At 37.9% G+C, this 115343-nt stretch carries 95 protein-coding genes (2 of these 95 cut by a window edge); 46 read left to right on the plus strand and 49 right to left on the minus strand.

Annotated features, from left to right (window positions below):
* Positions 1 to 882, minus strand: the 5' portion of a protein-coding gene (locus tag HDE68_RS13520; RefSeq protein ID WP_183882751.1) for a LysR family transcriptional regulator. The gene continues 3 nt to the left of window position 1, outside the view; only the first 882 of its 885 coding nucleotides appear in the window; its start codon is at positions 880 to 882; its stop codon lies beyond the left edge, outside the window.
* Positions 883 to 975: 93 nt separating this feature from the next.
* Between HDE68_RS13520 and HDE68_RS13525 the strand changes: the two genes are divergently transcribed.
* Complete coding sequence (locus HDE68_RS13525; RefSeq protein ID WP_183882752.1) at positions 976 to 1698, plus strand: class I SAM-dependent methyltransferase; 723 nt, start codon at positions 976 to 978, stop codon at positions 1696 to 1698.
* Positions 1699 to 1973: 275 nt separating this feature from the next.
* On the opposite strand, the gene HDE68_RS13530 is transcribed toward HDE68_RS13525, so the two are convergent.
* Together HDE68_RS13530 and HDE68_RS13535 are read right to left on the minus strand one after the other, a co-directional pair.
* On the minus strand, positions 1974 to 2885 hold the full coding sequence (locus tag HDE68_RS13530) for an SDR family oxidoreductase (RefSeq protein WP_183882753.1): 912 nt from the start codon (positions 2883 to 2885) through the stop codon (positions 1974 to 1976).
* Between the two features lie 54 nt (positions 2886 to 2939).
* The gene (locus HDE68_RS13535) at positions 2940 to 3557 is read right to left on the minus strand and encodes an alpha-ketoglutarate-dependent dioxygenase AlkB family protein (RefSeq protein WP_183882754.1); all 618 of its coding nucleotides are present in this window, start codon (positions 3555 to 3557) and stop codon (positions 2940 to 2942) included.
* Positions 3558 to 3704: 147 nt separating this feature from the next.
* On the opposite strand from HDE68_RS13535, the gene HDE68_RS13540 reads away from it, so the two are divergent.
* On the plus strand, positions 3705 to 5693 hold the full coding sequence (locus HDE68_RS13540; RefSeq protein ID WP_183882755.1) for an ATP-binding protein: 1989 nt from the start codon (positions 3705 to 3707) through the stop codon (positions 5691 to 5693).
* 69 nt (positions 5694 to 5762) lie between these two features.
* On the opposite strand, the gene HDE68_RS13545 is transcribed toward HDE68_RS13540, so the two are convergent.
* The 3 genes from HDE68_RS13545 to HDE68_RS13555 form a co-directional block, all read right to left on the minus strand.
* A complete protein-coding gene (locus HDE68_RS13545; protein ID WP_183882756.1) occupies positions 5763 to 6020 on the minus strand; it encodes a hypothetical protein in 258 nt (85 codons plus the stop codon).
* Between the two features lie 96 nt (positions 6021 to 6116).
* Entirely contained in the window at positions 6117 to 7643 is a 1527-nt protein-coding gene (locus HDE68_RS13550) for an alpha/beta hydrolase-fold protein (RefSeq protein WP_183882757.1), read from the minus strand.
* Between the two features lie 41 nt (positions 7644 to 7684).
* Positions 7685 to 9568, minus strand: coding sequence for a PAS domain S-box protein (locus HDE68_RS13555; RefSeq protein WP_183882758.1), 1884 nt, complete (start codon positions 9566 to 9568; stop codon positions 7685 to 7687).
* A 236-nt stretch (positions 9569 to 9804) separates the two neighbouring features.
* Here HDE68_RS13555 and HDE68_RS13560 point away from each other — a divergent pair, with 236 nt between their 5' ends.
* The gene (locus HDE68_RS13560) at positions 9805 to 10620 is read left to right on the plus strand and encodes an SDR family NAD(P)-dependent oxidoreductase (RefSeq protein ID WP_183882759.1); all 816 of its coding nucleotides are present in this window, start codon (positions 9805 to 9807) and stop codon (positions 10618 to 10620) included.
* A 121-nt stretch (positions 10621 to 10741) separates the two neighbouring features.
* Complete coding sequence (locus HDE68_RS13565; protein WP_183882760.1) at positions 10742 to 11632, plus strand: helix-turn-helix domain-containing protein; 891 nt, start codon at positions 10742 to 10744, stop codon at positions 11630 to 11632.
* 78 nt (positions 11633 to 11710) lie between these two features.
* Here the strand turns inward: HDE68_RS13565 and HDE68_RS13570 are convergent, their stop codons facing one another.
* From HDE68_RS13570 to HDE68_RS13595, 6 genes are all read right to left on the minus strand, one after another.
* The gene (locus HDE68_RS13570) at positions 11711 to 12457 is read right to left on the minus strand and encodes a hypothetical protein (protein ID WP_183882761.1); all 747 of its coding nucleotides are present in this window, start codon (positions 12455 to 12457) and stop codon (positions 11711 to 11713) included.
* Positions 12458 to 12495: 38 nt separating this feature from the next.
* A complete protein-coding gene (locus HDE68_RS13575) occupies positions 12496 to 13455 on the minus strand; it encodes a hypothetical protein (protein ID WP_183882762.1) in 960 nt (319 codons plus the stop codon).
* A 16-nt stretch (positions 13456 to 13471) separates the two neighbouring features.
* Positions 13472 to 14224, minus strand: a complete 753-nt coding sequence (locus HDE68_RS13580) for an HmuY family protein (protein WP_183882763.1) — start codon at positions 14222 to 14224, stop codon at positions 13472 to 13474.
* A 314-nt stretch (positions 14225 to 14538) separates the two neighbouring features.
* Positions 14539 to 17277, minus strand: coding sequence for a PAS domain S-box protein (locus tag HDE68_RS13585; protein WP_183882764.1), 2739 nt, complete (start codon positions 17275 to 17277; stop codon positions 14539 to 14541).
* A gap of 89 nt (positions 17278 to 17366) precedes the next feature.
* A complete protein-coding gene (locus tag HDE68_RS13590; protein WP_183882765.1) occupies positions 17367 to 19277 on the minus strand; it encodes a DUF4157 domain-containing protein in 1911 nt (636 codons plus the stop codon).
* Between the two features lie 27 nt (positions 19278 to 19304).
* Positions 19305 to 21581, minus strand: a complete 2277-nt coding sequence (locus HDE68_RS13595; protein ID WP_183882766.1) for a glycoside hydrolase family 18 protein — start codon at positions 21579 to 21581, stop codon at positions 19305 to 19307.
* A 189-nt stretch (positions 21582 to 21770) separates the two neighbouring features.
* On the opposite strand from HDE68_RS13595, the gene HDE68_RS13600 reads away from it, so the two are divergent.
* The 15 genes from HDE68_RS13600 to HDE68_RS13670 all read left to right on the plus strand — a co-directional run bounded on the left by HDE68_RS13600 (position 21771) and on the right by HDE68_RS13670 (position 41720).
* Positions 21771 to 22343, plus strand: coding sequence for a DUF4255 domain-containing protein (locus HDE68_RS13600; RefSeq protein ID WP_183882767.1), 573 nt, complete (start codon positions 21771 to 21773; stop codon positions 22341 to 22343).
* A complete protein-coding gene (locus HDE68_RS13605) occupies positions 22340 to 23158 on the plus strand; it encodes a hypothetical protein (RefSeq protein WP_183882768.1) in 819 nt (272 codons plus the stop codon). The genes HDE68_RS13600 and HDE68_RS13605 overlap by 4 nt, the downstream gene beginning before the upstream one ends.
* A 45-nt stretch (positions 23159 to 23203) precedes the next feature.
* Positions 23204 to 24715: a phage tail sheath family protein gene (locus tag HDE68_RS13610; protein ID WP_183882769.1), complete on the plus strand. Its 1512-nt coding sequence runs from the start codon at positions 23204 to 23206 to the stop codon at positions 24713 to 24715.
* A gap of 33 nt (positions 24716 to 24748) precedes the next feature.
* On the plus strand, positions 24749 to 25204 hold the full coding sequence (locus HDE68_RS13615; RefSeq protein WP_183882770.1) for a phage tail protein: 456 nt from the start codon (positions 24749 to 24751) through the stop codon (positions 25202 to 25204).
* 11 nt (positions 25205 to 25215) lie between these two features.
* A complete protein-coding gene (locus tag HDE68_RS13620) occupies positions 25216 to 25659 on the plus strand; it encodes a phage tail protein (RefSeq protein ID WP_183882771.1) in 444 nt (147 codons plus the stop codon).
* Between the two features lie 14 nt (positions 25660 to 25673).
* Complete coding sequence (locus HDE68_RS13625; protein WP_183882772.1) at positions 25674 to 25838, plus strand: DUF5908 family protein; 165 nt, start codon at positions 25674 to 25676, stop codon at positions 25836 to 25838.
* Position 25839: 1 nt separating this feature from the next.
* The gene (locus tag HDE68_RS13630; protein WP_183882773.1) at positions 25840 to 26505 is read left to right on the plus strand and encodes a CIS tube protein; all 666 of its coding nucleotides are present in this window, start codon (positions 25840 to 25842) and stop codon (positions 26503 to 26505) included.
* A gap of 77 nt (positions 26506 to 26582) precedes the next feature.
* Positions 26583 to 28322, plus strand: a complete 1740-nt coding sequence (vgrG, locus tag HDE68_RS13635) for a type VI secretion system tip protein VgrG (protein WP_183882774.1) — start codon at positions 26583 to 26585, stop codon at positions 28320 to 28322.
* Between the two features lie 20 nt (positions 28323 to 28342).
* On the plus strand, positions 28343 to 28645 hold the full coding sequence (locus tag HDE68_RS13640) for a PAAR domain-containing protein (RefSeq protein ID WP_221300735.1): 303 nt from the start codon (positions 28343 to 28345) through the stop codon (positions 28643 to 28645).
* Position 28646: 1 nt separating this feature from the next.
* Positions 28647 to 29066, plus strand: a complete 420-nt coding sequence (locus tag HDE68_RS13645; protein ID WP_183882775.1) for a GPW/gp25 family protein — start codon at positions 28647 to 28649, stop codon at positions 29064 to 29066.
* A 4-nt stretch (positions 29067 to 29070) separates the two neighbouring features.
* Positions 29071 to 32871, plus strand: coding sequence for a hypothetical protein (locus tag HDE68_RS13650; protein WP_183882776.1), 3801 nt, complete (start codon positions 29071 to 29073; stop codon positions 32869 to 32871).
* Between the two features lie 11 nt (positions 32872 to 32882).
* Positions 32883 to 33659 (plus strand): adhesin, encoded by a 777-nt coding sequence (locus HDE68_RS13655; protein WP_183882777.1) that lies wholly within the window; start codon positions 32883 to 32885, stop codon positions 33657 to 33659.
* A gap of 17 nt (positions 33660 to 33676) precedes the next feature.
* Positions 33677 to 36583: a hypothetical protein gene (locus HDE68_RS13660; RefSeq protein ID WP_183882778.1), complete on the plus strand. Its 2907-nt coding sequence runs from the start codon at positions 33677 to 33679 to the stop codon at positions 36581 to 36583.
* Positions 36580 to 40377, plus strand: a complete 3798-nt coding sequence (locus HDE68_RS13665; RefSeq protein ID WP_183882779.1) for a contractile injection system tape measure protein — start codon at positions 36580 to 36582, stop codon at positions 40375 to 40377. The genes HDE68_RS13660 and HDE68_RS13665 overlap by 4 nt, the downstream gene beginning before the upstream one ends.
* Positions 40368 to 41720 carry an ATP-binding protein gene (locus HDE68_RS13670; RefSeq protein WP_183882780.1) on the plus strand — a complete coding sequence of 451 codons (1353 nt, stop codon included), beginning with the start codon at positions 40368 to 40370 and terminating at the stop codon, positions 41718 to 41720. The genes HDE68_RS13665 and HDE68_RS13670 overlap by 10 nt, the downstream gene beginning before the upstream one ends.
* On the opposite strand, the gene HDE68_RS13675 is transcribed toward HDE68_RS13670, so the two are convergent.
* Positions 41717 to 42502 carry a DUF4239 domain-containing protein gene (locus HDE68_RS13675; RefSeq protein ID WP_183882781.1) on the minus strand — a complete coding sequence of 262 codons (786 nt, stop codon included), beginning with the start codon at positions 42500 to 42502 and terminating at the stop codon, positions 41717 to 41719. The genes HDE68_RS13670 and HDE68_RS13675 overlap by 4 nt on opposite strands.
* A 152-nt stretch (positions 42503 to 42654) precedes the next feature.
* Between HDE68_RS13675 and HDE68_RS13680 the strand changes: the two genes are divergently transcribed.
* Genes HDE68_RS13680 through HDE68_RS13695 form a run of 4 tightly spaced genes read left to right on the plus strand, consistent with a single transcriptional unit; the run spans position 42655 to position 45087 of the window.
* Positions 42655 to 43017 (plus strand): hypothetical protein, encoded by a 363-nt coding sequence (locus HDE68_RS13680; RefSeq protein ID WP_183882782.1) that lies wholly within the window; start codon positions 42655 to 42657, stop codon positions 43015 to 43017.
* Between the two features lie 18 nt (positions 43018 to 43035).
* The gene (locus tag HDE68_RS13685; RefSeq protein ID WP_183882783.1) at positions 43036 to 43713 is read left to right on the plus strand and encodes a hypothetical protein; all 678 of its coding nucleotides are present in this window, start codon (positions 43036 to 43038) and stop codon (positions 43711 to 43713) included.
* The gene (locus HDE68_RS13690; RefSeq protein ID WP_183882784.1) at positions 43662 to 44429 is read left to right on the plus strand and encodes a sensor histidine kinase; all 768 of its coding nucleotides are present in this window, start codon (positions 43662 to 43664) and stop codon (positions 44427 to 44429) included. Before HDE68_RS13685 ends, HDE68_RS13690 begins: the two co-directional genes overlap by 52 nt.
* Positions 44419 to 45087, plus strand: coding sequence for a response regulator transcription factor (locus HDE68_RS13695; RefSeq protein ID WP_183882785.1), 669 nt, complete (start codon positions 44419 to 44421; stop codon positions 45085 to 45087). The genes HDE68_RS13690 and HDE68_RS13695 overlap by 11 nt, the downstream gene beginning before the upstream one ends.
* Before the next feature lie 86 nt (positions 45088 to 45173).
* On the opposite strand, the gene HDE68_RS13700 is transcribed toward HDE68_RS13695, so the two are convergent.
* Entirely contained in the window at positions 45174 to 46148 is a 975-nt protein-coding gene (locus HDE68_RS13700) for a zinc-binding alcohol dehydrogenase family protein (protein WP_183882786.1), read from the minus strand.
* 96 nt (positions 46149 to 46244) lie between these two features.
* On the opposite strand from HDE68_RS13700, the gene HDE68_RS13705 reads away from it, so the two are divergent.
* Positions 46245 to 46967, plus strand: a complete 723-nt coding sequence (locus HDE68_RS13705; RefSeq protein WP_183882787.1) for a hypothetical protein — start codon at positions 46245 to 46247, stop codon at positions 46965 to 46967.
* Positions 46968 to 47000: 33 nt separating this feature from the next.
* Here HDE68_RS13705 and HDE68_RS13710 read toward each other — a convergent pair whose 3' ends face one another.
* The 5 genes from HDE68_RS13710 to HDE68_RS13730 all read right to left on the minus strand — a co-directional run bounded on the left by HDE68_RS13710 (position 47001) and on the right by HDE68_RS13730 (position 52680).
* A complete protein-coding gene (locus tag HDE68_RS13710) occupies positions 47001 to 48209 on the minus strand; it encodes an FAD-dependent oxidoreductase (protein ID WP_183882788.1) in 1209 nt (402 codons plus the stop codon).
* A 160-nt stretch (positions 48210 to 48369) separates the two neighbouring features.
* On the minus strand, positions 48370 to 49995 hold the full coding sequence (locus HDE68_RS13715) for an NADP-dependent glyceraldehyde-3-phosphate dehydrogenase (RefSeq protein WP_183882789.1): 1626 nt from the start codon (positions 49993 to 49995) through the stop codon (positions 48370 to 48372).
* Positions 49996 to 50073: 78 nt separating this feature from the next.
* Entirely contained in the window at positions 50074 to 50979 is a 906-nt protein-coding gene (locus tag HDE68_RS13720) for a DMT family transporter (RefSeq protein WP_183882790.1), read from the minus strand.
* Between the two features lie 117 nt (positions 50980 to 51096).
* Positions 51097 to 51660, minus strand: a complete 564-nt coding sequence (locus HDE68_RS13725) for a putative glycolipid-binding domain-containing protein (protein ID WP_183882791.1) — start codon at positions 51658 to 51660, stop codon at positions 51097 to 51099.
* A 126-nt stretch (positions 51661 to 51786) separates the two neighbouring features.
* Positions 51787 to 52680 carry a DMT family transporter gene (locus HDE68_RS13730; protein ID WP_183882792.1) on the minus strand — a complete coding sequence of 298 codons (894 nt, stop codon included), beginning with the start codon at positions 52678 to 52680 and terminating at the stop codon, positions 51787 to 51789.
* Between the two features lie 95 nt (positions 52681 to 52775).
* Between HDE68_RS13730 and HDE68_RS13735 the strand changes: the two genes are divergently transcribed.
* Positions 52776 to 54188: a PLP-dependent aminotransferase family protein gene (locus HDE68_RS13735; protein WP_183882793.1), complete on the plus strand. Its 1413-nt coding sequence runs from the start codon at positions 52776 to 52778 to the stop codon at positions 54186 to 54188.
* Between the two features lie 83 nt (positions 54189 to 54271).
* On the plus strand, positions 54272 to 55840 hold the full coding sequence (locus tag HDE68_RS13740; protein ID WP_183882794.1) for an MFS transporter: 1569 nt from the start codon (positions 54272 to 54274) through the stop codon (positions 55838 to 55840).
* A 1-nt stretch (position 55841) separates the two neighbouring features.
* On the opposite strand, the gene msrA is transcribed toward HDE68_RS13740, so the two are convergent.
* Both msrA and HDE68_RS13750 read right to left on the minus strand, forming a co-directional pair.
* On the minus strand, positions 55842 to 56333 hold the full coding sequence (gene msrA / locus HDE68_RS13745) for a peptide-methionine (S)-S-oxide reductase MsrA (RefSeq protein WP_183882795.1): 492 nt from the start codon (positions 56331 to 56333) through the stop codon (positions 55842 to 55844).
* A 52-nt stretch (positions 56334 to 56385) separates the two neighbouring features.
* Positions 56386 to 58152 (minus strand): ATP-binding protein, encoded by a 1767-nt coding sequence (locus HDE68_RS13750; protein WP_183882796.1) that lies wholly within the window; start codon positions 58150 to 58152, stop codon positions 56386 to 56388.
* A gap of 188 nt (positions 58153 to 58340) precedes the next feature.
* On the opposite strand from HDE68_RS13750, the gene HDE68_RS13755 reads away from it, so the two are divergent.
* A complete protein-coding gene (locus HDE68_RS13755; protein ID WP_183882797.1) occupies positions 58341 to 58925 on the plus strand; it encodes a DUF4142 domain-containing protein in 585 nt (194 codons plus the stop codon).
* A 12-nt stretch (positions 58926 to 58937) separates the two neighbouring features.
* Here the strand turns inward: HDE68_RS13755 and HDE68_RS13760 are convergent, their stop codons facing one another.
* A complete protein-coding gene (locus tag HDE68_RS13760) occupies positions 58938 to 59324 on the minus strand; it encodes an MmcQ/YjbR family DNA-binding protein (protein ID WP_317617701.1) in 387 nt (128 codons plus the stop codon).
* A gap of 137 nt (positions 59325 to 59461) precedes the next feature.
* On the opposite strand from HDE68_RS13760, the gene HDE68_RS13765 reads away from it, so the two are divergent.
* A complete protein-coding gene (locus HDE68_RS13765) occupies positions 59462 to 60562 on the plus strand; it encodes a PepSY-associated TM helix domain-containing protein (protein WP_183882798.1) in 1101 nt (366 codons plus the stop codon).
* Here the strand turns inward: HDE68_RS13765 and HDE68_RS13770 are convergent.
* From HDE68_RS13770 to HDE68_RS13780, 3 genes are read right to left on the minus strand one after another with little or no spacing between them, the layout of a single operon-like run.
* Positions 60559 to 61200 carry a LysE family translocator gene (locus HDE68_RS13770; protein WP_183882799.1) on the minus strand — a complete coding sequence of 214 codons (642 nt, stop codon included), beginning with the start codon at positions 61198 to 61200 and terminating at the stop codon, positions 60559 to 60561. The two genes, HDE68_RS13765 and HDE68_RS13770, sit on opposite strands and share 4 nt — an antisense overlap.
* Positions 61201 to 61236: 36 nt before the next feature.
* A complete protein-coding gene (locus HDE68_RS13775) occupies positions 61237 to 62145 on the minus strand; it encodes a helix-turn-helix domain-containing protein (protein WP_183882800.1) in 909 nt (302 codons plus the stop codon).
* 60 nt (positions 62146 to 62205) lie between these two features.
* On the minus strand, positions 62206 to 62970 hold the full coding sequence (locus HDE68_RS13780; RefSeq protein WP_183882801.1) for an SDR family NAD(P)-dependent oxidoreductase: 765 nt from the start codon (positions 62968 to 62970) through the stop codon (positions 62206 to 62208).
* Positions 62971 to 63228: 258 nt separating this feature from the next.
* On the opposite strand from HDE68_RS13780, the gene HDE68_RS13785 reads away from it, so the two are divergent.
* Positions 63229 to 63441 carry a DUF6965 family protein gene (locus HDE68_RS13785; protein WP_183882802.1) on the plus strand — a complete coding sequence of 71 codons (213 nt, stop codon included), beginning with the start codon at positions 63229 to 63231 and terminating at the stop codon, positions 63439 to 63441.
* Positions 63442 to 63601: 160 nt separating this feature from the next.
* Positions 63602 to 63829, plus strand: a complete 228-nt coding sequence (locus HDE68_RS13790) for a hypothetical protein (protein WP_183882803.1) — start codon at positions 63602 to 63604, stop codon at positions 63827 to 63829.
* A 27-nt stretch (positions 63830 to 63856) separates the two neighbouring features.
* Here the strand turns inward: HDE68_RS13790 and HDE68_RS13795 are convergent, their stop codons facing one another.
* From HDE68_RS13795 to HDE68_RS13815, 5 genes are all read right to left on the minus strand, one after another.
* Positions 63857 to 64549 (minus strand): hypothetical protein, encoded by a 693-nt coding sequence (locus HDE68_RS13795; protein ID WP_183882804.1) that lies wholly within the window; start codon positions 64547 to 64549, stop codon positions 63857 to 63859.
* Between the two features lie 69 nt (positions 64550 to 64618).
* A complete protein-coding gene (locus HDE68_RS13800) occupies positions 64619 to 65467 on the minus strand; it encodes a hypothetical protein (protein WP_183882805.1) in 849 nt (282 codons plus the stop codon).
* An 8-nt stretch (positions 65468 to 65475) separates the two neighbouring features.
* Positions 65476 to 67146, minus strand: coding sequence for a hypothetical protein (locus tag HDE68_RS13805; RefSeq protein WP_183882806.1), 1671 nt, complete (start codon positions 67144 to 67146; stop codon positions 65476 to 65478).
* Positions 67139 to 67681: a hypothetical protein gene (locus HDE68_RS13810; protein ID WP_183882807.1), complete on the minus strand. Its 543-nt coding sequence runs from the start codon at positions 67679 to 67681 to the stop codon at positions 67139 to 67141. Before HDE68_RS13810 ends, HDE68_RS13805 begins: the two co-directional genes overlap by 8 nt.
* A gap of 2 nt (positions 67682 to 67683) precedes the next feature.
* The gene (locus HDE68_RS13815; RefSeq protein WP_183882808.1) at positions 67684 to 68367 is read right to left on the minus strand and encodes a hypothetical protein; all 684 of its coding nucleotides are present in this window, start codon (positions 68365 to 68367) and stop codon (positions 67684 to 67686) included.
* 245 nt (positions 68368 to 68612) lie between these two features.
* On the opposite strand from HDE68_RS13815, the gene HDE68_RS13820 reads away from it, so the two are divergent.
* Positions 68613 to 69695 (plus strand): AI-2E family transporter, encoded by a 1083-nt coding sequence (locus HDE68_RS13820; RefSeq protein WP_183882809.1) that lies wholly within the window; start codon positions 68613 to 68615, stop codon positions 69693 to 69695.
* Between the two features lie 80 nt (positions 69696 to 69775).
* Here the strand turns inward: HDE68_RS13820 and HDE68_RS13825 are convergent, their stop codons facing one another.
* Entirely contained in the window at positions 69776 to 70294 is a 519-nt protein-coding gene (locus tag HDE68_RS13825; RefSeq protein ID WP_183882810.1) for a hypothetical protein, read from the minus strand.
* 32 nt (positions 70295 to 70326) lie between these two features.
* Positions 70327 to 73653 (minus strand): TonB-dependent receptor, encoded by a 3327-nt coding sequence (locus HDE68_RS13830; protein WP_183882811.1) that lies wholly within the window; start codon positions 73651 to 73653, stop codon positions 70327 to 70329.
* A gap of 602 nt (positions 73654 to 74255) precedes the next feature.
* Here HDE68_RS13830 and HDE68_RS13835 point away from each other — a divergent pair.
* Both HDE68_RS13835 and HDE68_RS13840 read left to right on the plus strand, forming a co-directional pair.
* Positions 74256 to 75617, plus strand: a complete 1362-nt coding sequence (locus tag HDE68_RS13835) for a DUF1080 domain-containing protein (protein WP_183882812.1) — start codon at positions 74256 to 74258, stop codon at positions 75615 to 75617.
* A gap of 11 nt (positions 75618 to 75628) precedes the next feature.
* Complete coding sequence (locus tag HDE68_RS13840) at positions 75629 to 76987, plus strand: Gfo/Idh/MocA family protein (protein ID WP_183882813.1); 1359 nt, start codon at positions 75629 to 75631, stop codon at positions 76985 to 76987.
* A 39-nt stretch (positions 76988 to 77026) separates the two neighbouring features.
* On the opposite strand, the gene HDE68_RS13845 is transcribed toward HDE68_RS13840, so the two are convergent.
* Entirely contained in the window at positions 77027 to 77686 is a 660-nt protein-coding gene (locus HDE68_RS13845) for a phosphatase PAP2 family protein (protein WP_183882814.1), read from the minus strand.
* A 186-nt stretch (positions 77687 to 77872) separates the two neighbouring features.
* Between HDE68_RS13845 and HDE68_RS13850 the strand changes: the two genes are divergently transcribed.
* The 6 genes from HDE68_RS13850 to HDE68_RS13875 all read left to right on the plus strand — a co-directional run bounded on the left by HDE68_RS13850 (position 77873) and on the right by HDE68_RS13875 (position 85231).
* Positions 77873 to 79390, plus strand: coding sequence for a phytoene desaturase family protein (locus HDE68_RS13850; RefSeq protein ID WP_183882815.1), 1518 nt, complete (start codon positions 77873 to 77875; stop codon positions 79388 to 79390).
* Positions 79374 to 80210 carry a phytoene/squalene synthase family protein gene (locus HDE68_RS13855; RefSeq protein WP_183882816.1) on the plus strand — a complete coding sequence of 279 codons (837 nt, stop codon included), beginning with the start codon at positions 79374 to 79376 and terminating at the stop codon, positions 80208 to 80210. Before HDE68_RS13850 ends, HDE68_RS13855 begins: the two co-directional genes overlap by 17 nt.
* Positions 80207 to 80710 (plus strand): hypothetical protein, encoded by a 504-nt coding sequence (locus tag HDE68_RS13860; RefSeq protein WP_183882817.1) that lies wholly within the window; start codon positions 80207 to 80209, stop codon positions 80708 to 80710. The genes HDE68_RS13855 and HDE68_RS13860 overlap by 4 nt, the downstream gene beginning before the upstream one ends.
* The gene (locus HDE68_RS13865) at positions 80707 to 81180 is read left to right on the plus strand and encodes a sterol desaturase family protein (RefSeq protein ID WP_183882818.1); all 474 of its coding nucleotides are present in this window, start codon (positions 80707 to 80709) and stop codon (positions 81178 to 81180) included. The genes HDE68_RS13860 and HDE68_RS13865 overlap by 4 nt, the downstream gene beginning before the upstream one ends.
* A gap of 85 nt (positions 81181 to 81265) precedes the next feature.
* A complete protein-coding gene (locus HDE68_RS13870) occupies positions 81266 to 82660 on the plus strand; it encodes a serine hydrolase (RefSeq protein ID WP_183882819.1) in 1395 nt (464 codons plus the stop codon).
* Positions 82661 to 82801: 141 nt separating this feature from the next.
* Positions 82802 to 85231 (plus strand): TonB-dependent receptor domain-containing protein, encoded by a 2430-nt coding sequence (locus HDE68_RS13875; RefSeq protein WP_183882820.1) that lies wholly within the window; start codon positions 82802 to 82804, stop codon positions 85229 to 85231.
* 7 nt (positions 85232 to 85238) lie between these two features.
* Here HDE68_RS13875 and HDE68_RS13880 read toward each other — a convergent pair whose 3' ends face one another.
* The 8 genes from HDE68_RS13880 to HDE68_RS13915 all read right to left on the minus strand — a co-directional run bounded on the left by HDE68_RS13880 (position 85239) and on the right by HDE68_RS13915 (position 98431).
* Complete coding sequence (locus HDE68_RS13880) at positions 85239 to 85907, minus strand: MarC family protein (protein ID WP_183882821.1); 669 nt, start codon at positions 85905 to 85907, stop codon at positions 85239 to 85241.
* 79 nt (positions 85908 to 85986) lie between these two features.
* A complete protein-coding gene (locus tag HDE68_RS13885) occupies positions 85987 to 87108 on the minus strand; it encodes a cytochrome-c peroxidase (protein WP_183882822.1) in 1122 nt (373 codons plus the stop codon).
* A gap of 13 nt (positions 87109 to 87121) precedes the next feature.
* Positions 87122 to 88660, minus strand: a complete 1539-nt coding sequence (locus HDE68_RS13890; protein WP_183882823.1) for a DUF6850 family outer membrane beta-barrel protein — start codon at positions 88658 to 88660, stop codon at positions 87122 to 87124.
* Between the two features lie 7 nt (positions 88661 to 88667).
* Positions 88668 to 89876 carry a DUF4876 domain-containing protein gene (locus HDE68_RS13895; protein WP_221300736.1) on the minus strand — a complete coding sequence of 403 codons (1209 nt, stop codon included), beginning with the start codon at positions 89874 to 89876 and terminating at the stop codon, positions 88668 to 88670.
* 21 nt (positions 89877 to 89897) lie between these two features.
* Positions 89898 to 92573, minus strand: coding sequence for a TonB-dependent receptor plug domain-containing protein (locus HDE68_RS13900; RefSeq protein ID WP_183882824.1), 2676 nt, complete (start codon positions 92571 to 92573; stop codon positions 89898 to 89900).
* Positions 92574 to 92753: 180 nt separating this feature from the next.
* Entirely contained in the window at positions 92754 to 94316 is a 1563-nt protein-coding gene (locus HDE68_RS13905; RefSeq protein WP_183882825.1) for a serine hydrolase, read from the minus strand.
* Positions 94317 to 94391: 75 nt separating this feature from the next.
* A complete protein-coding gene (locus tag HDE68_RS13910; RefSeq protein ID WP_183882826.1) occupies positions 94392 to 95750 on the minus strand; it encodes an aldehyde dehydrogenase family protein in 1359 nt (452 codons plus the stop codon).
* Positions 95751 to 95902: 152 nt separating this feature from the next.
* The gene (locus HDE68_RS13915; protein WP_183882827.1) at positions 95903 to 98431 is read right to left on the minus strand and encodes a family 20 glycosylhydrolase; all 2529 of its coding nucleotides are present in this window, start codon (positions 98429 to 98431) and stop codon (positions 95903 to 95905) included.
* Between the two features lie 304 nt (positions 98432 to 98735).
* Here HDE68_RS13915 and HDE68_RS13920 point away from each other — a divergent pair, with 304 nt between their 5' ends.
* Complete coding sequence (locus HDE68_RS13920) at positions 98736 to 99185, plus strand: hypothetical protein (protein ID WP_183882828.1); 450 nt, start codon at positions 98736 to 98738, stop codon at positions 99183 to 99185.
* A 25-nt stretch (positions 99186 to 99210) separates the two neighbouring features.
* Here the strand turns inward: HDE68_RS13920 and HDE68_RS13925 are convergent, their stop codons facing one another.
* The 5 genes from HDE68_RS13925 to HDE68_RS13945 all read right to left on the minus strand — a co-directional run bounded on the left by HDE68_RS13925 (position 99211) and on the right by HDE68_RS13945 (position 105075).
* Positions 99211 to 100425 carry a formylglycine-generating enzyme family protein gene (locus tag HDE68_RS13925; RefSeq protein ID WP_260171766.1) on the minus strand — a complete coding sequence of 405 codons (1215 nt, stop codon included), beginning with the start codon at positions 100423 to 100425 and terminating at the stop codon, positions 99211 to 99213.
* A gap of 102 nt (positions 100426 to 100527) precedes the next feature.
* Positions 100528 to 102342 carry a family 2A encapsulin nanocompartment cargo protein cysteine desulfurase gene (locus HDE68_RS13930; RefSeq protein WP_183882829.1) on the minus strand — a complete coding sequence of 605 codons (1815 nt, stop codon included), beginning with the start codon at positions 102340 to 102342 and terminating at the stop codon, positions 100528 to 100530.
* 3 nt (positions 102343 to 102345) lie between these two features.
* Complete coding sequence (locus tag HDE68_RS13935) at positions 102346 to 103272, minus strand: family 2A encapsulin nanocompartment shell protein (protein ID WP_183882830.1); 927 nt, start codon at positions 103270 to 103272, stop codon at positions 102346 to 102348.
* 27 nt (positions 103273 to 103299) lie between these two features.
* On the minus strand, positions 103300 to 103755 hold the full coding sequence (locus HDE68_RS13940; RefSeq protein WP_183882831.1) for a DUF4395 domain-containing protein: 456 nt from the start codon (positions 103753 to 103755) through the stop codon (positions 103300 to 103302).
* An 81-nt stretch (positions 103756 to 103836) separates the two neighbouring features.
* Positions 103837 to 105075, minus strand: coding sequence for a carboxypeptidase-like regulatory domain-containing protein (locus tag HDE68_RS13945; RefSeq protein ID WP_183882832.1), 1239 nt, complete (start codon positions 105073 to 105075; stop codon positions 103837 to 103839).
* 160 nt (positions 105076 to 105235) lie between these two features.
* On the opposite strand from HDE68_RS13945, the gene HDE68_RS13950 reads away from it, so the two are divergent.
* A complete protein-coding gene (locus tag HDE68_RS13950; protein WP_183882833.1) occupies positions 105236 to 107707 on the plus strand; it encodes a TonB-dependent receptor domain-containing protein in 2472 nt (823 codons plus the stop codon).
* Between the two features lie 67 nt (positions 107708 to 107774).
* Here the strand turns inward: HDE68_RS13950 and HDE68_RS13955 are convergent, their stop codons facing one another.
* Positions 107775 to 108293, minus strand: coding sequence for a hypothetical protein (locus tag HDE68_RS13955; RefSeq protein ID WP_183882834.1), 519 nt, complete (start codon positions 108291 to 108293; stop codon positions 107775 to 107777).
* On the minus strand, positions 108283 to 108765 hold the full coding sequence (locus HDE68_RS13960; protein WP_183882835.1) for a sigma-70 family RNA polymerase sigma factor: 483 nt from the start codon (positions 108763 to 108765) through the stop codon (positions 108283 to 108285). Before HDE68_RS13960 ends, HDE68_RS13955 begins: the two co-directional genes overlap by 11 nt.
* Positions 108766 to 109424: 659 nt before the next feature.
* Here HDE68_RS13960 and HDE68_RS13965 point away from each other — a divergent pair.
* The 5 genes from HDE68_RS13965 (at position 109425) to HDE68_RS13985 (ending at position 115242) form a co-directional block, all read left to right on the plus strand.
* Complete coding sequence (locus HDE68_RS13965) at positions 109425 to 110003, plus strand: RNA polymerase sigma factor (RefSeq protein WP_183882836.1); 579 nt, start codon at positions 109425 to 109427, stop codon at positions 110001 to 110003.
* A 554-nt stretch (positions 110004 to 110557) separates the two neighbouring features.
* Entirely contained in the window at positions 110558 to 111466 is a 909-nt protein-coding gene (locus tag HDE68_RS13970; protein ID WP_183882837.1) for a helix-turn-helix domain-containing protein, read from the plus strand.
* Positions 111467 to 111569: 103 nt separating this feature from the next.
* A complete protein-coding gene (locus HDE68_RS13975) occupies positions 111570 to 112574 on the plus strand; it encodes an aldo/keto reductase (protein WP_183882838.1) in 1005 nt (334 codons plus the stop codon).
* Positions 112575 to 112712: 138 nt separating this feature from the next.
* Complete coding sequence (locus HDE68_RS13980; protein ID WP_183882839.1) at positions 112713 to 114506, plus strand: DUF885 domain-containing protein; 1794 nt, start codon at positions 112713 to 112715, stop codon at positions 114504 to 114506.
* Between the two features lie 25 nt (positions 114507 to 114531).
* A complete protein-coding gene (locus HDE68_RS13985; protein ID WP_183882840.1) occupies positions 114532 to 115242 on the plus strand; it encodes a hypothetical protein in 711 nt (236 codons plus the stop codon).
* Here the strand turns inward: HDE68_RS13985 and HDE68_RS13990 are convergent.
* Positions 115234 to 115343, minus strand: partial view of an NAD-dependent epimerase/dehydratase family protein gene (locus tag HDE68_RS13990; RefSeq protein ID WP_183882841.1) — the 3' portion only. The gene runs 904 nt beyond the window's last position; only the last 110 of its 1014 coding nucleotides appear in the window; the start codon falls outside the window, past its right edge; its stop codon occupies positions 115234 to 115236. The genes HDE68_RS13985 and HDE68_RS13990 overlap by 9 nt on opposite strands.

Here is a 115343-nt window from a genome sequence, read left to right on the forward strand (position 1 = left end):
GCCTTTTGTATTGCTGTAATGTTCAACAAACCATTTCAATGCGGGATTCCTATTGGTCTGTTTATAAGCTACAACCACTTCAGTATTGACCGGGATATCTGTTAATTCAATAAAGGAGATTTTCAAATGTTCATACTGCTTTTTAAGTGATAAAGGCAATATTGATACACCAAGCCCGGCTTCTACTAATTGTAAGATGGAATGCACATTATTGGCTTCATGTGTGATGTCAGGTGTAAATTGCATCCGCTGACAGATTTCAAGTAGTTTATGGTTGTAATGAGGAGCAAATTCTTTATTGAAAAATATGAATGGGCTCTTTTTCAAAAAGACAGCCAGTTCCTCATTTGTATTAAATTTTTCTGTAGAAAAAGGAATAACGACTATAAAGGGATCAAAAAATAAGGTCTTAACAATTAATTTTTCAGAGATAACCGGAGCCCTTAAAATACCTACATCCAGTTTTCCCTGTTCCAGTGCTTTTATCTGGCTGATTGTCGGCAATTCAAATAAGCCTGTTTTAATATGAGGGAATTCTTTACGCATGGCCTTTAAAATCTCTGCCAGGTAAGACTGATAAACAGAACTGATATAACCTATCTTCAATTCTCCGCTTACACTTAAGTGAATTTGCCGGACTATACTTTTACTTTCTTCTAATCTGGCAAAAATAGTATCTACTTCAGCTTTGAAATATTTCCCGGCATCTGTTAAAGTAACTCTTTTATTATCACGTGTAAATAGCTGTACTGCTAATTCTTCTTCCAGTTCTTTGATCTGCCGGCTTAATGGTGGCTGAGAGATAAAAAGTTTAGCCGCTGCTTTTGTAAAATGCAATTCTTCAGCAACAGTTTTAAAATATAAAAGATGTCTGAGCTCCATACCAATAATACCTTACAAGTATCATACTTTGATAAATATGATATTTTTCAAATATGACAAATGCTGTTAGCTTTAACAAATTAAAATTTAGATATGAATACAGGAAATTCACAAAAAGCCACTAACCAGGAAATTAAAGAAAGATTTGATCAGGATGTTGAACGCTTCTCTAATCTTGAATCCGGACAGCAAACAACTATTGATGCCCCCCTTACCATGGAATTATGTACTGAGGCTGCAAAATACATTAATCCGGATGCCAGAGAACTGCTTGATATAGGTTGTGGTGCAGGCAATTATACTTTGAAAATGTTAAGTAAAATCCCCGGATTAAACTGTACCCTGAACGATTTAAGTTTACCCATGCTGGAAAAAGCAAAAGAAAGAGTTTCTGCAAATACAAATGGTCAGATAACTGTGATACAGGATGATATGCGTAACCTGGATTTACCGGATAATCATTTTGACATTGTGCTTGCCGCTGCTACATTTCATCATTTGCGCACCGACGAAGATTGGGAACTTATGTTTACTAAGGTATATAAAGCGCTTAAACCTGGTGGATGTATTTGGATTTCGGATTTAATCACGCATGATTCTGAACCAATTAATCAGCTTTTTCAGGATAAATATGGTAAATATCTGGAAACATTGGGCGGCCCTGAATATAGACAAAAGGTGTTTGATTATATTGCTTATGAGGATACCCCACGCTCGGTTAGCTATCAACTGAATCTGTTAAATAAGGCAGGATTTAAAAAGACTGAAATACTCCATAAAAATTCATATTTCGCTGCTTTTGGAGGAATAAAATAAATCTCTTCAAATAGCTGATAGCTAATGTAGTAACCTGGTTTTGTCCAGACATGATTCAGAGCTGTTTCAGGGATGCTGCAAACCTAATCCAATTTTTATCTTTAAAGATGTAAAAAGCGATGAGTTTTCCAGGAGTGTCTATTGCGGAAGATTTACAGGCTAATACAATATATCCTTTGATTATAAAGTGTGCAGCTATACCATTAGTTATTAATAACATTAGCTACTAAAATTAATGGTATAGCCTGCACACCTGTAATCAGTATTCAAATATTTTAAGGCTGACCGTTACCTCCGGCTGCTCCATAGATCTGACCAGTAGCATAACTTGCGTCGCTGGCTGCGAGCTGTACATATATGGAAGCAAGTTCGGCCGGCTGCCCTGCTCTTCCTAAAGGGGCATCGGCACCAAACTGTTTTAATTTTTCCATAGTCGCACCACCACTTACCTGCAAAGCTGTCCAGATGGGTCCGGGAGCGACTCCGTTAACACGAATCCCCTTTGGCCCCAATTGTTTAGCCAGTGACTTTACAAAGCTTGTGGTCGCTGCTTTAGTTTGTGCATAATCATATAGTTCAGCAGAGGGGTCTGTAGCCTGAACTGAGGTAGTACCAATAATCACAGATCCTGGCTTAAGATGAGGCAATGCAGCTTTAATAATCCAGAAAGGTGCATATATATTAGTCTTCATCGTCCAGTCAAATTGCGCTGTACTAATGTCAAGAATAGACTCATGGGTTTGCTGTCTGCCTGCATTACTTACTAAAATATCTAACCCACCAAGACCTTTTACAGCATCTTCAACCAGTTTTTTGCAGAATGATTCTTCTCTCAGGTCACCAGGAATAGCGATTGCTTTACGCCCTGCTTTTTTAATCAGTTCAATAACCTCTTTAGCATCTGGTTCTTCATCTGGTAAGTAATTAATGGCAACGTCAGCACCTTCCCTTGCATAAGCAATCGCAGCCGCTCTGCCCATACCAGAATCTCCACCAGTAATTAAGGCTTTACGTCCGGCCAGTCTGCCTGAACCTACGTAACTTTTCTCTCCATGATCTGGTACCGGAGTCATTTTTCCTGCTAAACCAGGCCAGGGCTGTGTTTGTTCCTGATAAGGTGGTCTGGGATATTTTGTAGCCGGATCTTCAAGTGGTTTACTTGTTACTTTTTTATGCTCTTCTTTCATAGGATAAGATTTGATGTTTACCAGGGGTTGAACATTATACCGTATCAAATGTTTTTAGAAAAAATTATTCACTATTCTGAAGGTCAGGTTTACTCTTGCGCGCATCGGTTTTTTTGATTTTGGCACCCGATGTTCCCAATCTGTTTGTAAATTACCTTTCATCACCATCAACGCACCACTTTCCAGTCTGATTGAATATTTATCAGAATGATCCTGTTTGTTTCGGATCTCAAATGTCCTCACCTGGCCAAAACTCACTGAGCCAATAACCGGATGTGTGCCTAAAGCTTTTTCATTGTCACTATGCCAGGCTACAGAATCATTTCCGTCCCGGTAATAATTCAGCAGTACGCTGTTAAAGGTTACACCGGCAATCGCCTCTACCCTTTGTTTAATCATCAGAAGTTCCGGAGTCCAGTTTAAAGGTGCAGATTTACGTAAAGACGTATAATCGTATGTTTCTTCATTGGCATACCAGGCTGTAAGCCTTGGTGTAAGCACCTGTTTATCATACATTTTTACTACCTTTTGCTGCCAGGGTGTTCCGGCAATAAATTTTTGCAGCAGCATATTACATTCCTTTTCATCAAATAACCCGGGCTGATAGGCTAAAAGTTCAGTTGGAAGTCCTGGACTCTGCCCTGCCTCAGCAAAAATACTCAATTGTTCCATAAAACAAATTTATACTAATATTTTTAGTATTTCAATTATTGTTTATATTTGTAAACAGGTAAACATTTTAACAACGATTTAAGTTATTAAAGAATTAAAAGAGTTAAAACTTAAAATCTATATTTACGTTCTACTGAATAAATTACTATGTCCTTACAAGAAAGGCAGCAGGCATCTTATCCTTTATATTTAGAAGGTGGTGGCGAAATGGGGATGCTGACCCGCTCATTCAATTGGTCCGAAACAGTGTTGGGTACCCCGGATAAATGGTCCCCTAACCTGCTAACCACATTAAGTATTATCCTCCATTCAAAATTCCCAATGTTTTTATGGTGGGGCCCAGACCTGATACAATTTTACAATGATGCCTATAAACCAAGTTTAGGAAAGGATGGTAAACATCCAAAAGCTTTAGGACAAAAAGGAGCAGAATGCTGGCCGGAGATATGGCCGGTCATCAAACCCCTGATTGATCAGGTGATGAATGGCGGAGAAGCAACATGGCAGGAGGATCAGCTTATTCCGATCTATAGGAATAACAACCTGGAAGATGTTTACTGGACTTTTTGTTATAGCCGTGTAATAGATGTAAATGGAGAAATTGGCGGTATTTTGGTAACTTGTACTGAAACAACTAACAAAATAAAGAGGACACAAGAAATTGAGCAGACCTTAATCAAACTTGCTGAAAGTGAGTCGAGGTCTAATAAACTCATTACCCAGGCTCCTGTAGCTGTTGGCGTACTTAAAACAAAAGACCTGATCATTGAAACCGCAAATAGTAAAATCCTGCAGTTTTGGGGTAAATCAGCAAATATCATTGGCCTGCCTTTAGCCCTTGCCCTGCCCGAACTTGAAGGACAGCCTTTTCTGCAAATACTGGATGACGTCTATACGACAGGCACTCCCTACTCCAGTTATGAAATACCCGCCAGAATAGAATACAACGGTATATTTAAAATATGTTATTTTGATTTCCTTTATCAGCCAATTCTAAATCAATCGGGCGAAACAGAAAGTATTCTTGTCGTGGCTACAGATCTGACTGAGCAGGTAGAGGCCAGAAAGATTATAGAAGAAAACTTTTTGCAGTTCAGACAACTGGCCGATTCGATTGCTCAGATGGTATGGGTAACTGACGAATCAGGTACACATGAATATCTTAACAAAAGGTGGTACGATTTTACAGGTTCAAACTTTGATCATACAAAGAATGAGGGCTGGGATGATTTGGTGCATCCTGATGATGTTGCAAGAGCAGCAGAAAAATGGATTCATTCTTTAAATACAGGTGATCCGTTTGAGATAGAATACCGGTTAAAAAAACATACTGGTGAATATGTCTGGGTACTGGGCAGAGCTGCCCCATTTTACAATGCAGAAGGAAAAATTGCCAAATGGTTTGGGACATGTACTGATATTCATGACCAAAAATTATTACAGGAACAAAAAGATGACTTCATCAGTATTGCAAGCCATGAGCTTAAAACCCCTATCACCACGTTAAAGGTCTCCTTACAGCTTATGCAGCGGATGATTGATAACCAATCTCCGCAAATGATGAGCAACCTGATCGAAAGGGCTAATAAAAGCATGGATAAAGTTGGTGTCTTAATTGAAGATTTGCTGAACACCAGTAAATATAATCACGGACAACTACATTTAAAGAAAACAGTATTTGAAATGGCTGATGTAATTGATGAATGTTGTTCCCATATAGATTACGAAGGAAAACATACAATTAAAATTACCGGAGATACAAATTTAAAGGTTTATGCAGATGCAGGAAGAATAAGCCAGATCGTTACCAATTTCATTAACAATGCCATAAAATATGCACCTAAATCTAAAGAGATAATTGTTCGTGTTTATAAAGAAAATGATCAGGTTAAATTAACTGTTCAGGATAAAGGTCCGGGAATTGCATCAGAGAAAATACCACATATATTTGACCGCTATTACAGGGTTGATAGTTCGGGGAGTCAATATTCAGGTCTTGGCCTTGGACTGTACATCTGTTCAGAAATCATTAAAAAACATGGCGGTACTATCGGGGTAGACAGCAAACCCGGCGAAGGAAGCACTTTTTGGTTTACTTTACCATTTTTAGGCACAACAGCCGCAGTAAGCCCATAGAAAATATTGGTTATCTATTGAAATTTCTGCTGTTATCTTCTATTCAAATAAAAGATAACAGCAGAAATTTTATACAGGTTTATTATTCAGATAGTCATCAATTTGCTCACCGATCCGGGCTAATAATTCTTTGACGACCAGTCCTTCTCCACACCAATTTCTTGCTTGCTTTTGATTTTCTACCCACACAGTACCAATGGAGGTATGCTCATCAAAAATCTCATATTTAGGCTCATCCATATCAGGAATTACAAGTAGTCGTTCATTATTCCCTTCTATTAAAACCTGAATCTCAAATGGTTCCCAGGGTTCTTCTATATTTCCCATAAAATCTTAACTTTTATATACAATCAATCCTTTCACCAATTATTTACAATGGTTGATTAACAGGCTTACTGATAGATTGTTTAAGAAATTATTAAATTACGGTTTGTGGTATTGAAGATCCAATGGGATAGGGATAAAATTTATATGCTGCATCATACCTGGTGTCATATAACTCAGCTTTAATTTATAACCTTGTTTTTGATGATAAGATTCTAAACGAAGCGGATAAAATCCTTTCGTCAAAGGTACGATATAGCTGGAAAACTGGTTATTAGGTGCAGTCATCTTCATTAATAGTTTATTACCGAGGTATAATTTCGCTTCTTCACCATCCTCTAAGATAAATACATAATACCCTTCTTCTTTAGTTTCCAGAAAGCCTTCAACAATCACTGCATGGTTATTCTTTTCTGGTATTTTATCCAGGTTAAAAGCTGCATCAGTCAACCCTGTTTTAACCGGATTTTTTAAGCTTTTAAAAGCTGGCCATTTATCCCAATTACCTTCGTAATAAGCATAGTTAAAACCACCCGGTTTCATGTTTTTCTTATTTGAAACGGGCTTTAAAGTTTCCCCATCCACAAAATCACCAGTTGCTATGTGGTCATATCGGCTCCGGCTGATTATATTTTTTGCAGTAAACCTGCCTGCAGCTGTTAAGGAGACTTCCTTTTGCATTTTATGGGATGAAACAGCAGGCACCGTTCCGTCAACGGTATAATATACTGTCGCCGTATCGTTAAAATACCAAATTTTAATGGGTTTATTTTTCACTATAATACCGTTCATCGGAAGAAAGTCTGCCTTGTTGTTAAAGCCACGGTAAGAAAACTTTAAACCGTCATATATACTTTTCAGTCTTACTGAACCATGTGTTTCATCAGGATAAACCATGCTTTTCCAGGTTAACCCTGCAGGGGCAAGTTTTTGAAGAATAGTGCTCATGGTATCAATTTTCATAGAACGGCCTCCCTCTCCGTCTCTGCCTCCCATAAAAAAAGTAACATTTGAACCAGCTAAAGCTGGTAATTTATCAGATGCAATTTTTTGTATATAACAATTATCCCACCACAGGCTGGGATCAGCAGCGATATACGATTTAAAAGTTTGAGGTTCATTGAATAGCGCATAAGTCACAAACAAACCGCCAAATGAATGTCCCCATAAAGTATTTTCACCATTGGAAGGATATTTTTTATTGATATAAGGAATCAACTCGCTTTTAATAAAAAGAAGAAACTTATCTGCTCCGCCCGAGGTTTCCCAATCTTTCACTTTTGTTGGTGTAAGGTCCCTGTTCCGGTCAGTATTTAAAATGCTGACAATGATTGTTGGCGGCATATAAGACTCACTCTCCAAAAAATGCTGTATCTCATTGATAAGACCCGTATTCGGGTTACCGCCGTCCAGCACATAAAGCACATCATATTTACTGGTGCTGCCTGCTTTATAAGCTTTGGGAAGAAATACCTCAAAAAGCCGTTTTTCTTTTAATACACCCGAACCCAGAGAGTCTATTTTACCATAGTCAATTTTCCTGACCACTGTGTCCTGCGCCCTGACCGTATTCACAATACTGCCAGTCAATATAGACAGCATTAAAAAGATTAAAGTTTTTTTCATGATATTTCTCCTGACTGATAGACAAGAAACATTATATAATGTTACTGTCTCGTTACAGTTTCTAAATAAAATGAAAATACAGAGCCTGCGTTTTCTTCACTTTCAACCTTAATTTCACTGCCATGATGACTTAAAATCTCTGAAACAAGGTATAATCCTATCCCAAAACCAGGTACTGTTTTTATCCCGCTGTTATTGACTCTGTAAAAACGCTCAAACAATCTTTTCTGATCGGCAGGACTTATTCCAATTCCCTCATCACTGACATATATTTTGATTTTTCCATCAAGCTGCTCACAGCCCAATGTAATTAAACCACCTGCAGGCGAATACTTAATTGCATTACTGATCAGGTTCATCAGTACCTGTCCGATTTTATCTTTGTCCGCATACAACACAACTCCTTCACAGCCAAATGATTTTATAGTATGTTGTGAGGTTAAGAATTTAGCATCCTCCGCAATTCCGACAATCAGGTGGTGCAGTTCAAACAGCTCTCTCTGAATCTGTATTTTTCCTTCTTCCATCCTGGCCAGGCTCAGAAAATCATGAATCATAGCAACCATTTTTTTGGTTTGAGCTTCAGCTCTGATCAATGCTTTGATACCGAAATCATCTTCTGCCTTTTTTGCACGCATAGTCAATAACTGCAGATAACCTGTCAATGCAGTTAAAGGTGTTTTCAATTCGTGACTGACCATGGCTACAAAATCATTCTTCCGCTGCTCTTCCTGCTTCTTCTCCGTAATATCCCTGGCTATTTTTGATAAACCGATAATTTTACCTTCTGCATCTTTAATAGGTGATATAGTTAAAGATACATCGATCAAGTTACCGTTTTTGGTAACTCTTTTAGTTTCAAAATGATCTACCCTTTCCCCTTTACTTAAACGGGAAAGAATCTGAATCTCTTCTTCTACTCTGTCGGGCGGTATTAATTTGAGTATGGGATGACCTATAATTTCCTCTGCACTATAGCCAAAAGTCCGCTCTGCCGAATCATTCCAGCTGGTAATAATCCCATTCAGGGTTTTACTGATTACCGCATCATTACTGGAACCAATAATAGCTGCTAATTTTGCACTTCTCTCTTCGGAATATTTAACGTCTGTAATATCTAAAATAGTCCCAATCAGCAAGCTGGCATAACGGTCGGTTTTAAAACTCAGTTTCCATTGTGCTTTAATCCAGCGCAATCCATTGTCATTAAACCGGTGAATCCTGTAAATAACATAATTTTGTCCATCACTACCATGCTCACCAGCTCCACGCAAGGCCTCAAGAACAAGGGATCTGTCTTCTGGATGAATCAGCTCAATGAAAGTATCAAAAGTTATTTTTTCTTCGGCCGGATAACCGAAAACATGTCTGGATTCTTCTGACCAATACAGATCATTTGTTTTGGGGTTCCACTCCCATATCCCCAGATTAGTGGACTCTATGGCTATTTTTAACTTAGTTTCACTTTGCTCCAGATCATATATCAGATCTGCCTTTTTTTCCTGCTCCTGGATCAGTAGCGTGATGTCCCGGGTAAAACAACGCGTATGGATAAATTCTCCATCCTTCCACAGTACACTCGAGTTGATGAGCACATGTTTAATCGTTCCATCTTTACACAGCAGTCTGGCCGGATAATTTAAAAGGGTCTGGTTATTTTTAAGACGATATAGAATATCTGTGATAACTTCTTGATCTGCATGAAAATTACTGATAGGAAATCCAATATATTCTTCTCTTTTGTAACCAAGAGAAACAAACTCGGCCTGATTAGCCCATATAATAATTCCTTCAGCATTAACCCAGTGAAGTGGCAATGAAGCATTTTCAACAAAGTCATTCAGCTCCGCTAAACGCAGCTTGAGTTCTTTGTTTTCCTGTTCATACTGCTCAATTCTTAGCTCAAGTTCTCTCAAATTTTCCATATATAAATCCGTAGAACAAAACTAATTATTGTTCCAGTATTTTTATGTGAAAGATAAACAAAATTAATATTGATTTAAACCATTAGAAAAAACAATGAAAACATTTGCCTGTCCCTGCCCTCCTGTTCTTTTGAAGATTCGTGATCTGTGCTAATAATTCAATGTTTTGTATAAATCCGGCTCAGCCTGTCGCCATAAATTTGTCTTGTAATAATTAACAATTTAAAAATTAAGCAATGTCAAGAATAATTTTAATCACCGGTGCCTCACGTGGCTTCGGTAAACTATGGGCTAAAGCCCTTTTAAAACGTGGCGATAAAGTTGCTGCAACCGCAAGAAACACAGAAGATCTGAAAGACCTGGTTTCGGAATTCGGAGATTCAGTTTATCCCTTACAATTGAATGTTGATGATAGAGAAGCTTGTTTCGGAGTTGTACAAAAAGTAAATGCACATTTCGGACGTATTGATGTCTTGGTTAACAATGCAGGTTTTGGTTTATTCGGAGCGATTGAAGAAACTTCAGAACAACAGGCACGTGCACAAATGGAAACTAATTTTTTTGGTTTACTTTGGCTTACCCAGGCTGTTATCCCAGTGATGAGAGCACAAAAAAGCGGACATATTATCCAGGTTTCCAGTTTCCTTGGTCTGGTTACCCTACCAGTTTTAGGCCTTTATAATGCGTCTAAATATGCAGTTAATGGTTTGAGTGAAACATTAGCAACAGAAGTTAAAAGCTTTGGTATCAATGTAAGTTTAATTGAACCTAATGGTTTTGCAACAGACTGGTCTGGTGCATCAGCTATCCAAACAGAGGCTAATGAAGTTTATAATCCGCTAAAAAAAGCCTTTAAAGAAGGTGCAACTCCTGATAGCTGGGGTAAACCGGAAGCGACAGTACCAGCTTTCCTGAAATTAATTGATAGTGAGAATCCTCCTTTACACTTTTTGCTTGGTAAAATGGCTTATCCAGCACTTAAACAGGTCTATAACCAACGTCTTGCTGAGTTTGAGCAGTGGAAAGATGTTGCCACTGAAGCGCATGGATAAATTAGCAATGAAATAACAGGCTAATTAGTAAGCAATTAATCTTAAGACATTCAAGGTACAATCTGCATAACTATTTTTTGTAGATTGTACTTTGTTTTCCCCGGCTAAAACCAATAATCTGATGAAACATTATAAAAGCCTTATTGAACTGCATAAAGAAAATGGATTGCCACCCCCTGAGCATCCACTGTTCAGCATTTACAAATGTGATCATATTTGTACACTCGGCAACCGGGAATTTACCAGTGATTTTTATTTAGTTGGTTTGAAAAACGTCCTGGATGGTGTAATCAAATATGGCCGTACTCAATATGACCATCAAAGTGGTTCTATGTTATTTTTTAAACCGCATCAGATTATCGAGATGAGAGATCTTGAACTGGAAGAAGATGGTTTCCTGATCTTTATCCATGAAGATTTCTTAAATGGCCATTTACTCCATAATGAGATCAAAAAATATCATTACTTCGATTACGAAACCAATGAAGCCCTGCACCTTTCACCTACAGAAGAAAAGGTAATCTGGGAATTGTATCACAAGATTGCAAATGAATATTACAATAACCAGGATGAATATAGCCGGGATATCATTCTCGCCAATGTAGATACCCTGCTTAAATATTCACAACGGTTTTATAAAAGACAGTTTATTAACCGGACTGATATTTCAGCAAGAACAGTAACCAAATTTAATGAGGAGTTAGATAGCTATGTACGCAGTGGCTTATTAGATACTAAAGGGCTGCCTTCTGTTAATTTTATAGCAGAAAGGCTAAATATGTCTCCGGGTTATCTGAGTAATCTGTTAAAGCTGGAGAGTGGAAAAACTGCCCTGGAACATATTCATATGTACCTGATTTCGGAGGCGAAAAACCGATTGATTGCCCAGCAGCATAATGTGTCTGAAATTGCTTATGCACTTGGATTTGAGAACTTATCTTATTTCTCCAGATTGTTCAAAAAAGAAGTTGGTCTTAGCCCGAATGCATTTAAAAAACAAATGCCTAATTAGTTAAATCAGGCAAGTATCAGTTAATCCGGGCTTTTTAAAGGAAAAGCCTCCCAGCTTTTATTCCAGGAGGCTTTTAAGTTATTTTCTAACTTTAACGTTTATAGTTTTCTCATAATAAACGATATGATTTTTATACTTCAGTTTGATCTTTTTGTAAGCTCCTGCCTCAATTTTGTTAACAGAGACAAAGAAAGTTCCTTTCTGACCGTCCAGCCAGCTTAAATAAGTTTTTAGCTGAGCCGCCGGAACGTCTTCCTTATTGATCATTTTCAGAGGAATATCAGTATTATTTGCATCAACCAGAAAAAGCTCTATATTTTTATTATTTGCGGCAATACCTTCGTTGATCCCTACATTTTCTATATCAATCAGATTATATTCATAAAATTCGGATGCCGGATAAATGAACAGGTTATTTGCCGAAAAACCTACCGATTTGATAAAAGGTTCAGGATCATAAGGTGAAATTTTAAGTTTGTAAACTTTAACACTTCCATCATGACCTGTTACACTGAAAGATGTTTGCTCATTAAATGGCACCTTGGTGCCCGAAGCTGGTTTTACGGTACTTCCTTCCGAAATTTTAATGACCGGGGCAATACTATCTGGCATTTTTTGCTCAGGCGGCCAGTAGAAATAGATCTCATTATTTGCTGTGATCGCTCCTTTAATCGGCTCTCCGCTGGCATCAATAGTTTGAAAACTCAGGATCTCAGTTTTATAGATTTTATTTTCTTCTTTCTTGCAGGACGAGAAAATGGACAAGAGTATAGCTAGGCTGCATACTATTTGTGCAATTCTGAATGGACTATATATAAATTTCATGTTTTATTAATGGTTTAAGGACAATGTCTGGCTATAATTTAGTTTTTTACTTTCTCTCTGACTGTGACATAAGAGAAACCTGTTTTAGGCGGGAAGCCTTCAAATAATGCAGTTGGGATATAATCTCCCGGAGGCACATTTTCAGGAACCCGGATTACAGCTTCGCTTAAGGTGTAAGAAACAATAGGTAATAATGTTTTCACCCCATTGACCATAATACTGAACTCTTTGAAGTTTTTGAATACAGAGTTATAAGAACGCTCAATAATGAAAGTCTCCCCCTGATTTACAATTTTATTCCCTAATAACCAGCCCGGTCTTCCAAAAACAAGTTCTATTGGCTTTTTCATTTCTATTGTCAGTTTCAAGAATTTAACTCTGACTTTATAAACACCTGGCTGCATATCAAGCGGCATCTGTCTGTCTATAGAATAGAAGATTTTTCCGTCAGCTTTAATAACTGAACTCACATATTCACCGCCTTTTGACAGGATAGTTTCTTTGCCGTCAGCAGCAATCAGGGTCATCTTTACTTCATCAAAGAGGGTTCTTTCAAAGTTCCCTGTAATTGTGATGGAGCTGCCGATATTGATTTTTGTAATATCATCTTTGGATAGTTCATCCACAACCAGCGGAGTTTTTTGCTGTACAATAATCACAAGCTTATAAGTGGCTGTACTATTGTCACTTCCTTTGACCACATAAGTAGTTCCTTCACTTTGTATATCTATTCTTTGTGGGGCATCTTTGATGGTTGCACCCGGTGAAAGTGTGATTTTAGGCTCAATAAATGTCAGGCCATACTGTAAAGGGATATAAACTGTAACAGTTTTTTCAAGATCATCCACTACTCCGTGAATATCATTTTCAGGTAAAGAGATCGTATAGGTCAGAATTTTACTGTTAGGTTCTGGTGTGGGGTCATTCTTTTTAGTACAGGCCGTTGTCAATAGGATAAATACAGCGCAGCATGCAGCGATCAGATAATTTGGTTTCATTTTTTTAATTGTAATATTAGAATTTAGTACTGCCTTTTGGTAATAGAATAAAGTCGAACGTAAGGAACATTTTAGGAGTGTCTTTGAACATCTTGTCGGGTGTTAAAACATCTTTATAGCAGCTGATAATTTTTATCTTGGCATAATTCCCTTTTGCAGTCCGCAGAATAATCGTCCTGGATTCGGGCATGGCATAAGCAACATGTTTTTTATCAATTGCACCGCCACCCCTGATGGTTCCGCCGTAATCATAGAGATACCACCCTACACCCTCTCCAAATGCACCGGCATCATCAGATCCTACTGCCCTGCTGTTTGTTTTAAATTCGGAGTCGGCCGGAATAGTCGTGACCTGGTCAAAAGGGATAGGCAGAATCATAATTCCACCAATTCCGCCCCCTCTGTATCCTTTATTACTTTTATCAATGCTGTTGTTCCCTTCCAGGAAACTATTGAAAATACCATCAAATGCGATATCCCAATCGGCTGTCCTGGCCTGATCAGCACTGATTGCTTTGTTGTTCTCCAGACTGTAATAGAAAGGCGGGGTTACCCCGGCATATAGTGCGTCCTCTTTAGTAATCTGAAGGTTACTGATCCGGGTCAGTTTATTGTAAGGGGCAGTTCCCTGAAAGGGTACATCTGCAGGAGGTTTCTGTGGGGCATCTGGCTGAATAGTATCCTCTTTGGAACAAGAGGAAAACAGGAGCGCAAGCAAGGCCAGGAAAGACAGCATTGTCTTCCTCTGAATAGATATTACTTTTTTCATGTTGTTGTTTTTGTGATGGACCGAAATGCCTTTTTCAGGCATGATATACAAGATTTTCACTGTTATTTAAAATGATTCTAATTAATATGGCGCAAACTTATATAAAGCCTTCCGCATATATTTATTCAATCTGTATTATCTTTAATCCGATCTGTATTATCTTTTATGCCATCCGTATTAATTTGGTGCGATACGTATTATCTTGATTCTATCCGTATTTATTGGGGGTTAACGGGACGAAATTCATGTAAAAAGAAAAAGGCGGATAATTATCCGCCTTTCAATTTTGTATCTATAATATTGATCAATATCCTCTAATTTTCACTCATAGAGATTCTATTTTCAAATTCTGCTTTTATTGGGTTCACCGGAAGTTTGAAATGAAATGTTGAGCCTTTTCCAACTTCACTTTCTATCCAGACTTCACCGCTATGTCTTTTTAAGATTTCGGAGGTGATAAACAGGCCCAACCCCAAACCCTCAAATCGCATAGCTGTACTATCTACCCTAAAATAACGATCAAATAACTTATTGATATTTGAAGGCGCTATACCAATACCAAAATCTTTTATAGAAACTATAATATGCTCATAGTCAAGATGCGTATTGACCAATACAAATTTCCCCTGAGGCGAATATTTCACTGCATTGGTCAGAAAATTATTAATGACCTGCTCTAAACGGAACTGATCTCCGGTGAATTCAATATCACAGCAGGTTTCCAGTATAATCTGATGTGATGGAAAGATATGCTGGGCACTTTCTACCGTATCCATCAATAGTTTTTTAAAACTAAAGGGGGCCATATTATATTCAATCTTACCAGCGTTGAGTTTAGTCACATCCAGCAGATCTGCAATCAGTTTCTCCAGCCTGGTAATATTATCTGAACATTTAATTACAAATCCATTTAACCTATCCTGGTCTTTTGTCTTTATCATCAACTGATTAAATGCCTTTATACTGGTTAATGGTGTTTTCAGTTCATGACTGGCAATCGATATAAATTCATCTTTTAGCTGCTCATTGTTTTTCTGCAAATGAATGTCTGTATTGGTTCCAATCCATAAAGTCACCCTGCCATTTTCTATTAATGGGAGTGCCCTCGCCAGATGCCACCTGTAACTGCCATCACTAAATAATAAACGGAATTCAACTAAATATTCTTTACCTGTTTTTAAAGCCTCCGACCAGTTGACCAAAGCCATAGGTAAATCATCTGCATGAATGAATTTTTGCCATCCGTAACCAATAATTTCTTCATTTTCATAACCAAAATCGGTACAGACACGCTCATTTAAGTAATTAAGGGCGCCATCGTGTGTAGCTGTCCAGACCTGCTGAGGGATAGCGTTCAATAGAAATTTAAACCGGTTTTCGCTTTCCCTGATCTGCAGGACCACTTGTTCTAATTGATCCTGGGTAGCTAGTAATTCTTCATTTGTACTGAGTACTTCTTCGTGCGAAGCGGCTATTTCTTCATTGGTTGCCGCTAATTCTTCCATGGATGCCTGGAGTTCTTCGTTGGTTGCAGCAATTTCTTCTGAAGAAGCCTGAAGCTCTTCGATAGTGGCTGCCAGCTCCTCTGAGGAGGCTTGAAGTTCTTCGTTAGTAGCCGCAGTTTCTTCTAAGGATGCCTGAAGTTTAACTTCACTCCTTTCCAGTAATTGCCTTGCAGTCACTATAGCTGTAATATCAATAACTGTCGCTAAAATTGATTCTACTTTACCTGCTTTATTCTTTAAAGGATCGTAAGAGAAGTTGACATAGATTTCTTTAACTGATCCATCTGACAATACGATTTTCACCGGTACTTCGGGCATAGCCACACGGTTCCCGGAATCAAATACATCCATTAATAATTGAGGGAATTGCTGCCCTTCCAATTCAGGAAATGCCTCAATTAGTTTTTTCCCTAATACTTCTTCTTTCTCACGGTGCCAGGTATCGTTTAGCATAGCATGATTTGCCTGCTCAATAATCAAATCTTTACCGTTAAAAAGTGCCATTGCCACCGGTGTAGTCATGATCATCTCATTCAGCCTGTGTTTGCTTTCTTCTATAGCAATTCTTGACTTCACCTTTTCGGTAACGTCTTTCGCAATGATAATTACCTTTTCTGTTTGACCGGATACATCTATTAAAGGCTTGCAATTAAAATTTGTATAAATTTCTTCCGTATGGCCAGCATAGGTGACTACGCCCTTAACTTCATCGCCAACATAAGAATCACCTTTCTCAAGTATTTCAGTTAATGAGGCCAAAAAAGAAGTCCCATAAAGCTCATGAACAGTTTCATAAAGGGTTTTACCTATAATTTCGCTTGATTTTCCAAAGATGTTCAGCAAATATTCATTAGCAAATTCAATGATCAGGCCAGTCCCGTTTAATACCCCTATAGCAACGGGTGCATCATTGATTAAATAACGCAGGTTATTTTCACTGGCTGCCAGACTTTTTGTTCTTTCAAATACACGTTCTTCTAACTCTGTATTCAGCTTATAAAGGCTTTGCTGACTGTTGTTCAGCTCTTCATTAATCGTATATAGTTCTTCGTATGCCGCAGATACTTTTTCATTTGCAGCAGTCAATTCTTCATTTAAAGCCTGCTCATTTTCTAAATTAACAAGCAGTTGTTTCTCATTTTCAATTGCTTTTAATCCTAAAACACGTTCTGTTACCTCTGTTGCATGGTGTAAAATACAGTAACACTCCCCTTGCTCATTTTTTATGGCTTTATACTCATAATCATAATAGCTTGTTCTCAAAACACCATCTGACTCCAGCACTGCAGGCACACCTTTTCCTTCATTTGTTATACCTGTTCTTAATACAGTTCTTAACAACTCACCAAAAGGCTGCCCTGCTAATTCAGGGACTGCTTCCAGTAATGGCAGACCAATAATAGATCTGTCCTTTCCCCAAAAGTTAATCATCGCATCTGTTGCCGCTTCAATAATTAAATTGTCAGTAGTATATATTGCAGTAGCAATATGCGACGAGGAAAAAATACTAAGAAGTTGATCACAGCTCAACAAGGTTGTTTTATTCATTAGAATCCAAAAGAAACGCTAAAATAGATTTATTTTCAGAAACAATACAATCATTGTTTCCTTTCAGCTCTGTAAAAATAGTTCAGTCTTTAGAGTGCCCCTTCCCAGGCCGCAAGAAAAGCAGTCAATTTATCATTGATTTCAGTTATAGTATCTCCTTTTACGAACCCCATATTCCTTAGTTCTACTAAAACACGGCCGTCGTCAAAGTTATAGCTGCCTGGTCTGTTGAGCATTTCATAACATTCCTTTACTTTTTCTTCTTTTAATAGGGTATCATGCCGTATTCCCAGAACAGTATCGCTAGTGAAAAAAGTGGCACCTCCCCAATCCTTTTCAAGAGCCGGCGTTGGTCGGTTTCCATTAGAAGCTTCAAATAATTTTAAATCATTATATAAATGTGATAGACCTAATACCCAGCTCCGGGTTGCAATATGCGTTACCAAATTCAGGCTATCATACACACTCTTGAGATTATTTCCGAATTCATTTATCTTGGTCTGATCGCCATATAAAGATTTAACAATATAATTATAAACGTCAGTTTTAAGCCACACACCTTTTTGATCTTTCACATAACTCACATCGCTGGCGGCCTCATTAAACTCTGCTGCTTTCGTGCCAGTTAATGGTGCTTTATCTGAAAACATCTTATCCTGTCCACTTTTTTGTATGGCCAAAGCAGTACGTCTTGGATCAAGTACCTTTAAGGTATATTCAAGAAAATCGATTGATGTTTTAAATGAAACATCAACCAGCATTGTTCTAAGCCGTGTAATAAGATCGACTTTTACATCAGTTATATCTTTAGCTTCTTTATGTTTAAAATCGTTTAATTTATCCAAACGGGATTCTGTTGAAGCAGATAGTGCATCGTAATTTTGCACAGATGTAAAAATATTCAATTGAGGATTAAATGCAGGTCCCGCACCAGCAGTGATATGAATGTTGTTTTTGCCGGCTAAAGAATTAATAAGCGTATTAAGATTTGCCTTTGGGGACATGTGGGTTTCATTGACCATTACTTCTGGTGGTGGTATTGTTGTTGTTGGTGGTGCTGGTGCTGGTGCTGGTGGTATTAGAGGATTATAAATCTTAATCGCTTGAGGAGTTAATCCAGCATCAAAATTTCCACTTACGCTATTCGTTATATTAGCGAGTTCTGCATTCACATTTGCTTTTTTTCCTGGCTTAGGAATACTGTCTATAGAGTTTTGAGCGGCATCATAACCCTGCTTCAAATGACCTACAACCATGATTAGATCAGCAGCATTCAAAACACCATTTTCATTTTTTTCAATTAAGTATGGTGGTGTCACCATTTCCAAAACATTACCAGCATCTGTTTCTAATTGATAACCCAAAGATTGACCGGCAAATGGAGCAGTACCTTTACCTACTACAAGATGGGACATCCCTTGTATAGGATTTCCTGCATTTGTAGTCAGCACATCTATTTCAAAACCAACTGTTGTATACTTACCCTTATCCGATTTTTTAAACCGTTCTTTTTGAATCCTGGTTAAATCTGCCATAGCTGCTTGTACGACACCTTTTTGCAAGGAATTTGGATTAGATGCAGGCTCAACAGCCTTAAGTTGATAATTTACAAACTGGAAGGCTTTTGCCCCCATCACATCTGCTTCTTTTTCCAATCCTGCATCATCATTTACATTAACCTGTCCTTTCAACTGCATCGTCGGCTCAACCCTACCCTGCTTCTGCTGTACCACATGCCAGGCCTCATGCGGTAAATGTTTCTCCTGACCGGGTGCCAGATGTATATCTGTTCCCTGTGCATATGCATGTGCCTGCAATTGAGAAGGTTTATCTGAATTATAGTGCACTTTGACATCATCCAGTGAATAGCTGGAAAGATTCTCGATACCAGATTTCAAATTATCTGGTAAACCCGTGTTATTTTCTTTTTTTCTCTGAGAAACGTTTCTGGACAATGACTGGCCTTTCTTTTCCCTATTTTCATTAGCGTAATTACTCATAATTCATGTTTTAGAATGATTTCGATTTTAAGGCAAATCGTCCTTTTTAATCAATGGCGTAATCAAATAGTTAAAAATCAGGAAGCCAATTGCCACGCTGATGACAATAATGATAAACAAAGTATTGAAAGGCATATTAACGCATTCGGGGTCGGTAACACAGCCAGGACTATCTGCGGTAGCTGCCGACACCCCGAAAATTGGTATCAGGTCACTGGTAAAACAAAAGGTAGATCCAAAAAGGACAAACAAAGAAATAAGACCAAATAATATCCCGGCAACCAGTTTCTTGTATTTCCAGTCACCCGCGTAATAGCGTATTCCCCAGATAAAGTAGATTGTAACAGCCAGACTGATCATAAAAAAGATGAGTGTAACATACTTTAAAAAGGTATTCAACTCGGCATTGACATAATTAAAAACTTCTTTAAAGGTGACATTATTCGTTTTCGTCCCCTGATAAGTACCCAGTGTTTTTGCGTTTTCCTGTTTTTCTTCCTTAACCAGCGAATATACTTTCAGCTCACTGAGGTAAGCATTGATTTTTGAGTTGCCGGCAGAGGAAACCTCACTTTCAAAACACGTAGCACAGGGATTTTGAAGAATAAAGTTCCACAAAGTAATATGTCTTTTAACCTGTTCCAGAAAAGTGATTTTGGAGCTGACCACTGCTGGTATGGGTTTTAAATAGGTCGTATCAACATAAGTAAATTTATACATCAGCTCATCATTGAGTACAGCGAAAGAATCATCATAATTGATATAATAAAGGCCTATTCCCGCTACATTATTCTTTAAGATATATTCATATTTTTTAGATAAAGTTACCTCGTCATCATACCATATCCGATAACTCCGGCCATTATGAAACACAGAATCAATGTATAAACTTTCATTTGCAGCACTATATAAAGCATGATTTTGAGTCATGAGCCCTATCTCATTAAATGGTAAATATCCGGTGAATACTTTCGGCGCAAAAGTAACCGGATCTATTTCACATTTTGCTCCCCGGTATGGCAGGACTATAATTAGCTTTTCTGCCTCAATGCCATGTGCGATGTACCAGGTATAAGAAGCATCAATTGTTTCATGCCCCTTTCCCGTAAGCGGGGCAAGCGCAGCCCCTTTACGCGAAGTATTAGAAGCAAAATCTATGAAATACCGGTCAGTGTATTTATTCAGTTCTTCCAGTTCGTAGGCACCGTCAAAATTTGTCCGCGGCAGGGTAACAAATAATTGAGCCGCCTTGTCTGCGGCCTGTAATGATTGATGCAAAAGGCCAATAAATGCAGAGAAACGTTTTTTATCCTGCTTAGCCAGGTTCTTGAAACTGATATTCACACCGCTGGCCTTTCGTTGCTTTAACAGCAGTAATATATTGGCAATAGATTTTCTCTGAACCTGCTCATTAAACAATATTGCCGGCTTTGAACTTCTATTGGCAATCAATACGGAGAAATATACTTTAGAACCACTTTTTTGCGCCTGGCTAATTACAGGGGCAGTATCCCAGCCATTTAAACGATCAAAATTACCAGTTGATTCATTGATAGGCAGTGGATAATAAACCAGGGAAGTTGCCGGATTGAAAAAAGCATTGGCACTGCCTCCGTAAGCCGCATCAAAAAAACCAAAAATTTCTACTTTGTTTTTCAGCTGGAGCGTATATTTACGGTTCAGCGTATCGGAGATCTTTAAAGTATAAATGGTTTTTGGATCTGCATTTTTAACACGGTTTAACTTTCTCAGTTTTTCAAATTTATCGATGCTGCCAGTCTCCTGAACGGCCCGCTGATCTAATATCGGGATGAGCTGGTTGGCAAGTGCAGCCAGATCTGCATTTGAAGGTGTTGAAGCAGCGGTTTCACCAGGCTTTACGGTATTGTTTACTTCTTTTTGCTGCTGAATCAGGCCGGATAAAACAGATTGAAGAGAATCCATATCATGGTATCTCGTTTTTTTTAATTCGGCAATCATCACCCTTACATTGGCTGAGGTAGCCGCAATAGAATCTGTTAAACCCAATTTTTCAATGGCCAGCAGTATTTTTCCATCCAGCTTTTTATCTGCTCTGCTTTTGAATTTCAAAAAGGCAAGCAAAGTCTTCCAGAGATTAGTTTTCTTAACTTCTGGTTTGGGTTGTTCTTTTTTAGGGTCCTGCTGCTGAAAAACTGAGATCGTACTTACCGCACTACGGTCAGACAATAGCTTTAAAGAGGAATTTGTATAAGCTGCCCCACTACTCTGAAATAATAAAACAAAAAAAAGAAGTAAGAGGAAATTTAAGGCTATCCTTTTCATATGCAGGCCACGATTTTTGGATTCTATATTGCTATTTATCCGCAATGCTAATTTGATCTTATTAGCCAGCATAAAATCAAGTAGAATTACGTGTATTCATAAACACGTAATTCTACCGGTAAGCTCTCGGGTTATATTGAATAGTTTTGGTTACCCCTATTGAAATTTAAACAATAAACCAGTTTTATAATGATCTACGCTTGTTTAAACTGTCTTGCTGAAGAAATGAATATTTTTTTTAAGAGCAAACTTAAAATAGATGATGACAGGGCTATTATTTCTGGAATAGTCAACCAGAACGGAAGTATTGCAGTGCAGGGAGAAAACAAAGTATTAATTACACTAATCAATATTATTAGGGATACCAATCTAAAACGCGAAGGTTTAACAGGGGCCGGATTAAACATAAATACAGCCAAACCAATTTGTATACAGCTGCATTTAATGATTTCCTGTTATTTCTCTGATACAAATTATGTCGAAGCACTTAGATTCTTATCTTTTGCAATAGGCTTTTTACAGGAGAAAAATGTCTTTGACCATACCAATACACCAGGGATGGATAAAGATTTAGAGAAATTGATTTTTGAAATGGAATCAGTTGAACCAGATAAATTAAGCAATATCTGGTCTGTACTAGGTGCTAAATATATGCCGTCTGTTTTATATAAAGTACGAATGATTGTTTATAATGCGAACAAAGTAAGCGAATACCGCCCGGTAGTAACAGGTATTGCCGAAAATAATCCTCAGGTAGTATGATGCAGCAATACGAGAAAGCATTCAGCATCTTTTTTAAACACGATTTCTTCCCGGATGGGAACCTGAGGTCTTTAACAGTTAAGCCTACGGCTGAAACCAAACTGACGCTCAGAAATAATGGAGGCATACTGGTTCCTTTTCAATATGGGATCCATGTGCTTTATGATTCGCTTTATTACGGAAATGAAAGATTGAGAAGAGATTTTTTAGGAAGTGCTGAACAATTAAAATTCTTAGTGATGAACATGGACAACAACTTTTATAATTATACTACCGAATTTAATACGGATATCTCCTGTAATTATTTCTTTTTTACAAACACTGGAAATGCAAATTTACATACAGGCGCCTATGTAGGTAAAGCGGATTTCAGAAAGGCAGACACCAGAACTGGTGATTTTTTTACCAAACCTTTTGGAGTGATTGATCTCCAATTGCATGATGCACTGGAAGAAAGCCTGCAAATTTCTTTTAGTACGGTTTCAACCTATTGGTGTTATGTGGTAACTACTGATTATCTTCAGGAGTTAATTAACCCTGCGATTCTGGATAAAGAAACAAAGGAATTATTTTCTGGCCCTGAGCCATCCCGGATTACTGAAAATCAAACAGCCTTTTTATTCTTTTCTAAAAGACCTATTCCTCATTATCAGCGGGTACCTCATACTTTTCAACTGGTTGAAGATTATCAGCCAGAGACGCAGCGCCATAAAGTGATACTGCCGGTATTACCCGGCCCAAATCCACAATATATATCAGCTATTGAAATTGCAGAGCAACACAAGGGTAAAAACATCTCATTCATATTTATCTGACATCCAGAAATTTAATTAATCGCACATAAAATAAAAAGAAAAACTATGGCATTAGATTACAAAACCCCCGGTGTATACATAGAGGAGAAAAACGCCTTTCCCGGATCCGCAGTAGCAGTAGAAACCGCCATACCGGTTTTTATTGGTTATACTGAAAAAGCAGAAAGAAATGGTAAATCGCTGGTGTACAAACCCACAAGGATTACTTCTCTTGCAGTATTCGTAGAGTATTTTGGCAAAGGTTTCAATCCTAAGTTTACGATTAAAGACCCGCCAACACCTGCAGTGGCAGGAGTTGAAACCTTTAAGATCAATGGCAAAGATCAAGTGGTAGAAATTAATCCAAATCATGAATTCCTGCTTTATAATGCAATCAGGTTATTTTATTACAATGGAGGAAGTGTATGTTACATCCTTGCTGTAGATACTTATGGTGATAAACCTGACGGATTTGACATTGACGCCAACCACTTTACACAAGGGCCTGAAAATCAAAACGTTTTTTCTCTCCTTGAAAAAGAATATGAACCTACATTAGTTGTATTACCGGATGTGATTACCAAAGGCGAAACGCTTGCTTATGGTCTATATGTCTTAGCTTTACAACATTGTGCAGGCATGCAAAGCCGCTTTGGGATATTTGATGTTTACAATAAACCAGGAAATACAATTGAACAGGATAGTGAAAGTTTCCGCACTGGTATAGGTGCCAATTCTTTAAATTACGGTGCTGCCTATTATCCTTATCTTAAAACTTCTGTAATACAGCCCAGCGAAATTAATTATGAGAATATTGATCCTTCAGTAAAACTGGAAGATTTATTACCTGAAGATAATGTAAAAGCTATTGTTACGGCCTTTGAAGCTATTGCGCCAGATAAAGTAACCCTGACTGATCAGATAAATTATCATCAGTCGTTAAAAGCTGCCAGCCCAAGTTATGTGGCAATCATTGAAGAGATCAGGTCTAAACTGAATTTACTGCCGCCAAGTTCTGCTATAGCAGGGATTTATACTTTTGTGGATACCGCAAGGGGCGTTTGGAAATCACCGGCTAATGTGTCTTTAACAATGGTGAATGAGCCTGCAATTGCCGTTTCTCATGAGGAACAGCAAAAACTGAATGTAGATGTTATGGCGGGTAAATCTATCAACGTCATCCGTCCTTTTCCGGGTATAGGTACATTGGTTTGGGGTGCACGTACCTTAGACGGTAATAGCCAGGATTGGAGATACATTAACGTAAGACGTACACTGATTATGATAGAGCAGTCTTTAAAACTGGCTACAAGAGCTTATGTTTTTGAGGCCAATGACGGAAATACCTGGGTTACGATCAGCAGTATGATCAATAATTTCCTGTATAATTTATGGAAACAGGGTGCTCTTGCAGGTGCCGCGCCAGAGCAGGCTTATAATGTACAGATCGGACTGGGTTCTACGATGACCCCAAATGATATACTGGACGGAATTATGCGTATTACGGTTATGTTAGCCATTGTACGCCCTGCAGAATTTATCGTACTGACGTTCCAGCAACAACAACAACAATCTTAATTTATTTATTAACCTCATACTAAAACATTTTTTATGGCAGATAATGGAGCCGCTCAGGCAGCCACAACGTGGCCGTTGGTTAAATTTCAGTTCTCAGTGAAGATTGGAAGTGACGAATTATTATTTCAGGAAGTAACCGGTCTTTCTTCTGAGACACAGGTGATTGAATACAGGGTTGGCAATAGTGCTGTGTTTTCTACAGTGAAAATGCCGGGGATTAAGAAATTCGGGAATGTAACCCTGAAGAAAGGCATTTTTAAAGATGACAAAAAGTTATGGGACTTATACAATAAGATCAAGATGAACACATTTGAAAGACAGACTGTGGTAATCAGCTTATTGGATGAATCCAATGCTGTAGCAATGTCCTGGAACCTTAAAAACGCTTTCCCGGTTAAAATGTCGGTATCTGATATGAAAGCAGATGCGAATGAGCCTGCGGTAGAAACTATGGAACTTGCTCATGAAGGGTTTGAACTGGCTAGCTAAATATAACACAGATGGCATATCCATATGAGGTCCCTGTCGCTTTTAGTTTTGAAGTCAGAATACCTGGGTTTAGCAATGAAGGAGAATGCAGCTTCAGGGATGTAGGTGGACTTTCTGTTAAAATGGATCTTGAAACTGTAATTGAAGGTGGAGTGAATGACTATGAACATAAACTGCCTAAAAGAGCACAGTATAATCCACTGGTTTTGAAGCGGGGAATCCTGAGAGGTTCACAGTTTACGGCATGGATCAATGACGCCATCAGGAATTTCAATTTTAAGCCTAAACAGATCTATATCAGTCTGATTGATGAGCAAAGAGCCCCTACGATCAGATGGAGAGTGGAAAATGCTTATCCTGTAGGTATCGAGATGTCTGAATTTAAGGCTGAGGAGAATGCACTGGCCATTGAAACACTGACTATTGCCTATGACTATTTTGTAAGAATGGAATAATAATTTGTTGAATTATGCCTTTAGAGATACGGGAGCTTGTGATCAAAGTTAATATAGAAACTGCTAACCATACATCAAATACGGATGTAAAAGAGCAGATGCGTGACCTCGAAGACCGGATTATTGAGAAATGTCTGGAAAAAATTCAGCGCAAAATTGAAAAAAGTTTAGAAAGGTAATATGGCACTCATTAAACTAAGAATAGATTCTTATGGTAAAGCAGATTATATAAGTAGCCATAAAGGCACAATTAATGCTTTTATCAACCCGGAAAGTTATGCAGTGACCAATTCCAATAACTTCAGTTCTTTCAATATTAAAGGAGATTCTGAACAAACATTCTTCTTTAACAATACCGGGGGCAGTGTGTTGAAGATAGATAAATTACTGGTTGACGGAACAAAAATTGTTCAGTCAGCCGGTTTTAAAGATGTAGATGCCTATCTGAAAGACCTCTCCAAACTGGTTTATGAATATAATGGAGAAATTCATATGCCGCCTTATGTAAAAGTTACCTGGGGTAATTTTGTTTTTAAAGGGGTATGTACTTCCTATAATGTCAAATACACGCTGTTTAAACCAGACGGAACTTGTTTAAGGGCTGAGGTCTCTATGGAATTCAAAGCATCTGTTGACCCGCAGACTAAAGTTAATAAAGCAGCTAACAGTTCTCCTGATTTAACACATGCGCGTACCGTTAAAGCAGGTGATACTTTACCGCTGATGACATACCGGATTTATGGGACCAGTGCTTATTATATGGAGGTTGCCAGAATCAATAACCTGAGTAATATCAATGCAATTAAACCAGGAGACCAGATCTATTTTCCTCCTTTAAAAAAATAAAAGCTATGCCTGCAAGTCCCTGGGAAATTATAAAGAACATGTCTCTGCGCTGTACTGTTAAAATTAACAATACAGAAATGAAGGAGGAATATGGGATTGAATCAATTTCTATTTCACATCAGCTTGGCACTATCTCTTCGGCAGAACTCTCTATTTCTGGTAATTATGCCAGCGACTTTTCCAGTTTGACCGTAGCTGATGATGAAATATTTACTCCGGGCAATACCCTTGAAATTACAGGGGGCTATGATGATAAGGGCGAAACTGTATTATTTAAGGGCTGTATTGTCAGTCATTCCATTCAGCTTAGTGGCGATCAGCCTGTAAGCATGAAATTAAGTTGTAAACACATGGTTGTGAATATGACCAGGAATCAAAAAACAACGACCTTTCAGAATTTAACAGATAGCGGTATTATTGAAAAAATACTGGATAACTATGGAATTAAGAAATCGGTAGAGACTACCACTATTAAACATGAACAATTTGCTCAAAACCAAGCTACCGACTGGGACTTTATGGTTTCAAGAGCCGACGAAAATGGGTTTATTGTTAGTCTGGATGCAGATACGGTCAGCGTTAAACCTCCGGGCTTAACACAGCAGCCAGTCATCAGGCTGGCTTCAGGGGATTCTATACTGGACTTTTCGGGTGAACTTATCGCTGAAAACCAACCAACTACTGTTAAAGGCTCTGGTTATGATGACAAGCAGGTACCAATCAATGTGACAGCTAAAGAACCTTCGATGAATAATCAGGGTAATTTACAGCCCAAAGAATTAGCCGGAAAATTTAGCCCCGCCCCACAGTCACACCGTTTAAATACACCAACCACTCCGGCAGAATTAGAAGGGTATGTAAATAGCAAATTATTGCAGATCCGTTTAAGCGCGATTAGGGGAAGTGTCAGTTTTGTAGGTTCCCCACTGGTAAAAACCGGGACAATTATACTCCTTGAAGGGGTAGGAAAAAGATATAATGGAAATGCTTATGTGACTTCTGTAACCCATTCTATTAACAAGGGTTTATGGAAAACAACCGCAAAATTCGGCCTGGATAATAAACCAATCAGTAAAAAGCAAGATTTTTCAGCACAGCCAGCCAATGGCAGGGTGCCAGTAGCTTACGGACTGAGAACTGCAAGAGTAGTCAGATTAGCACAGGATACAAAAGAGCCGGGTTCTTTATACAAAGTTCTGGTTGCTTTACCAGCTGAACAGGATAAAGAAAATGAAGTTTGGGCAAGAATGGCCAATTTTTATGCAACCTCGGGATCGGGATTAGAATTTCTGCCTGAAATTGGCGATGAAGTGGCGGTTGGTTTTGTAGATAGTGATCCCAATTTCCCAGTTATACTGGGTTCACTTTTTGGTCATAAAAACGTTGCTCCTAACCCTGCACCTGATGAAAATAATTATATCAAAAGAATCACAACTAAAAGTAAGCTTAAAATATCTTTTGACGATCAGTATAAAGTAATACAGATTGAAACTCCTGGTGAAAACAAAATTACCATCAGCGAAAAGGATGATAAACATACGATTGAACTCAAAGATAAAAACAATAACCTGATCAGTATGACTGCAGATGGCATCAAACTGACCAGTGATAAAGACATTGTACTGGATGCTAAAGGCAGCCTGAAACTTTCGGCTGGCGGCAAGATAACGATTTCTTCAAGTGGCGGAGATGTAGCCGTTTCGGGGCAGAGTATCAAAAATACAGCTTTGGGAGAATTTGCTGCAAAAGGTGGTACTGCCGAAGTCTCTGCCTCGGGCCCCACTACCATTAAAGGTGCAATGGTCATGATTAACTAACAGAAATTAAATGAAATGATATGGGATTAATGGCCGCAAGAATTACTGATATGCATACTTGTCCTATGCTCACCCCTGGCCTTCCTCCTATACCTCATGTAGGCGGCCCGGTTATTGGCCCTGGCGCCCCTACTGTAATTATAGGAAAAATGATAGCTGCCGTGGTGGGCGATATGGCAGTATGTGTCGGACCGCCAGACTCTATTATTAAAGGATCGTCAACAGTTTTACTCTGCGGCAAACCTGCAGCGCGTATGGGAGATACCACAGCTCATGGAGGAACGATTGCTATAGGATGCCCGACCGTACTTATAGGAGGATAAAATGGAACAGGAAGAAAGAACATTTTTAGGACGGGGCTGGAGTTTTCCGCCTGCGTTTGACCGGATAAATAATAAAAACCGGATGTCTTCGGGGGTTAAAGATATTGAACAGAGTATACATATTATACTGGGCACTACCCCTGGTGAAAGGATCATGCAGCCTGAATTTGGCTGTAATCTCAAAAAAATGGTTTTCGAGCAGCTGAGTTCGAACCTGATTACTGAATTAAATCAGATGATCGGACAGGCTTTATTAAATTTTGAACCCAGAATCAGATTTCATCAGGCGGAGATTTCACAGGAAGCCAATTTAGAGGGTTTAGTTTACATGCATATAGAATATACTGTGATCACCACGAATACCAGGCACAATATTGTTTATCCCTTTTATCTGGCAGAAGGTACTAACGTTTCTATTTAAGCTTATGGCAACAGAACTAAAGCCCGAAATTAAAGATGGCATGAGCCAGTCGGAACGCTACCTGGCTTCTTTGGATACCTCCTATTTTGGTATAGATGAGAAAGACGCACCCGATTTGTTCAAATTACTTTATGAGCTTTGCGGCCAGTTCAATTACTACGATGAAACGAATCATATTCAGGGAGACTGGCAAGACTTCCTGAGTTCAGATATTGATATACTTATAGAATTGCTGGCCAGTGTAGAGAGCAGGACTTCGACCGACCAGTATAAAAAATTAACCCATGCGCTTAAACTGGCAGAAAACCAACAGGATCTGACTATCTGCTTAAGAAATATTTTTCTTTTTATCCAGGGTTTTGCAATTCTCCAGATGGAGTTTCATAAAAGACTGGAAACGGCCAATAACCTGGGCCGTACCAATCATTTTGACCTCACTAAAGAAACGTTCGCCCACCATTTGCAGCGGCTTTATGATTATAATCTGAATGCGATAGAACTGCTTGGTGAAGCGGTTAGAATTCACTTTGAGGAGCAATCATTCAGCTATATATTTGAAAGGAATTTTGAAGTTATTGATGAACCTTTCCATAAAAACGGGTCTGTCCGCGAAAAGGTAATCCTGTCTGTTCCCTATTTTGACAATCTTGTTGCTGATTTAGAAGCGAAATTTAACAAACTTTCCAATACTGCAAGACAGTATATAAAAACTCAAATAGTTGATGGTGATGTCTTTGACCCGCACACTGCTTTATTGCTCTCCTTTTTAAAACTTTATACTTATCTGCAGCAGCCAGTTAACCATTTACTGCAAAAACATCTGGATTATTTCTATCATGATATTATCGGTATCAAAAATAAAGAAGAGCAGCTGGACAAGATGCACCTTATTGTTGGGCCAATACCTTTGAGCACGCCTTTTGTGTTAAATAAGGGTGAACAACTGATTGCTGAAGTTGAAGGGTACCAGGAGAAGCTCATTTATGCTTTAGCCAATGATACAGAAATCAGTGCAACACAGGTCAGGGAACTAAAAACAGTTTTTATCAGTAACAAATTACAGTTAAAAGGGAGAACAAGCAGTGCCGGAGATGTCAATGAATTGCAGGTATACCAGGGGAATTATCCTTCTGCTGTTCCCGATACTTTTCAAAAAGACGGAATTTCTTTTCCCTGGCCTTTACTGGGCGAGGATCAAAGTGAATTACCGCTCCAGCAAAAAACAATGGACCAGGCAGATATAGGACTGATGGTTGCCTCTCCGCTTTTATACCAGGTGGATGGGCAAAGGAATTTTAGTGTCAAATTTTTTATCAAGCAGGAATCCTGTCTAAAATTTGATGAACATGTAACCCGGATGTATAAGGCTTTAAACACCAATAAGGAGGTATTAATACTGCAATTGCTGAATCAGAGTTTTGATATCACAATTACGGGGGCCAATGGCTGGTTGCCCATTAAACACTATGCAGTATCTTTTACCCCTGCCAGCACGACCAGCAGCTGCTGCATGGAAATCAAATTCAGGATGAAGAGTACTGAAGAGGCTATTGCTATTTATAATCCGGCTTTGCATGGACAGGATCTTGGTTTGCAATTACCAGCTTTGCGTTTATCACTCAATAATTACTCTTTTCACCACCCTTATACTTTTCTTTCTTATTTTGTAATAGAAAGGGTCAATATCAAAGTGGATGTCAGGGAATCTGAACATTTTAAACTAAGAAACAACCAGTTTGATTTGCATGGAAAAGCGCCATTTCAGCCTTTTGGCGCTCTGCCAGTCAGAGGTTCATACCTGGATATTCATAACAGTAATATCTTTAACAGCTACCTGGTTAATTTCCGTCTTCAGTTTTACTGGTTTGATCTTCCTGCTGATGAGAATGGTTTTGAGGATTATTATCAGGGTTATCCATATCCGTTTACCAATGATTCTTTTAAGATAACACTGAGCAGCAATACCAATTCCAGATTTACCCCCGGAACAGAAGAAAAACAAGAGTTTAATTTATTTGAGCGTCAGAGCCCTCATGGTAAAGCCTTGCTGAAGAACAGGACCACCATTAACAGAATTGATTTAAAGCGGATCAAATTTGAGAATATGCCCGAATTGGATAAGGATGATACAAATGATGACTTTAAACAGGGTACTTTGCGGGTTGAACTGGTACAGCCTGATGATGCTTTTGGAAACCGGCTGTATACCAGGTCATTTATTGAAATAGCTGAACATAATGCCAAAAGGTTCGTCAAAAAGAAGGACGCCCCTAACCCGCCTTATGTGCCCGTGTTGAAGTCGATGTCTATCGATTATACACTGGAACATTCAGAATTAATTTATGGAAGCACACAGGAAAACAGAGATGATCTTGTGCTGTTTCATCTTTACCCTTTTGGATATGAAGAGTTTTATAATGGTAAGAATTTAAAAAACAACTTCTTTGTCCCTCCTCCCAATCATGAAAGCAATCTCTTTCTGGGCTTAAGTGAGCTGACAGAAAACCAGGAACTGTCTCTTTTGTTTCAATTGGCGGAAGCAAACCTGCACCATTCCATGCATGAACCAGAATTAATCAACTGGAGCCATTTAGTTCAAAATAAATGGGTTCCTTTTCCAAATTCGGGCGTACTGATGGATACCACAAATAATTTTATGAATACAGGTGTGGTCACACTCAAAATTCCGGAGGGGGTCGATAAAGGAAATACAATTCTTAATGCAGACCTGTACTGGATAAGGGCATCTTTACCTTGTGCGAGCTCTTTAAAATCCAGGACGATCGCCATATTTTCGCAGGCCGTCATTGCAGTCAGGGAACCCGGACAATCAAATTTTCCTGATTCGGCTTATATCCTGCCCAAAGATGCCGTTAAAGGTTTTCGGGGCAGTTTGCCGGCAGTAAAAAGCCTGATGCAATTTTTCCCTTCTTTTGGCGGCTATCCGAAAGAGTCTGACGGCAAATACAATATCAGGGTGAGTGAAAGATTAAGGCATAAACAACGCTTGTTATCTGTACTGGATATCTGTCAGGCCGTACTGGATGCCTTTCCGCAGATTATGATGGTTAAATGTTATGGTACAACCGACAATGAGGCTGTGATTTTGCCGGGAATAGATATCCATTTGATCGTGATCCCCAAAGAACGGGAAGATGGCAGTTTTATCAGCCAGGAACCCAGGGTTAGTTTATCACTTTTATATGCTATTAAAAAATTCGTTACAGGTTCTGTTTCAGATTTCATCCGTATAGAGGTAGGAAATCCGATCTATGAAAGAGTAATGGTGGTTGCTAAAGTGAAATTTAAAGCTGCCGGAAATACATTGCAGAGTGATGGTTATTATATCAAACAGCTGAACCAGGATATTAACAAATATATTTCTGCCTGGCTTTATGATGCTAAAGCTGATTTTAAAATGGGCTCGAAAATATATATTCTGGAAATTTTAAACCATTTGCAGCATCAGCCCTATATCGAATATATCACGGGTTTTTCACTGGTGCATTTCTTTAAGGTATGGAACCAGAAAGAAGGCCGGTTTGATGCACAGCTTATTGATACTTCGATTGATCTGACAGATAGCCTGCAGGGCTCTGTAGCTGGTGCGATACTGATCCCGGCCGATGATCATCAGCTAAAGGTGATCAGAGAGCATAAACCAGAAGAACCTGTAAAATCCGGAATCGGGGATTTCTCTATCGGGTCAGATTTACTCGTTTTGCAGTCTCCTGAAACCAGTACAGTTGCCGGTAACCCTGTTGTGAAAGAAGAATTATATGATTTTACTATTTACCCTCATTAAATTAAAAAACTATGTTTAAGAGCAAAGTCCATGGCCGTGAAGACCTGAAGAAGTTCTTTCGTAATGGTGGGATCCCTACCGAAAACCATTTTTCGGATCTTATTGATTCGATGCTTAACAGACATGATGATGGCTTTGAGAAAGACAATGAAAATGGACTAATCCTGCATTCGAGTAAGGTTTCCAAAAAGCTGATCACGTTGTTTAAAAGTATAGATGATGTAAATCCATTCTTTTATATTGAAAAGGATGAGCAGGATATTTCGGGCTTAAGGTTTAGCCCTGCCGATGATTTAAGTGATAATCTATCAGAGAAAACGAGCTTCTTTTTCCATGTCAATGGAAGTTTAGGTATAGGCAAACGAAGTCACAAGGATTACAACCTTGACGTCAATGGATTTGCTGCGATGGAAGGCCGTGTGGGTACTTTTTGTAATGGAAAAATCCCCGCAGACGGAAAATGGCATACCATTATTGATGGACTGGATAATTGCCAGGCTTTTGAGGTTATGGCCCGTACCGGCAAAAAAAGATCTGGCAAATTCGCTATTCTTCATGCTTATGCACTCAGTGCATTTGGTGGCTCCAGGAATAAAATCAGAAAAACATCCGCTTATTATGGTTTTTTCTGGAATAAAATCGGTATTCGCTGGAAAAGCAAAAATACGCACGATTATGCGCTTCAACTAAGAACGAATTGTAACTATGGCACTGCCATATTTATTGATTACAAAGTCACCAGGTTATGGGATGATGAAAGCTTTTTAAGCGACGAACATTATTATTAATAAAAGCGATTATAAAAATGGAAATCCAGCCTGATAAAAATAGTGTGATTGAAAAAGATGCGGTGCTGGAGCATGCGCTGGATTTTGATTTTTTAAGAAAAGAAGGTATCGGACTGATTCAGAAATATGCCGGTAAAAACTGGTCTGATTTTAATTTACATGATCCTGGTGTCACCATTTTAGAATATGTCTGTTATGCATTAACTGATGTAGGTTATAGAACTACATTTCCTATTACTGATATCCTGGCGAATGAAAAAGGACAGATTAACCGGGAGCAAAATTTCTTTTTCCCAAAAGAAGAGGTACTTTCTTCTGGTGCGGTTACTGTCAATGATTATAGAAAGCTGCTGATAGATAGTATAGATGAGGTTGATAATGTATGGATAGAGCCTGTTAAATCACAGTTTTCTTCCAGTTATGGTAAAGGGGTTTATAATGTGATTATTAAACCTGTTGCCCACTTTACCGACAGGTTTACAACAGCACCAGAAGCCGCTGGTAATGAGCATTTTGATCAGTTATCTCAAAAGGTGAAAGCCATGCTGATGGCCAATAGGAATATTGGAGATAATTATGAGGGTTTCCAGGTACTTCAACCATTGGATATTTACCTGAGGACAGAAATTGTTATCGAAAAAAATGTCTCTCCAAGCCAGGTCCTGGTAGCCGTATATGATGCATTGGAAAGAACGATTAGTCCGTCAGTTACTTATTATACCGAAGCAGAACTATTGGCAAAGGGATATCCGGTTGAAGCTATTTATAGCGGTCCTTTACTGGATAAAGGTATTCTTCCGGATCATGAACTCCATAAAAGAGTGACCAGTATTGACCCTTTTGACCTGGTCAAAGCCATATCAGGAATCACAGGGGTCATCAGCATTAAAAAATTAGAACTATCTGCTGATGGAAAAAACTATCATAGCGGTATGATGCAATTTGATAGTGGTCATTATCCTGTGATGAAGATGAATGATCTTCATCCTGATGTTACACTTTATCATGATACTTATAATTTATATATCCGCAGAATAGATGTCCTGAAGAATGAGCAAAAGATAAAAAGACAGCTCATCAGTGCCGCAGTACCAAAAAAACAAATTCCTGTTCTCCAGGGAGAATATAAAAGACTGAAGGATTATGTCTCTATCCAAACTTTATTTCCTGCAATTTATGGTATTGGAGAAGAAGGAACGCTTTCTGCAACACCCGACGCTATAGCTAAAAGCCGTCAGCTAAAGGCTTATCTGATGTTGTTTGAACAGCTGATCGCAAATTCGCTGGCACAGTTATCACATCTTAGCGATATTTTTTCTACGGATAATTCTTCAGCTTCTTCTTATTTTTTTCAGCCACTCTATCATGTTCCGGATGCAAAATATATACTGAAAGCATTCACCGATAAAAATGACCCTTTAAATACTGCAGCATGGGAAAATTTCAAAAATGACCCGGATAATGAATTTATCCGCAAAGCCGGGCAGTTTATAGAAACAGATGAGCAATATAAGGATAGAAAAAAAAGAGCATTAGAACATATGTTATCCCGTTTCAACATCGCAGTTCACAAACATCCTGTATTTCTGTATGAGCTTTATTACGATCAGGAGAACCATGTGAACCGCAATGACCTGGAAATCCAATGGAAATCAGCCATACTTAATAATTTGTCTGTTTTCACTACCGATAGAGTCAAAGCAGATAATTATATGCTGTCCGGGGCAAACGGAGGTTTCAAAAGTGGTTTTGGAAAAAAAATGTCCCTGTTACTTCACATCCGGTATCAGGAGACCGGTAGTATTATGGGCAGAATTGTAGCCAAATATAAAGACCAGTTATCATTAAGGGCTTCAGCAAAAGATGAGCATGAGCCAGAAAAGGAAACTATTTTAAGATGCAGGGATGAAGAACTCCGTATCCTGTCAAATCCGGATGAACTGAATATAGACCCGGCAGACCATACTGCACTAACCGCTGGTTTAACCTTCAGGAGGCAATCTGAAAAACTTTTTAAATCGGCAATGGTACTTGATAATTATAGAATTGTCCCCTATCCGTCTGTAAATAGTGAAACCACGGTTATCGTATTTAAACAAATGGCTAAACACGAAGATGAGCAAGAGGATAAGTGGACTATGGTCAGTAAACATCAGAATGATTATGAGGCCTTGACTGCATTAAAGAAAAATGTCAGTTTCTTTAAAGAACTCAATATGGAAAGCGAAGGTTTTTATATGGTGGAGCACCTGTTGTTAAAACCAGCCTTCGACGCGCAACAATATGGGTTTACTTTCTCCGGAGAATCCGGGAATATATTGATTGAACAGCCTGACTGGTATTCTTTCTCCAAAAGAGAAGCAGTCATTACAGGTTTATTAGCCCTGGCTCAAGCCTACGACGATAAAACTGGTTATGCAGCTACAGTAGAAAAATTGAAAGAATTCTGTGTTTTTAAAAAGCCTTTATCTGCAGGGAGCGATCAGCAGGATGATGAACTGCATCCTGATCGGCAGGCTTTAGAATATCTGATGTATAACCTGAAACAGTTTGATTTACACAATAATAAATTTTTCCCTTCTTTTAACTATATAGTCAGACAAACGGATGGGCAGAAAATAGCAGAGGACTTTTATAATTTCAGAATGACTGTTGTTTTTCCTTCATGGCCTGCCAGATTCCAGGACGATAGTTTTGAGAAATTGGCCAGACAGCTTTTTCTGGAAGAATGTCCTGCGCATATTAAAGTCTCGTTCTGCTGGTTATCACTTTCACAAATGACGATATTTGATAAATTATATTTTGACTGGCGGGATCATTTAAGGGCAAATCCGGCTGCTGAAACTACACATCGGGCAGCTACAGAACTCAGCAGGTTTCTCATGGCCTCTGAGCTTAAAAAGACTGCGGAGGACAATTCATGAGCAGTCAGTATTACACAATCCGGCAACTCAGGTTTGATGTTGATTTCTTTTCTAAAGAAATGGCTTATGAACTTCAAAATAGATTAAGCCGGTTATATCATCAGCAGGTTCAGCAAACCCTGGGGAATTTTTTCTCCGCGAATATTCCCGAAAATGCATTGATCAGAAAAGACAGCCTCGTTGTTGATCTGGGCAGTATCTCTTATGAAAGATTGGAAAATGAATTGCCGGAAAGACTGGAAAAAGCTTTGGAAGAACTTTTTGCTCCTCTGCTGTCTTCAAAAGACGTTTTACACTGGAACAGCCAGGATTTTGAAAATCTGCCTGCTGAAAAAGGATATCAGTTTATACTGGAGTTTTATCTGCTCAATGGTACTTTACCCTGGCAAGCTGCAGTACAGCATGGGTTAACCTGGAAGGTTACGCTTCATCAGCTTTATGCGAATGACCGGGAGAACCTGCGCAATTTACTGTTGCGTTTGGGCCGGCAGACGGAAGTGAGAAAAAGACTTGCTTTTCAAACCTCAGTACAGGATATAGAAAAAATAGTGAATACGATTATACCAGTTGAGGCCCCTGTTATTCTTTCGTACAAAAAGAATATTGAAAGAACTCAGTATCAGAAGCAATTTGTAAAGGCCGATACAGAAGATTTTGAACATGCAGTTTCCTTTTTCATTTTAACTTATTTGTTAGCAGAGCCCGGGAGTTTATTCAGCCAAAAAATGTTTATCAAAAGCATTTTGAATCAAATGGCAGGCCATTTCAATGTTTCTTATTTTGCCTTACTGGATATTTTACATGACGCGCTGCCTGTATCCGGTTATGCGGCAACTACTGAGCATACTTTGTTTGAAATTATTAAGGAGCTCCAGCTTGAAGGTCACGCGCCTGCTGAACTGAATACTACTGCACAGACAACTGATGCAGTTATGAACTTAGATGAACTGCTGGAGTTATTGCAATATTATCTGAATGAAGGTTCGTTGCCTGTCTGGTCGGCCTTTTTTAATAGCAATCAAAAAGAACTGAGTCTATATTTTAAAGAAGCAATCGTCAAAGTGCCGGTAGCACTTAGAAAAATAATCTTTGCTTTAACACCTACCGATGCTGTGGTCAAAAGAATCACTGAGCTTTTACCAATCAGTGAATTAACAGGTCTGATCAGGTTTTTATGGCCCGGTCAGACTGGTTTTATGGAAGAATATTTACATCTGCTAATCCTTGTCCATACTAAGGGTTTGCTGAAAACTGTTAACGGAGACACATTCGGCTTCATCCTGCAAAAGATAATTGCCCGGTATATTTTCAATACTGAAAACAGGCAGTCCGGAAATTCAGATTTCATTGAGTTTAGCTTACCATTTCTTTCCGGATACTGTAATACAGCAATCCCGGTAATCCTGAATTTCCTGTTGCCAGAAGCTGATACGCCAGGTTTAACTGATCATGTACAGCGCTTTCAAAGTTTATTAGAATTTCCGTTTACGGGATTTAAGGATGAGAGAATTATACCTGCCGGAGCGGTACAGACTGAGGGTTCAAAATCAATAAACACTAATAATCAACCTATTAAAATAGCAAACATCCTTCATTACTTTATGCAATATGGCACAGTCCCCTGGTGGGGTAAAGCATATAGCCAGCATTCGCCAGAAAAATTATTAAGCATGCTTTTTGCCTTATCTGTTAGTGAAACATTGATTGTACTGGAGCAGGCCGGAAAACAACCTGCGTCAAGAAAACGCTTTTTATGGCAGTTCACCGATGAGCTGACTTATCAGATTTTTAGTTATTTGCCAGATTGGAATTTCGTGACAGTTGCAACTGAGCTTATGATTGAACTCATTGAAGGTATAGCTGCTTTTTCTCAAATTACGCAATCAGCATTCAAACAAATCATCATGGAAGCTGTCTGGTTAAGCTATGTGGAGATGAACTATAAGACGTTTAATGAAAATTGTTTCTACCTGAATGTTTTCAAAAACCTCTCGCAATACAGCAAACTGGAACCTGGATCAATTGCCAGGCTATTTAGCGGTGTAATCAGGGGTGCTCAGAAAGAGGTTACCGAATTTCAAAAAATGAGATCTTTTTATTCCTGGTCTAAGCTGAAGAACGCCCCTATTATTGCGGGCACTGATGATACTAAGGATCACAGGGATAGTATACTTTACCAGATAGAACTGACTCTTGGCCTTTTCAATTCTGTAAAACAGGCAGGTCGAATCCCTGTTTTACAACCATGGGTAACGGCTAATCCTTATGAGACACTGGATAGCTTCCTGTTAAAGCAACATGGACCGGACAGTGCTCCGGATCTTAAACAAAAACAGCAGAAAGCTATCTATTTGCTGGAGTACTATTTATCCTGGAACCGCTTACCAGAAGACTCACCGGTATTAAACCATAAAGAACAGGATAACCTGCTGACAGAGTTATTACTGCTTTTATACCTGGAGAACCGGGAAGCATTAATGCGCATACTCAAAAGTGATAAGCATTCGGTTAATGCCCGTATGAAGGTACATCAGCTATTTTTACCTGATCATAAAGGTGGTGATCATAAACAGCTAAGCCTGTTACTGGATGATTTTATAGAGAAAGATGCACTGCAATATGTAAGGGAAATTACAGGAAGCGGAAGTGTTACGGGAAACCCGGAGTTAAAACCTGCACTGGACCGTCTGCTGGAAAAGGCAAGAGCCGGAAACACCGAAGAACAACTGAAGCAACTCTTAAAATCATCATCTCTAACTAAGTATGTAGCCTTGCACTATGGAGATGAAACTATGGAATGGCTGATAGAGAAACGTTCAGGTAGCGACCTTGTTTTTAAACAGCAGACAGCGTTGGTGAGGAAGCTGATTTTGAGTATTGCCACCAGTACACATGACTACCAAAAACTCAAAGTCCTGTTAAACGAGGCCGCACTTTTTTATCTGTCAGGTTTAGTGCAGGCCAAAAATATAAGCAGTTATATCAGCTTCACTTTTCGTTATTTAGCAGGATCATTTTATATTGCTTCCTCTGCCGGTTTCTTCCATATTTTACTTGATCAGATACAAACTACCACGAGCCTCACCCCTGCTTATAAGGAAGTTATTGTACCTGTGAAGAATGAATTGGAGCATCAGTTAAAATTGCAGGAGCGGGAATTATTTTTAAAAAGAAAAATGGAAGAAGAACGCAAAGTAATGGATATAGCCAAAAGGTCTGCCGAACAAAAGATGCGCGATGAATCCTTAAAACAGGAAACAGAAAAGAAAATAACAAGTGTATTAAAAAAAGGAGATAAATTATATGTTGGCAATGCAGGGCTTGTCCTGTTACACCCTTTTTTAAGCACTTATTTTACCCGCCTTAATTTAATGGAGAAGGGAAAATTCATTAACCTTGAAGCCAGGGCAAGAGCAGTACATTTGCTGCAATACCTGGCCTGTAAAACAACAGAAAACCCGGAGCATGAACTGGTGCTGAATAAGATTTTATGTAATTATCCGATCCAGGAACCTTTACCTCTGGAGGTTTTAATTTCTGAACAGGAGATCAGTTTATCTGCTGAACTTTTGCAGGTAGCAATTGAACGGGCGGGTAAATTATCATCCTCATCGGCAGACGGCTTTAGGGTATCATTTTTACAAAGAGACGGTGCCTTAACAGAAACCGCAGAAGAATGGACGCTTAGAGTAGATCAAAGAGGTTATGACCTTATTTTACAAACCTTACCCTGGGCTTTTGGCATGATTAAATTTCAATGGATGGATAAACCAATAATTGTAGAATGGATTTAACGCTGATGCAACAGAACGCTTTAAGCCTGAAAGCTGAAATGGATTGGCTGGCCAGAGTTATAGAAACACGGATGGATCTTTACTGGGGCCGCCCATGCACCTATCAACAGGTGACAGAAGTCAGCCCCCCGCTGCTGAAAACAGAAGATTCTGTCTATGCACAGATCGTAAATTATTACAGGTTTAATTTTGAAGAGCGAATAGTTCTTTTACTGGCACTGGCCCCGCATCTGCTCCCTCATTTACTGGATGTTTTTTTTGTTAAAAATAGTGGTTATGATCGTGTGTTCACGGAATTTGGCGGTATAACAGGTCAAAATTTCAATGGCTTTTTACCAACGGGAGAAACAGCGGCCTTTATACTGGCAGCCAATAACCTGGAGGAACGCTTTGCTGTGATCCGGTTATTCAACGAAACCCATGCGTTTCGAAAACACAATATCCTGAAACTGGTAGCGATACATACGGATGAGCCATTTTTAAGCCGTGGCCTTCAAATTACTCCCGAATATCTAAGCTATTTTACTATTGGTACTGCACATCAGCCGGATTTTGGACCGGGCTTTCCGGCTAAACGCATTTCTACAAACCTGGAATGGGATGATCTGGTGCTTAGTGACCATGTAAAAAGAGAGGTAGAAGAAATTCAGGACTGGGTTGTTTATGGTGACACCCTGTTAAACGACTGGGGGATGAAACGTACCATAAAACCCGGATACAGAGCATTGTTTTATGGTCCGCCTGGTACTGGTAAAACACTAACGGCAAGTTTACTTGGAAAAACGACCGGACTGGAAGTTTATAGAATTGATCTTTCTATGGTCGTCTCTAAGTTTATAGGAGAAACGGAGAAAAATCTGGCCAGTGTTTTTGATCAGGCCGAAAATAAGAACTGGATTTTATTTTTTGATGAGGCTGATGCCTTGTTTGGTAAACGTACACAAACTAATAGTTCGAATGACAGACATGCCAACCAGGAAGTTTCTTATTTACTGCAAAGGATTGAAGATTTTCCTGGAGTTATTATCCTGGCGACCAATCTTAAAGCCAATATTGACGATGCATTTAGCAGAAGGTTTCAGGCCATGATTTATTTTGCACAGCCAGATGCAGAACAACGCTTAAAACTATGGCAAATGGCTTTATCTGATAAAGCCATTCTGGAAGATAAAATGGATCTGAAGGACATTGCCGGAAAATATGAACTTACCGGGGGGACTATCATCAATATTGTGCGTTATGCGGCACTAAGAGCGATAAAAAGAGGTGATAATATACTATTAAACAAGGATATAATAGAAAGCATAAGACGTGAGCTGGCTAAGGATGGTAAGATTATCTAATGATTTTCTTTGGCCATCATCAAAATAATCTTGTATTCTTCAGGCTCAATTTTCAATTGACCGGTAAAAGGATGGTCTAAAAGAATGATAATATAAATGACCAGTCCGATAAAAGCACCCAGCAAACCGTTCACCGTTAAATGAAGCCTCAGACTTTCTACATCCAGCATTACTGCAAGAATGAGTATGATTAAGGCACCCAGCAAAATAGGTATCCATATTTCTGTGGGTATGCATGAAGAAGCGTCCAGGTCCCGGAGACTTCTGTACATGCTGAGTTCATTTAACTGACGGAACATTTGTCCGGAATATAAATCTCCAAGTTTAAGTTTGCCCATAATTGCAAATACCTGATTGAAAGCGTCCCTATGATGTTTATCCATAGCTTTCATGGCTTCCATACGCGGAAATTCAAGATCTGTAACTGAACGGACATAAGCCAGGTAAGCAGTTTTAAGCGGGGCAATTTTCTCCTGATCAGGAAAAAAATTGATATCTCTGTAAAGCGCAATGGCCGCACTGCCTTCACGGCTTACATCACTTTGTGCACTATTCAGGGAATCCCAAACCAAAAACACGACAAAGCCAAGCAGTAATCCATAAAAACCGCTAACTATGGCAAAAATATAACCTACCGCTTCGTTATGGGAACGCCTGGGAGAAAGCCGTATTTTTTTTCTGAAATAATAAGTAAAAACGACTCCCCCTGAAGTGAAAATCAATACAATTAACAGTAATAGAACGAAGGAAGGCATTTGCAGCATCCAATACATAAAATTCATAAGGTCAGTTATAAGGACCCTCAAATTAATAAGAGAATGTTAGTGTTTTATACGCGGAAATACGTGATCAGATAACCACGTAAATTTACCTGAATTTATTCTAGTTAGGAATACATATTTTTCTATATTTACGAAAATTAACCTTACCTCATATGTTTAAATTAGAAAAATATCGTATCCCTCTGGAACGTGCAGTAGCCTACACCGCAAAATGGAGAGAAATCCAAAGTTTAAATCCAAAAGATCCAGGAACCAAGGTCAGGGCATTTAACATCGATATTGCCGAGTTACAGGAAATCATTCATGAAATCGGGGTGGAAAAAATTCGTCTTTACATTGGTATCAATGATAAAAACAAAGAGACACTTGTTTTAGTAGGCGTAAACAAGGATAACGAAGATATGATCAGTGTACCAGGCGAAGATGAGAATACTGAGGAATCAGGAATATTTGATTTTACTCATCCCTGCCCGGATACTTGTGCAGATGGACTTTCTCCATTAAACGCAGATTAATCTCTTCCTGATTAATCTATGAGCCTGCAAAGTCTGATCTTTAACACTGCTCCTTTTGCCCTGATTCCGCCGGCAATCATGGCAGTAGTTTTATTGCGCAATAGTAATATTACGTTCAGAATATTGAGTATTCATATTCTGATCAGTTCAGTTACCGAGTTTAGTGCCACACTGCTCTGGTCATTGAAAATTAATAATATTTTCTTGCTGCATATCTATACACTGGAAGAGTTTGCTTTGTTAAGCTGGTTCTATGCAACAATCATTACAGGCAGTTCCTGGAAGATTTTCTTCCGGGGCTGCCTGATTACATTCACAATTTTAACGCTTCTGAATTCTTTATTTCTGCAGCCAATAACCGTTAACAATACCTATGCAAGGGGATTGGAAAGTTTATTGTGCATGATTTACGCTATTATTTGTTTTCATAAACTGATCAATAACACTCCTGCCATATCAAAACCCTATCATAATAGTTTATTGTTAATTAATTCGGGTGTACTGATCTACTTTACAAGCTCTTGTTTACTTTTTACCTTAAGTAATTATTTACGAAAACCTGAATTTACGGATGCGCGTATGATGTTGTGGACATGTCATGCATTTTTTAGCACGGTTTACTACTTGCTGTTATTTTTTGGATTATGGACAATTTGGAAATCGAAGTCATACACTTCTTATTCACCGGTACAATAGCGTTATTAATTCTCTCTATAGGCTTTATAACTATTTATATCAAGTGGTTACGGAAATTAACAAAAGAGCAAAGAAAGCTGGTTGAACTAGAGAGGATACATAAGCAGCAAGTGCTGGAAAATATCATAGAGTCTGTTGAAATAGAGCGAACGAGGATTGCGAGGGATTTACATGATCAGATAGGGAATACTTTTTCTTTGCTTTCTTTAATTCTGCAGCAATCTGAGGATGAAAAAGTAAAGGAGGCTTTGTTACTGGTAGAAAATGGGTTAAACAATACACGTGAACTGGTTTATCAGATCATGCCCCCGGAACTGAAATTATTCGGGCTGGAATATGCACTGGAAGAAATTTGTATCCGGGTCAATAAAAGTAATACCCTGGTAGCAGAATGGCCGGTTAAATGTGACCTTAAGCACTATAGCTTAAGGATTCAGCTTTCGCTGTACCGGATAGTACAGGAACTGATCAGCAATACGATTAAACACTCTAATGCAGACAGGCTGACTTTGATCTTCTGTGATATGGGTGAAGAAATGCAGATTCTATACCGGGATAATGGTACTGTAAAACATGAGCGTACTGCTGATCAAAGAAAAGGATATGGGTTAAGTAACATTGAAAGCAGGGTGCAATTATTAAACGGAAGCTTTGATTTTAATTTTAAACAAGGCTTTGAATCAAATATTATAATAAAGAGTTTTTATGCAGATTAATATTGGTATTGTCGATGATCAGTTACTTTTTCTTAAAGGTATGGTCTCACTTTTAGAAAGATACAAAGGTTTTAATGTACTCTGGGAAGCGCAAAGCGGAGCAGAAGCAATGGACCGGCTACACGAACAGCCAGAAAAAACAGATATTATACTTTTAGATCTGAATATGCCGGGTACAGATGGGATTGAAGTAATTAAACAGCTGAAGGAAAAATTTCCTGACATCAAGGTCATTATTCTTTCTATACATGACGAAGAGCGTTTTATCATCCGGTTAATTGAATTAGGTGCAAACAGTTATCTTGTCAAAAATGCTTCGCCCGAAGAAGTTGAAAAAACGATCAGGATTACCTCAGAAAAGGGTTTCTATTTCAATGACAGAATTTCTAATATTTTGTTCAGCAATATAAACGGTACCAGAAAAAGAACTGCCTTAGCAACAGATTTCACCAAAAGGGAACAAGAGGTTTTACAGTGTATCTGTGAAGACCTGTCTACTAAGGATATTGCAAAAAAACTTTTCATTAGTGAAAGAACTGTTGAAGGCCACCGCAACAGTTTAATTCTAAAAACCAATGTAAAAAATACTGCGGGTCTGGTTATTTTTGCTGTAAAAAACAACCACGTGGATCTGAATTTTTACCTGAAAAAGTATTGATGTTTTATGCCTGTGACATTAAACAAAACCACAGTTTTTTTTAATGTCACAGGCATAAACAGAATCAATTTTATTGGATATGTAGTTTAGTCTATTAAAATGACAAGTCTTTTTCCGTTAAAGTCTTTATTCCAGACAGCTTCTATGTCTTCTATTTTTTCTTCATGTATTTCCATCGTTAACTTTCCATCGGCGGCAAGCTGAAACATTTCTGGTAAAACTCTGGTGTTAAAATGCCGGATATCATTTTCTGATAAGCTGCCCAGGCCAGAGCCGAGTATTTCAATAGCTGCACTTCTTAAAGTTCCCGATTCCAGCTTGATGGACTCTCCTGCCATTGCCCCTACTGTAACTATTTTTACACTGGTATTGGAACTATCAACACTATGCCCCTGCAGTGATTTTAAAATCAATTCCATAGGATGGCCCCAAAGATAATCAAGTACAATATTTATTGGATGCTGATGATGTATGTCTTGAATGGCTTTTATAATTTCTTCATCTTCCTGCACAAGAGAAATAATCTCCTTTTCTGCTCCAAGACTTTTTAATTTTTGCAAAGCCTCTATATTTCTGCCGGTAACAAAAACTTTAGATGCCCCATAATGTTTAGCGATCTGAACAGCTATCTGGCCCGTAATACCCGTAGCTCCATTAATCAGAACAACATCCCCGGTTTTGATATTTGCCCTGTTTTTTAATGCCATTGCAGCACCCAGGACAGCATTAGGCAATGCTGCGGCCATTGTTAAGTCAATATTTTCGGGTAAGGTTATATAATTGTTTTTGGGGATGATCGCCTGCTCTGCAATCATGCCGGTAATGCCCTGAGCATAAACTTTGGTCCCATCTGCTAAAAGACCAACGCCATCAAAACCTACAACTGCGGGAAAGCTCTTATAGCTTGTATAATGCACACCACTTGCCCTGGATTTGTCAATGTTTTTGACTGCTGTTGCTTTCACATGGATCAAAATCTGATCTTCTCCTGCAGGTACCGGATCTGGAAAATCACCGTAAACAGGGTTAATGCCTAATTGATATAATACTGCTGCTTTCATTTTTATTTGCTGTTTAATGATGGTGTTAATGATATCTATTTGATAAGTGTACTGTATTTGATAAATAAATTTACTTATTTTGCTGCGATTGAAACAATGCTGAGATTTTCCCCTTTATTATTTACTGAACTGGTTATAAGCCTGCTGCTCTTTTTGATAAACCCCGCATCAGGACAAGAACCTGTGGACAAAAACCAGTCCACTATACAGCCCCCAACAGAACCATTGCCCGCAGATAAAAAGGAATCCAATGCCCATGTGGTATTTAGTCTGGATTCCCGCAGCACCATTATTAACAAGACACATGTGAAAATCTACGGGGCATGGACGGGACTGGAATTTGGCAAAAAACATCATAAAATCACATTGGGTTATTACTGGTTAAATTACGGCCTTGCATCGGCAGGAACCGGAAGTAATCAGCATTCTTCTATATTCGATCTGAGTGCATATACTAAAACTGATGTCTTTTTTCTAAGTCTGGGCTATTGGTACCCGTTGGTTCATACTAAAAAATGGGTTCTTTCTTTTCCGCTGGAACTGGGAATCGGAAAAGAATCTGCCTCCTATTTCCGTTCACAGGATAATTTCAGTCAGGGAAAAGCCAACACTCCATTTATACCAGTTCAGGCAGGCTTTTATGCGGAATACCATGCAACTCCCTGGGCCGGGGTTTTTACACAGATCGGCTATCGAAACACTGTTTCCTCTATTGGTTTCCGTGAAAATTTCAGGGGCACTTATTATAGTTATGGAGTTACTATATATCCGGGTGCCATTATCGCACTCTTTAAAAAGAAACATCACGCTCTCCCCTAAAAAGCCCGCTGATTTATCCTTAACTCCAGCTATTTATTCTGCTGGCTGGTTTACGGAAGAAGAATAAAGTTTCGTACTCCCCTGTCCGGAGATATTTACGGCTTCAAAACTATGTTTACACATTTGATATTCATAAGCTGCTATAGCCCGGATAATATCTGTTTGTTGGTTGACAGCACCGGCAAGCTGTTCCGTTAAAACAGCAGCATCATAAAGCGCTGTGTTTGCCCCTAAACCTCCCGCCGGACTCATGGCATGTATTGCATCCCCTAAGGCTGTAATCTGATCTGTAGCCCATCCTGCTTTTGGAAAGGAAGTCCTAACAGGTACTATAGTTAATGTTTCTGTAGCTGAGTGTTCAAAGAGTGCTTTTAAATCCTTATTCCATTTTGTGGTGACACTTTTTATGACTGGCATAAATTCAGTTGTTGAAAATCTGAGATGATGATGATTCCTTAGTCCGAAACGGCTGCGGTTCCCTATAAATGCCCAGTAGATATAATCCTGTACGGGTGATAGGTTTAAAGAACTTTCTGTTTCCTGAAAAGCTCCCTGATTGAAAAGCATGGCATCCGAAATCACAGCCAGCTCTTCGTCAAAAATAACAGTTGTGCCTGTTTGCAGTAAACCGGGCGTTTGTTTTTTTACTGCATCGGTAAAATAGGTCTTTCCATATAAACAAACACTGCCTGTATCCAGCAGATGGTTGTCTGGAAATCTCTGTCTGGTAAGCTTCGAATTGATCCCGTCTGCTGCAACTACAACTTTAGCGCTGTAATTTGTTCCATCAGCAAAATTTAGAGTCACTTTACCATTTTCGTGTTTTTGATAACTCTCAAATTCTTTATTAAAGTGGATGTTCTCTGTCAGCCCCTGCAATAAGATTTCCCGCATCGTAGTCCGGTTTGCTTTAAGGTCTGGCAACGCTGCTTTTTCATCTTTCCAGCTTTCAATCCATTTTTTAAGTGGTTTTAATTGGGGTGTTAAGGTATTGATCTGTATGGAAGGGACACAAGTGTTTTTAAATAACGTAAAGAGTTTTTCCGGAAGACATTTTTTTAAGGCATCCTGACCTGTCTGATCAATCCTGATACGGTATCCCTGGCTTCTGCTGGCAGCGGAAATATCTTTTTCGAATATATGAAAAGGAATACCTCTTTTTTTTAATCCCTGCGCAAGGCATAAGCCTCCCAGTCCTGCTCCTATAATTGCAACTTCTGGTTGGTCTTCATTTATATTCATAGCTATTTTTCTAATGCTACAAATGTCCCCTATAAAATATAAAACTATGGGTTGCCATCCGTGGGAAGTATTGGACGATTCAGGGGAACTGAATCAAAAAAAGGTAATCCGGAGTCTATTTCCAGATTACCCTTTTTATTAATATTCAGGTTAAATTGTCTTAAAACAGATATTTAGTACTTAAGAAATTAGAGCTGTTGCTATCAACGATTTCGTTGATTAATAACTTATTGCTATCATTTAGTTTCGTTGCAACAAGAGAACGGATGGAAAAGGACCTGAGTGCATCTACAACTGACAAGGTGCCTTCGGCACTGTCTTTCCGGCCGGTAAAAGGAAATGCATCAGGGCCACGCTGACACTGACAATTAATATTTACGCGGCTAACCTGATTGATGAGCGGGTCAATTAGTGCAGCTACTTCGACATGGTCCTCGCTAAAAATACTGACTTGCTGGCCATGTGTTGATTCGATCAGATATTCTATGGTTTCTTCCAGATCATCAAAAGGCACTACAGGAATAACAGGCCCGAATTGTTCTTCTGTATAGAGTTTCATGTCTTTGTTTACAGGGTAAACAATTGCAGGATATACAAAAGATTCATTAGTGGCACCGCCATGTTCATTGATTACCGCAGCACCATGAGCTATCGCATCATCAATACATTCTTTAAGATAAGCTGGCTTATGTGCTTCTGGTAAAGGGGTTAACGAAACACCATCTACCCAGGGCATGCCGAATTTCAATTTGGCAACTGCTGCTGATAGAAGTTTTAGAAATTCATCGGCAAGGGAACGGTGAATAAAAATAATTTTAAGGGCTGTACAACGCTGTCCATTAAAGGATAAAGAACCTAATACTGTTTCCTGAACGGCTAAAGCCAGATCTGCTTTAGCAGTAATGATGGCAGCATTTTTTGCATCTAACCCTAAAATTGCACGTAGCCTGTTAACCTTGGGGTGCAGTTTCTTTAATTCATTAGCGACCTTGCTGGAACCAATTAAGGTTAAGACATTGATCTTTCCCGATTTCATGAGCCCTGGAATGATCACATTTCCTCTTCCATAAATGGTATTGACTACTCCTTTTGGAAAAGAGTCCCTGAAAGCTTCCAGTAAAGGGTAATGTAAAAGGGTACCATGTTTAGGTGGTTTAAACAATAAGGTGTTCCCCATAATCAGGGCAGGAATTAAAGTAGTAAAAGTCTCATTTAAAGGGTAATTAAATGGGCCCATACAAAGTACTACTCCAAGTGGAGAGCGTCTTACCTGTGCAACTATCCCCTGCTCTATCGTGAATCTTGAGGACTGGCGGTCGAGATCTTTAAGGGCATCAATTGTAGCATGGATGTATTCTACCGTTCTATCAAATTCTTTGACAGAATCTGCATAGGATTTACCTATTTCCCACATCAGCAGTTTAACAACTGCTGCTTTTTTCTCAATAATTCTGCCCGTAAATTTCTCTACATGTGTAATCCTGTCAGCTACGCTCATGGTAGGCCATTCTCCACGGCCATTGTCATAAGCAGCAACAGCTGCGTCAAGGGCTTCCATGGCTTCTTTCTCATTGCATAAGGGATAGGTACCAATTACTTTACGATGCAAACCACCGGAAGTTTTAATACATACCGGGGAAACTACCGTGTGGACTTCTCCAGCCCAGGGGTGCATCACCCCATTACTTAAATACTCGCGCTGATGCAGCTCATTCTCTAATCTGAATGCTTCAGGGATATCATGCTCTTCAACAAAAATGGAATTAAGCTGTTCTTGAAAATTCATTCGTTAAAATTTATGTCTGTTAAATTTATCACGTACAAATTAGTAAATAGTTTATATTAAAATACTAAAATTCTAAGCTCAATGTGATGATTTCATTTTACGTGAACTTAATAAAAGTCCAGAAAGAATAAGTAGCCCGCCAATAATCTGCATGAGGCTGATCCGCTCCTGTAAAAACAATACAGCGATCAAAACACCTGTTAGAATATCCAGATTTAGAAAGTTCCCAACCATTGCTGCCGGTAACTGCTCAATTGCCTTATTGTATAAAAGGAAACAAAGTGCAGATGATATGGCCCCCAGATAAACTAAAGCGAGCCATCCCTGAATATCGATGTGTATTGGCCCGTTAAGATTGATAAACTCATAGATAGCTAATGGTAATAATAAAATTGTCCCTATACAACCGCTCCAGAAAGTAATGACGAGCGGCTGCAGATGACTGAGTTTACGGGAAACTAAAGTATAGGTTGCCCAGGAGAATACGGAGATCAGCATGAACAGATTACCTGTCAGACTACTTTTTTCGGCAGGATCATTTGTGGCAATAAAACCAACCAGAATTACGCCGGTAAAGGATAAAAGAATTCCGGCTACCTGCAAAACCGCTAACCGTTCTTTAAGGAAGAAAACACCTGCTAATGCAATACAGATTGGAATAAAACCCTGAATGAGCGCACCGCTTGAAGCAGAGGTATATAGCAGTGAATAATTGAAGAAGACATAATAAAATGAAATCCCTGTTATCCCCATTAAGAGTAACCACCACCAGTCACCAGGTTTAAATTTCTGAGCTGCTGCTGAACGTTTATTGCTGGCCAGATAAACTGGAAAAAGGCAAAGTAAAGCAATCGTAAAGCGAATAAATGAAAAACAGCCTGGTGGCAATATATCTACTACAGACTTTGTAACCGAATAGGAACTTCCCCATACAAGCATGATAAAAATCAGCCACAATATGGCCCGGACCCGGTTTCCTCTCATTAATTTGTAACAGGATTGCGCTGACGATTGTTTAGATAATCTTGAATTTCTTTTTTGGATAGTTAAATAGTATCGATTAAGCCCTACTCCTGAGCATAAGGTTAGTTATTTATAACTCTAAGTATAGTGACACTGATAAATCTCCTGGAAATGGCCATCAATATCTTTGATGAGCCCCGATTTACCAACTTTTAGTTGAGTAGGATTTGTGTTTCCTGAATTTTTATAAGAGAAAATTCCAGAACCCAGGTTTTGATAAACCTGCTCAATTGCATGGAAACTGAGTTCCGGAAACTTTATACTTACAACTTTAAATTTATAATCTTTTCCAATTACCATTGTTTTTAGCGGAAGGGATTTTGTAAAGGGAGTAATTGATAGATCAACGCCTTCACAACCATCCAGTTCGGGCATCTCAATTCCATATTCATTAACCCATTTCCCATCCCCTGCATAGTTAATCTGTAAATGTTTATGTGGATAATCAGCTAAGTGAATATCTAGTTTAGTAATCGTCCAGTCCTGTTCAAGGATAGTTTTATACCGGATATTGCCAGCTCTGCACATAACCATGCCTCCGGCAACAATACCATAACTATTATGTTCAAGGGTAAAGACTTCTAAGGTATCTTTCCCTTTCCAAATGATAGATTGATTATAATTATCTGTGGGGATAGCCATAACAACAGTTTTAATTTGAGAGTAAAAAAATTCTGCATCTGACTAAAAGAAAGAAATTTTGAGCGATAGTATTAAATTTAAAAAAAAATATTTACTTATTCAAAAAACATATTTAGAATTTTGCTGCTACCTGCCAAATTTTCTTGAACCGGCAACACAAAGAATTACGCCAGCTGTGATTCCTGCCATCCCGGTACTCACCTGCTCATGAAGAAAAGTAGCAGCCAGAATTAACCCGAAAAATGGCTGTAATAATTGTAACTGTCCAACCGCTGCAATACCTCCCTGAGCTAAGCCCCGATACCAGAATATAAAACCAATCAGCATGCTGAATATCGAAACATAGCCTAAACCAATCCAGGCCGGTATGCTGATTGCTGTGAATGAAGCAGGAAGCTTGAAAAACATAATGATTGCCATAAATGGCAATGACAAAACTAATGCCCATGAAATCACTTGCCATCCTCCCAGCGTTTTAGAAAGCTTTGCACCTTCGGCATAACCAAGTCCACACAAAATAGTGGCTGCCAGCATCAGGATATCACCAATTGGTGATGCAGAAAGACCTTGTGAGATTGCAAAACCTATGACAAGCAGGCTTCCAATGACTGAGAAAAACCAAAATGCACCATTAGGCCGTTCTCCCCCGCGCATTACACCAAAGATAGCTGTTGTAAGTGGCAGCATACCAAGGAATACAATAGAATGCGCTGAAGTTATATACTGCAAAGCCAGAGCCGATAGCAAAGGAAACCCAACTACAACACCCGCAGACACGATGATTAACGAAGAAAGATCTTGTTTTGTGGGGCGCTTTTCTTTAAAAACCAATAGCAGGCACAACGCAAGCAGACCTGCAATGCTTGCCCTTGTACCTGTTACAAAAACTGCTGGAAACTCAATGACAGCCAATCTTGTTGCAGGTAGTGAACCGCTGAATATCAGTACACCGATGAATCCGTTTATCCAGCCACTACGACTATTCTCTGTTAATTTATTAACTATTGTTTTACTACTCATCAGATTAATTATTTCTTGTACAAAAATAAAAGGGAAAAAGCAGCAAACACAGTCTCAGTTTTCCGTATTTAAATGGACACAGTTATATTTGTAATATGAGTAAGGATTTTCTGTATAATGAGATCGCAATCGGGATTGCCAGCCAGATTAGAAGTGGGGTTCTGAAACCTGGGGACAAGTTACCTTCGGTAAGAATGCTGTGTAAGGAATATAGTATTAGTATGAATACAGCAAAAAGAGTATTTCTGGAACTGGAAGCCCAATCGCTGATTGATGCAAAACCCCAGTCTGGTTATTTTGTTGGCCGCTCGGCTTACAGGAAACTTCCAATCCCCGAAATAAGCCGTCCGTCAGCTCTTGCAAGCGATAATGAACCGGATGAATTAATCAGTAAGGTCTATGCTGATATGGGAAATGAGACACTCACACTTTTTTCTATTTGCGCGCCATCCGGAGAGTTGCTGCCTTTGGCGAAACTTAAAAAAGAACTCCTCCAGGCAACAAGAGTGCTTAAAGAAGGCGGCACAGCTTATGAGCCACTGCAAGGTAATGTCAAACTAAGAAGAATGATTGCCATCCGCTCTTTAAGCTGGGGAGGGAATTTGAATGAGAATGATCTGATCACTACCAATGGTGCAATTAATGCAGTCGCGCTATGTTTAATGGCACTGGGAAAACCTGGAGACACGATTGCTATGGAAAGCCCTTGTTATCAGGGTACGCTGCAACTGGCAATAAGTCTTGGATTTAAAGTACTTGAACTCCCCACGCACCCGGATACGGGTTTAGAAATAGAAGCTTTAAAGAAAGCCATTCCAAAGATTAACCTTTGCCTGCTGGTACCCAACTTCAATACTCCCCTGGGCAGCTGTATGCCTGATACACATAAAAAAGAAATTGTTGCTCTTTTATCAAAGCATAACATCCCGCTGATTGAGGATGATATATATGGCGATTTGTATTTCGGTACACAACGCCCAAAATGCTGTAAATCATTCGATACAGAAGGAAATGTTTTATGGTGCAGTTCAGTTTCCAAAACACTGGCCCCGGGTTATCGTGTTGGTTGGGTTGCTCCGGGAAAATACAAAGAAAAACTGCTCAAATTAAAACTGATCCATTCGATCTCTTCTGCAACGATCATTCAGGAATCAGTTGCCAATTTCCTGAGTACGGGTAAATATGAGAATCACCTGCGTCAGCTTCGACGGACGTTACAGGATAATTATCAGAATTATGTCCATGCCATTACCGAATATTTTCCAAAGGGAACAAAAATCAGCAGACCCCAGGGCGGACTTGCTATCTGGATTGAATTCGGGAAGGAAATGGATACGAAGAAACTCTATGAGCTGGCAATTAAACAACAGATCAGTATTGCACCCGGACGTATATTCACACTTCAGGATCAATTTAAAAATTGTATCAGAATCTGTATTGGCCTCCCCTGGTCGGAAGAAATAAAGTTTAAACTAAAACAACTTGGAAATCTTGCAAAGATCATTTGATTTTTCATAGCATGAATCAAAATGATTTTAGCTAATTTTATTTAGACAGGACAAATTGAACCGCTTGTAACCAGATTAAACTTATGGCAACAGTAGCACTCCGAAGTATTCAGGGCAAATGGGTTATGGCTTGTACGATAATGGCTTCTGCGATGGCCTTTATTGATGCTACTGCACTCAATGTGATCCTGCCTTCTTTACAGCAGCATTTAAAAGCTTCCGGCCCCGACCTTTTCTGGATATTGAACGCTTATTTACTGATGCTGGCATCTCTCATTCTGATTGGTGGCACTTTGGGTGACAGATTAGGCCGCAAAAAGATTTTCATGATTGGGATCTTTATCTTTATACTGGGTTCTGCAGCTTGTGGATTTTCACCGAATGCTGCTTTCCTGATTATTTTCAGGGTGATACAAGGTATTGGTGGCGCATTGATGATACCCGGAAGTTTATCTTTGATTTCTTCTTCTATTGATGAAAAAGAGCGGGGAAAAGCCATTGGAACCTGGTCTGCAGCTACAACCCTGGTTACGATGGGTGGGCCTGCTCTTGGCGGTGCCCTTGCAGACGCCGGTTTGTGGCGCTATATTTTTTTTATTAATGTTCCCATTGGTGTAATTGCGCTCTTCTTTTTAGCTGCAAAAGTGAGAGAAATTAAAGATGAGGATAACAATAAAAAGCTGGATTTTCCAGGTGCATTGTCTATAGCGCTTGGGCTTGCCTTACTTACCTTCGGATTTCTGCGTTTGCCAGCAGTTGGGTTCAATCATATCCAGGGCTATGGTCCGATTACTGCCGGGGTTTTATTGCTGTTAACTTTTATCCTGATAGAACGCAAAAGCAGCCAGCCAATGATGCCGCTGAATTTATTCAGCAATATCATTTTCAGCGGAACAAATCTGCTTACTTTTTTCCTTTATGCAGGACTTGGCGCAGGTATGTTATTTCTCTCCCTGAATATGGTGCAGGTACAGGGTTATACACAACTGGAATCAGGTCTCACCTTTCTTCCATTTACCATTTTTATGGTTGTTAATGCACGTTTTGCAGGTAGCCTTGCCGATCGATACGGGCCAAGGCTATTTTTGATTGCCGGGCCTTTTTTAGCTGGCACCGGTTTACTCCTATTATCTTATATCCGGCAAACTAAAGGGCCTTCGGATTACTGGACTACCTTTTTACCTGGAATTCTTGTTTTTGGTTTTGGCATGTCCCTTACCGTTGCCCCGCTTACCGCAGCAGTAATGGGTTCGGTAAGTGATCATTTCACAGGTACAGCATCAGGCATTAATAATGCTGTATCAAGGATTGCAGGGGTATTTGCAAATGCAGTTTTTGGTTCAATGGCCGTACTCCTGTTTTCAACAGCGTTACAAAATGGGATCAGCGAAATCTCACTGAATCCACAGCAAAAACAAGTTGTAATTGCTCAGGCAGCAAATCTTGGGAATGCCAGGGTCCCGGCGGGATTAAGCCCGGTTCAGGAAAAAGAAGTAGCAGCAGCCTATCATTCCGGATTTATTGATGCTTATGGAAAAATTATGAAAGTTTCTGCTGGTCTTGGTTTTCTAGCCTCATTAATGGCCCTGATATTTATCCGGTCAGAAAAGATAAAAAAGAAAAAAGGCCCTGCATCTGCAGGGCCGGTTTAAGTTAGGCTAATTTCCAGTCAGGTCTTTCAAAGTGACAGGTATATCCGTATGGGTTCTTTTGTAAATAATTTTGATGTTCTTCTTCTGCATCCCAAAATTCAGTTACAGGTACAACTTCGGTTACAATCTGCCCCGGCCATACACCGGAAGCTTCCATTTCTGCAATTAAAGTCCCGGCAGTTTCTCTTTGCGTTTCATCCATAAAAAAGATGGCAGAACGATAAGAAGTACCTCTGTCATTACCTTGTCTGTTTTTTGTTGTAGGATCATGAATCTTGAAAAAATACTCAAGGAGACCACGATATGATAATTGTTCCGGATTAAATACGATTTCTATAGCTTCGGCATGTGTGCCGTGATTCTGGTAAGTTGCGTTGGAAACATCTCCGCCTGTATATCCAACAACTGTGGAAATAACACCTGGATAGTGTCTGATCAGTTCTTCTACTCCCCAAAAACAACCGCCAGCAAGAATGGCTCTTTCAGTATTCATATAATTTTCTTTTAATTTAATAAAGGTACATTACAATTATCTAAATGACAATTCAGATGTCGTTATCTTTGTATAGTGGCAAATTAAAATAGAAGATAGCCCCGTTCCCTAATTCACTTTCTACCCAGATCCTGCCATTGTGACGATCTATAATTTCGGCACTTAAATACAAACCTATTCCAAAACCGGAAACATGGCTCTCGCTTTCTACCCGGTAATACCTGTCGAAAAGCTTATCAATATCTTTGGTGCTAATCCCTATTCCATGATCCTTTACACTAACCTGAACCATTTGATTAATAATACTGCAGTTTACTTCTATATTTTTGGCCATAGGTGCGTACTTAACCGCATTCCCTATTAAGTTAACAATCACATTGCCGATCTTATCATAATCTGCATAAACAGGCGTCTTCCCACAGCTCTCAAAATGAATGACATGGCTTGTATCCATCATTCTGCTTTCTTCTATGACAACACCAATCAAATCAGTTAAAGAGAAATGGCTTAGGTTCAATACAATTTTTCCTGATTCCAGCCTGGAAACATTTAAAAAACCATTGATCATACTTGTCATTTTTTTTACCTGTTTTGCAGCCAGTTCCAATGAGTTATTTACAAAACTATCCTGAAAACCAATGACCTTACGCTGAAGAATCTGAACATGACCGTTTAGGGAAGTTAATGGTGTTTTAAGTTCATGGCTTACCATGGCAATAAAATCGTTTTTACGTTGCTCGTCTTTTTTGAGTATGGAAATATCCATTACGACCCCCGTAAATGAGGAAAACTCACCAGATTTATCTGCTTTTAAATTACCTACGGCCCTAAGCCAACGGGTTTCTTTGTCATGATAGCCTATCACAGGATATGAAATATCATAATCTCCATTAAAGCTAATGGCATTCTCTAATTTTTCAGCTACATATCCGCGATATTCCTCAATAACCTGTCCCAATGCATCTTCTATAGTAATCTCCTGATCTGGATGAAAACCAAATAACTCCCGCAAACGGGCGGAGGTAACAAATGCCCTGCTTTCAGAATGGATATGCCAGGTGCCGAAATTAGCAGCCTCGATGGCTAGTCTCAATGCGATTTCTTTATCTTCAAGCACATCAAAAGTTTGTTTTAAATGTTCATGGGCTAAAGCTAATTCTTCGTTGGAAGCAGTCATTTCTTCATTAATAGCAGCCAGCTCGTCAGAAATTCTACGGTAACGTGCTTCACTATCCGAAAGGTCCTTTACCCTGGCTTCGACTCTTCGCTCCAGATCTTCATTTAAACTAACTAATTCTTCCTGACTTTGAGAAAGTTCTTCATTAACTGCATTCAACTCTTCATTAGATGCGGCAAGCTCTTCGTTGAGTGCCTGTTCACGTGCAAGGGCCTCTTCCCTGTCATAAACCTGCTGCAGGATACTGCGGTTAGCAACCCTGTCAGTCACATCTGTTGCCGTATGAAGTATACAAATGGTCTGACCGGATTCATCTTTTATAGCCCTGTATTCAAAATCGAAATAAAAGGTTCTGATCTGCCCCCCGACTTTAAGTTCAGCAGCAGTTTCTCTGCCCGAAAGTGTAATACCCTCCTTCCAGACCCGTTTGAACATCTTTGCAAAGGGCTGCCCTTTAAGTTCCGGAAGTGCTTCTTCTAAGGTCTTTCCTATTACCAATTGATCTTTATCCCAAATATCCAGCATTGCCTGATTAGCCATTTGGATCACTGCATCTTCACCGATATGAATAGCAGTCGCAATTTTGGTCTGACTTAAAACTGCTATTAACTGATCTTTATTTAAAAAATGGATTTCGCTCATGTATATAAGAGAATTTAATGCTTTTAACTGAATATAACCGAGTTCAGGGATTTTTGTTTAACAGAATTTTGAATTCCAATCTATATATTTCTCTGCATATATGAAAAAATTTATGGACAGAAATAATTAAATAAATTCCTTAAACCATACGGGAATAATTGTGTTGTATAGAGGAAATATAAAATCTAATGAAACAAATCATTTATTTTCTTGCAACTACTATAACTATACTTTCATTTCAAAGTTGTAGCGGTGATAAAGATGCTAAGGATGCAGCAGATAGTGTTAACCAGGTTAAAGAGAGAACGCCAAATGTGATGGCTACCGGTACACTTGAAGTAAATTTATCTGATGCTGAATTTGCGACAAAGGTTGCAGTTGAAGGAATGTCGGAAGTTGAGCTGGGCAAAATAGCACTGCACAGTACAAATAATGTAAAGCTAAAGGATTTTGCCAGAATGATGGTTAAAGATTATAATAAGTCAAATCAGGAATTAGCTTCAATAGCATTAAAGAAAAACATATCACTTCCTCTGATTCTTGATCATGAAAATCAGAAAAAATCTCATGAACTTAATGAAATAGCTGATGGAGATTTTGACCGGGTTTATATAAAAACTATGGTTGATAAACATAAAAGTCTGCTAAAGGTGATGCAAAAAGAAGCTAAAGATGGTAAAGATGCAGCTCTTAGAACCTTCGCTGCCAAAACTGCTGCTATTGTTCAGTCACACCTGGATATAATCAGTAAAATACAGGAAAGCCCCAAATAGCTTTTTTGGATGTTATAACGTATTACTTTCCCTTATTTCTTCTTGTATCTTTTTAGGCAGGCTATGATATACCAGTTTATAAGAATGATCTATATTCTCTTGCAATTGCCTGAAAGTCAAACGGCCATCCATATAAATGGTATTCCAATGCTTTTTATTCATATGAAAACCAGGTATTATTTCTTCATATTGCTCACGTAATGTAACTGCACGTTCAGGATCACATTTGACGTTAAAACGGTTTGAGGCTGTAAGGCTAATAAGCAAAAATATTTTCTCCCCTATTTTAAAAACCAGCGTATCTTCTCCAAAAGGAAGACCTTCTGTTGTTCCTGGTTTTGACAAACAATAATCACGCAGTTCTTCTATATTCATATATGATTCAAATATAATATTCATCTGGTTAATATTAAAGATTTAAAGTTAATCGGGCTATCAACCTATCTTAATGTATTTGTATTAAATCCAAATAAAACTATATTTGCCGCATTCAGCAGGTATGAAGATTTAATTTTACAGCCCGGCTATTCATTCTAATGAAACGAAATAAAGGATTCAAACAGGCCGCCAGGTTTATCCATCTATGGCTGGGGTTATTTACAGGTATTATCGTAGTCATTATTAGTCTCACAGGATGTATTTATGTTTTTGAAAAAGAGATTAGAGATTATCTGCAAAAGGACTATGCTTTTGTTCCGGCAAACGAACAGCAGCCGGTAAGTTTAGCTGTTCTTTTGCAAGATTTTGAAAAGATAGCTCCTGCCCAAAAGATTACCGGTATTAAGATCAATAATAGGGCAAAAAACGCTACGGTATGTTTTACCACTAAAAAACATAATGTGTACTATCTCAATCCTTTTAATGGCAGCCTGGTGAAAAAGACCAAACCAGATTTCTTAATCACGGTTCAGGAGATCCATACCTCATTGCTTTTAGGGGAAACGGGTAAATTTATAATCCGCTGGTCGGTGGTGATCTTTGTAATTATGCTGATCTCTGGCCTGATTTTATGGTTTCCAGGACAGGTAAGACTGATCAAACAGGCTTTGACGGTTAAATGGAAAGGTTCTTTTAAGCGGGTTAATTATGACTTACACAATGTAGCCGGGTTTTATGTTTCCGGGATTTTATTAATCAGCGCATTGTCAGGGCTGTATTTCGGTTTTAAAGAAGTACGGACGGCCGTGAGTTTTTTAAGTGGATCAAAATTAACGGAAGGCCATAAAGCTGCTCCCGATCAGCCAATTATTAAGGAGACTATAGCTGAACGCTATGAAAGGATATACAGAAACGCAATTGTCCAATATCCTGGTGCTGATCTTACCAATCTTTCTATTCGCAAAGATGGCAATGTCAGACTTCGTTTAACCTATCCGTCTGACTGGGCGAGAAAACGAAATACATTTTTTTATAATGCGGACAACGGTCAGTTAATCCGCTCAAAGCTTTACAAAGATTATAACCGGGCAGATATAATCGAAGCGACTAATTACGATTTACACACCGGACAATTATTTGGACTTTTTGGTAAAATTGTAGCAACTATAGTAAGCCTGATTGCCGCAAGCTTACCAATTACCGGTTTTATAATCTGGTTAAAAAAAGGAAAAAAGAAGAAAATCAAGCAAAGAAGCTAATTCCCTTTCACTTTGGTTAACAGCATTTTAGTAGCAAGTGAAACCAAAACACTCGCCATAACCCATTTTTGTATTTTAACCCATACCGGGTTTGCATTGAACCATATAGCCGCTCTTGCAGCGATGAGAATGATTGTAATGTTCATCATTGCACTCGCTGTAATTTGAATTAAACCAAGCTGAAAGCACTGTGCCACAAGATGACCGGCCTCTGGCCTGATAAATAAAGGGAAAAGTGATAAATAGAAAACGGCCATTTTCGGGTTCAGCAAATTAGTTAGCAGACCCATGGTAAATAACTTTAAAGGTTTATCCTCTGGCAGATTATTTTGCACAGAGAAAATCCCTCCTGTACCGGGTTTTATCGCCTGAAAGGCAAGATAAAATAAGTAAATGGCACCCGAAACCTTTAACGCAGTAAATAAAAATGGTACCGCAAGCAGAACTGCTGTAAGACCAAAAGCGACCATAGTGATATGAAACAAAAAACCAAATAATACGCCAAGAAGAGAAATCAGACCTGCCCTTTTTCCCTGGGTAATTGAACGGGAAATCAGATAAATCATATTAGGACCAGGTGTCATGGCCAAAGCAATGGCTGCAATCAGGAAAATCAGAAGTTCTTTTTGTGTGATCATAAATTAAATTGATGTTTGGGGGTTAATAGCTGTTTATTAAGATCTGAATGCTACAGGAGTAAAAGAAGTTTGCTTTTTAAAGAAATTGGAAAAATGTGCCAGCTCATCAAACCCCAGCGTGTAGGATATTTCAGAGATATTCCAATCCGTCTGTTTCAATAATATTTTTGCCTCCTGTACGATCCTTTGACTGATCACATGAGTAGTTGTTCTGCCAGTATTATTTTTTAATACTTTATTGAGATGATTGACATGAATAGACAGTCTGTTTGCATAATCCGTAGCTGAGCGAAGAGTTAATTTTTGCTGTGGGGATTCTATAGGAAATTGTCTTTCCAACAGCTCTATAAATAAAGAAAATATCCTGTCAGAAGCATTTTTAACAGCGTCTATTGCAGGCATTGGCTGCAGTTTTTGCCCGTAATGAATAACTTCCAGTACAAGATTACGGAGCAGATCATATTTATAAATATAATCTGCTCCCATCTCTTTATTCATTTTCCGGAAGATATATTCGAGTTCTTCAGTTTCTTCTTTAGTGAGCTGAAATACTGGTAATGTACCGGGTTGAAATATGGGCAAATCATCAAGGACAATTCCAACTTTATTTTTCGATAAAAAATCGGCTGTAAAAATACAAAACAGACCTGTTTGGTTGTCATCATGGGGCAACCAGTGGTAAGGAATTTTAGGAGTTGCAAAAAGCAAAGCACTCTCTTCAATTTCTATGACCTTATCTGCGTATTCTGCCCTGTTTTTCCCCCTTATTAAACTGATCTTATAATAGGCTCTTCTGCTATATGGCATAAACCGTGTACCCGTTTTTTTATCAAATAGTTTTTCAATTTCGAATATATTGAAATGACCTATCTCTTTGGTAATCCCTTCCGGGAGTTTAGCTGTTGCCTGCTGGTAAAAGTCTTCTATGGATGTATTTCCAATCATATTCTTTTGAAAAATTCAGATTTTGCTCCCATTAAAGGTATAAATTTTTAAGGAGCAAAATTAAACATTCATACCACCCGATACTTCCAGACGCTGAGCAGTTATCCATCCGGCATCTTCTGTACACAAGAAAGCTACAACACCGCCAATATCACCTGGCAACCCTACACGTCCTAAAGCCGTTATACTGCTGATGTGTTTATTAAGCTGCTCATTATCTCTTACATGACCACCAGAGAAATCAGTCTCTATTGCACCTGGAGCAATACTGTTTACTCTAATCCCTCTGGGACCTAATTCTACAGCCATGTATCTCGTAAATACTTCAATTGCGCCTTTCATTGCCCCATAGGCAGAATATCCAGGCATACTGAAACGTGCAAGACCTGAAGAAACATTGATAATACCACCACCATCGTTTAGTAAACTTATTGCTTGCTGCGTTAAGAAATAAACACCTTTGAAGTGTACATTCATCAGCTCATCAAAAGTATCTTCAGTAATAGTTTCAATAAGTCCGTTACGCCCAATTCCACCGTTATTAATTAGAAAATCAAACCGGTCTGTATTAAATTTGCTGTTAAGTATTTCTTTAAGCTGATCAAAAAAGCGATTAAAGCTTTTAACCTCACCAGCATCCAGTTGCAATACAGCAGCTTTCTGTCCGATCTGTTCAATTTGAGCCGCTACTGCTAATGCATCTTCTTTCTTGCTATGATAGGTAAGAATTACATCTATACCTTTTTCGGCAAGTCTGATTGCCATATTTTTACCTAAACCACGACCACCACCGGTTACTAAGGCTATTTTATTTTTACTTTCCATCTTTTTTTAAATTGATAGCTCAAAGGTAAACCGGATATAAAAACCGTGTTTACAGATATCAATCCATTATTTGCAAATTTCAAATCATGAAGATTGATCAGGTGCTGAAAAGTTGTCTTTTCAGCTGTCAGTTTTTCAACAGATCTGAAAATATTTCAGCAACTGGTTCTGATTAACCTTTTGGCACAGGTGTTGAATATTTGAATCAAATTAACCTAATTCTTCTTTATCAAACCGTTGAAATCAGCAGTCCTGATCATGAAACCAGAAGAGTACGAAGAGCTATTCAGCCAGCTAAATTTGCCAGATGAGATCAAACTCTGGCCCGGAGTTTATATTAAAGAAGTAACCAAATTTATTGAAAGTCATTTACTGGTACTTAAAAGTAAGAACAGTGACCGGCAAAAGGAGTTACATAAAATACGCCTTGATCGGCTACTTGAATTGGTTAAACCTAAAGCAACCGATTGATCGTTATAGCTTTAATAGCGCTGTTGTTGTACCCAATTTCTAATTAGAAAATAAAATATGATTATTTTAAAACCAGTTACTTCTTTAATTGTTAATGGCTCTGTTAATCATCGTTCTATAGCCGGATAAAGGTCCTAACAGATTTTTAATTATTAAAATTATGAAATTTACTATCATTGATCCTACTGACAATATGCTTTTGGATTTAACTGCACTACCTGAAGATTATCATGGGATACAAGGTTGGCGCATCGTTTTTCCAGAAAATGATTCTATTGTTATGGCTGAGAAAAATCAGCAATGGGAAGTTATGGAAGAGCCGGATATTAGCCCCGATCTTATAAATGCCATTATTAAAGGGCTTAAACCACTTATCCAGTATTCTTAAGTTCTTGCAAAAAGATTAAAGCGGAAGTTATTGGTTTTTCCGCTTTAATCCATTCAAAAAAGCTAGCTTGATAAAAAATGCATCAGCAAATTCGGAGTACATGAAATCAATCTTTTTTCCTGCTTCCAATTCCTTATAAAAATTAAGCAGCATACCTTTACCCGGAGCATCGGGCAGGTAATTATTAAAAAAGTCTTTAGTTTTTTCTACCGGGGCAAAACAGAGCATGAAAGCTAAAGGGGTTAAAGACTGCGCAGTATAACGGTTAAATTTTGTTCCGTTGGTACTCAAAAATGAGATTGCTTTATCTGTATCTTCAAAGAGATTAAAAACTGGCAATACATAAATTTTGATAGTACTGACTATTTCAGCAATAGTCTTTTCCTGATTACTGCCTGAAACATTCCATGATTTCCATTCCTGAAAATGAGATATATACCCTATTTGAGAACCATATACAATATCATTACTGTACTGTCCATCAGTATGTTCCTGTAACCATTTTTTTAATTTCTTAGAAGAGATCTGGATGTGAGGCAATAATTTAATATAACCGCCAGTGTTTAAGGAACTGGATTGAAAATCAATTTCAAAAGTAAGATCATTGTCTGCTGCAACCTTCTTTAAGCAAGCCCCTTTTTTTATGGCTTTAAATTTAAATTCTGCCAGACCATCATTTATCTGATTACATGCATCTAAAAAAACTTCTCTTGAATCCATCTGCCAAAATAATCATATTTCTTTGGATAAAAACTTTCTTTATTTACCAGATTCTTTGAGAAATGGGGTTTAATAACTGTTTATCATCTTTATATCACCATCAGGATGCAGCCGGTGATTACATGCTGACCAATCTCCGTTGCTGTGCATCGCATGCGCACAAGGAATAAGATCTCCATTTGGATGACAAGGAGTAGTATTTCCATAATAGCCATTACATACATGTACACAAGCTATTAAATCTCCATAACTGTGCAATGGATGAATGCAGGCAGTACTATGTCCATCTGGATGTGCCTGATGCTGACAGGCAACCCGGACTGAGCTAGAATGCTCACCACCTGAAGACCTTTTGATGTAGCGGTAACCTTCTCTAACGAGCGCAGCACGTTCACCTCCTGTAGAATGTGTATGGTCATCATTTTCTGGAAGAGCATTCAAATAGTTGCATACTATATTGATATCATAGCCATAGCTTGCCAGAAATTTACCTGCATATATATCTGCTTCATCTTCATACTGTGTTGCACTTGTTTTAAACCTGAAATTACTTCCTGAAGGATGATAAATATTTTCCTGGTGACCTAATGCCTGATGCCCCCATTCATGAGCAAACATAAAGGCGAGTATATTTGCATTCTTGTTTATACTGGAATAATCAATAATAATTATCCCTCCGTTATGCGCCTGCCCCCAATTGAAGGTTTGTCCCAGAACAATGTAATAATCCATATTGGAATATGAGACAAGCTGTCTGTAAATTACATTGGCCTTTGGTATGTTATAAGCATAATAAATCCGGCCAAAATTCGCATCTCTTAATTCCTGTAGGAAATATTTCTGACCATCAGTAAGATTGTATTGTGCAGATGCTGCATTACTAATCAAGAGCATCAATAAAATAATATATTTTTTCATGATTTAGCCTAATTTTCAATTGTATTTTCTTTATGAACCTGAATTGTAATTTTATTTTCTATTTTTTTTGTTCCATAGTCAAGGTTTACGCGAACAAAACTTCCGTTTTTTCCCCTAAAAGTTATAAAGCGAGAAATATCTGAATCTATTGGCGACCCTTTTTTAAGTGATTTAATTTCAGTATCTATAGTATTGACAATCTCTGAATAATGTTTTTCACAGACATCCTTATCTAATGATGAAAAGACTTTGAATTGATACAGATCCCTGGCTGGCTGATCAGGAAAGATCCAGATTTCCTGATCAGGATCATGGCTGGCTTTAAATTTTGGTTCATAAATAATCAGATGCTTATTGATTTCATCTGCAGAAACCCGCCCCGATCTCCCAATTCCTTTAATATTTTCAGAAAGCTTTCCCTGTATGTGAATGACATAACTGATATGATCTATTATATTATCAAGAGTTAATTGATTCCAAACATCAAAATCAGCGTTTGTATTTTGAAAAGCCTGCTGATCAGGCATAGGGTTTTCTGCTGCAAAAATCCAGTAAACCGATCTTGGATCACCTGGTAAAATAATATGTGGCATATAATCATCATCTGCAATCCATTTGAGTCTGCCTGAAATCAGTACACTTTCTCCTGGAGCCAGTGTTTTATCAAAAGTAGCAGCATCACATGTGCCTAAATTAAGGATGTTTCTGCTGTCTTTACGAAGTATAATTTCGGTATAGTTCCTGCCGGACAACTTAACTGTAACCGGGTTTCTGTTTAGTAAACGATAACAAAAATCAACAATTGGATTAGTCGCTCTCTTGTCCCATTCAATATTTTCATCATAACGTATCACATTTACAGCCAGGGAGTTTGTCTCATTAATAATTAGAATTGCTTCATTATGACACCATGTAAATGGGTTATTAGATTGAGATATATCATAACCAAGGGTTTTATCTCTGGCTGCTAAACGCGTTTTGATCTCCTCTTGTTTTTCTTTTGTAAGTGCAAGATATGCAGGGTTATTTGTAAAGATCATCAAATGGGTCAAAAAGGTCTGCCCCATTAACAGTCCTTGTCTTATGGCCTGAAGACGCTGTGAGTTAGATGGATGTGTTTGATATGCCACTTCTTTTCTATTCATCTCCAAAACCATTGTTAGTACATCCAGAATTAGGGTCGTATTCTCTTTAAAATAAGCTTCCTGATTAAATCCAGGTCTTTGTACAAGCTCCTTTAGTTCAACCTGACTGTAAACCTGGGATATAATAAATCCGCTAAGCACATCTGCATAACATTCCAGAAAGACCCTTCCCTCTCCACTAGCTTTATTAATTACGTTTTTCTGATAGGTACCGAATTGTATCTGATGTCCCAGTTCATGTGCTATAATGTATTTTATAAAAAGTGATCTAAAACTATCACTCTTACCAATCAGATTTTTACTAATCTGTGCCAGATTTACAACAATATCATGGTTGTTATTCGCCAAATGAGTATTCTGACTGGAGAAAATGAGATCCCCCATCGTAAATTTAAAACCTTCCTGTAAAGGTTTGAATTTTTCATATTCCCTGAAGAATAGTTTCTTTAGTACTTCATTATCTGCGAATGTGTGCGCATATACTGGTACACAATTTAAGATAGCAATAAAAAAAAGTGTGTATAATTTATTCATGAGAATTGATTTTGATAATTTCTCCGATAGAAATCAATAAGATAGTTAGAATAATAGCCGCTATTAAATACAAAATCAGCATTCCATAATAAGGCATCCATAGTTCTGAAAAACCCCATAAATTCCTCGAATTACAGAAGTGTGATTCAAGCAGCAGGTTATAATAATCCGGATGATCTTTCCATACAGTTGAATTAGAAATCTCATCACTTTTAAGTGGCCCATGACTGATGACAATTCTAAAGTCATTATAGCATAAAATTGAAAATTCAGTAATCAAATACTGATAGAAAGCTATAACTACCATAAACAGTCCAAGCAACCCTAACATTATTTTCCTGATATTGATTATCCTGCATACATTATCAAAGATAAAAATGCTTAACAGGCCCGTAAAAAAGACGAATACGTTTCTCCAGCTTACTACCTGTGCATCTGCCGGAGAAAGCAAAGGGGGAGAAATAATAAAAGTTGTCAGGGTGCCTAAAATTACAGCTCCCAACCTTGTGATAAACAAAACTGTTTGATTATTCATAACTACTGATTTATAGGTATAAAAACAACATCAAGACTTTTTTCTTTAACAATCTTTTTATAGACAAAATCAGATTTATAAACCTGCTGAGAAGTCAAATCTTTCAGCCAAAAGGTAATGTATCCCGGCAGGTTAAGTTCTATTTCATAAGGGTTTTTAAATAGACTTGAACTTCCGTCAAATGCATTTTTATAAATAATTTTTATGCGGTCTCCGCCAAGGTAGTTTGCCCAGTATATTCTGCACTTCTTAGGTACATTGCCAGAAATAAATTGTGCATTGATTTTAAATGGACGGGGCACACCAAAAGAGGCATCAGGAGATACACCAAGTGTGATAGAAGTATTTGCATCGATAAAGTCCATTTTTAATGTCAGATCTTCATTTATAATCCGGCTAACGCTATCTTTTTGTCTTTCATCTGCCTCAGCATAAACTTCATTTGCCCGCAAAAAATAATTCCTTAATCTTTGAAGTTCAACAGGATCACTCAGGCTTTTGGTTGTGTTGATCATAGTGTTAATTCTGGAAAGTAATTTTTGCTGGACACGGGAATTGTAGTTAAGCTGATCCCTGAATCCCCTGACTGCCTGAATTGTTTTTGTTTTGGTAAAGTCTTCCCCACTCTGTGCATTGGTTAGAGTGACTGTAAAAGACAATAAAATGAGAGGTAAAATAAATTTCATAAAATAATTTTTATATACACTAAAATAATGATTAACAGTGTATTAATGTAATTTTTTATATATTTCAGATTATTGTAATCTTTGATTATTACTAAATCGATTATTTATTTTCAATGAATCGCTGCTATAATTTCATCAATAATATTAAATAGTGTTTACTGACTTCAACCCCATTAAAAAGATAGTCAAACATTCTTTTATTTTGCTTGTTAAGATTAAAACGCAACCCATTTAATTTTTACTAAATGAATAATCAGAACGCCAGAGATCTTTATAAATTAATTACTTCAGTTATCCTTTACATATTTGGCCTTGTTATTCTCCTCTGGTTCCTTTATCAGATAGTGAGCGTATTTATACTTTCTATTTTTGCGGTTGTACTTGGCCTGATCATTAATCAGCCAGTTAGCAGGTTAGAGAAAAAAGGGATGAAAAGGTGGCTTGCCGCCCTAATCATTTTAGGGACTATTTTTATTGCATCTGCTTTATTGGGGTTTTTAATTGTACCACATATCAGTGAGCAGATAGATACACTGGTAGGAAATGTACCAGGTTATTTTGAAAGTATTTCTAATCACGTTTCACATATACTCAGGAAGTATCCCGAATTGAATAAAGAACTGCAGGATGGCGGAATGTCTATATCAGCGGCTGTTCCTACTTTGGGTAAAACAGTATTAGGTTTAGGAAGTATTTCCTTTACAGTAATTGGTGGGATATTTCTATTTATTGTATTTATATCTATGATTATCTTTTTTGTAGGAAACCCAAGGCCTGTAGTCAATATGTACCTTTCAGTATTTGAACCGGAAAAACGTCTAAAAGCAGAAAGAGCTTTACAGCATACCTCGGTAATGTTAGGCGGATGGATGAAGTCTAATCTGATTGGAGGTATGGTACAAGCCGTATTGGTTTATGTTTTCCTGACTATTATGAATGTTCCAGGCGCACTGGTTTGGGCAGCATTAGCTTTTTTCTCAGAGTTAATCCCCAAAATAGGTTTTTATATTATGGCGATTCCTCCTACACTTGTAGCTTTATCAGTAAGTCCGGTAACAGCTTTCTGGTGTCTGATATTTTTCTTGTTACTGAATGAACTGATTTCGGATTTTGTAATGCCTAAACTGAGGTCTTCAACGATGAATATCCATCCTGTTTCATTACTTTTTCTTTTACTGGCAATGACTACTGCATTTGGATTACTTGGGGCACTTCTTGCTGCACCAATGGCTGCAATTATTAAAGCTTACTATGAAGAGTTTTATTTAAAGAGATTTCCGGAAGATCCGATCATGGAACAGAGAATTGATAACATTATCAATGTCTAATATACTATAAAAAAGGCCGGATAAATTCAATTGTTTCCAATTGAGCTTACCCGGCCTTTAATGTTATAGTTTCTATAAACCTATAAAGCTATTTTGAAAAAAGAAGCTTGCGTTAAAACAGAAGTCAAAGTACCTGTAGCTGCATAAGCAGTAGCTCTGATACCATAAACTTTACCAGCCACTAAATTCAGTTTACTAAGTTTAAGGATGATTGCTCCGCTGTAAACCTGAGTATTTGGATAATTAGTATCCTGTAATACATAACTTATAGAGTGGTTAATTACCGCAGCGGTTGTACCCGTAGCAGGAACATAGGTTAAATCATAACCTGACCAGGCAGGGAAAGTTACCGTACTGATCACTGCGTTTCCATCCAGTACTTCTATTACAAATTTACCTACCGGCACTTTTGCTGTTGCACCAAAGTTTAATTGTAAGGTGTTTGTTAAACTAAATGGACTGCTTTGCTGATAACCTAAACTGCTCAATTGCAGGTTAGGCAACTTTGGCTCTATACCTGCTATATCTGCCTTTTTAGTACAGGAAAACAGTGTTAACGCTAAGAGCGAAGTTAAAGCGATACTTATATATTTTTTCATCTTATTATATTTAATTAATTAAGCCTGTCTGATTAAAAAATGTATTTAGCTCCGATAAGTAAACTCCATGTTGTGTTTGAAGTTGCATTTTGGAACGGTTGATTTACTAATTTTCCATTGAACTGACGAAGTGTGTAAGAAGGCACTCCATTTGCATCAACACCACTAAGAGTTAACGGGCTATTTGTTGTATTGAATTGTTTAATACCCCAGTTTTTGCTTAATAAGTTAGGTAAGTTGATCACTACAGCACTTAATTGTAAGGTGTGTTTTGTATTACCTGACTGAATGTAGAAATCCTGAAGGATGTTTGCATCAACGCGGTGATACCATGGAGAGAATGCTGCATTTCTGTCTGCATATTCACCTCTGTGTTTACTTAGGTATGGAGAGTTGTTAATAAACTGCTCTAATGCTGCAGATTGCTGCTGAGCAGTATAAGTATAGGATACTCCATTAACAGTAGCAGAAAAAGGAACAAAGTTTACATCAGAACCTCTTTTTGGAATATACATTAAATCTGAGGATGCATTACCATCACCGTTTAAATCTCCGTTAATGATATAACTGAATGGATTGCTTCCTGCCTGTCCCTCATAGAAAAGACCGATAGTAGTTGCACCATGTTTTAAATAGTTGAATTTGTAAGATGCATTAACTACGATACGGTGTGGTACATAGTTCGCTGAGTTTCTCAATTCAACATCATTTGTCGAACCTACGTTCGCTGTAGCAGCCCAAACTTGTGCAGCAGTTGAACCTGCTGTAGAGAAAGCTTCTTTTGATTTAGTGTAGGTATAAGCTGCTGAAGCTGTAAAACCATTGAAGAAGTTTTTAGTCAGTTGTGCTGTTAAAGCCGAAGAATAACCTTTGCTTGTGTTTTCTAAAACGATTACAGACCCTAAATTAGGATAGATAGATCTGTCAATATTCTGAACAGGAACATTTGTACCGCTAGCGTTTCCTGTACCTACATAACGAACTCTTGAGAAATCACCTTCATTAATTACACCAGTTGGTGATTTAAGATTCGCATTTCTCATACGTGTTCCATTGATATCTTTCGTATAAATAGCCTCGAAAGTAGCAGCAAAACCATTACCAAGGTTTTTCTCAATAGCAAGATCTGCTCTGAAAACCTGTGGGAATTTATAGTTTTTGTCAATTACAACAGTTGAATTTTGTAAAGATGTACCTGCAGTTTGAGGGAATAAGTTTGCATATTCAGAAGGATCTGCTTTTAAAGTGATATTCTTTAACTGCTCTGCTGTAGCAACTCCACCAAAATTGTACATGGCACTGTTACTTGGGCTATTGGTTAAGAATACATAAGGAATACGGCCTGTAAAGATTCCCATACCTCCACGGATAACCAGTGATTTGTCCTCTAACAGACTTGCTCTGAAACCAACTCTAGGAGAAAGTAAGATTCTTGATTTTGGAAATTTACCAGTATTATAGTTAGTCATATTTCCGTTTGCATCCGGTAATTGTAATGCTGTGATCTGAGGGTTTTCTACCGGATCTTTCATATACATACCTTTATCAGCACGTAATCCGAAAGTCAGTTTGAAGTTATCATTTACACTATACTCATCCTGTGCATATAAACTGATCGTACCAATTTTAAGATCCGCTGAGAATACCTGATCTACACCTGGAATCAAAGATTGGTTGTAAGTAAACTGGATTGGTGGTTTATCCCCTAAAAAGTCGCTTAATGAATTGTAGATATAAGAACCTGCAGCACCTGGCATAAATGAGTTACCAATTTTCTGGAATTCATAATTTACACCTGCCGTAAAAGTGTGTTTACCTGCATAATAAGTAATGTTATCATAAATACTAACTGTATTATCGATAATCTCATTGTATTTTGTATTCGGATCAGAACCAGCTGAGATATAGTTGTCACCTGCTCCGTTAAAGATATCAATTGTTGGAAAGATACCACCTTTAGAAGTACGTGGGTTATCATATTTCTTAAAGGTAAGCAACAATTGGTTAGACAATTTTGAACTGATTGTACTGTTCAACTCTGCAGTACCAGTAGTTACTTTGTTTAGGAAACCATAGTTAGAGTTTTCAAAGCCCATAGATTTCAAACCAAAACGACCGTTTGGCAAACCACCGTTTGCACGTGTTACTGGTTTTCCATCAATACCTGTAAAAGTATAAGAACCACTGTTTGGAGTACCTGTTGAATTGATAATCTGATCGGCTGTTGCATTTAAATAACTGTATTTAACACTCAGCTTGTTTTTATCATTGATGTTCCAGTCAAGTTTTAACAATACTTTTGTATTCTTGTTCTGAAAAGAAGGGAAATTGTCATAAACACCAGTTTTATAACCAAATTTCGAATCTAAATAATTAGAAACAGCCTCTAAATCTGCAACCGGAGTAGCTGATTTATTAGCCCCGCCTGCTCCTGTAGGAGAAAAGTTAACACCCGGAGAGGTTGAAACATCTCTCTCAACGTTAGCAAAGAAGAATAATTTGTTTTTAATAATCGGACCTCCTAATGTAAATCCATAAGTTTTAGTACTTGCTTTAGCTACTGCACCACTAATATCATTCTCGCCGATTTTTGTACCATTGAAAGACTGATCTTTGTAATAACCATATGCTGACCCATGAAATGTGTTCGTTCCGCTTTTAGTAGTTGCATACACACCAGCTCCTGTAAAACCAGATTGTTTTACGTCAAATGGAGCAATATTGATAGAAAGCTCATCATATGCTTCAATAGAAATTGGTTGTGCACCTCCACCTGGAAGTAAGTCTGATGAAGTACCAAAAGTATTGTTCAGGTTGGCACCATCTACAGTGATACTGTTTGAACGGCTATCACGACCAGCAAAACTTGTTCCGCTTGCCTGTGGTGTTAAACGTGTAAAATCAGTAATGCTTCTTGAAAAAGAAGGCAAAGTTGCTAATGCAGTAGAGTTAATGTTAGTACTGGCACCCGATTTTGCGGTAACAATACGTTTTGTACCTTTAATTGATACTGCTTTTAATTCTACCCCGCCATCTGACAATACAGCATTCAGAATGAATGGTTGTCCAAGTTGAAGTACAATGTCTGTAGTCGTACTTTTATTGAAGCCGATGTAACTAACTTCAATAGTGTAAGGTCCACCAATACGCATACCTGGAAGATTAAATAATCCATCTTTGTTGGCAACTGCTGAGTAAGACGTTCCTGAAGGTACGTGAATCGCTCTGATTGATGCCCCAGGAAGCGGGCCTTGTTTAGCATCTTTAACACTCCCGGATACACTGCTTGAGGTTACCTGTGCATAGGTAACAGCGGCCGTAAACAGGAAAAATAGAAAAATGAGTAAAGATTTTCTCATAGTTGTCTTAATTTTTAAAAAAGTAAAATTTATTGTTTTGTTTGCGGCGCAAAAATATGTTATCCCTTCAGAACCAAGATTAAATTAATGTTAATTATTAACGGTTTTAGTATAAAATGCACAAAATATGACTAAACCGTGTCACAACTCAAATCGTCATGACCACGAAGCGTTAAAAGACGTATTAAACTGTTTTAACTGAAGAATTGCGTTAGAATATAATATCAATTAAAAAACAAAAAATCATTTAATTTTTGTATGAAGCATCATTTTAACACAATAACTGAACATATTATTAACATTAAAGTCACAAAAACAGCGGGTTGCACCAGTAATAATTAAATTAATTTATAGTTTAATCAAAGAGTTGTTTATTCTTCAAATTAACTATGATAACCCTGAGGTTATTTTATGGTATAGGTCTTAGTAAATCATTTTTTCTTGATTATTCACTATCTGCCAAGACAACAAAAAAAATACATGCCCGGCCGGCAAAATATTAGCCAAAATCTATTTTTGCTTATTATATTAACCTATATTAGATTACCTAAAACGATACAATACAGTCTTTTAGCAAAAGGAAATCAACTATAAAACCAAATATGAAAACAAAGCATCTTCTTATCATGGCAGGCCTGGCATTAACCGCCTTTCCTTCTGTCTTACTTGCACAAAACCCCAAATGGCAAAACCTTTTTAACGGAAAAGATCTTAAGGGCTGGAAACAACTCAACGGACAGGCAAAGTATGAGGTCATCAACAATGAAATTGTTGGTACAACAGTTTCTAATACACCTAACTCTTTCCTGGCTACAGAAAAAAACTACACCAATTTTATTCTGGAATTAGAATTGAAAGTCGATAATTCCATGAATTCTGGCATACAAATACGCAGCGAAAGCAAACAGGATTATCAAAATGGCAGAGTACACGGTTATCAGGTAGAGGTTGACCCTTCTGACCGAAAATTTTCAGGAGGTATTTATGACGAAGCAAGAAGAGGCTGGTTATATCCGCTGGATATTAATCCACTGGGCCAGCAGGCATTTAAAAATGAGCAATGGAATAAATATCGGATAGAATGTATTGGCAATTCTATCAGAACTTGGATCAATGGTGTACCTGCAGCTAACCTGGTGGATGCACTTACCCCATCCGGGTTTATCGCTTTACAAGTGCATGCTATTGGCAAAGATGATCAACCCGGAAAACAAATACACTGGCGTAATATCCGCATACAGACTGAAAACCTTAAACCTTCAAAAGCAGACCATATTTATGTGGTAAATCTGGTTCCGAATACGCTTTCTCCACAGGAAAAAACGGAAGGCTATGCGCTATTATGGGATGGAAAAACGACTAAAAACTGGAAAGGTGCTTATAAAAACACATTTCCTCAAAGCGGCTGGCTGATTAAGGATGGAGAATTGAGTGTTCAAAAATCTAATGGTGCAGAATCTACAAATGGCGGTGATATCGTAACAGTGCAACAATACAGTGCTTTTGACTTAAAGTTCGATTTTAAGCTAACAGAAGGCGCAAATAGTGGGGTAAAATACTTTGTAACGCTTACCGAAGGTAATAAGGGATCTGCAATTGGTCCTGAATATCAAATATTGGATGACCAGAGACATCCCGATGCTAAATTAGGAAAGAATGGCAACCGTACGCTTGGTTCCTTATACGATCTGATTACCAGTAAAAAGATTCCTAATGCACAAAGGAAAATTGGAGAATGGAATAGCGGACTGATCAGGGTCTTTCCTGATAACAAAATAGAATATTGGTTAAATGGCTATAAGATACTGGAATATGTCAGAGGATCTGCAGAATTCCTGGCCCTGGTTGCAGATAGCAAATATAAAGACTGGAAAAACTTTGGTATGGCTCCAAAAGGCCATATTCTTTTGCAGGATCATGGAGACCAGGTATTTTTCAGAAGTATTAAATTGAAACAACTTTAATCTCTCTGGCTATGTTATCATCAAGAAGAAAGTTTATTAAACAAACTGCTATAGCTGCTGCTGGAACTTACATGGGAACGATGGGGCTTACAGCCAAAAGTTATGGAAATATAATTGGGGCAAATGACCGGGTAAGAGTTGGTGTGATCGGATTTTCTGATCGCTTTACAAATTCTCTGTTGCCTGGTTTTCTAAACCATTATAAAGAGTTGAATTTTGATATCGCTGCAGTATCTGATCTCTGGAATTATCGCAGGGATTTAGGTGAAAGCTTATTAAAAAGTAAGTTTGGACATGCGATCACAGCTTGTCGTAATAATGAGGAATTATATGGCTTGAAAGATATAGATGCTGTAATTGTAAGCACAGCCGATTTTCAACATGCTGTACATGCCATTGAAGCTGTGAATGCTAAATGTGATGTCTATTGTGAAAAGCCTTTTGCTGAAACAATGTCTGATGCCCGTGCTGCACTTAAAGCGATTAAAGCATCGAAACAGATTGTTCAGATTGGTTCTCAAAGAAGAAGCGGTAACAATTATAAAGCGGCAGAACAGTTTATCAGGGCTGGTAAGTTTGGCGATATTACAATGGTAGAGCTAAGCTGGAATGTAAATCAGCCGGGACGCTGGCGCAGACCAGACCTGGTAGCCAAATTAAAACAGGAGGATACAGATTGGAAACGTTTTCTGGTTAACCGTCCTTTTGAAGAGTGGGACCCGCGTTTATATCTTGAATATCGTTTATTCTGGCCCTATTCTTCTGGAATGCCAGGACAGTGGATGTCACATCAGATTGATACAGTGCATTGGTTTACAGGCTTAAAACATCCCCGGAGCGTAGTGGCTAATGGCGGAATTTACCAATGGAAAGATGGACGCAGAAATTGGGATACGACGACGGCTGTATTTGATTATGGCCAGGAAAATGATCCTCAGAATGGTTTTCAGGTAGTCTTTACTTCCAGAATGCATAATGGTGATGAAAACCCGGCAGAGATTTATTATTCCAATGGAGGAGAGTTAAACCTGAATACCAATACTGTTTCTTCTAAGGGCGGATTGAAAGCGGATGCTGCGAGTGCAATGCACATGAAACCAAATTTACTGCCTGATATGAAATTGACTGATATGACAGAAAAAGTTGCTGCTTCTGCGAATACCGGAGGTGATAAGCTAACCTCGGCTCATATGAGAAACTGGATGGAATGTGTCAGGAGCCGTGAGCAACCCCATGCCCCGGTAGAAGCTGGTTATTATCACTCTATTGCGAATATTATGACTAATGCAGCCGTTAGAACTGGGAAAAAAGCTTTTTTTGATGAAAAATCACAGGAAGTAACTGTAGATGGCGAGGTGTTTAAGTATTAAACATGGGTTAACCAATCAAAAGAGATTTCTTTTGATTGGTTAACTCTTTTCAGGTATGATCTCTGCCTCATATATTCCAAAAAACCGGATATCCCGGGACTGCCAGATATAATAATAACTTATCAGTCCAAATACAGAACCAATCAGTGCACCTACCACAACATCTTCTAAAAAATGCTGCGCTAAATATATTCGGGAATAACCCGCAAAAACAGCTAGTAACATAAATAAAAGGCTAATCCACTTTTGTTTGAAACAGAGTGTAAGTACAATTGCCATCGCAAACGCAGAAGTTGTGTGACCAGAAGGAAAAGATCCGGAATGCATTTGATGTATGCCTTTAACAAAATATGGATATTTAAAACCTATCTGATCAAAGTACAGAGAAGGCCTGGGATTATTTATGAATCTTTTTAGCAGCTGAACAAAAATACCAGAGCTTAAATAAGAAACCAATAGGATCAATGCAGGTTTTCTCTTTTTGATTAAGAATAAAGTAATAATAACCACAATACACATGACACCGTCTCCCATAAATGTATAATAAGAGAAAAATAGATCCAGCCATTTGTCGTGATAGGAATTAATGAAAATAAAACTTATCAGCTTAGAGGTTAACAGACATGAACTAATACCAATAACTAAAAGTATAGCTAATAGCGCAAAAAATACAGGACATTGTTTTAAAAGTTTCCACATATTCGGGTTAAACGGGAAATTACCCCTATACCCCTACGCGATGCAATAACTTTTCTTTAAATTTCAAATATTCAATATAATTTCATTTACCAGGCCAAAGCTCATGATGTTTGTCTATTTTTAATAAACATATTCAGACAAACTTATTGGCGAAATAAACTGGCCGGAAATATAAATTAATTTCAAATGCCAATTAAAAACAATTATCAAACACCTAAAATTGCAATCATAGGCTCCGGATTTGCAGGTATCAGCGCGGCAGCTTACCTGGCTAAAAATGGTTACGAAGTTGACGTATATGAAAAGAATGCGACTATTGGTGGAAGAGCAAGACAATTAGAAACTGATAATGGTTATGTTTTTGACATGGGGCCAAGCTGGTACTGGATGCCTGATGTATTCGAGAAATTCTTTAATGATTTTGGTTACAAGGCCAAAGATTTTTACGAACTGGAACTTTTAGATCCTGGTTTTTCTGTTGTCTACGGACAAAATGAGGTCATGGACATTCCTGCAGACTTTAAAGCGCTGTGTGATACTTTTGATGCTATTGAACCCGGAAGTGCAGTAAAACTTAAGCAGTTTCTGGAAGAAGCAGCCTATAAATACAAGATTGGAATTGAGAAACTGGTTTATAAACCCGGTTTGTCTTTGTTGGAATTTGCTGATCCGGATTTGATTAAAGGAGTTTTTAAACTGCAGGTATTTACGTCTTTCAGCAGTCATGTTAAAAAGTATTTTAAAAATCCAAAATTGATTGCCTTAATGGAGTTCCCTGTGCTTTTTCTGGGTGCTACGCCCGAAGACACACCTGCACTCTATAGTCTGATGAACTATGCCGGTTTAAAGCTAGGGACCTGGTACCCTAAAGGTGGTTTTGGAAAAGTAATCCTGGCGATGAAAACTGTAGCAGAGAAAAATGGGGCAAAATTCTATTTGAATGAGTCTGTTTCAGAATTAAAAATTGAAGGGAAAAGAATTAAAGGATTAATCTCTTCAACAAAAAAAAAGGAGTATGATGGCATTATAGCTGCCGCTGACTATCATCATGTTGAAGAAAAATTATTGGGTGACAACTATCGGAATTATGGTGAGAAATATTGGAATAAACGCATCCTTGCCCCTTCCTGCCTGATTTTTTATCTGGGTGTAAAAAGGAAAACTGAACGCCTGGGACATCATACTTTATTTTTTGATGAAAACCTGAAGCAACATGCTATTGAGATTTACAAAGAACCTCAATGGCCAACAAAACCTTTGTTTTATGTATGCTGCCCATCTAAAACAGATACTACAGTTGCACCCGAAGGACACGAAAACTTATTTGTATTGATGCCGCTTGCCACTAATGTGGTGGATAATGACATTTTAAGAGAAAAATATTTCGCGATAATTATGGACCGCCTGGAGAACTATACAGGTGTACAAATCCGTAAATATATTGACTATAAAAGCAGCTATTGTGTGAATGATTTTGTAACAGATTATAATGCCTACAAGGGCAATGCTTATGGACTGGCAAATACACTTATGCAAACTGCCAATCTAAAACCATCTTTGAAAAACAATAAAATTAAAAATATTTTTTACGCAGGGCAGCTTACCGTTCCCGGCCCGGGGGTTCCTCCATCGATTATTTCAGGCCATGTAGCGGCTATACAGCTGATAAAATACTTTAACGAAACCTATGAAAGAAATATTTGACCAGTTATCTGCAGAATGCAGTAAGATCACAACAAAACGCTATAGTACCAGTTTTTCACTAGGCATTTATTTCTTAGGAAAAAAGCTGCGTAATCCCATTTATGCTATCTACGGTTTTGTAAGGCTGGCTGATGAAATTGTAGATAGTTTTCATGATTTTGATAAGCCGTTTTTGCTTGCAAAGTTCAGACAGGATTGTTATGAGGCTGTTGAACATAAAATAAGCCTGAACCCAATACTGAATTCCTTTCAGTGCGTAGTCAATGAATATGCAATTGATAGAGAACTGATAGAACTGTTTCTAAAAAGCATGGCAATGGATCTGGATGGGAATAAATATACTCCGGATCAATATGATGACTATATATTAGGCTCGGCAGAAGTAGTTGGATTAATGTGTCTGCATGTTTTTACTGAAGGTAATAAAACACAATATGAAATGCTCCGTGATCCTGCTATGAAATTAGGCTCTGCATTTCAAAAAGTCAATTTCCTAAGAGATATCAATGCTGATTATTACAATCTGGGCCGCACTTATTTTCCAAACGTAGATCTCTCTGTGTTTTCTAACCATGAAAAGAAATTGATAGAGAAAGAGATAGAGGAAGAATTTAAACTTGCACTTATAGGGATCAAGCAATTGCCAGCCTCATCCAGAAGTGGGGTTTACCTGGCATATATCTATTATAAAGAACTATTTAATAAGATTAAAGGCGCAACAGCAGAAAAAGTAATGTCTGAAAGAATCCGTATCTCTAATAGTCATAAATTTGGCCTGATGTGTGATTCGATCATCAGATATAAAATGAATGCTATATGAAAGCTTTAATATTATTAATCTTATCTATATATACTATTCCGGTAAACCGGGACCTTCCTGCAACAGCAGAATTAAGAAGTCTTTACTATCAGGCTGCATCCAGTAAGACAGCAGCAGATGAACTTCAGAAATTGCTGTTAATGGTAGATGGCAATTCACGTCACCTTTTAATTTGTTATAAAGGAGCATCTGAGATGATACAGGCTAAATACGTATTAAGTCCGTTTACAAAATTCAGAAAGTTCAAAAAAGGTAAGTATTTTATTGAAAGTGCCATTGCCAGCGAGCCGGAAAATTTGGAAATGAGATTTTTAAGATATACGATTCAAACCAATCTTCCCTCCTTTCTTGGCTATAATAACTGGATCACTGCAGATAAAAAAATGTTGCTTGAAAGAATTGATAACATACATGACAAGCATCTAAAACAATTAGTAATCAATTATTTGATGACTTCAAAATATACTACTGATAAGGAACGTAATAACATTAGAAAATGAATAACCTGATAATTAATATACTTATTGTAACCGGAACTTTTATAGGTATGGAAGGTGTAGCCTGGTTTACACATAAATATATCATGCATGGGCTTTTCTGGTATTTCCACAAGGACCATCACCATAAAGATCACGATGGCTTTCTGGAAAAAAATGATTTCTTCTTTTTAATTTTTGCCATTCCCGGTATTCTCTGCCTGGCTGCAGGCTCATTTTATGGGGATATAATTTCCCTTTGCATTGGAATTGGGATTACAATTTATGGTGCAGCTTATTTTTTTGTACATGATATTTTTATACATCAGCGGTTTAAGATCTTTAGAAACTCGAATCACTGGTACTTTAAAGCAATCAGAAGAGCTCATAAAATGCATCATAAACACATCAATAAAGAACATGGGGAGTGTTTTGGGATGTTATGGGTCCCGTTTAAATATTTCCTGGAGAACAATAAAAAGCCTGAGATATAATGTACACATTTGATTCTTATTGATTTTTTTATCAGACGCTGCAACAATCATTGTCATTTGGACTCTAACAATAAATCCATAACAAATGAAAGTGATCAAAAAATCTGTTTTTACTATCCTGTTTTTAAGTAACCTGCTATTATTTAGCTCAGGAGCAAGCGCACAAATATCTAAAGCTGCACAAATTGATTCTTTGATACTGAATGCAAATCGGCTGGGTTTGTTTAATGGCAATATGCTGGTTGCAGACAATAACAAAATAGTTTTTAGAACTGCTATTGGTTTCACTGATACATCTGGTAAAACAAAACTGACTGAACAATATCGCTTTCATATTGGTTCAATAGCTAAAGAATTTAACGCAGTAGCCATCATGATACTGAAGGAACAAGGTAAATTAAACCTTGAAGATCCGGTCTCAAAATATCTCCCTGAACTCCCTTTGTGGGCCTCGAAAATTCATATCCTGAATTTACTGCAATATACAAGCGGTGTGCCAGATGTAAAATGGAAAAGCGTTAAAAGTAATACGGACAATATGGAGAACCTTAGAAAAACGGAAAGGCTTGATTTTGAACCCGGCAGTCAATATGCTTATAACAACAATAATGTATTTCTGCAAAGGAGGATCATCGAAAAAATTTCAGGTTTATCATTCAATGATTTTGTAAAGCAGTACTTGTTAAAACCTTGCGGGATGAAAATGGCTATTGTAGATCCTGTTGATACAGATAAATTAATTGCAAGGGCTTATAATAATGATAAAATAGAGGATACACTGACTTATCCTATTGATGGATGGGTTGCAGTTACGCTTGACGATTTTTATAAGTGGGCCAAAGCAATTACTGAATTCAGACTGATCAGCCCTGCTTCTACCAAACAAATTCTGGAAGCTTCCGGCCCTGATCAGCAAGCTGGATTAGGTGGCGGCAGTATGAATGGTATGCTGGTGGCAACACACAAGCATGATGGTACAGCAAGAAATTACCAGGCACTGCTGGTCAGTACAATAGCAAAAGGCAGAACTGTAATCCTGATGACCAATAATCAACAGAATAATTTATTCGCTTTTAATACTTCAATACAAGCAATTCTGGATGGAAAACCTTATTCCCGGATTAGAAAATCAGTATTAAAAGATTTTGGAAGCCAGCTGGAGACTATGAATGGACAAGAGGTACTGACTTTCTTCGAAAAAATGAAAAAAGGTCATCAAAATGAATATGATTTTGATGGAGAAAATCCGTTAAATGAAATTGGTTACAACTTTTTACGTAAAAACAAGTTTGCTGATGCAGTCCTTATTTTCGAACAGAATACAAAACTTTTCCCTGAATCGGGTAATGCATTTGATAGTTTAGGGGAAGCCTATTATAAACAGGGAAATAAGAATAAGGCTTTGCTCAATTATAAGCACTCCTTAGCATTAAATCCGGACAATGCCGATGCCAGGAAGATTATCAAATCTTTAGAATAGCCCAGGCAATCAGCTCCAACTGGAAAAGAATAGCAGACAGGGTAATTAGTTTAAAACTGATTACCCTTTTTATGTTAAAAAGGATAAGGAATATGTAAAATAAAATATATCATTGTATCTTGTGAATAAATTCTAACCAACATGAAACTAATCTTACCAGCTACGTTCCTTTTTTTACTTTATCTTTCCCCCCTTAACTTATACGCTCAGCAAACTGCTAAGATCAATGGAATTGTAAATGATGGTAAAGAAACATTGCCTGCTGCCACTATTTTACTTTATACAGCTAAAGATTCCATCCTTGTAACTACTGCCATGACTGACCAAAATGGAATATACAGCTTTACAACAGCTAATGGAAAATATTATATTGTATCCTCATCCATAGGGTATAATAAAGTGAAAACGCCATCTTTTGATTTAAATGGCACCATGGATTTTCAGGTTCCGCCAATAACTTTAAAGGAGAATTCAAAAAAACTTAATGAGGTTAGTATTGTAGCTACGAAACCGGTTTTAGAAAGAAGGGCCGACAAATTGATCTTTAATATTGAGGCTACACCATCGGCTTCTGGCTTAACAGCACTTGAAGTTTTAAGAAAAGCCCCTGGAGTTACTATAGACCACAATGAAAATATATCTCTTGCCGGGAAAAGTAATGTATTGGTTACTATCGATGGCAAACAAACTTACCTGAGCTCAACGGAAGTTGTTAACCTGCTGAAGTCTATGCAGAGTAATGAAATAGAAAGCATAGAGATAATTAATAACCCTGGTTCAAAATACGATGCAAACAGTACTGGAGGTATTATTAATATAAAAACCAAGAAAAGCAAAGCTGAAGGGTTTAATGGCAGTGTGGCCTTAACTGGTGGTTTTAACAAACACCTGCTCACTAATAATTCTATTAATCTGAACTACCGTAAAAAGGATTTCAATGTATTTGGTTCTTATGGAATTAACAGGCAGGAATATAATCAGGAACTTAAAATAGACCGTATAACCCCGGGGACAAATCCGCTCTATTTCAAACAAAGAAATAAAGATACCACCATTAATGCATCACAGAATTTTAAAATTGGATCAGACTTCTTTTTATCCAAAAATCATACAATTGGTTTTTTGGTTAAGGGTAATATTTCGGATTATAAAGGGGGAAGTTTAAGCAATGTAAATATTGGAAAATCTTTTGACGTAACTGATTCAGTATTGATAACACCAAGTTACACCAAATCGAACCGCAAAAACTTTTCTTATAATCTCAATTATAAAGGAGTAATAGATACTGCAGGTCAGGAAATAAGTTTAGATGCGGATTATTCTACATTTGACGGGTCTAATAACTCAAATTACATCAACCGTTTTTTTCTTCCAGATGGCACTTTCTTTAAAAATGGTCAGATATATAGAAATTCTACCGCTTCAAACATTGATATTAAGGCTATAAAAGCAGATTATGTACTCCCATTAAATAAGAAATTCAAATTAGATGCAGGTGTTAAAATTGCAAATGTAAAAAGTGATAACAACTATATTTATGAGAATGATATTCAAGGAAGCTGGGTTTTTGATGATACTAAAAGTAACCGGTTTCTATATGATGAAAGCGTTAGTGCAGCTTATGCAACACTAAATATCACCATGGGAAAAACATCCATACAGGGGGGGCTGCGTGCGGAGCATACAAAATCAACAGGGAATTCAGTGACAACTAATCAGCTGACTGAAAAAGAATATACAGATCTTTTCCCTTCCTTACTGGTAAGTCAGAATTTTGATGCAGACAATAATTTAAATTTCTCTTATTCAAGAAAAATCAATAGACCAAATTATCAGAATTTAAACCCTTTTATATTTTTTCTCGATCAGTATACTTATAACCAGGGGAATCCTAATCTAAAACCTGAATACTCATCTAACCTGCAGGTGAGCTACCTGTTCAAACAAAAATATAGTGCTGCTTTGGCCTATAGTCATACTTCTGATGTAATATCACAGGTATTATTACAAAACGAGGCTAAGAAATCAATGTACCAGACAGTTTTAAATCTTGCTTCTGAAAATGTGCTTTCATTAACATTGAATTTCCCGGTAACTCTTACCAAATGGTGGAACATGAACAATAATTTACTTGGATATTTCAAGCAAATTAAGTCACCTGATTTAAATGGGGCTAACCTGAACTCTGAACAGGTCAGTGCTAATATTTATCTGCAAAACAATTTTAAAATAAATGATCTGTTTAGTGCTGATGCAGCCTTTGTGTTTAGCACACCTCAAATTGAAGGGGCTTTCAAAGTCAAAAGTATATTTACTACAGATGCCGGCTTCCGTTATAATTTTCCAAATAAAAACGGTAACCTGAAATTAGGCATAAGTGATATCTTTCATTCACAAAAGGCTTATATATATAGTACATTACCAGGCAATATATATAATCTTGAACAAGCTGGAACCACAAGAAGTGCAAGACTGACTTTCACTTACCGTTTTGGAAAAATGACTGTAAAATCTGCAAGAAACAGATCTACCGGGCTTGATGATGAACAAAAGAGACTTGGATCAAAATAAATCATAGTTATACTTTCATCAGGCTCTTTATTCCTGTAATAGCAATTTGTAAGCCTACACAGAATATAAGAAATGCAGAAATACGGTTAAAGATCGTTTCTGCATTGGAGCTTAGATAACGGATAATGTTTTTTGTATTCAGATAAAAAATATAAATCAATATGCACATGACAATGATGGCTGATAAAATAGCCGCAGTATTCATAAAATAGTTCAATCGGTCTGATGAGGCACCGTGTGCGCTCAGTGTGAACAATACAGAAATCGTACCTGCACCTGTGGTTACAGGAAAAGTGATCGGATAAAAAAGTTTGTCTTCTATATTGCTGTATCCTGATAATTTGGCTTCTGGATCGGGAGTTATATCATTTTGTTTTTTATCGGAAGAGAGATTTTCCCACCCCATTTTACAAATCATAATCCCCCCTGCCAATTGAACAACCGGAATAGAAAGACCAAATAACTCCAGTATCCATTGTCCCGCAAATAGAGATACCGTACAAATTGAAAAGGCATACAAAGTAATTTTCCCTACCGCTTTTCTCTTTTCAGCAGAACTGAGTCCTGTAAGGAACGGGCTGATAATAAATGAAGATCCAATAGGGTTTACAACTGGAAATAAGGCGATAATACCAATAAAAAGCAAGTGGAAAAATGGATGATATAAAAGAGGCATTATGAATAGAAATTAGATTGAAATTAACTTATAGCAGGAATATCTGCATTTTTTATGAAAATTTCATACGCTATTTAATTTACCCTGGTAATTTAGGTCTGGGCATATGGTATGAAGTTGCAGTTACTGCATTCATAAAAGCTACGATCGCTTTAATCTCCTGATCCGTTAATTTTAAGGGCTGAAGCAATTTATCTGTCCTGGGGAATAAATGATCGGCTGCTGCTTCCTTTTCACTGGGATTCATCATATGCATTCCTGTATTGTAAAGGTTGATTATACCTGTCATGTTATCGAGCAAACCATTATGCATCCATGGGGAAGTATTCATCACATCACGTAGTGAAGGTGTTCTGAACTTTCCTGTATCTTCTGGTTTTCCGGTGATGAGGTATCTTCCCAGATCTTCATATTCTCTTTTATAATATGTGAGGCCAATATTATGAAAGTCTTCATCAGTGAGATACTTTCCATTATGACAGTTCATACATCTCGCTTTGGTCCTGAATAAATGCAGTCCCTGAATTTCCTGATCATTTAATGCCTGATATTCACCTTCCATAAAACGGTCAAACCGGCTTGTTCTGCTTGTAATAGTTTTCTGAAATTCGGATAAGGCTTCTAATATTTCAGGATAAGTGATTTGATCAGTGCCATAAGCCTGCTTAAAAAGTGCTTTGTAAGCTTTGATTTTACCCAGTTTCTTAGCCAGCAGACTCGTTTTCATATTCATTTCATGATGTGCAGTAAGTGGTCCTTCTGCCTGTTGTTCTAAAGTAGCAGCTCTGCCATCCCAGAACAAGCTTTTACGCGCTGCGACATTCAGCAGCGAAGGGGTGTTTCTGTTCCCCGTCAGGTGATCATTTCCTAAAGCTACCGAACGTTTGTCAGCCCAGGAAATTTCAGGGTCATGACAGCTGCTACAAGATATCTGGTTTGATCCAGATAGTAAAGGATCAAAGAACAAGAGCTGTCCCAGTTTTACTTTAGGCTGTTCCATCAGGTCAAAATACAAAGAGTCCAATGGTTTTAATGGACTAAATTCAGCCCAATTGACACCGCTGTCAATGGTTGGTGAAGGCCATTGGTTTACAGGTTTACTATATAAAGATCTCAATACAACACCCTCATTTTCGCTTAAAAAGGCAGATGTAATTACAAAAATCAGTAAACAGAAAATAAGTGTCAATGTTCTAAACATAATAAGTTGATAATTAGAAGGTAATACCAGCAGAAAGGATGCATTGATTCCCTTTATGAAATGAATCAAATGTGGTATGTTCCCAGTTTGATTTCAGAAAAACGCCCATTCCTTTGATCATAGGCCTATCCCAGCGCAGAAAGAGATTCAACTGGTTATAGTTTGATGTTAAATAGGCAAAATTTGTCAGCAGCATTTGCTGAGCTGCTGAAGCTGAAACAAGATCTGGCCAGGATTTAGTTCCTTTTGTATTTCTTAATAAGGTAAAACCAGCTCCAGCCTGAATAAGTGACTGACCTGCGGGCAGCGAAAATTGTGCATCAATTGTGGTATGAATAGCTGAGAATTCCATACTCCTTGTTGGCTCAATATATTGTGTTTCATTAGATAATAAACCAAGGTTTGCATTCACTGTCCATGAAAGGTCTTTGTTTTTTTGCTGTCCGTAAATAAAGGCCAGATTTAAATCACTACGATCGTTCCGGTACCGCTTATCGGAAGAAATTTTCACATAGTTATCCGGGCCCCGGTTGTCAAATCTGGACTCTACCCCTATTCTTTGTTCCTTTAAAATACTTGCTTTTATACCGTAATGGTTTTGTCCGTTATTTTTAAGATAAGCAAACTCACCTTTGATTGTTGTTGCTGTCAGATCTGAAACCGGAAGGGCCTGCAAATCTCTGATCACCTTTTCAAAGCTGAATCTGTTGTATGCAAAAGAAGAAAAAAAGCCATTCTTATTCATGGGGATCAGCTGAACCTGTATACCGGAACCACTCCCATCATAAAATGCATTAAGCTTATTACCCGTCAGTAGTTGATTAGCAACCCCCATACCTACCATGTGATATACAACCGGCCCACCCAGCTCACTAAAAAACTTCAACTGGTTATCCTGTGTATATTTTCTGGCAGATAAGCCTAATGCGATTTCATAGGCCCGATTTACAGGGTGTGAAACACCTATGGAGATTTCCAGATCGGAAGTTACATTTTTGGGCCTCGGATCTATATTCCGGTATTCAATTAATGCCCGGTATTTACCAGTTATGCCTAATGTGGTCTGATTAAGTTTTAAAGCATAACCGCCACTAAAAGCATATTCTTCGTATGACAAGTCACCACCTACAGTATCAGCCATTACATAAGGGTAAATCAATTGCAGATCTGAACTTTCATTCCAGTTTACCTGATATCTTTTACCATTCTGATAAGATGCATTCCCCCAGACCACATCTTTTTTGTTTTTCTGATAGGCATCTGCCTCAAAACCAAATACTTTCTGACCACTTCCTTTCTGCACCTGGTATAGGTCCTGTTTATATTGATTAAATCCCAGGCTTAATTGGGTCAGAGAGTTGTTACGGGCAAAATATTTAAGTGCCGGACTATTATAAAAAACATCAGTGAACAGGGATACAGGTGCATTATTTATCCTTATTCTTTCCCTAAGCCCAGTGGTATCTATCCTGCTTATACGCGTAGTATCATTGGCACAGGCAGTTCCTGTACCAATGATAAAACATAATGAAATGATATACAAACGTATCATCCTTTTGTTATTGCATTAATGAAGGTCTTGCCTCCGCTTCAAAATCTACAGTAGAGTTATTGGTGTCCTTCAGGATTTGTCTGCCTTCTGCTGTAGTTGATAAAACTTTACGTTTTACACTCTTTCCATATCTTGATTTATCTCCCGCAACTTTACCACAGAATGTCCAGCCCATATCTAATGACGGATCTGTAACAATCCACTGAAATTCAGATTGTACACTTAGATTAACTGCATCTATTATCCAGCTGTTAGGAATTTTATATTCACTTTCATCTATCGGATAAATAGTACCATCAAAAGTTTCATTATAGCTGTAATTATATTTATAGTTACTTAGGAAATCTGCTGAACCTTTAGGAAAACGTGCTAATACATAAGCTGCATAACCGCGGTTATTAGGAACCAGTTTAGAATATACGTTTTCCATATTAGGGACCTGAGGGTTATCTACATCGTCAGAATCTTCGTAATACATTTCGAAATCAGATTTTGACAGGTCTATAGATGCACTGTTAAATTCTTTATGATTAATGCCATCTTCACTGATAACAATGGATTGACCAGGCGCTACCGGATGTTCTTTGCCAGAACCAGGAATTTTGATAACTGCATCTACAGCTACGGCATCTGCCATAATATTCGGTTTATAGTCTTGTTTTATGGTTGTGAAGAATTTGGACTGAGCGATTACTAAACCATCAGCGTAAAGGATCTGATCAGAGTTGTTGTAGATTTTGAAATATTTATCACCCAGATATTGCTTGCCTTCGGGAGTTACTGTCCCAGTGTAAAAGATCTCCTGAATTACGAAACCTGATCCTCCCTGATATAAAAACAGTTTCATAGTTTGAGTTTGCTGTTTTCCTTTCAGAATTACGCCAGACTGGTAAGCCCTTGTTTTTCCTGTAATAGTTTTTCCATCTAACTGATAGGTTATATTACCTTCAAGATTGATATCATACGATCCATCTGCCAGTGAAATTTTCACCTGTCCATCTGAAACGTTAGTCGTAGTACTCTCTTTTCCACTATTCAGCTCTTTAAATGTAACTTTTAGATCAGAAAGTTTGATATCAGTAAGGCCTGGAGGGTTTTCCAGTTTAATAGTCAGGTCAACTAATGATAGTTCCTGGAGTTTATCTTTTTTACATGCATTTAAAAACGTTATAGCAATTAATGCAAGGCATAAGGAAAGTAATCTTCTCTTCATCATTCTATTGTTTTATTGAAATTATTATATATTAAAATTCAGTTCCATCCCAAAATATGGGCTGCTAAACCCAGACCGTCTGATTTTAACTCCTTTCACGACATAATCAGGTGCATAATTGAAGATTCTATTTACAAACATGGATACCCTGATTTTATCTTTAAAATTCCTGGAGGCTTTGAAATTGACATTCATATTCATTGGAACACTGCTTTTTTCGAACACACCTTCACTATATTCTGTATTGAGCCATTGCAGCACTTTATCTTTTTTATCGGCTTCGGTATACGGAAACTGATTACCGTTTACGTCTATATAATGACTTGGTGTCCCGCTTTTACGTGCATTCTGTTTACTTGAAAACCATTGACACTGAATGGCAGTTGAAAATTCAAATCCGATTTTAGGAATATAGGTATCTATAATCATGTTGGTATTTAGCTGCTGTCTGATAAACCCATCATTATCTGGATAAAGACCTGCATATTGTGCCTTCTTTCCATCTATAATCAAGTCTTCTTTGATCCACTTATATACAGGCAGGCTATTTTCATAAACAGATTTAAACCATGCCCCATTTAAGGTGATCCTTGTATTAATGTGTTTTATTCGCCTGGAGGTAAACTGATATTCTATACCTTCTTTTGTTAAAGCACTGCCATTTACTGGTATATTATAAATAATCAATTCTTTTAAATTCTCATATTCCATCGCCTCAAGTGCAGGCGGACCTGTTAACAGATTCGGATCTATATTGGCAGTATTATACTTTTGATAAGCGAGTGATTTAAAGTCCGATCCTTTTCTGAATCCGGATGTTAGCCGTTCTTGAAAATAAGTTAGTGACAAACGGTTACCGTCTATAGAGATATCAGTCCTTAGCTCCCATTTTTTATTCCTTGCTGCAACAAGGTCTTTATTAACAGGAAGGATTTTATAAGTCATCAGGTTAGCACGTCTGTAGGCCGGGTTATTATGATAGTAATTGAGCTGTACCAAATCTTTGTAGTAATAATCAGGATAAAGCTGTTCCGTAACAGGAAACATAGTTTGCCAGCCAAAACCTCCTCCAAACCCGATAACCAACTGTTTTCTGCCTAAATCAATTTTAGGTAGTGTCCATTGTGCGTTGATACGGGGATCTGTATTAAACTGACCATTCAATTTATAGTTTACAGGCAAATTGAACATCGCCATACTGCGTAGTCCGGCTGCCATTTTAAATTCGTGCCTCCCTATATTAAAATCCAGCTGATCTTCGGCAAAGAAAGACAGGTCCTCACTTGCAGGAATATCATTATAAGCTCTTGGCCTGCTTGTCATTCCTGGTGATGGAGGAAATAAAGGATTATAAACCTGTCCCAGACCATTGTTTTTACTATAATTACCTTCTGCGCCCAATAAGATGCGATGGTTAACCACTCCTGTTTTAAAACCAAGATTTGCCATTGCTTTCAGGTAACCGGTAACAGGTTTGCCATCTACTAATAAATGAGCAGTGTACTGTGGTGTCAGATAGGGAGCATCGTGAGCACCCTGTTCGGTTGTAATTGGTAATATCTGTGCACTACCCGCCTGTACCCATTTAGTCTGATCAATTTTATCACGCTGCAAGCTCAGTGAAGAATAGATATCAATTGATTTAAGCAATTGAACTTCATTAAATTTAAGAGTAAAATTATTATTGAATGCCATTCTGTTATTGGATGACTGATACCGGTCAACCAATTGATAACCTGCATCTGGGTCTGTACGCTGATTATCAAAAGAACCTCCATAATCCAGACTGCTATTCCATGACAGATTAAAGGAGTTGCTTTCCCAAAGTTTATGGAGTCTGACCGATGCATTTAACCGTTTATAGTTTTCAAAACGATCTCTTGGATCGGACACCGAATTCAAATAGTCAATTCCTGCATTAAGGGTAATTTTCTTTTCAGGAATCTCAAAACCTTTGCCCACATAGAATAATTTACTAAAACCATCAGCTTTGAATCTGGCTTCTAATGCACTTATCCCTTGTTTACGTTCTATTTTTACTAAACCGCTAGTCAGATTTCCATATTGAACTGATGGAATACCGCGTACTACTTCTACTTTTTCTATCTGATCGGTTGAAAGTGAACGCATATCCACACCTTTACCTGTTATATTACGTTTAGAGTTCAAATCAGATTTCGTATCAAACCCGGTAGTATACTGCATATTGGCCCTTGTATTAATTGGGGCCCCATCTATATAAAAAGCTGTACCTAAAGAGGAAATGTCATAGTTTTCATCAGCAATACCCACTTCTCTTAGCCTGATCAGGTTTGCAGAAGTCAGATTAGGATCTTTGGATCTTCCACCAGGTAATAATTCCAGCAGATCTGCAAAACTTGAGGGCTGCAAATGCTGCATCGCCTTATGGTCAATAATAGATGAGCTGCTTAGACCTTTAGATTCTGAAGCTGTAATGACTACTTCATTGAGCTCAAACTCATTTTTCTGTTCTTCCTGATTTCTTTTTAATGCTGCCTGAATCTTTTTCAGTTCTGCCGGAGTTATTTTTAAAGTGTCCGTGCTGACAGTCTTATGTTTTTGAGGCTTTGGATTTTTCTGCTGGGACAGCACTGGTAAACCAGAAAACACCAGCAAGAATGTAAAGACTACCCAGGGTCTTTTACTTGAATAAACACAAAAATAATCACCCCTACTCATGAACACCTTTTTTGATCAAACCAATCATCCTTTCCAATTGGTTTATTTAGACTTAATCCAATTAGATCGCAAAAGTAATTTTTATTCCTTATAAAAAGAATAAAAATTTATACATAGAATATATAATGTTTTTTGGGTTTGATTATCAGCTTAATAGCAAAATAATGGAAAATAGTCCTGCTATAGTCTTTGCAGATCTAAATCCTGAAAGTCAAAGCTAAAATCAATACTGGGAGAAATCCCCCTCATTTTAATACTTTGTGCTTTCCCCTCTTCATCAAGACTGAAGACGGCAAAAGCATCAGCATTCTGGTCCTGATAATCCCATTTGATTGCGAAAGCATTTGCTTTATAAAAAGACATTGGTCCTGTGAGTTTTGGGGAACGGTACGACTTAAACCAAAGCTGCTTTCCCTTTAGAAAGATTTCAACCTTACCAAACCATTTATCTGCATAAATCCCAACATAGCTGGCAGGATCTATTTTTTGTTTACTGGAAGCAGCGACTACTTTCCATACGTCTTTAGAGACACCATTTATATCAAATTTCTCGGCCTGTGTGCGTTCATAGATAACGTCTGTCCATTTTCTATCTGCTAAGCCCAGATAACTGTCTCCAATGGTGTTAGCTATTGCAGAAAATAGTAAAGCTCCCCCATCTGCTGTATTAGTTAAGATGATAATTCCTAAATTTAAGTCAGGATACAGATTCGTAAATGATAACATACCAGGTAATCCACCACTATGTGAAACATGAAAACTCCCTTTTTTATCATCCAAAAACCAACCCAGGCCATAGCCGCTAAAATGAGAATTGTAAACTGGATTTCTACTAGTCTCCATCACTGTATGGATAGTCCACATTTCCTGATGATTAGCCTCAGAAAAAAGCTTTTTATCCAGTTTTTCACCATATTTACCCTTATTCAAATGTACCAGCATCCATTTGCAGATATCATTTGAGCTTGAATAAATCCCCCCCGCAGCTCCATTGATCTGATCTCCAAAGCTTTCTATTTGCTTAAGCCTGCCATCTTCTTCTGAATGCGGCATGGCCAGATTACTTCTGTCCTTCAACGAGGCGAAAGAAGAATAACTACGATCCATACTTAAAGGTTTTAGAATACGGCTTTGAACAAATTCTTCCCAGCTCATTCCACTCACTTTGGCTATGACTTCTCCGGCCACAATGTATAAAAGGTTATCATAGTCAAATTTGGTTCTGAATGCAGTTTTAGGCTGGAAATATTGAAAACTGGAATATATATCCTTAATCGTAAAATCACTGCCATTGGGAAAAATCATCAGATCTCCGACACCAAGTCCCAAACCACTGCGATGCGTTAGTAAATCCTGAATATTGAAATTCTCTGTTACATAATCATTATACATCTTAAATTCCGGAATATGATCTTTGACTTTATCTGTCCAGGATAATTTCCCCTCATCTACCAAAATGGAAAGAGCTGCTGTAGTAAAGGCCTTACTATTCGAACCAATCGCAAACTGCGTATTTTCATCTACTTTTTCTTTGGTCACAATTGATTTAACCCCATAACCTTTACTGTAGAGGATTTTACCGTCCTTTACAATCCCAACTGAAACGCCAGCCACATTAAACTTTTTCATTGCATTTTCTACCAGGGAATCTATTTTTACTGATGATAACTGAGCGTTTGCCACATTACAACAAGTAAATACAGCTAATAAAATAAAAATCAGTTTAAGGTAAGCTCTGTTCATTTAATTATGGATTATAAAAAAGGGCATCAGGATTGTTTCCTGATGCCCTTTAAATATACGATATAAATTCTCTTTCTACTTAGCTGCCGCTTTCATTTTTTGAAGTTTTTCTTCGGTATGCGGAGAATATTTAATATCAGGATCTTCTACAAGGGCTTTGTCAAGAACCCCTTTATAATGTGAAAATGCCCTGAACCCCGCTTCTCCATGATAATTTCCCAATCCACTTGCACCTACACCGCCAAAAGGAAGATTACCATTAGTGATATGCATAATTGCCTCGTTTACACAACCACCACCAAAAGAAATTTCTCTAAGCACCTTTTTCTTAATAGTTTCATCCTGAGTAAATAAGTACAAGGCTAAAGGTTTTGGCCGGTCTTTTATTTCTTTAATCACAACATCCAGATCGTCAAAAGTCATGACCGCCATAATTGGCCCGAATATTTCATCTTTCATCACCTTGTCATCCCAGCTCACCTGGTGTAAAACTGTTGGCTCAATAAAACGGGCATCTACATCGTAATTGCCTCCGGTATAAACTTTCGAGGGATTAATCAACCCCGAAACACGTTCCGTATTTCTTTCATTAATAATGTTCACGAAATTACCGTTCTCCAGTTTATAATCAGCTTTTTCTATCTCTTTGGCCACTTTTTGTAAAAAGGCTTCTTCTATACTTTTATGTACATACACATAATCTGGCGAGATACAGGTCTGGCCAGAATTGAGATATTTAGCCCAAACCAATCTTCTTACCGATATATCCAGGTCACTGTCCGGCATGATAATAACCGGACTTTTACCCCCCAGTTCAAGTACAACCGGAGTAAGGTTTTTGGCTGCTGCCTGATAAATTATTTTTCCTACAGGTACACTTCCGGTAAAAAAGATAATATCAAATTTCTGCTCCAATAATGCAGTTGTTTCTGCTATACCACCTTCTACCACATAAAAATATTGCGCTTCAAAGTTTTCATTGATCAGCCTGGCCATTACTGCACTGCAGTTTGCAGTCAGTTCACTTGGTTTTAAAATAACCGTACAACCTGCAGCAATAGCAGCAACAACTGGTGCTAATGAAAGCTGGTATGGATAATTCCATGGCCCGATGACAAGACTTACACCCAATGGTTCTGGGATAAGATAACTGGCAGCTGGTTCATTTCTTGAATTAGTAGCCACAGGTTTTATAGCAGACCATTGATCAAGGTCTCTTATTGCAATCTTTATTTCCTCATATACTGCTGCAAATTCAGTTTGAAATGTTTCAAAAGGAGATTTTCCATAATCCTTAAGAATAGCTTCTTCCAATAACTTTTCATTAGAAACTAATAAGTTATATAGTTTATTTAATTGTTCAATCCTGAAAGTAACAGATTTTGTAATATTGGTATTAAAATAGTCTAACTGACTTTTCACTAATTTTTCCATAATAGTTATGTAATTGACGTATAAACGAATTTTTCGTCTTACTGATATAGCTTTAACAGAAATTCACTACAAATAGTTCTAAAATAAATAAGCCGCTTCATTCAGAGATGAAACGGCTTATTGAATAAAATTAAAATATCCAGATCGGGCCCTTAGTTTTGAATAGAGGTTGTATTTCCACCTCTTCCTTTAGCATTATAAGCTTTAAGCTTAATCAGGCCCTTTTCTTTAATTGGTTTGGTATACAAATGATCTTTAGCAGATGGCTCTTTTCCATTAGTGGTATAATAAATATTAAATCCTGGAAATTCAGTATTTGCAGATATTTCGCCATCAGTAATCTTTACACCTACCGGCGGGATCCGGTAATTCCATCCGCCTTCATCTAATTTAGGAAATTCAATCAGACCAACCCTTGTCTTAAAATCAGCGTAACTGTCCTGATAAGCCAGTTCTGATTTAGCTTCGTCTTTTTCCAGTGCCCATGCCGGATCTTTTGCCCATGCCCGCTCAGCAAAACCTACCAGTCTTGGCAAAAGCATAAATTCAAGCAATTCAGTATTTCTGATCTTTTCTGTCCATAAAGCAGCCTTTAAACCTAAAATATTAGACTTTCCGAAATCAGTTAACCGGTCTTTTCCTACAAATAAAGATTTAGAGATCGCCTGGCCTCTTCTATCTTCCTTTGCATTTTTATAATAGTCATAAGGAATGAAAGAGAAAAGTTTTTCCATATTCACAAAACCCGCCCAGTAATGCCCCGCCTCGGTTAATGAACGGTTATAGGCCATATCAAGATAGAAATTACTTGAACAGGTTAAAACTACTTTATATCCGCCATTAGCTAAACGGTAAGGTAAATCTTCGGTTCCACCGCCAATTACATTATTCCAGACATCAAGTTGTAATGGGTCATTAGCAAATAAAGGATTAGGGACCATCAGCTTGTTCCCGTCTAAATAAGTCTTCATCATTCCGAACTCTTCCCAGCCAGAAAGAATGATTCCTTTTGGTTTTAATATGTTTTGCAATTTTCCTACATAATAACCCCATAAATCATCAGTAGATTTCATTTTTGCCTGTTTTACCAATTCCAGGCACAGCGGAGATTTTTCCCAGACACCCTGCGGAACTTCATCTCCTCCAAAGTGAATCGTTGTTAAAGGAACTCCGGCAGCGCGGTACATATCCTGTAAACTTTCAGTAACCTTATCCAGAAAAGTATAAACCGAAGGTAGCGCTACACAGACAATATTATCATTCCAGTACTGTGCTGAACTGTAAACGGATTTGTCATTGATATCCCTTAAAAGATATTTTTCAGCTTCAGCACGCATTCCCTTAGCCATGAATCTATTATAGCGTGTATCCATTGCCTTGATAGCAGCTCTGGCATGTCCCGGGGTTTCGATCTCCGGAATTACCTGTATATGTCTTTTTGCAGCATATTTTAAGATCTCAACAAAATCTGCGGTAGTATAAAAAGCTTTATTCAGCACTTCTGTAGTATCAGGACCAGAACTATAGGTGGCCTGCAAAGATTTTTCATTGGTGAGTGTATGCCCTCTTTTTGCTCCGATTTCTGTTAACTCAGGCAGCGCAGGGATCGCCAGTCTCCAGGCCTCATCATCAGTTACATGAAAGTGGAATACATTTAGCTTATATAAGGCCATCAGGTCCAGTATCCTTAATACTTCTTCTTTTGGATGAAAATTACGTGCTACATCCAGCATCAGCGCTCTGTATTTAAAACGTGGTGCATCTTTAATTGATACGGCCGATACAAGGAAAGCTTTTTCATTTTTCACCGGACTATTGGCCAGTATTAAAGATTTCAAAGATTGCAGTCCGTAAAAGACCCCTTCTGCATTACTTGCCGACAAGGTAATAGATTGCGGGGTAATCTCCAGCTGATACTCATTTTCTGGCAAATTGGTCTTCACTAATCTGATACTCTTATCTTTTGAAGTGCCGGTAGAGACAGAAGTTTTGAATTTAAACAGCTTATATAATTCATCTGATAGATAATCGGCCTCTTTTTTAAAATCCGGATCAGTAATAATCGCTGTAGCCTGACTGATAGAGAAATTTCCAGAACGGGCTTCATAAAATACAGGTGTAGGCAGAAGTTTTATCAGTTTGTTTTTCTCCAGGGAACTAAATTTGCTGTTCTTATTATAGGTATCCAATGGAGTAACGACATTTTCAATGTATCGTTCTACATCTTCAACTACATAATGATCAATTTTAATTCCTTTATCTGGCATGTTATCCCAAACAAGGTACAAACCACCCGGAGCGTCAGCAAAATTGACAATTTCATCATTGGCAGGGATATTAAGGACTACAGAATCACCCTTATTTATTTCTTTAAAACCTTTTCCCGGCCTGATCCGGAAAAGGTCTCCATTGACCTGTTCAACAATGAGCTGATCTGAAGTTTTCAATTCTATATCTTTCATAGAGTTGAAATACAGGCTCCAGTTACTGGCAGGAAATTTCTGTGCCGACTTGTTCAGAAAAGTAAGTAATGAAAGTGACTGTTTTTTACCGCCGGACTGGTTTTCTTTGAATGTCCATTTGACATGGAGATCCTTTACGGGGTAAGAAGTGCTCCCTTTTTGTGCCGCAGCAACTAATGGAAGGAGAAAAGCAAGTAGTAAACATTTTTTAAATCTCATTTGATTTTTAATTTGGGGAACTAAAAACGAGCAATAACAGGAAAAATTCACAATCTGATCTGTATTGTCATTCTCGAAAAAGGGTTAATGATGAAAATTAATTATTTGTCTATAAGTTTATAAATTTATTATTTTATTGCTAATAATCTAATTAAATGCCCTGAAAATTTTCACTATTAACAGCCTTTGACTAATATCCAGAATCCCCTGACTTATTTAACAGGAGACAATCTCTGTAGCTGGATTTGTTTTGATATTTTTTGCAGATTATTTTATAAATTGCACGTCTTAATAAAATAATCTGATGAAAAAATCTGTTTTGACTGTTTGTATGCTTTTGGGAATAATATTTTTTGCTAAAGCACAAAAAGCACCTCCTACTGCCTCCGAAATGGCAACTAAAAGTATAGAGGCCATGGATAAAAAGATAAAAATGAATGCTACCCAGAAAAATGTAATTTATAATTACACATTGGATTTATGCAAGGAGCAAGTAGCCCTGACTAAAAAACAGCAGGCTGGAATGTACAATGAAGATGATATTTCCAAATTTTACAGGAAACAGAATGAAACCAGCAAGAATATAAGAAATATTTTAAAAGGTGAACAGCAAACTCAATATGATCAATATTTAGAGGAAATGCTTCGTGGCGGAGATAAGAAGAAGAAAAAAGGAAAACATTCAAAAGAAGAAGAGGAAGAAGTGGTTACTGGTATTGATGGCTTAAAATTGCCTCCGGCCAGCAATCCCTAATCCGGGATTGCAGAATAAAGGTGGGCTATAGGGATTTCACATTTTTAACACACCGGAAACCAGTATGGTTAGCGGCAGATCTGTAATCTCCTTTCCCCCTGGTTCCTACCATGTAACGGGTGCAATATTGCTCAGTACACAAAAAAGAACCTCCGCGCTGTACTTTCTTTTTAATTCCTGGTTCGTCAGGATCAAATCCCTCAGATGGCCCTGCGGGATTTTTTGTAATCTGATGTCCTGTGGAGGATGTTTCATAAAAATCAGCACGGTACCAGTCATTGCACCATTCCCATACGTTACCGGCCATATCGTATAAACCATAACCGTTGGCAGGAAAACTTTTTACAGGCGCAATACCAGCGTATCCATCTGCTGCGATATTTTTATTTGGAAAATTACCTTCAAATATATTAGCCATCCATTTACCCTCTGGCTTTAAGGTATTACCCCAGCTGTAAAGATTCCCGGACAACCCTCCTCTGGCAGCAAATTCCCATTCTGCCTCAGCAGGCAATCGCTTACCTGCCCATTTAGCATAAGCTGCTGCATCTTCCCAGCAGACCTGTACAACGGGGTAATTATCTTTACCAATAATATTACTTTTGACACCTTCAGGATGTTTCCAGTCTGCACCTTTGAGATAAGCCCACCATTGTATGTAATTATCAAGCGGCACAGATTTTTCTGGCGGAGTAAAAACAAGGGACCCAGCCACCAAATTTTCGGGGGCTACATCCGGAAATTCTTCTTTCGACGGTTTTTGCTCAGCGACTGTCACATAACCTGTTGCCTTAACAAAAGCAGCAAATTCTTTATTCGTTACTTCTGTTGCATCCATATAGAAAGCATCCACATGCACCCTGTGGACTGGTCTGGCATCATTCATTCCTTCATGTCCTCCACCATCCATTCCTACAGAGTTTACACCTCCCATACTAAACTCCCCTCCATTGATATATTTCATCCCTTTGGGTTCATTTATTTCTGCAACAGGTTTATCGGCAATTGTCTCCTTAAATTCTTTTCCGCCTCCCTGCATGAATAAGATACTATCCGATCGCGTGAAACCGGCCGGCCGGCACATCGCAGCACCATTTGCTGGAAATGTTTTCACTTTGAGTAAGGAGACACTTTCAACATGCCTGTTTTTTTGTTCAGTGGTCTTTTTATCCTTCTTATTTTCACATGAAAATAAAACAGTTAAAAGAGATAAATAAACAAGATTGAATTTGAATTGCATTTTATAAAATCAGATTTGAATTTAGCTAATTATTTGATTTAAGAAAGCACTCCTGAATTAAAATAAACCAGTACCTGCTCAATTCAGGTACTGGTTCTTTAATTAACGAACATAAAACTGTTTTGAAGATTTTAATCCTCCCACGACATTAACTAAGGTATCAATCTCAGCGCAGGTATTGTAAAATGCAAGGGATGGTCTTACTGTAGCCTCTACCCCAAATCTCCTCAAAATAGGCTGTGCACAATGATGACCCGAACGTACAGCAATACCTTCACGGCTCAATGCCTCTCCCACTTCTGCAGTAGTAAATCCTTCCAGTACAAAGGACAAAACGCTTGTTTTATTTTTTGCTGTTCCGATTGGCCTTAGTCCGGGTATCTGTGCTAATTTTTGACCCGCATATTCCAAAAGATAATGCTCATACTGGTAAATATTGTCAATACCTATTTTCTGCACATAATCAATTGCAGCACCTAAACCTACTGCATCGGCAATATTGCCTGTTCCGGCCTCAAAACGTGCCGGGGCTTTATGAAATTGAGTATGTTCAAAAGTAACATCCTGAATCATATTACCGCCCCCCTGATAAGGCTGCGTACTATTTAGTAAATCTTCTTTCCCATATAAAACCCCAATCCCCGTAGGCCCAAAAATTTTATGCCCGGAGAAAACAAACCAGTCCGCATTCAAATCCTGTACATCTGTACGGATATGAGAGACTGATTGTGCGCCATCTGCAAGCACTTTTGCCCCTGCAGCATGTGCCATAGCTACAATTTGTTTTGCGGGTGTTACTGTACCCAATGCGTTAGAAACAAGCGTAAAAGAAACAAGCTTTGTTCTTGGATTGAGCAATTTAGCATATTCATCAAGCAAGATCTGTCCGTCATCATCTACCGGAATAACCCTGATTTTCAAACCTTTCTTTTGAGCAAGTATCTGCCAGGGAACAATATTGGCATGATGCTCCAGGTGGGTTAGAATAATCTCATCTCCCTGGCCAAGAAACTCATCTCCCCAGCTATTTGCAACCAGGTTAATTGCTTCGGTAGTACCGCGTACAAACACGACCTCATTTGGTGAACGCGCATTGATGAAGCGTTGTATTTTTTGTCTTGCCCCTTCATAAGCATCAGTTGAACGGGCAGCCAGTTCATGTGCTGCACGATGAATATTAGAGTTTTCGTGTGTATAGAAATAATTCAGCCGGTCAATTACTTGTCTTGGTTTCTGCGTTGTAGCAGCATTGTCAAGCCAGATAAGCGGCTTCCCGTTGACCTGTTCCGAAAGAATAGGAAAATCATTCCTGACAAGGTTAATATTAAACGAGGGATGTGGTTTCCCGGTTACAATTCCATTCCCATAGCGGGCGGCCTGATGATTATCACCTGCACCAATCGAAGAGACGAATTGAATCCCTGAAGAAAAGTAATAGGAATTTTCACTTAAAACACCCGAAGGATTAAAAGGTAACTGGGCCGAAGGTGTATATATACTTAAGCCAGCCAATGCCTTTTGCAATTCTTTTTCATAAGGCTGATCTGATTCAAATGGTAAGCTAAACGGAGAAATTTGCTGAAAAGGGTTAGGTGACTGCCCGTATTTTTTGATATTTCCTGAAGGCCCGCCGCTTCCTGCTGTAGATACCGGAACATGGCCAAGTCCCAGGCCATTAGAATCTGGCAGACTGGTTTGCGGATCTGAAAGATCAATTGCATTTCCCTGATAAATAGCCGAGGGTGAATGATTAAAATCCTCTTCCTGAATTTGATGATTGCTTTGCGGAAGAATCTCTGGTGAAGACAAAGTTGCTGCACTATAGGTTCCAGGTAATGCAGAGAAATACGCATTCGCCAGCTTTTCTAAGGCATGCACATCTGGTAATCCTTGCGGATTATTCGTTGCATTACTCATAGCTTAGTATTTATAAACGTGATAATTATTGATTTCTACCTCTTCCAGTACAGCAATTGCATCATCAACCAGAATAGCTAGTGAGCAATACAAAGAAACCAGGTAAGAGGCTATTGCTTTTTCATTAATTCCCATAAAACGTACTGATAATCCTGGTGATTGTTCTCCTGGCAGATCAGGCTGATAAAGTCCAACTACACCCTGACGGCTTTCTCCTGTACGAATAAGTAATATTTTAGTTTTGTTATCTTCAATTGGCACTTTATCCGAAGGGATAAGTGGGATACCTCTCCAGGTAATAAATTGTGAACCGAATAAAGATACTGTTGGGGGTGGAACACCTCTGCGTGTACATTCACGGCCAAATGCTGCAATAGCAAGTGGGTGAAGCAGAAAAAAACCTGGCTCTTTCCATACTTTTGTAATCAGTTCATCCAGATCGTCGGGAGTTGGCGCACCACTGCGTGTGACAATACGTTGTGAAGGAACGATACTGTGTAATAAGCCATATTCTTTGTTATTGATCAGCTCACTTTCCTGTCTCTCTTTAATGGCTTCAATTGTTAATCTTAACTGCTCGCTGATCTGATTATAAGGTTTACTATACAAATCTGAAACCCTGGTATGTACATCCAGTACAGTATTAACTGCACTCAAAAGATACTCACGTGGCTGTTCTACATAATCAACAAAGGTATTTGGTAATACACGTTCATCTCTGTTTGAACAGTCAACATCTACAGACTCTCCTTCTTTTACTCTATTGACCCTGTAAATACCGGATTCTACAGGAGTCCAGCTCAACAAATGCGGCAGCCATCTTGGCGTAATCCAGGGTGCTTGTGGTACTGTACGGGTTGCAATAGCCAACGGCCTTGCTGCAACATCATTTAATGCGGTTTGTTGTGTGTTTTTAACTTGTCCAGCCATGTTTTATATAATTAACGGTTTAGTAATTCAGAGGTCTAAAGGCTCCTGTTTACTGAATTTTCTGAGCAGAGAATACAACAGGCAGCCAGCGCAAAAAGCAAAAACAGATTCCAGAAAGGAAAAGAGCAAAATTAGGATCAGTAAATAAAATGTGAGTGTTGAAAAGCCAGCCCATAATAAGCCAAAGGCGATAAAAGTAAGTGTGACCCCAATTTTTGCTGCAAAACGTTTTGGAGCACGGTCAGTTGGTTTATAATTGATATGGAATATTTTCACAATGAGGCCGCTCAGTAAGTTCAGCGGACTCAGTTTACCTTTATTGACCGCACGTAAAGTAAAATCAATTAGAAGAAACAGGATAATCCACCAATAGGCGGTCAGCAAATAAAGTAGTGTACTCAAAAATACACCGCCGGCAGTGAGCCTAACCTGGTTCTCATTAATTGTAATAAAGTCTACCGGACATTGGGCTGATGTGGTCATCGTCTTTATATCTTTTGTGAAATCAAATATAAAAACATAATCTACTAAATTAGTAGATTATTAAAATAAAGATGATAATCATTATTCTGGACTGATCTTCTCCGTAATTTCCCTGAGCGAATTAGTAGGTTTTATAAAGTTGTAATCTCCCCAATAATCATCTTTATACTCTGTTACATAGTTTTTGAAGACATAATTACGCGGCATTATTAATCTGCTATCATATTTTAGTTCAGGGATTTTATTCACTTTCGAGATAAACATTTCGGCATTAATATATAAATTGCCCTCTAAATGTTGATACCTTGCTTTAAAATGATGAGCTGTTACAATTTTATAAAAATAAGGATACCACTTACCATCAATTTTGATATATCTTTCACTAAACTCTTCATTCAGTTTTTTTATACTGTAACCCAATAAACTAAATACTGGCCTTGCCAGAAAAGAAATATCAGCTTTAGCATATTCAATTCCTTTAGGGCTTAACGCAAAATCAATGGAGACAATAGCAAAACTACTTTTGATAATTACCATAGTCCCTTTATACAGGGCCTGTTTGACTCCATCTCTTTGATCAAATTGAATTAACCAGGCATCTTCACCATATATTTCCGTAGAGCCAGCTATTTCAAATTTATATTTTTCAGCATAATCTTTACCTAAAGTATGAGCCGGGTTTTTAATGATATCGCTTAAAAGAATAGTATAAGGTGCACCATCTACACTCAGGTGCAATGGATTATTAACTTCTTTTTCTCCTATCTTTTTTAGATTTCTTTCTTTGTTAATTACAATCAGATCTCTTTTATCAGTTGTATATCCAGGGTTTAAGATATGAAGTGAAGCTTCCGCGAAAGAAAGATAATTTGTATCAACCTTTCCGGATTCACGATAAAATCCCTTCATTTCAAAAGGACTTGTATCATAATTTTTAGGGATATCTTTGATGGCCTGCCGGATAATTGACTCTGCACTGATTCCGGTAATTACAACTTCCTTTAGATTGACTGCTGCTGGTTCCAGTCTGATCTTCATGCTGGTATGCAAAGCCGAAAATGGGATGCTAAGATTTTTATATCCGATATAGGAAACCAGGAGTGAATCTTTATCAACCGTCTGTTTATATTTAAATACAAAACCGCCATCAGCATTCGTCATTGTTCCTGCCCGCCCGGTAATCCTTAAACTTACATACGGCAGGGTCTCCCCCTTTTCGTCTATAACGACACCATCAATTACATGGTAGGTTTGAGCAGAAACTATACTGCCAGTCAACAAAGTAATTATGGAAATCAGAAATAAAATTGTCTTTTTCATTTTTAAAAGATGTAATGGATGTAAAACATCAAAGGTATTTATCATTGTTGTTAAAAATTGTTAACCTCGGTTAAAAAATGTTAAATATATTTTTCACTTCAAGAAACGATATATTTTAGCGAAGCACAACTAAAAAACGTATTAGAAATCATCAGAACAAATGAAGAAAAAAGCTGCTCAATTCTTAATCTTTATACTTATTATTATTATTCATGTTATCCCGGGTTATTCACAGCAGGCAAAACCTGGTGGAATAGGAAAAGGTCAGTTAAATGGGAAAATAACCGATGAGAAATCAATTCCGGTTATGTATGCTGTCGTAAACCTGATCAAGGCATCCGATTCTACCCGCGTCAAATCTGTGATCACTACAGAAAATGGGGCATTCACCTTTAATCAGCTGGATGAAGATGCTTACTTCGTTACCATAGAGTGGATTGGTTATCAAAAGAAATTCAACGGACCTTTTGTTATTGATGCAAACCATCAGCTTTTAAATATTGAACAGCTTGTCATTTTACCAGAAACAAATCAGTTAAATACAGTCAGTATAGTTGGGAAAAAACCATTAATAGAAAGAAAAAGTGATATGATGATTATGAATATAGCCAACAGTACTTTAGCTGCTGGAAATACCGCACTGGAAATAATCACTAAAGCACCAGGAGTTACAGTTGATAACAACGGTAATATTAGTTTGAGAGGAAAAGCTGGCGTAAATATAATGATTGACGGTAAACTAACTTACCTGTCTAACTCACAGTTAACCAATTTACTGCGCACCACTGACGGAAATTCAATTCAGGCTATCGAGCTCATGACTAATCCATCTGCCAAATATGACGCCGCAGGTACCGGAGGCATAATCAATATCAGGTTAAAGAAAAACATGAATTACGGTACTAATGGTACACTTACCGCAGGTGGTGGTTATGGTAAATATTATAAAAGCAATGGGGGCATAACTTTAAATCACCGAAGTAAAAACATCAATGTATCTGGCAATTATAATTATGTGAATACTAAAGATTTTGAAACTTTAAATATCACAAGAAGTATAACCTCCGAAAATGAAAATACTTATTTTGATCAGCGGGGCCGGGAGGTAACGCTTAGAAAAAATAATAGTTATAAAGCTGGCATTGATTATTATTTAAATAAAAAAAATGTGATAGGATTTTTGATAAGTGGGTATGCGAACAATGGAAATACCACCAATAATGTCAGCACATTAATCGGTAGCCGTCCGGGCTCAACTGACTCTACTATCACAGGGCTTAATCCTGGAAAAAGCAAATACAGGAATCAGACTTATAATCTGAACTATAAATCAGTACTGGATACCTCTGGCCAGGAATTAAATATCGATTTTGATTATTCCAGGTTTAGCAGTAATCAGAATATCATTTACAATAATAACTTTTATGATGCTTTGGGAATAGTCAATAAGCCGCCATTTATTTTCAGAAATATCACCCCGACGAAAGTAAAAATATGGGCTGGCAAAATAGATTACACCTACCCTATTCATCCTAAGCTGAAACTGGAAACCGGCATAAAGAGCAGCTATGTGAATACTGACAATGACTTCCAGTCACAAAATTTCGAAAATAGCAATTGGATAAACGACAGGACAAAAAGTAATAGGTTCACTTATAAAGAGCAAGTCAATGCGGTATATGCAAACCTGCATAAAGAATTTAAATCTACGAACCTGCAGTTTGGTTTACGTGCAGAAATGACGCATTCAGAAGGTGATTCTCCAACCACAGGAGATCTCGTGAAACGGAACTATACAGATCTGTTTCCTACATTATCTATTCATCAGAATTTATCAAAAGACCATGAAATTGGTTTTTCATACAGCAGCAGAATCAACAGACCTGATTATCAGTCATTAAATCCATTTTTGTATTTTGCTGATTTGTACACTTACTCAAAGGGTAATCCGCAGTTAAAACCAGAATACGCCAATTCATTTGAATTATCTTATGGATATAAGAAAACTACAAATGTTACTTTTGGGTATACACATACCAGGGACGTAATGACCACTACCCTGTTAACAGATCCTGTTAAAAAAACGTTATTCATATTTGAGCAGAACCTTGCTTCCCGCAGCACGGTGAGTATGAATATTAACAGGCCACTGGCTATCACCAGCTGGTGGAATACAAATAATGATGCAACAACTTATTATAGCCGTTTTAGTTCACCAGACTTATCAGGAGTTCCATTTGAAAATAAGAAATGGACTTATATGATCAGTTCCATTCATACTTTCACCATTAATTCATCAGTAAATGCAGAACTTTCTGCAAATTATCAATCAGCTCAGGTATTTGGGACTTATGTAGCCAAACCAATTTATAGCATAGATCTGGGAATTAGTAAATCATTTGCAGACAAAAAAGCTAATATTAAATTATCGGCAGATGATCTCTTTAACACCAGGCAAATCAATGTTAAAAGCGCCATTCCTTTACAGGATTATAAGCTCTCCCAAAAACAGGAAAGCAGAATATTCAGGCTTTCATTTTCTTATAATTTTGGGAACAGCGGAATTAAAGCAGAAAGACAAAGATCAAATAGCTCTTCGAATGAACAAAACAGGATAAAATCCGGAAACTAGTTCAAATAAAAAGCCTGCTTAATTGTATATCAGCAGGCTTTTTATTCAATTTTCCCTTTATCTTTAGCTATCTGAAATCAGAATGATCTACTTCCTGTCTTTCGTATCTTTCTAACTGTGTTTTCAGTTTTAATACTTCTTGTTTCAACTGGCGGTTTTCCAGATAAAAATATATAGCAAAACCAAGGAATATCTTTCCAAGAATAAATACGCCAATAAATAACCATCTCCATATTTTATGCACGCGCATATGGCTGGATGAGGCATCTACGTCAATAAACTGTCCACTTTTACGATGTTCACCACCTTTTCTTTCTGGTTGTCTTCTAATTGGTATGGATTCAAAATCTGGTATTTCAGCTAATTCATTAAGCTGGCTCTCAATCTTCAGCCAGGTATCAGCAGGAGGAATAATAGCCATATTTTCGGCTATTCGTTCCATATCTATTTCTAAATCCACTAAAGCATCTTGTATCTCCGGATGCTTTGCCTTAAGATATAGCAGTTCCCTGGCTTCTGCTTCTGAGGCTGCGCCTAATACATAGGCTTCCAGTATTCCGCTTTCTATGTACTCGTTAATTTTCACAACTGTTCCTCATGATTGTGAAAGCCTCTTTTAAAGCCTTCCGGGTTGATTCCTCTGTTTTATTTAATTCCTTTGAAATTTCTTCAATTGATTTTCCGTAGTAGTAAACACCATAAAATATCTGATGCTGCTCTTCTGAAAAAAGATCGGGATATTTATGATGAGAATCGGCAGGGTTCACAAATCTATGTATATCTGAATCTTTTACCAGATTTCCGGAATTTATGAGCTGGCTGATCTTATTCTTCGCAAATCTTTGCAGCTGACACCAGCTATTTGTATCATCCCAATTTATTTCATTAAAATGCTGTGAAACATCACAGAATATTTTTACCAGATATTCTTCAGCTAAATTGCGATCCTTTACAATTTCAAAAAGATAACCTAACAAGGTGCTTGCATGCCTGTCATACAGGACGCGCACACTTGCTTGTTTATTTTCTATTAATGCCTGTGGTTCAGTTTTCAGCATATGCTATTTTCTTCATTTTGGTCTTATTTTTTAATAGGCAACAACCAATAAGCTTTTGTTTTGTTAGCTCTAATTTATGCAATTTTCAGTTGAATCAAAGAAATATATCTCTTTAAAATAAAATACAATAACAAAAAAACAGCTAAACTGCATTTACAGGCCTTAAAAACGATTAAATGCTTATTTTAAAAATATAACAAGCAAATTTCTTTCCTTTGTCATCAAATACATATCTTATTACCAGAGTTAAAATCATATACTGATTTCAAAAAAAATTATACCTGGTAACATTTGTGGCCGTTTTTCTTAAAGAATTGGCTTTTTCAAAAATAAATCGTTTTTTCTATTAGAAATAATATTCACCGCCTCAGATGATGATTAAACTGTGATTATTTATTTTTCACATCTTAGAATAATCTGAATTATTCTTAAAATTTATAGCAACCAGGAATATATTTATTCCCAATAGGAATAATTTATAGCAACCAGGAATATTTGCTGATTTTAACCATTATAAATAGCTACATCCATATTCAGATCTGATATTTTTAAATGCTTTTAGCAAAAAAGAAACACATTTAACTACTAAATTATTTTCCATAAGTAAAACAAGTATATAACTTTGTATCATACACATAACTCAAAAACATGATAGATTAATGTTAGTAAAACATAGTACATATACTTCATGGAATGATACACAATTGGTGGCATCAATGACAGCAGGTGATAAGGCTGCTTTCGATGAGATTTACGAAAGGTATTGGAAAAAACTCTACAATGAGAGTTTTAAGAGATTAAGAAGTATGGAACAGGTTGAAGAGCTTGTTCAATCTGTCTTTGTAGACCTATGGACAAAGAAAGAAAGAAAAAATATCCAGAATATTTACGCATATCTTTTAACAGCCGTACGATACCAGGTATACATGTTATATAAAAAAGGCAGGACACTCCCCCAATTTGAAGAGCCTCTGGAACATATGGCCCTTTCCTACAGTAGTGCCGACTCTTTATTGAATGAGAAAGAAATCAGAAATTACATTGCTGTCTGGCTGGCCCTTCAACCAGAAAAGCGTGGAGAAATATTCAGAATGAAGTTTATGGAAGAGCGTACAACTAAAGAGATCAGTGAGCACTTAGGAATAAGCCAGAAAACAGTTCAAAATCAGATAATCACCAGTCATGCCAGTTTGAGAGAGTTCCTGCAGAAAATAATGATCATGATGACAATATTATAAGCTCTTTTTTAAATAAAATATATTACTCCCGGCTTTTATCAAAAAAGAGAAAGGACGAGTATATATGATAATCAGCTTTTTTGAAGAATTCAATAAGAAATCGCTATTGCCAAAAGTAGAATACCCCATCCTTATTTTGCTCCCGGATCGGGAGAAGAGATTGCCTGCTATAACCTGTTTACCGGAAAAACAGCCAGGATCATTACAACTTTAAACCAGCCAGCCAGCCAGCCAGCCAGCCAGCCAGTCTGATATTACTGGATGTTGTATGAAAATCAAGTGTCAGTCAATTAAAGAAATTACCCTGGAATTTTGCGGAATTAAGCCAGTTGCCGTTACTTAAATCGGCATTTTGAAGACAGCAGATGTTAAACAAAGAGAATGATGGATCACCAAAATCCATCAACTGAGTCAAAAACACAAATAAATCGCAATCTCCTTCCTTATTGAATTATGCCTGGAATAAATTTAGTCAATTGACTACGGCAGAATAGATATTACATAAATATGAAGGACGAATAGTATATTTCAGTTTGATTTTTATAAATTACACCATGCAATCAACAGAAAGTGTCGAAGAGTTTTATACCCGTATGCCTCATGCGAATCCATTAGGTTTAACAATCAATAATGCAGGTGCTGGTCATTTCAATGTGTTTTCGAGGGCAAACTGTTCAACAATTACGCCTTATAGCAGACGTGATTTCTATAAAGTCTCCATAATTCTTGGTACCGGCAAAATACACTATGCAGACAAGTGGATCTATATAGACAAGCCAGCATTGCTATTCTCTAATCCCATCATTCCTTATTCGTGGGAAGCAGAATCAGAAACACAGGAAGGCTGGTTTTGCCTTTTTACTGAAGAATTTATACAAACAGGGGAACGCAAAGAGTCATTACAAGATTCTCCTTTGTTCAGTATTGGCAGTAATCCTGTTTTCTTTATTGATGAAATTCAGCAAAAGGAAATATCTGGTATATTCATGAGGATGATCAAAGAGATATCCTCAGATTACTTACACAGATACAATGTGTTACGCAATTATCTTCATTTGATTATTCATGAAGCGATGAAGATGAATCCAACAGAGAGTTTTGAAAAGCACACCAATGCCTCCTCACGTATTACTTCGCTTTTTATGGAACTTTTAGAAAGACAGTTTCCAATAGATACCCATCATCTGTCCCTGAAATTAAAAACAGCAAATGATTATGCCAAGAGTCTTTCTATACATGTGAACCACCTTAACCGGTCTGTCAAAGAAACTACCGGAAAAACAACTACAGAACATATTGCAGCAAGAATAACCAGAGAAGCAAAAGCCTTACTACAGCATACAGACTGGAATATTTCAGAGATAGCCTATGGTCTTGGATTCGAATACCCTGCATACTTTACTAATTTCTTTAAGAAAAATACAGGAACATCTCCAATTGAGATTCGCCATATGGCAACCTGATAATTTTGCCGGACAGCAATTTGATTATTATAATAATCTGTTTGAATAGTATAACTACTTCCCTTTTCTGCACGATAACTTTGTTTCATCAAATCTGATAATTATGAAATATAGAAATCTAGGAACAACTAAAGAACAATTATCCGCTATTGGACTTGGCTGCATGGGAATGAGTTTTGCTTATGGTCCTGGCGATGATACTGAAAGTATTGCAACTTTACATAAAGCCCTCGATCTTGGTGTTAATTTCTGGGACACTGCAGATATGTATGGAAATGGAATTAATGAAGAACTAATCTCAAAAGTACTGGCTCCAAACAGGAATAAAATATTCATCGCTACTAAATTCGGTTTTCGTTTTCAAGAGGATGTTAATGGCTCCGGCACCCCCAATGCAACTTATTTTGATGGCTCGCCCAAATGGATGAAGATTGCTGTTGAGAAAAGTCTGAAAAGATTAAATATCGATACTATAGACTTATATTATGTACATCGTGTTGACCCGAATATACCAATTGAAGAGACTGTAGGTGCAATGGCAGAATTGGTAAAAGAAGGTAAAGTACGTTATCTTGGACTTAGTGAGGCTTCTCCGGCATCTATCCGAAAAGCACATGCCGTTCATCCTATTGCAGCTTTACAAAGTGAATACTCTTTACTGACAAGAGATGTAGAAACTGAAATATTAGCTACAGTAAGAGAATTAGGTATTTCTCTGGTACCTTATTCGCCATTGGCAAGAGGCCTGGTAACCAGTACTCTTAACGTAAACAGCCTGGCGGACAATGATTTTCGCAGATCACTTCCACGTTATCAGCAGGAAAACCTGGACAACAATACGAAACTGATTAGTGGTTTTGCTGCTGTTGCAGCGGATAAAAACTGCACACCTGCACAACTTGCGCTTGCCTGGGTACTAGCTCAGGGTGAAGACATTATCCCTATCCCTGGTACTAAAAAGAGAAAATACCTGGAGGAAAATGCTGGCGCAGCGGATATTAATTTATTAGCAGCAGATTTAAAAGCTATTGATGAACTTCTGGTACGTTTTCCAGTTGCTGGTGAACGCTATAGTGAAGGGGCAATGAAGAAACTGGTCAATAACTAATAAGATTAGTCAGGCCCTTTTATCTATTATAGTGAAAAAAAACTCAGACAGTATGATAAACTGTCGGAGTTTTTTTATGCGTAACATTTTTTTCTCATCTTGTTCTAAATTTCAAATTCTCTATCAATCAGCCATAGTATGATCAAAGCACAATCAATTAAATATAGCCTGAGTGCCTGTTTATTTATTATCATCCCATTCGCAGTAAATTCTCAGACAAAACCCGCACATACGGATAAAACATGGATAACCCAATCTAATCAATATACAGAACAATTGATTAACCTGGATAAAAAATACTCACCAGAATATGGTTCTGCACAAGGTTTAGCTGAATATGATACATTGATTGTTGTTCCAACCCTTGCTAATCTGATGGCGGAAAGAAAAGAAGAGGAAATATTGAACGGAAAATATAAAACCTCTTTACAAACAGAAAAGGACTTAGCGGTTAAACAGGATCTCAACATTCTGATTGCACACCTGAATTTGGGATTCAAAAGACAGGATTTTGAGCATTTAAGAAAAATACCTTTTTTAAATGCAGCAAATATAATTTATGAGGGTTTGCAGGTATTGCTGGATGACCAGACTCCAGAGAAAAGACGTAGCGCAGCAGTTGTCCGTTTGCAAAAATATACTGGCTTGGCACACGGATTTAATCCTTTGACATCAATTTTAAAAGACAGGGTATCAGCACAAATGAGAGGTAAAGAAATGATCTACCCTTCTAAACAGGAAATGGAGGTCACCTTATCCCGTAATGCAAGTATAATCAATGGTATAGAAGATCTCTTTAAGAAATATAAGCTCACAGGATGGGAAAATGCCTATACTGTACTCAAAAAGCAAGTCCAGGATTACGACCAGTGGACACGCGAAAATGTACTTCCTAATGCCCGTAAAGATTTTAGAATGACCCCCGAAGAATATGCCTTGCAGCTTGAAGATTATGGAGTAAATATTGCGCCCGACCGATTGGCACAAATGGCGCACATGGCCTTCACTGAAATCCAGCAGGAGATGAAGCCTATTGCTGAGCAGATCGCGAAACAGAGAAACTGGCCTTCTTCAGACTATCGTGATGTCATGCGTAATCTTAAAAAAGAGCAGATTCACGGTGATTCTATCATCCCGGTTTACGAAAGACATCTGAAAGATATAGAAGCGATCATTCTTGACAACCACCTGGTTACTTTACCATCCCGTCCCGCTATTATCCGTTTGGCAAGTGCTGCAGAAACGGCCAGAAGTCCCGCCCCTCATATGGTTCCACCCCCATTTCTAAATAATACAGGTCAGCGGGGTGTATTTGTTTTACCTTTAAATATGCCTCCTGCACCTGGAAAAAAGGAAAGTGATCAATATGATGACTTCACTTTTGATGCTGCTTCATGGACGATTATTGCACATGAAGCACGTCCCGGTCATGAATTGCAATTTGATAAAATGGTAGAAGAAGGAGTTTCCCAGGCACGCAGTCTATATGCTTTTAATTCTACCAATGCCGAAGGATGGGGATTATATGCTGAATATATCACTAAACCTTATATGCCGCTTGAAGGCCAGCTGGTTTCACTGGATTACAGATTATTAAGAGCAGCACGTGCTTTTCTTGATCCGGAAGTACAATCCGGAAAAATTACACAGCAAGAAGTTAAAAGGGTCCTGATGGAAGATGTAGTGCAGTCATCGGCTATGGCACAGCAGGAAGTTGAGCGTTACACAATTAAAGCACCGGGTCAGGCCAATAGCTATTTCTACGGTTTTACGAAGATGATTGCATTGAGAAAAGAGGCAGAAGATGCCTTAGGTAGTCAATTTAATGCACTGCGTTTCCACGACTTTATTCTATCACAAGGTTTGCTCCCGCCTGCATTGATCAGAGAAGCAGTAATTACAGATTTTATTCCGGCAGAAAAAAATCTGTAATTTTGCAAGTATTCAAAGCCAAATCATGAAGTTAACTTTAACGTGCCTTTTTCTTTATTTATCCACCATTGCTTTTGCACAGCATATACCCTATCCGGATAAACCATCAACTCATGGCATGATGCTAATGGGCAATGAAGTGATTTATGCTTCTCATCTGCCTATGTTCCACAGTCCGCACGACTATCAGATTATATCAATCCTGGAATTATCAAAAGAGGATCAGGAAAAATATGTTCAGGATAAAAGAAAACACCCTAAGGAACTTGTATATACAATTGAGCCGGAAACATTTGTACTTCCTGAAATGATTAACCACACTAAAGTATTCAAAGCTAATATCTATCGCGGCCATTTTGAGAGAGGCGGCACTAAATTCCTTGAAAACATTCCGGTAAGGATAAAACAAGTGATTTATTATAAACAATTTGATAAGAATGCAGTAAAACCGGCCAACCTTCAATACCTGCTTTTCGGTAACGAGCGGGAACAATTTCTTGTTCACAAAATCACTTCCAAGCCAGATTTTGATGAAAGTTTAATTGTTAGGGTACACGATAAAAACACATTAAAAGCAATAGTTGACAATCTTTATATTACGGTTTCTTTTCCTGAAAAGGACTTAGGCAAGCCCTTTTCATGGAAAGAAAACATTGGAGAGCGGAAACACACGCATGAACCTGTTCCATTTTCAGCTCATCAAACATTTTATCTGGAATATGGTGACTTAGAGTAGCCTGTCACTATTTGCTTTTAAATAAAGCATAGCCTCTTTTACAGTTTGAACCGGGCTTTTAGGATTAAATCCGAGTTCAGACTGTGCTTTTGAAATATCAA

The sequence above is a fragment of the Pedobacter cryoconitis genome, from assembly GCF_014200605.1.
In the GTDB taxonomy this organism is placed as follows: Bacteria; Bacteroidota; Bacteroidia; order Sphingobacteriales; family Sphingobacteriaceae; genus Pedobacter; species Pedobacter cryoconitis_B.

Coding starts and splice junctions, on each gene's coding strand:
- HDE68_RS13540 (WP_183882755.1), top strand. CDS start 3,705: ATGTCCTTACAAGAAAGGCAGCAGGCATCTTATCCTTTATATTTAGAA.
- HDE68_RS13680 (WP_183882782.1), top strand. CDS start 42,655: ATGTTTAAATTAGAAAAATATCGTATCCCTCTGGAACGTGCAGTAGCC.
- HDE68_RS13865 (WP_183882818.1), top strand. CDS start 80,707: ATGAATAACCTGATAATTAATATACTTATTGTAACCGGAACTTTTATA.
- HDE68_RS13880 (WP_183882821.1), bottom strand. CDS start 85,907: ATGCCTCTTTTATATCATCCATTTTTCCACTTGCTTTTTATTGGTATT.
- HDE68_RS13630 (WP_183882773.1), top strand. CDS start 25,840: ATGGCACTCATTAAACTAAGAATAGATTCTTATGGTAAAGCAGATTAT.
- msrA (WP_183882795.1), bottom strand. CDS start 56,333: ATGAATACTGAAAGAGCCATTCTTGCTGGCGGTTGTTTTTGGGGAGTA.
- HDE68_RS13730 (WP_183882792.1), bottom strand. CDS start 52,680: ATGAGTAGTAAAACAATAGTTAATAAATTAACAGAGAATAGTCGTAGT.
- HDE68_RS13775 (WP_183882800.1), bottom strand. CDS start 62,145: ATGATTGGAAATACATCCATAGAAGACTTTTACCAGCAGGCAACAGCT.
- HDE68_RS13810 (WP_183882807.1), bottom strand. CDS start 67,681: ATGAATAATCAAACAGTTTTGTTTATCACAAGGTTGGGAGCTGTAATT.
- HDE68_RS13690 (WP_183882784.1), top strand. CDS start 43,662: ATGGACAATTTGGAAATCGAAGTCATACACTTCTTATTCACCGGTACA.
- HDE68_RS13570 (WP_183882761.1), bottom strand. CDS start 12,457: ATGAAATTTATATATAGTCCATTCAGAATTGCACAAATAGTATGCAGC.
- HDE68_RS13770 (WP_183882799.1), bottom strand. CDS start 61,200: ATGATCACACAAAAAGAACTTCTGATTTTCCTGATTGCAGCCATTGCT.
- HDE68_RS13590 (WP_183882765.1), bottom strand. CDS start 19,277: ATGAGTAATTACGCTAATGAAAATAGGGAAAAGAAAGGCCAGTCATTG.
- HDE68_RS13900 (WP_183882824.1), bottom strand. CDS start 92,573: ATGAGTAGGGGTGATTATTTTTGTGTTTATTCAAGTAAAAGACCCTGG.
- HDE68_RS13695 (WP_183882785.1), top strand. CDS start 44,419: ATGCAGATTAATATTGGTATTGTCGATGATCAGTTACTTTTTCTTAAA.
- HDE68_RS13650 (WP_183882776.1), top strand. CDS start 29,071: ATGGCAACAGAACTAAAGCCCGAAATTAAAGATGGCATGAGCCAGTCG.
- HDE68_RS13870 (WP_183882819.1), top strand. CDS start 81,266: ATGAAAGTGATCAAAAAATCTGTTTTTACTATCCTGTTTTTAAGTAAC.
- HDE68_RS13920 (WP_183882828.1), top strand. CDS start 98,736: ATGAAAAAATCTGTTTTGACTGTTTGTATGCTTTTGGGAATAATATTT.
- HDE68_RS13555 (WP_183882758.1), bottom strand. CDS start 9,568: ATGGAAAATTTGAGAGAACTTGAGCTAAGAATTGAGCAGTATGAACAG.
- HDE68_RS13580 (WP_183882763.1), bottom strand. CDS start 14,224: ATGAAAAAAGTAATATCTATTCAGAGGAAGACAATGCTGTCTTTCCTG.
- HDE68_RS13585 (WP_183882764.1), bottom strand. CDS start 17,277: ATGAATAAAACAACCTTGTTGAGCTGTGATCAACTTCTTAGTATTTTT.
- HDE68_RS13985 (WP_183882840.1), top strand. CDS start 114,532: ATGAAGTTAACTTTAACGTGCCTTTTTCTTTATTTATCCACCATTGCT.
- HDE68_RS13780 (WP_183882801.1), bottom strand. CDS start 62,970: ATGGAAAGTAAAAATAAAATAGCCTTAGTAACCGGTGGTGGTCGTGGT.
- HDE68_RS13595 (WP_183882766.1), bottom strand. CDS start 21,581: ATGAAAAGGATAGCCTTAAATTTCCTCTTACTTCTTTTTTTTGTTTTA.
- HDE68_RS13720 (WP_183882790.1), bottom strand. CDS start 50,979: ATGAGAGGAAACCGGGTCCGGGCCATATTGTGGCTGATTTTTATCATG.
- HDE68_RS13910 (WP_183882826.1), bottom strand. CDS start 95,750: ATGGAAAAATTAGTGAAAAGTCAGTTAGACTATTTTAATACCAATATT.
- HDE68_RS13845 (WP_183882814.1), bottom strand. CDS start 77,686: ATGTGGAAACTTTTAAAACAATGTCCTGTATTTTTTGCGCTATTAGCT.
- HDE68_RS13975 (WP_183882838.1), top strand. CDS start 111,570: ATGAAATATAGAAATCTAGGAACAACTAAAGAACAATTATCCGCTATT.
- HDE68_RS13605 (WP_183882768.1), top strand. CDS start 22,340: ATGATGCAGCAATACGAGAAAGCATTCAGCATCTTTTTTAAACACGAT.
- HDE68_RS13980 (WP_183882839.1), top strand. CDS start 112,713: ATGATCAAAGCACAATCAATTAAATATAGCCTGAGTGCCTGTTTATTT.
- HDE68_RS13785 (WP_183882802.1), top strand. CDS start 63,229: ATGAAACCAGAAGAGTACGAAGAGCTATTCAGCCAGCTAAATTTGCCA.
- HDE68_RS13760 (WP_317617701.1), bottom strand. CDS start 59,324: ATGAATATTATATTTGAATCATATATGAATATAGAAGAACTGCGTGAT.
- HDE68_RS13790 (WP_183882803.1), top strand. CDS start 63,602: ATGAAATTTACTATCATTGATCCTACTGACAATATGCTTTTGGATTTA.
- HDE68_RS13915 (WP_183882827.1), bottom strand. CDS start 98,431: ATGAGATTTAAAAAATGTTTACTACTTGCTTTTCTCCTTCCATTAGTT.
- HDE68_RS13860 (WP_183882817.1), top strand. CDS start 80,207: ATGAAAGCTTTAATATTATTAATCTTATCTATATATACTATTCCGGTA.
- HDE68_RS13815 (WP_183882808.1), bottom strand. CDS start 68,367: ATGAAATTTATTTTACCTCTCATTTTATTGTCTTTTACAGTCACTCTA.
- HDE68_RS13905 (WP_183882825.1), bottom strand. CDS start 94,316: ATGAACAGAGCTTACCTTAAACTGATTTTTATTTTATTAGCTGTATTT.
- HDE68_RS13765 (WP_183882798.1), top strand. CDS start 59,462: ATGAAACGAAATAAAGGATTCAAACAGGCCGCCAGGTTTATCCATCTA.
- HDE68_RS13600 (WP_183882767.1), top strand. CDS start 21,771: ATGATCTACGCTTGTTTAAACTGTCTTGCTGAAGAAATGAATATTTTT.
- HDE68_RS13960 (WP_183882835.1), bottom strand. CDS start 108,765: ATGCTGAAAACTGAACCACAGGCATTAATAGAAAATAAACAAGCAAGT.
- HDE68_RS13805 (WP_183882806.1), bottom strand. CDS start 67,146: ATGAATAAATTATACACACTTTTTTTTATTGCTATCTTAAATTGTGTA.
- HDE68_RS13735 (WP_183882793.1), top strand. CDS start 52,776: ATGAGTAAGGATTTTCTGTATAATGAGATCGCAATCGGGATTGCCAGC.
- HDE68_RS13740 (WP_183882794.1), top strand. CDS start 54,272: ATGGCAACAGTAGCACTCCGAAGTATTCAGGGCAAATGGGTTATGGCT.
- HDE68_RS13525 (WP_183882752.1), top strand. CDS start 976: ATGAATACAGGAAATTCACAAAAAGCCACTAACCAGGAAATTAAAGAA.
- HDE68_RS13725 (WP_183882791.1), bottom strand. CDS start 51,660: ATGGCTATCCCCACAGATAATTATAATCAATCTATCATTTGGAAAGGG.
- HDE68_RS13545 (WP_183882756.1), bottom strand. CDS start 6,020: ATGGGAAATATAGAAGAACCCTGGGAACCATTTGAGATTCAGGTTTTA.
- HDE68_RS13560 (WP_183882759.1), top strand. CDS start 9,805: ATGTCAAGAATAATTTTAATCACCGGTGCCTCACGTGGCTTCGGTAAA.
- HDE68_RS13665 (WP_183882779.1), top strand. CDS start 36,580: ATGAGCAGTCAGTATTACACAATCCGGCAACTCAGGTTTGATGTTGAT.
- HDE68_RS13685 (WP_183882783.1), top strand. CDS start 43,036: ATGAGCCTGCAAAGTCTGATCTTTAACACTGCTCCTTTTGCCCTGATT.
- HDE68_RS13550 (WP_183882757.1), bottom strand. CDS start 7,643: ATGAAAAAAACTTTAATCTTTTTAATGCTGTCTATATTGACTGGCAGT.
- HDE68_RS13950 (WP_183882833.1), top strand. CDS start 105,236: ATGAAGAAAAAAGCTGCTCAATTCTTAATCTTTATACTTATTATTATT.
- HDE68_RS13645 (WP_183882775.1), top strand. CDS start 28,647: ATGGAACAGGAAGAAAGAACATTTTTAGGACGGGGCTGGAGTTTTCCG.
- HDE68_RS13530 (WP_183882753.1), bottom strand. CDS start 2,885: ATGAAAGAAGAGCATAAAAAAGTAACAAGTAAACCACTTGAAGATCCG.
- HDE68_RS13675 (WP_183882781.1), bottom strand. CDS start 42,502: ATGAATTTTATGTATTGGATGCTGCAAATGCCTTCCTTCGTTCTATTA.
- HDE68_RS13800 (WP_183882805.1), bottom strand. CDS start 65,467: ATGAAAAAATATATTATTTTATTGATGCTCTTGATTAGTAATGCAGCA.
- HDE68_RS13610 (WP_183882769.1), top strand. CDS start 23,204: ATGGCATTAGATTACAAAACCCCCGGTGTATACATAGAGGAGAAAAAC.
- HDE68_RS13615 (WP_183882770.1), top strand. CDS start 24,749: ATGGCAGATAATGGAGCCGCTCAGGCAGCCACAACGTGGCCGTTGGTT.
- HDE68_RS13715 (WP_183882789.1), bottom strand. CDS start 49,995: ATGAATTTTCAAGAACAGCTTAATTCCATTTTTGTTGAAGAGCATGAT.
- HDE68_RS13970 (WP_183882837.1), top strand. CDS start 110,558: ATGCAATCAACAGAAAGTGTCGAAGAGTTTTATACCCGTATGCCTCAT.
- HDE68_RS13890 (WP_183882823.1), bottom strand. CDS start 88,660: ATGATACGTTTGTATATCATTTCATTATGTTTTATCATTGGTACAGGA.
- HDE68_RS13820 (WP_183882809.1), top strand. CDS start 68,613: ATGAATAATCAGAACGCCAGAGATCTTTATAAATTAATTACTTCAGTT.
- HDE68_RS13840 (WP_183882813.1), top strand. CDS start 75,629: ATGTTATCATCAAGAAGAAAGTTTATTAAACAAACTGCTATAGCTGCT.
- HDE68_RS13575 (WP_183882762.1), bottom strand. CDS start 13,455: ATGAAACCAAATTATCTGATCGCTGCATGCTGCGCTGTATTTATCCTA.
- HDE68_RS13850 (WP_183882815.1), top strand. CDS start 77,873: ATGCCAATTAAAAACAATTATCAAACACCTAAAATTGCAATCATAGGC.
- HDE68_RS13830 (WP_183882811.1), bottom strand. CDS start 73,653: ATGAGAAAATCTTTACTCATTTTTCTATTTTTCCTGTTTACGGCCGCT.
- HDE68_RS13965 (WP_183882836.1), top strand. CDS start 109,425: ATGTTAGTAAAACATAGTACATATACTTCATGGAATGATACACAATTG.
- HDE68_RS13930 (WP_183882829.1), bottom strand. CDS start 102,342: ATGAGTAATGCAACGAATAATCCGCAAGGATTACCAGATGTGCATGCC.
- HDE68_RS13625 (WP_183882772.1), top strand. CDS start 25,674: ATGCCTTTAGAGATACGGGAGCTTGTGATCAAAGTTAATATAGAAACT.
- HDE68_RS13855 (WP_183882816.1), top strand. CDS start 79,374: ATGAAAGAAATATTTGACCAGTTATCTGCAGAATGCAGTAAGATCACA.
- HDE68_RS13750 (WP_183882796.1), bottom strand. CDS start 58,152: ATGAGCGAAATCCATTTTTTAAATAAAGATCAGTTAATAGCAGTTTTA.
- HDE68_RS13640 (WP_221300735.1), top strand. CDS start 28,343: ATGGGATTAATGGCCGCAAGAATTACTGATATGCATACTTGTCCTATG.
- HDE68_RS13660 (WP_183882778.1), top strand. CDS start 33,677: ATGGAAATCCAGCCTGATAAAAATAGTGTGATTGAAAAAGATGCGGTG.
- HDE68_RS13875 (WP_183882820.1), top strand. CDS start 82,802: ATGAAACTAATCTTACCAGCTACGTTCCTTTTTTTACTTTATCTTTCC.
- HDE68_RS13895 (WP_221300736.1), bottom strand. CDS start 89,876: ATGATGAAGAGAAGATTACTTTCCTTATGCCTTGCATTAATTGCTATA.
- HDE68_RS13655 (WP_183882777.1), top strand. CDS start 32,883: ATGTTTAAGAGCAAAGTCCATGGCCGTGAAGACCTGAAGAAGTTCTTT.
- HDE68_RS13535 (WP_183882754.1), bottom strand. CDS start 3,557: ATGGAACAATTGAGTATTTTTGCTGAGGCAGGGCAGAGTCCAGGACTT.
- HDE68_RS13945 (WP_183882832.1), bottom strand. CDS start 105,075: ATGAAAAAGACAATTTTATTTCTGATTTCCATAATTACTTTGTTGACT.
- HDE68_RS13670 (WP_183882780.1), top strand. CDS start 40,368: ATGGATTTAACGCTGATGCAACAGAACGCTTTAAGCCTGAAAGCTGAA.
- HDE68_RS13825 (WP_183882810.1), bottom strand. CDS start 70,294: ATGAAAAAATATATAAGTATCGCTTTAACTTCGCTCTTAGCGTTAACA.
- HDE68_RS13700 (WP_183882786.1), bottom strand. CDS start 46,148: ATGAAAGCAGCAGTATTATATCAATTAGGCATTAACCCTGTTTACGGT.
- HDE68_RS13835 (WP_183882812.1), top strand. CDS start 74,256: ATGAAAACAAAGCATCTTCTTATCATGGCAGGCCTGGCATTAACCGCC.
- HDE68_RS13885 (WP_183882822.1), bottom strand. CDS start 87,108: ATGTTTAGAACATTGACACTTATTTTCTGTTTACTGATTTTTGTAATT.
- HDE68_RS13710 (WP_183882788.1), bottom strand. CDS start 48,209: ATGAATATAAATGAAGACCAACCAGAAGTTGCAATTATAGGAGCAGGA.
- HDE68_RS13940 (WP_183882831.1), bottom strand. CDS start 103,755: ATGACCACATCAGCCCAATGTCCGGTAGACTTTATTACAATTAATGAG.
- HDE68_RS13565 (WP_183882760.1), top strand. CDS start 10,742: ATGAAACATTATAAAAGCCTTATTGAACTGCATAAAGAAAATGGATTG.
- HDE68_RS13925 (WP_260171766.1), bottom strand. CDS start 100,425: ATGCAATTCAAATTCAATCTTGTTTATTTATCTCTTTTAACTGTTTTA.
- HDE68_RS13795 (WP_183882804.1), bottom strand. CDS start 64,549: ATGGATTCAAGAGAAGTTTTTTTAGATGCATGTAATCAGATAAATGAT.
- HDE68_RS13755 (WP_183882797.1), top strand. CDS start 58,341: ATGAAACAAATCATTTATTTTCTTGCAACTACTATAACTATACTTTCA.
- vgrG (WP_183882774.1), top strand. CDS start 26,583: ATGAAGGAGGAATATGGGATTGAATCAATTTCTATTTCACATCAGCTT.
- HDE68_RS13935 (WP_183882830.1), bottom strand. CDS start 103,272: ATGGCTGGACAAGTTAAAAACACACAACAAACCGCATTAAATGATGTT.
- HDE68_RS13620 (WP_183882771.1), top strand. CDS start 25,216: ATGGCATATCCATATGAGGTCCCTGTCGCTTTTAGTTTTGAAGTCAGA.
- HDE68_RS13705 (WP_183882787.1), top strand. CDS start 46,245: ATGCTGAGATTTTCCCCTTTATTATTTACTGAACTGGTTATAAGCCTG.